At 44.3% G+C, this 115,343-nt stretch carries 104 protein-coding genes and 13 pseudogenes (1 of these 117 only partly in view); 62 read left to right on the top strand and 55 right to left on the bottom strand.

Annotation, left to right across the window (positions count from 1 at the left end; genetic code table 11):
* The 20 genes from MZ182_RS13380 to glmM all read left to right on the top strand — a co-directional run.
* On the top strand, positions 1–383 hold the 3' portion of the coding sequence (locus tag MZ182_RS13380; RefSeq protein WP_248067233.1) for a nitroreductase family protein. 643 nt of this gene lie to the left of the window's left edge; the window shows 383 of its 1,026 coding nt (coding positions 644–1,026); the start codon falls outside the window, past its left edge; the stop codon is at positions 381–383.
* A gap of 26 nt (positions 384–409) precedes the next feature.
* Complete coding sequence (locus MZ182_RS13375) at positions 410–1,570, top strand: polysaccharide pyruvyl transferase family protein (protein WP_248067230.1); 1,161 nt, start codon at positions 410–412, stop codon at positions 1,568–1,570.
* A complete protein-coding gene (locus tag MZ182_RS13370) occupies positions 1,560–2,399 on the top strand; it encodes a glycosyltransferase family 2 protein (RefSeq protein ID WP_248067228.1) in 840 nt (279 codons plus the stop codon). The genes MZ182_RS13375 and MZ182_RS13370 overlap by 11 nt, the downstream gene beginning before the upstream one ends.
* Positions 2,400–2,540: 141 nt before the next feature.
* On the top strand, positions 2,541–3,569 hold the full coding sequence (locus MZ182_RS13365) for an IS630 family transposase (protein WP_248067225.1): 1,029 nt from the start codon (positions 2,541–2,543) through the stop codon (positions 3,567–3,569).
* Between the two features lie 297 nt (positions 3,570–3,866).
* The gene (locus MZ182_RS13360) at positions 3,867–4,997 is read left to right on the top strand and encodes an ISAs1 family transposase (protein WP_248067222.1); all 1,131 of its coding nucleotides are present in this window, start codon (positions 3,867–3,869) and stop codon (positions 4,995–4,997) included.
* Positions 4,998–5,368: 371 nt separating this feature from the next.
* Positions 5,369–6,526: a CDP-glycerol glycerophosphotransferase family protein gene (locus tag MZ182_RS13355; RefSeq protein ID WP_248067219.1), complete on the top strand. Its 1,158-nt coding sequence runs from the start codon at positions 5,369–5,371 to the stop codon at positions 6,524–6,526.
* Positions 6,523–7,746: a hypothetical protein gene (locus MZ182_RS13350; protein ID WP_248067218.1), complete on the top strand. Its 1,224-nt coding sequence runs from the start codon at positions 6,523–6,525 to the stop codon at positions 7,744–7,746. The genes MZ182_RS13355 and MZ182_RS13350 overlap by 4 nt, the downstream gene beginning before the upstream one ends.
* Entirely contained in the window at positions 7,730–8,623 is an 894-nt protein-coding gene (locus MZ182_RS13345) for a glycosyltransferase family 2 protein (protein WP_248067216.1), read from the top strand. The genes MZ182_RS13350 and MZ182_RS13345 overlap by 17 nt, the downstream gene beginning before the upstream one ends.
* Positions 8,620–8,766: a hypothetical protein gene (locus MZ182_RS13340; RefSeq protein WP_248067215.1), complete on the top strand. Its 147-nt coding sequence runs from the start codon at positions 8,620–8,622 to the stop codon at positions 8,764–8,766. Before MZ182_RS13345 ends, MZ182_RS13340 begins: the two co-directional genes overlap by 4 nt.
* A complete protein-coding gene (locus MZ182_RS13335) occupies positions 8,718–9,158 on the top strand; it encodes a glycosyltransferase (protein ID WP_319648829.1) in 441 nt (146 codons plus the stop codon). Before MZ182_RS13340 ends, MZ182_RS13335 begins: the two co-directional genes overlap by 49 nt.
* A gap of 24 nt (positions 9,159–9,182) precedes the next feature.
* Complete coding sequence (locus tag MZ182_RS13330; protein ID WP_248067213.1) at positions 9,183–10,277, top strand: glycosyltransferase; 1,095 nt, start codon at positions 9,183–9,185, stop codon at positions 10,275–10,277.
* Between the two features lie 23 nt (positions 10,278–10,300).
* The gene (locus tag MZ182_RS13325) at positions 10,301–11,338 is read left to right on the top strand and encodes a polysaccharide biosynthesis protein (protein ID WP_248067211.1); all 1,038 of its coding nucleotides are present in this window, start codon (positions 10,301–10,303) and stop codon (positions 11,336–11,338) included.
* Entirely contained in the window at positions 11,339–12,442 is a 1,104-nt protein-coding gene (wbjC, locus tag MZ182_RS13320; RefSeq protein ID WP_248067209.1) for a UDP-2-acetamido-2,6-beta-L-arabino-hexul-4-ose reductase, read from the top strand.
* Positions 12,443–12,480: 38 nt separating this feature from the next.
* Entirely contained in the window at positions 12,481–13,611 is a 1,131-nt protein-coding gene (wecB, locus tag MZ182_RS13315) for a non-hydrolyzing UDP-N-acetylglucosamine 2-epimerase (RefSeq protein ID WP_248067208.1), read from the top strand.
* Positions 13,612–13,679: 68 nt separating this feature from the next.
* Positions 13,680–14,888, top strand: coding sequence for a glycosyltransferase family 4 protein (locus tag MZ182_RS13310; protein WP_248067206.1), 1,209 nt, complete (start codon positions 13,680–13,682; stop codon positions 14,886–14,888).
* Positions 14,885–15,499 (top strand): sugar transferase, encoded by a 615-nt coding sequence (locus tag MZ182_RS13305; RefSeq protein WP_264302692.1) that lies wholly within the window; start codon positions 14,885–14,887, stop codon positions 15,497–15,499. The genes MZ182_RS13310 and MZ182_RS13305 overlap by 4 nt, the downstream gene beginning before the upstream one ends.
* Positions 15,489–16,148 (top strand): acetyltransferase, encoded by a 660-nt coding sequence (locus MZ182_RS13300; protein WP_248067204.1) that lies wholly within the window; start codon positions 15,489–15,491, stop codon positions 16,146–16,148. Before MZ182_RS13305 ends, MZ182_RS13300 begins: the two co-directional genes overlap by 11 nt.
* Before the next feature lie 5 nt (positions 16,149–16,153).
* On the top strand, positions 16,154–17,329 hold the full coding sequence (locus tag MZ182_RS13295; RefSeq protein WP_248067201.1) for a DegT/DnrJ/EryC1/StrS family aminotransferase: 1,176 nt from the start codon (positions 16,154–16,156) through the stop codon (positions 17,327–17,329).
* A 492-nt stretch (positions 17,330–17,821) separates the two neighbouring features.
* Positions 17,822–19,762 (top strand): polysaccharide biosynthesis protein, encoded by a 1,941-nt coding sequence (locus MZ182_RS13290; RefSeq protein ID WP_248067199.1) that lies wholly within the window; start codon positions 17,822–17,824, stop codon positions 19,760–19,762.
* Between the two features lie 75 nt (positions 19,763–19,837).
* Positions 19,838–21,190: a phosphoglucosamine mutase gene (gene glmM / locus MZ182_RS13285; RefSeq protein ID WP_248067194.1), complete on the top strand. Its 1,353-nt coding sequence runs from the start codon at positions 19,838–19,840 to the stop codon at positions 21,188–21,190.
* 395 nt (positions 21,191–21,585) lie between these two features.
* Here the strand turns inward: glmM and hepT are convergent, their stop codons facing one another.
* Entirely contained in the window at positions 21,586–22,002 is a 417-nt protein-coding gene (hepT, locus tag MZ182_RS13280) for a type VII toxin-antitoxin system HepT family RNase toxin (RefSeq protein ID WP_088585313.1), read from the bottom strand.
* Complete coding sequence (gene mntA, locus MZ182_RS13275; protein WP_088585314.1) at positions 21,995–22,417, bottom strand: type VII toxin-antitoxin system MntA family adenylyltransferase antitoxin; 423 nt, start codon at positions 22,415–22,417, stop codon at positions 21,995–21,997. Before mntA ends, hepT begins: the two co-directional genes overlap by 8 nt.
* 418 nt (positions 22,418–22,835) lie before the next feature.
* Between mntA and MZ182_RS13270 the strand changes: the two genes are divergently transcribed.
* From MZ182_RS13270 to MZ182_RS13250, 5 genes are all read left to right on the top strand, one after another.
* On the top strand, positions 22,836–23,096 hold the full coding sequence (locus MZ182_RS13270; protein WP_115017884.1) for a type II toxin-antitoxin system Phd/YefM family antitoxin: 261 nt from the start codon (positions 22,836–22,838) through the stop codon (positions 23,094–23,096).
* Between the two features lies 1 nt (position 23,097).
* Complete coding sequence (locus MZ182_RS13265) at positions 23,098–23,445, top strand: type II toxin-antitoxin system RelE/ParE family toxin (RefSeq protein WP_126491559.1); 348 nt, start codon at positions 23,098–23,100, stop codon at positions 23,443–23,445.
* Positions 23,446–23,656: 211 nt separating this feature from the next.
* Complete coding sequence (locus MZ182_RS13260) at positions 23,657–24,865, top strand: J domain-containing protein (protein WP_248067189.1); 1,209 nt, start codon at positions 23,657–23,659, stop codon at positions 24,863–24,865.
* A gap of 715 nt (positions 24,866–25,580) precedes the next feature.
* Complete coding sequence (locus MZ182_RS13255; RefSeq protein WP_126491561.1) at positions 25,581–25,820, top strand: CopG family ribbon-helix-helix protein; 240 nt, start codon at positions 25,581–25,583, stop codon at positions 25,818–25,820.
* Complete coding sequence (locus MZ182_RS13250) at positions 25,783–26,094, top strand: type II toxin-antitoxin system RelE/ParE family toxin (RefSeq protein ID WP_317233120.1); 312 nt, start codon at positions 25,783–25,785, stop codon at positions 26,092–26,094. Before MZ182_RS13255 ends, MZ182_RS13250 begins: the two co-directional genes overlap by 38 nt.
* Here the strand turns inward: MZ182_RS13250 and MZ182_RS13245 are convergent.
* The 6 genes from MZ182_RS13245 to MZ182_RS13220 form a co-directional block, all read right to left on the bottom strand.
* The gene (locus MZ182_RS13245) at positions 25,978–27,708 is read right to left on the bottom strand and encodes a hypothetical protein (RefSeq protein WP_248067183.1); all 1,731 of its coding nucleotides are present in this window, start codon (positions 27,706–27,708) and stop codon (positions 25,978–25,980) included. The two genes, MZ182_RS13250 and MZ182_RS13245, sit on opposite strands and share 117 nt — an antisense overlap.
* Before the next feature lie 81 nt (positions 27,709–27,789).
* Positions 27,790–28,956, bottom strand: coding sequence for an Arm DNA-binding domain-containing protein (locus tag MZ182_RS13240; protein WP_126491564.1), 1,167 nt, complete (start codon positions 28,954–28,956; stop codon positions 27,790–27,792).
* 296 nt (positions 28,957–29,252) lie between these two features.
* Positions 29,253–30,572 (bottom strand): hypothetical protein, encoded by a 1,320-nt coding sequence (locus MZ182_RS13235; protein ID WP_248067180.1) that lies wholly within the window; start codon positions 30,570–30,572, stop codon positions 29,253–29,255.
* A gap of 9 nt (positions 30,573–30,581) precedes the next feature.
* The gene (locus MZ182_RS13230) at positions 30,582–33,392 is read right to left on the bottom strand and encodes a hypothetical protein (RefSeq protein ID WP_248067178.1); all 2,811 of its coding nucleotides are present in this window, start codon (positions 33,390–33,392) and stop codon (positions 30,582–30,584) included.
* Positions 33,393–33,504: 112 nt separating this feature from the next.
* Positions 33,505–35,130: a hypothetical protein gene (locus MZ182_RS13225; protein WP_126491567.1), complete on the bottom strand. Its 1,626-nt coding sequence runs from the start codon at positions 35,128–35,130 to the stop codon at positions 33,505–33,507.
* A gap of 4 nt (positions 35,131–35,134) precedes the next feature.
* Positions 35,135–35,614, bottom strand: a complete 480-nt coding sequence (locus MZ182_RS13220) for a hypothetical protein (protein WP_126491568.1) — start codon at positions 35,612–35,614, stop codon at positions 35,135–35,137.
* A 1,082-nt stretch (positions 35,615–36,696) separates the two neighbouring features.
* Between MZ182_RS13220 and MZ182_RS13215 the strand changes: the two genes are divergently transcribed.
* Both MZ182_RS13215 and MZ182_RS13210 read left to right on the top strand, forming a co-directional pair.
* Positions 36,697–37,002: a helix-turn-helix domain-containing protein gene (locus MZ182_RS13215; protein WP_126491569.1), complete on the top strand. Its 306-nt coding sequence runs from the start codon at positions 36,697–36,699 to the stop codon at positions 37,000–37,002.
* Positions 36,999–38,093 carry a type II toxin-antitoxin system HipA family toxin gene (locus MZ182_RS13210; RefSeq protein WP_248067176.1) on the top strand — a complete coding sequence of 365 codons (1,095 nt, stop codon included), beginning with the start codon at positions 36,999–37,001 and terminating at the stop codon, positions 38,091–38,093. Before MZ182_RS13215 ends, MZ182_RS13210 begins: the two co-directional genes overlap by 4 nt.
* A gap of 182 nt (positions 38,094–38,275) precedes the next feature.
* On the opposite strand, the gene MZ182_RS13205 is transcribed toward MZ182_RS13210, so the two are convergent.
* Entirely contained in the window at positions 38,276–39,304 is a 1,029-nt protein-coding gene (locus MZ182_RS13205; protein ID WP_248114724.1) for an IS110-like element ISSba8 family transposase, read from the bottom strand.
* A gap of 339 nt (positions 39,305–39,643) precedes the next feature.
* Between MZ182_RS13205 and MZ182_RS13200 the strand changes: the two genes are divergently transcribed.
* Positions 39,644–41,365: a potassium/proton antiporter gene (locus tag MZ182_RS13200; RefSeq protein WP_248069826.1), complete on the top strand. Its 1,722-nt coding sequence runs from the start codon at positions 39,644–39,646 to the stop codon at positions 41,363–41,365.
* Positions 41,366–41,527: 162 nt separating this feature from the next.
* Here MZ182_RS13200 and MZ182_RS13195 read toward each other — a convergent pair whose 3' ends face one another.
* Positions 41,528–41,641, bottom strand: a complete 114-nt coding sequence (locus MZ182_RS13195; protein WP_195742670.1) for an L-lactate permease — start codon at positions 41,639–41,641, stop codon at positions 41,528–41,530.
* A gap of 309 nt (positions 41,642–41,950) precedes the next feature.
* Here MZ182_RS13195 and MZ182_RS13190 point away from each other — a divergent pair, with 309 nt between their 5' ends.
* The 4 genes and pseudogenes from MZ182_RS13190 (at position 41,951) to MZ182_RS13175 (ending at position 43,124) form a co-directional block, all read left to right on the top strand.
* The gene (locus MZ182_RS13190; protein ID WP_014610910.1) at positions 41,951–42,277 is read left to right on the top strand and encodes a helix-turn-helix domain-containing protein; all 327 of its coding nucleotides are present in this window, start codon (positions 41,951–41,953) and stop codon (positions 42,275–42,277) included.
* Positions 42,270–42,485: pseudogene (locus tag MZ182_RS13185) on the top strand (type II toxin-antitoxin system HipA family toxin); the annotation flags it as partial. The gene MZ182_RS13190 and the pseudogene MZ182_RS13185, both read left to right, overlap by 8 nt.
* A 104-nt stretch (positions 42,486–42,589) precedes the next feature.
* Positions 42,590–42,832, top strand: coding sequence for a type II toxin-antitoxin system ParD family antitoxin (locus MZ182_RS13180; protein WP_014610908.1), 243 nt, complete (start codon positions 42,590–42,592; stop codon positions 42,830–42,832).
* Complete coding sequence (locus MZ182_RS13175; protein WP_248069829.1) at positions 42,825–43,124, top strand: type II toxin-antitoxin system RelE/ParE family toxin; 300 nt, start codon at positions 42,825–42,827, stop codon at positions 43,122–43,124. The genes MZ182_RS13180 and MZ182_RS13175 overlap by 8 nt, the downstream gene beginning before the upstream one ends.
* A gap of 165 nt (positions 43,125–43,289) precedes the next feature.
* Here the strand turns inward: MZ182_RS13175 and MZ182_RS13170 are convergent, their stop codons facing one another.
* The 9 genes and pseudogenes from MZ182_RS13170 to slyA form a co-directional block, all read right to left on the bottom strand.
* Positions 43,290–43,724, bottom strand: a complete 435-nt coding sequence (locus MZ182_RS13170; RefSeq protein ID WP_248069830.1) for a hypothetical protein — start codon at positions 43,722–43,724, stop codon at positions 43,290–43,292.
* Positions 43,721–45,586 (bottom strand): site-specific integrase, encoded by a 1,866-nt coding sequence (locus MZ182_RS13165; protein WP_248069832.1) that lies wholly within the window; start codon positions 45,584–45,586, stop codon positions 43,721–43,723. The genes MZ182_RS13170 and MZ182_RS13165 overlap by 4 nt, the downstream gene beginning before the upstream one ends.
* The gene (locus MZ182_RS13160) at positions 45,579–47,324 is read right to left on the bottom strand and encodes a hypothetical protein (RefSeq protein ID WP_248069835.1); all 1,746 of its coding nucleotides are present in this window, start codon (positions 47,322–47,324) and stop codon (positions 45,579–45,581) included. The genes MZ182_RS13165 and MZ182_RS13160 overlap by 8 nt, the downstream gene beginning before the upstream one ends.
* 2 nt (positions 47,325–47,326) lie before the next feature.
* On the bottom strand, positions 47,327–48,547 hold the full coding sequence (locus tag MZ182_RS13155; RefSeq protein ID WP_248088756.1) for an integrase: 1,221 nt from the start codon (positions 48,545–48,547) through the stop codon (positions 47,327–47,329).
* 510 nt (positions 48,548–49,057) lie between these two features.
* Positions 49,058–52,299, bottom strand: a pseudogene (locus MZ182_RS13150) (type I restriction endonuclease subunit R).
* Between the two features lie 2 nt (positions 52,300–52,301).
* Positions 52,302–52,901: an ATP-binding domain-containing protein gene (locus MZ182_RS13145; protein WP_248088758.1), complete on the bottom strand. Its 600-nt coding sequence runs from the start codon at positions 52,899–52,901 to the stop codon at positions 52,302–52,304.
* Positions 52,902–52,915: 14 nt separating this feature from the next.
* A pseudogene (locus MZ182_RS13140) lies at positions 52,916–54,085 on the bottom strand (IS66-like element ISVch7 family transposase); the annotation flags it as partial.
* A 20-nt stretch (positions 54,086–54,105) separates the two neighbouring features.
* Positions 54,106–54,372 (bottom strand): DUF6444 domain-containing protein, encoded by a 267-nt coding sequence (locus MZ182_RS21460; protein ID WP_000162675.1) that lies wholly within the window; start codon positions 54,370–54,372, stop codon positions 54,106–54,108.
* A 126-nt stretch (positions 54,373–54,498) separates the two neighbouring features.
* Positions 54,499–54,972, bottom strand: a complete 474-nt coding sequence (gene slyA, locus MZ182_RS13135; RefSeq protein WP_025008382.1) for a transcriptional regulator SlyA — start codon at positions 54,970–54,972, stop codon at positions 54,499–54,501.
* Positions 54,973–55,195: 223 nt separating this feature from the next.
* Between slyA and MZ182_RS13130 the strand changes: the two genes are divergently transcribed.
* Positions 55,196–57,097, top strand: a complete 1,902-nt coding sequence (locus MZ182_RS13130; protein ID WP_248114746.1) for a methyl-accepting chemotaxis protein — start codon at positions 55,196–55,198, stop codon at positions 57,095–57,097.
* 63 nt (positions 57,098–57,160) lie between these two features.
* Here the strand turns inward: MZ182_RS13130 and metF are convergent, their stop codons facing one another.
* From metF to MZ182_RS21455, 12 genes and pseudogenes are all read right to left on the bottom strand, one after another.
* Positions 57,161–58,048 (bottom strand): methylenetetrahydrofolate reductase, encoded by an 888-nt coding sequence (gene metF, locus MZ182_RS13125; protein WP_011790795.1) that lies wholly within the window; start codon positions 58,046–58,048, stop codon positions 57,161–57,163.
* 248 nt (positions 58,049–58,296) lie between these two features.
* A pseudogene (locus MZ182_RS13120) lies at positions 58,297–58,590 on the bottom strand (IS66 family transposase); the annotation flags it as partial.
* 38 nt (positions 58,591–58,628) lie between these two features.
* A complete protein-coding gene (locus tag MZ182_RS13115; protein ID WP_248114727.1) occupies positions 58,629–61,601 on the bottom strand; it encodes a Tn3 family transposase in 2,973 nt (990 codons plus the stop codon).
* Positions 61,602–61,603: 2 nt separating this feature from the next.
* The gene (locus tag MZ182_RS13110; RefSeq protein ID WP_008902871.1) at positions 61,604–62,161 is read right to left on the bottom strand and encodes a recombinase family protein; all 558 of its coding nucleotides are present in this window, start codon (positions 62,159–62,161) and stop codon (positions 61,604–61,606) included.
* A 130-nt stretch (positions 62,162–62,291) separates the two neighbouring features.
* Complete coding sequence (locus MZ182_RS13105) at positions 62,292–63,779, bottom strand: efflux transporter outer membrane subunit (RefSeq protein WP_248114726.1); 1,488 nt, start codon at positions 63,777–63,779, stop codon at positions 62,292–62,294.
* Entirely contained in the window at positions 63,766–64,239 is a 474-nt protein-coding gene (locus MZ182_RS13100) for a cytochrome c (protein WP_003056106.1), read from the bottom strand. The genes MZ182_RS13105 and MZ182_RS13100 overlap by 14 nt, the downstream gene beginning before the upstream one ends.
* Positions 64,240–64,267: 28 nt before the next feature.
* Complete coding sequence (locus MZ182_RS13095; RefSeq protein ID WP_004393997.1) at positions 64,268–64,978, bottom strand: ABC transporter ATP-binding protein; 711 nt, start codon at positions 64,976–64,978, stop codon at positions 64,268–64,270.
* A 1-nt stretch (position 64,979) separates the two neighbouring features.
* Entirely contained in the window at positions 64,980–66,185 is a 1,206-nt protein-coding gene (locus tag MZ182_RS13090; protein WP_004393995.1) for an ABC transporter permease, read from the bottom strand.
* Positions 66,182–67,333, bottom strand: a complete 1,152-nt coding sequence (locus MZ182_RS13085; RefSeq protein ID WP_248114725.1) for an efflux RND transporter periplasmic adaptor subunit — start codon at positions 67,331–67,333, stop codon at positions 66,182–66,184. Before MZ182_RS13085 ends, MZ182_RS13090 begins: the two co-directional genes overlap by 4 nt.
* The gene (locus MZ182_RS13080) at positions 67,330–67,938 is read right to left on the bottom strand and encodes a TetR/AcrR family transcriptional regulator (RefSeq protein WP_053012022.1); all 609 of its coding nucleotides are present in this window, start codon (positions 67,936–67,938) and stop codon (positions 67,330–67,332) included. The genes MZ182_RS13085 and MZ182_RS13080 overlap by 4 nt, the downstream gene beginning before the upstream one ends.
* Positions 67,939–68,053: 115 nt before the next feature.
* Positions 68,054–68,956, bottom strand: a pseudogene (locus MZ182_RS13075) (IS66-like element ISVch7 family transposase); the annotation flags it as partial.
* A 20-nt stretch (positions 68,957–68,976) separates the two neighbouring features.
* The gene (locus tag MZ182_RS21455) at positions 68,977–69,243 is read right to left on the bottom strand and encodes a DUF6444 domain-containing protein (RefSeq protein ID WP_000162675.1); all 267 of its coding nucleotides are present in this window, start codon (positions 69,241–69,243) and stop codon (positions 68,977–68,979) included.
* 198 nt (positions 69,244–69,441) lie between these two features.
* Between MZ182_RS21455 and MZ182_RS13070 the strand changes: the two genes are divergently transcribed.
* The gene (locus MZ182_RS13070) at positions 69,442–70,986 is read left to right on the top strand and encodes a methyl-accepting chemotaxis protein (RefSeq protein ID WP_248069800.1); all 1,545 of its coding nucleotides are present in this window, start codon (positions 69,442–69,444) and stop codon (positions 70,984–70,986) included.
* Between the two features lie 122 nt (positions 70,987–71,108).
* Here MZ182_RS13070 and MZ182_RS13065 read toward each other — a convergent pair whose 3' ends face one another.
* A complete protein-coding gene (locus MZ182_RS13065) occupies positions 71,109–71,657 on the bottom strand; it encodes a YagU family protein (protein ID WP_248069801.1) in 549 nt (182 codons plus the stop codon).
* A gap of 91 nt (positions 71,658–71,748) precedes the next feature.
* Here MZ182_RS13065 and tnpC point away from each other — a divergent pair.
* Both tnpC and MZ182_RS13045 read left to right on the top strand, forming a co-directional pair.
* A pseudogene (tnpC, locus tag MZ182_RS21450) lies at positions 71,749–73,154 on the top strand (IS66 family transposase).
* Positions 73,155–73,192: 38 nt separating this feature from the next.
* Positions 73,193–73,660, top strand: coding sequence for a hypothetical protein (locus MZ182_RS13045; RefSeq protein ID WP_192937894.1), 468 nt, complete (start codon positions 73,193–73,195; stop codon positions 73,658–73,660).
* Positions 73,661–74,102: 442 nt separating this feature from the next.
* Here MZ182_RS13045 and MZ182_RS13040 read toward each other — a convergent pair whose 3' ends face one another.
* The 6 genes from MZ182_RS13040 to gmtY all read right to left on the bottom strand — a co-directional run bounded on the left by MZ182_RS13040 (position 74,103) and on the right by gmtY (position 81,823).
* Positions 74,103–74,270, bottom strand: coding sequence for a hypothetical protein (locus MZ182_RS13040; RefSeq protein ID WP_248069806.1), 168 nt, complete (start codon positions 74,268–74,270; stop codon positions 74,103–74,105).
* A gap of 147 nt (positions 74,271–74,417) precedes the next feature.
* On the bottom strand, positions 74,418–76,583 hold the full coding sequence (locus MZ182_RS13035) for an AAA family ATPase (protein ID WP_317246822.1): 2,166 nt from the start codon (positions 76,581–76,583) through the stop codon (positions 74,418–74,420).
* The gene (locus tag MZ182_RS13030; RefSeq protein WP_119565107.1) at positions 76,580–77,017 is read right to left on the bottom strand and encodes a VPA1267 family protein; all 438 of its coding nucleotides are present in this window, start codon (positions 77,015–77,017) and stop codon (positions 76,580–76,582) included. Before MZ182_RS13030 ends, MZ182_RS13035 begins: the two co-directional genes overlap by 4 nt.
* Positions 77,017–77,694 carry a gamma-mobile-trio protein GmtX gene (gene gmtX / locus MZ182_RS13025; protein WP_119565106.1) on the bottom strand — a complete coding sequence of 226 codons (678 nt, stop codon included), beginning with the start codon at positions 77,692–77,694 and terminating at the stop codon, positions 77,017–77,019. Before gmtX ends, MZ182_RS13030 begins: the two co-directional genes overlap by 1 nt.
* Entirely contained in the window at positions 77,694–80,366 is a 2,673-nt protein-coding gene (locus MZ182_RS13020) for an integrase family protein (protein ID WP_119565105.1), read from the bottom strand. The genes gmtX and MZ182_RS13020 overlap by 1 nt, the downstream gene beginning before the upstream one ends.
* Positions 80,366–81,823 carry a gamma-mobile-trio recombinase GmtY gene (gene gmtY, locus MZ182_RS13015; protein ID WP_248069810.1) on the bottom strand — a complete coding sequence of 486 codons (1,458 nt, stop codon included), beginning with the start codon at positions 81,821–81,823 and terminating at the stop codon, positions 80,366–80,368. The genes MZ182_RS13020 and gmtY overlap by 1 nt, the downstream gene beginning before the upstream one ends.
* Before the next feature lie 385 nt (positions 81,824–82,208).
* Here gmtY and MZ182_RS13010 point away from each other — a divergent pair, with 385 nt between their 5' ends.
* From MZ182_RS13010 to MZ182_RS13000, 3 genes and pseudogenes are all read left to right on the top strand, one after another.
* Positions 82,209–82,463 carry an AbrB/MazE/SpoVT family DNA-binding domain-containing protein gene (locus tag MZ182_RS13010; RefSeq protein ID WP_086904821.1) on the top strand — a complete coding sequence of 85 codons (255 nt, stop codon included), beginning with the start codon at positions 82,209–82,211 and terminating at the stop codon, positions 82,461–82,463.
* Positions 82,463–82,792, top strand: coding sequence for a type II toxin-antitoxin system PemK/MazF family toxin (locus tag MZ182_RS13005; protein WP_014610905.1), 330 nt, complete (start codon positions 82,463–82,465; stop codon positions 82,790–82,792). Before MZ182_RS13010 ends, MZ182_RS13005 begins: the two co-directional genes overlap by 1 nt.
* Before the next feature lie 129 nt (positions 82,793–82,921).
* A pseudogene (locus tag MZ182_RS13000) lies at positions 82,922–83,259 on the top strand (helix-turn-helix domain-containing protein); the annotation flags it as partial.
* Positions 83,260–83,299: 40 nt separating this feature from the next.
* Here the strand turns inward: MZ182_RS13000 and MZ182_RS21445 are convergent.
* Positions 83,300–83,527: pseudogene (locus tag MZ182_RS21445) on the bottom strand (transposase); the annotation flags it as partial.
* A 64-nt stretch (positions 83,528–83,591) separates the two neighbouring features.
* Positions 83,592–84,322, bottom strand: a pseudogene (locus MZ182_RS12995) (IS3 family transposase); the annotation flags it as partial.
* A 283-nt stretch (positions 84,323–84,605) separates the two neighbouring features.
* Between MZ182_RS12995 and MZ182_RS12990 the strand changes: the two are divergent.
* The 4 genes from MZ182_RS12990 to MZ182_RS12975 all read left to right on the top strand — a co-directional run bounded on the left by MZ182_RS12990 (position 84,606) and on the right by MZ182_RS12975 (position 89,340).
* Positions 84,606–84,911: a helix-turn-helix domain-containing protein gene (locus MZ182_RS12990; protein ID WP_004249763.1), complete on the top strand. Its 306-nt coding sequence runs from the start codon at positions 84,606–84,608 to the stop codon at positions 84,909–84,911.
* Complete coding sequence (locus tag MZ182_RS12985; RefSeq protein ID WP_248069812.1) at positions 84,908–86,158, top strand: type II toxin-antitoxin system HipA family toxin; 1,251 nt, start codon at positions 84,908–84,910, stop codon at positions 86,156–86,158. Before MZ182_RS12990 ends, MZ182_RS12985 begins: the two co-directional genes overlap by 4 nt.
* A gap of 280 nt (positions 86,159–86,438) precedes the next feature.
* Positions 86,439–88,000 (top strand): IS3 family transposase gene (locus tag MZ182_RS12980; protein WP_248085119.1). Its coding sequence is split into 2 segments (ribosomal slippage): positions 86,439–86,907 and positions 86,907–88,000, totalling 1,563 coding nucleotides; the frame shifts between segments, so codons are not numbered across the junction.
* Between the two features lie 311 nt (positions 88,001–88,311).
* Entirely contained in the window at positions 88,312–89,340 is a 1,029-nt protein-coding gene (locus tag MZ182_RS12975; protein WP_248114724.1) for an IS110-like element ISSba8 family transposase, read from the top strand.
* 332 nt (positions 89,341–89,672) lie between these two features.
* Here the strand turns inward: MZ182_RS12975 and MZ182_RS12970 are convergent, their stop codons facing one another.
* Positions 89,673–89,939 (bottom strand): hypothetical protein, encoded by a 267-nt coding sequence (locus MZ182_RS12970; RefSeq protein WP_140906946.1) that lies wholly within the window; start codon positions 89,937–89,939, stop codon positions 89,673–89,675.
* A gap of 477 nt (positions 89,940–90,416) precedes the next feature.
* On the opposite strand from MZ182_RS12970, the gene MZ182_RS21440 reads away from it, so the two are divergent.
* From MZ182_RS21440 to MZ182_RS12945, 5 genes are all read left to right on the top strand, one after another.
* Positions 90,417–90,599, top strand: a complete 183-nt coding sequence (locus MZ182_RS21440) for a nucleotidyl transferase AbiEii/AbiGii toxin family protein (protein ID WP_041412043.1) — start codon at positions 90,417–90,419, stop codon at positions 90,597–90,599.
* 580 nt (positions 90,600–91,179) lie between these two features.
* On the top strand, positions 91,180–91,425 hold the full coding sequence (locus MZ182_RS12960) for a type II toxin-antitoxin system CcdA family antitoxin (RefSeq protein ID WP_014610893.1): 246 nt from the start codon (positions 91,180–91,182) through the stop codon (positions 91,423–91,425).
* Positions 91,425–91,742: a CcdB family protein gene (locus MZ182_RS12955; protein WP_014610892.1), complete on the top strand. Its 318-nt coding sequence runs from the start codon at positions 91,425–91,427 to the stop codon at positions 91,740–91,742. Before MZ182_RS12960 ends, MZ182_RS12955 begins: the two co-directional genes overlap by 1 nt.
* Before the next feature lie 354 nt (positions 91,743–92,096).
* A complete protein-coding gene (locus MZ182_RS12950) occupies positions 92,097–93,464 on the top strand; it encodes a type II toxin-antitoxin system HipA family toxin (RefSeq protein WP_248069771.1) in 1,368 nt (455 codons plus the stop codon).
* Entirely contained in the window at positions 93,461–93,841 is a 381-nt protein-coding gene (locus MZ182_RS12945; RefSeq protein WP_248069773.1) for a helix-turn-helix transcriptional regulator, read from the top strand. The genes MZ182_RS12950 and MZ182_RS12945 overlap by 4 nt, the downstream gene beginning before the upstream one ends.
* A gap of 162 nt (positions 93,842–94,003) precedes the next feature.
* On the opposite strand, the gene MZ182_RS12940 is transcribed toward MZ182_RS12945, so the two are convergent.
* The 4 genes from MZ182_RS12940 to MZ182_RS12925 form a co-directional block, all read right to left on the bottom strand.
* Positions 94,004–94,345 carry a type II toxin-antitoxin system HicB family antitoxin gene (locus MZ182_RS12940; protein ID WP_014610929.1) on the bottom strand — a complete coding sequence of 114 codons (342 nt, stop codon included), beginning with the start codon at positions 94,343–94,345 and terminating at the stop codon, positions 94,004–94,006.
* Positions 94,342–94,596, bottom strand: coding sequence for a type II toxin-antitoxin system HicA family toxin (locus MZ182_RS12935; protein ID WP_248069775.1), 255 nt, complete (start codon positions 94,594–94,596; stop codon positions 94,342–94,344). The genes MZ182_RS12940 and MZ182_RS12935 overlap by 4 nt, the downstream gene beginning before the upstream one ends.
* A 396-nt stretch (positions 94,597–94,992) precedes the next feature.
* Positions 94,993–95,604: a mobile mystery protein B gene (locus MZ182_RS12930; RefSeq protein WP_248069777.1), complete on the bottom strand. Its 612-nt coding sequence runs from the start codon at positions 95,602–95,604 to the stop codon at positions 94,993–94,995.
* Entirely contained in the window at positions 95,601–96,089 is a 489-nt protein-coding gene (locus MZ182_RS12925; protein WP_069453178.1) for a mobile mystery protein A, read from the bottom strand. Before MZ182_RS12925 ends, MZ182_RS12930 begins: the two co-directional genes overlap by 4 nt.
* A 204-nt stretch (positions 96,090–96,293) precedes the next feature.
* On the opposite strand from MZ182_RS12925, the pseudogene MZ182_RS12920 reads away from it, so the two are divergent.
* The 3 genes and pseudogenes from MZ182_RS12920 to MZ182_RS12910 form a co-directional block, all read left to right on the top strand.
* A pseudogene (locus MZ182_RS12920) lies at positions 96,294–96,671 on the top strand (transposase); the annotation flags it as partial.
* Between the two features lie 550 nt (positions 96,672–97,221).
* Positions 97,222–98,235, top strand: coding sequence for a dTDP-glucose 4,6-dehydratase (gene rfbB, locus MZ182_RS12915; protein WP_248069778.1), 1,014 nt, complete (start codon positions 97,222–97,224; stop codon positions 98,233–98,235).
* Positions 98,236–98,306: 71 nt separating this feature from the next.
* Positions 98,307–98,483 carry a tyrosine-type recombinase/integrase gene (locus MZ182_RS12910; protein WP_248085063.1) on the top strand — a complete coding sequence of 59 codons (177 nt, stop codon included), beginning with the start codon at positions 98,307–98,309 and terminating at the stop codon, positions 98,481–98,483.
* A 77-nt stretch (positions 98,484–98,560) separates the two neighbouring features.
* On the opposite strand, the gene MZ182_RS12905 is transcribed toward MZ182_RS12910, so the two are convergent.
* The 4 genes from MZ182_RS12905 to MZ182_RS12890 form a co-directional block, all read right to left on the bottom strand.
* Complete coding sequence (locus MZ182_RS12905; protein WP_014610884.1) at positions 98,561–98,725, bottom strand: hypothetical protein; 165 nt, start codon at positions 98,723–98,725, stop codon at positions 98,561–98,563.
* Between the two features lie 21 nt (positions 98,726–98,746).
* On the bottom strand, positions 98,747–99,472 hold the full coding sequence (locus MZ182_RS12900; RefSeq protein WP_220777342.1) for a zeta toxin family protein: 726 nt from the start codon (positions 99,470–99,472) through the stop codon (positions 98,747–98,749).
* Positions 99,473–99,545: 73 nt separating this feature from the next.
* The gene (locus MZ182_RS12895; RefSeq protein ID WP_248069780.1) at positions 99,546–100,712 is read right to left on the bottom strand and encodes a tyrosine-type recombinase/integrase; all 1,167 of its coding nucleotides are present in this window, start codon (positions 100,710–100,712) and stop codon (positions 99,546–99,548) included.
* Positions 100,713–101,114: 402 nt separating this feature from the next.
* Positions 101,115–101,363 (bottom strand): hypothetical protein, encoded by a 249-nt coding sequence (locus MZ182_RS12890; protein ID WP_248069782.1) that lies wholly within the window; start codon positions 101,361–101,363, stop codon positions 101,115–101,117.
* Positions 101,364–101,383: 20 nt separating this feature from the next.
* On the opposite strand from MZ182_RS12890, the gene cas6e reads away from it, so the two are divergent.
* Genes cas6e through cas2e form a run of 4 tightly spaced genes read left to right on the top strand, consistent with a single transcriptional unit; the run spans position 101,384 to position 103,928 of the window.
* The gene (cas6e, locus tag MZ182_RS12885; protein ID WP_248069791.1) at positions 101,384–101,830 is read left to right on the top strand and encodes a type I-E CRISPR-associated protein Cas6/Cse3/CasE; all 447 of its coding nucleotides are present in this window, start codon (positions 101,384–101,386) and stop codon (positions 101,828–101,830) included.
* A gap of 44 nt (positions 101,831–101,874) precedes the next feature.
* Positions 101,875–102,708, top strand: a complete 834-nt coding sequence (locus MZ182_RS12880; RefSeq protein WP_115014238.1) for a KilA-N domain-containing protein — start codon at positions 101,875–101,877, stop codon at positions 102,706–102,708.
* Complete coding sequence (gene cas1e, locus MZ182_RS12875; protein ID WP_115014240.1) at positions 102,708–103,628, top strand: type I-E CRISPR-associated endonuclease Cas1e; 921 nt, start codon at positions 102,708–102,710, stop codon at positions 103,626–103,628. The genes MZ182_RS12880 and cas1e overlap by 1 nt, the downstream gene beginning before the upstream one ends.
* A 12-nt stretch (positions 103,629–103,640) precedes the next feature.
* The gene (gene cas2e / locus MZ182_RS12870; RefSeq protein WP_346347948.1) at positions 103,641–103,928 is read left to right on the top strand and encodes a type I-E CRISPR-associated endoribonuclease Cas2e; all 288 of its coding nucleotides are present in this window, start codon (positions 103,641–103,643) and stop codon (positions 103,926–103,928) included.
* A 616-nt stretch (positions 103,929–104,544) separates the two neighbouring features.
* Here cas2e and MZ182_RS12865 read toward each other — a convergent pair.
* Positions 104,545–105,081, bottom strand: a complete 537-nt coding sequence (locus MZ182_RS12865; RefSeq protein ID WP_248069793.1) for a hypothetical protein — start codon at positions 105,079–105,081, stop codon at positions 104,545–104,547.
* 597 nt (positions 105,082–105,678) lie between these two features.
* Here MZ182_RS12865 and MZ182_RS21305 point away from each other — a divergent pair.
* The 3 genes from MZ182_RS21305 to MZ182_RS12855 all read left to right on the top strand — a co-directional run bounded on the left by MZ182_RS21305 (position 105,679) and on the right by MZ182_RS12855 (position 108,586).
* A complete protein-coding gene (locus tag MZ182_RS21305; protein ID WP_014610879.1) occupies positions 105,679–105,813 on the top strand; it encodes a hypothetical protein in 135 nt (44 codons plus the stop codon).
* A 168-nt stretch (positions 105,814–105,981) separates the two neighbouring features.
* Positions 105,982–107,193: an NnrS family protein gene (locus MZ182_RS12860; RefSeq protein ID WP_248114723.1), complete on the top strand. Its 1,212-nt coding sequence runs from the start codon at positions 105,982–105,984 to the stop codon at positions 107,191–107,193.
* A complete protein-coding gene (locus MZ182_RS12855; RefSeq protein ID WP_248114745.1) occupies positions 107,177–108,586 on the top strand; it encodes an ammonia-forming cytochrome c nitrite reductase subunit c552 in 1,410 nt (469 codons plus the stop codon). Before MZ182_RS12860 ends, MZ182_RS12855 begins: the two co-directional genes overlap by 17 nt.
* A 159-nt stretch (positions 108,587–108,745) precedes the next feature.
* Here the strand turns inward: MZ182_RS12855 and MZ182_RS12850 are convergent.
* Both MZ182_RS12850 and MZ182_RS12845 read right to left on the bottom strand, forming a co-directional pair.
* Positions 108,746–109,259 (bottom strand): annotated as a pseudogene (locus tag MZ182_RS12850) (transposase); the annotation flags it as partial.
* Positions 109,260–109,346: 87 nt separating this feature from the next.
* Positions 109,347–110,552, bottom strand: a complete 1,206-nt coding sequence (locus MZ182_RS12845) for an RNA-guided endonuclease InsQ/TnpB family protein (RefSeq protein ID WP_086904945.1) — start codon at positions 110,550–110,552, stop codon at positions 109,347–109,349.
* Between the two features lie 45 nt (positions 110,553–110,597).
* Between MZ182_RS12845 and tnpA the strand changes: the two genes are divergently transcribed.
* Entirely contained in the window at positions 110,598–111,014 is a 417-nt protein-coding gene (gene tnpA, locus MZ182_RS12840; protein ID WP_248069368.1) for an IS200/IS605 family transposase, read from the top strand.
* Between the two features lie 71 nt (positions 111,015–111,085).
* Here the strand turns inward: tnpA and MZ182_RS12835 are convergent.
* Positions 111,086–111,529, bottom strand: a pseudogene (locus tag MZ182_RS12835) (transposase); the annotation flags it as partial.
* Positions 111,530–111,592: 63 nt separating this feature from the next.
* Between MZ182_RS12835 and MZ182_RS21365 the strand changes: the two are divergent.
* Together MZ182_RS21365 and MZ182_RS21360 are read left to right on the top strand one after the other, a co-directional pair.
* Positions 111,593–111,829: pseudogene (locus tag MZ182_RS21365) on the top strand (NAD-dependent epimerase/dehydratase family protein); the annotation flags it as partial.
* A gap of 15 nt (positions 111,830–111,844) precedes the next feature.
* Complete coding sequence (locus MZ182_RS21360) at positions 111,845–112,072, top strand: GIY-YIG nuclease family protein (protein ID WP_411028100.1); 228 nt, start codon at positions 111,845–111,847, stop codon at positions 112,070–112,072.
* A gap of 172 nt (positions 112,073–112,244) precedes the next feature.
* On the opposite strand, the gene MZ182_RS12820 is transcribed toward MZ182_RS21360, so the two are convergent.
* Positions 112,245–112,877, bottom strand: a complete 633-nt coding sequence (locus MZ182_RS12820) for a HutD family protein (protein ID WP_232005158.1) — start codon at positions 112,875–112,877, stop codon at positions 112,245–112,247.
* A gap of 7 nt (positions 112,878–112,884) precedes the next feature.
* Positions 112,885–113,325: a copper resistance protein NlpE gene (locus MZ182_RS12815; RefSeq protein ID WP_115014263.1), complete on the bottom strand. Its 441-nt coding sequence runs from the start codon at positions 113,323–113,325 to the stop codon at positions 112,885–112,887.
* 417 nt (positions 113,326–113,742) lie between these two features.
* Here MZ182_RS12815 and MZ182_RS12810 point away from each other — a divergent pair, with 417 nt between their 5' ends.
* Positions 113,743–115,104, top strand: a complete 1,362-nt coding sequence (locus MZ182_RS12810) for a sensor histidine kinase (RefSeq protein ID WP_086904477.1) — start codon at positions 113,743–113,745, stop codon at positions 115,102–115,104.
* The last annotated feature ends 239 nt before the right edge of the window (positions 115,105–115,343 follow it).

Raw genomic sequence — 115,343 nt, 5'->3', positions numbered from 1 at the left:
ATTTGCTAGAAGATAAAGCCCGCATCGACAAGTTGCTAACTATTCAGGGTGGGTTAACTGGCTACACTCAAAATATCAATCAAGTTTTGCTTTTAACTGTTGATCGTAATTATTTCTATACCGTTGGTGAACGTAATCAGTTTTATATTGATGGTGGTATGTTCTTGATGAACATGTTGTATGCCTTACATTTTTATAAAATTGCTAATTGCCCTGCCAACTGGGGCAAACTTATTCAAGAAGAAAAGACACTTGCTGGTATTGTTGATTTGCCTGAGTCTGAAAAAATAATCTGTGTTGTGCCGATCGGTATTGCTAAAGATGAATTTAGAGTTACGCTTTCACAGCGCCGTGAACTGAATGAAGTGCTGATCAAGTTGTGATTGGATTTTACAGGGTAATATTTTAAATGAATAAAAAAATTGGTTTACTTAATTTTCATTACTCCGATCACAACTACGGGGCAGTTTTGCAAGCTGCAGCGTTAGCTGATGTGATTAATCGACTTGATTATTCAGTCGAACATATAGATTTTATTCCTAATAAAATGGCGCGGAAGAAGACACTGCGCCAGCTATTAATTACCGTGTTGGCGGCGTTAGGAGTCAAATCATTGATCATACGTATGCTTGGTAAAAAGGAGTATATTAAACCAACGGTTACTGGCGGTGAAGTTTTTGAGCAATTTAGAGATGTCTGGGTTACTCGTAGTCAGCAAACTTATACCGCTAGCCAGCAGCTGAATACTGTTGGTACAACTTATCGCGCTGTAGTGGTTGGTAGTGATCAGGTATGGCGGCCGAATATGTTTGTAAACAAGCATCAGGATGTTGATGCCTATTTTTTGTCATTCTTACCTGATTCTGTCTCTCGTGTCTCTTATGCTGCCAGTTTTGGCGTTGATAAATGGGAAGGAACAAGTGACGCTATACTGAGTGACCGCGTTCGTAAGGCTATGACCAAGTTCAATGCGGTCTCGGTCCGTGAGCAAACGGGAGTCGCTATTTGCCGTGATCATTTTGGTGTGACTGCTCAACATGTGCTCGATCCGACGCTATTAAACGGCGTAGATTTTTTTGAGCGTGTGATAGCAAAGGCCGGTGTTAACAAACAAAATGAAAATGTGGTTTATTACAAACTGGATGTTGATACCACATTCATTAGCGCTATTAAACATATCGGGGATATTTTGCAAGTACCGACAGAAGATATCTACTACCAAATGAGTGAGGCTGGTTATCGTTATATCCCCGTCGCAGACTGGTTAGCCAAAATTCGTGACAGCAAGTTTGTCGTCACAGATTCGTTTCACTGTGTATGCTTGGCAATTTTATTTAATAAAGAATTTATCTGTTTTGCCAATAAAGATCGTGGTCTAGCTCGTTTGCAAAGTCTGCTGGCAAGTTTAGGGATTGACGGTCGTCTGTGTGATGAGCAGCAATCACTTTCTTCATTCTTTGCTGAGTGTAAACCCATCGAGTATCACTACGTTAACACCAAACTCGCCGAGCTGCGTATTGGTTCACTGGAGTTTTTGAAAGATGCACTTGAGGAACATAATGCAAAATAACATTGATAGTGAAATTATGCTCTCGGTAATCATTCCAACGTGTAATCGTAATAATACTTTGCCAAGGGCAATACATTCGGTATTGAGTCAAAATGTGACTGGGTTAGAAGTCATTGTCGTAAATGACACAGACAACCCTGTTCCAAATGAAATACTTAATATTGCAAAATCATATCCGGTAATTTTTTCCTCTAATCCTGGCAAGCATGGTGCGGCAAGTACTCGTAATTATGGTGTGAGTATCGCTAAAGGTAAATACATCACTTTTCTTGATGATGATGATATATATCTTCCCGGCAGACTTAACAATATGTTGAATGTCATGATTCAGGGTAAATATATGATGGTGTCGTCAGGTCGATTTTATGAAACTGGTGATTTTGCCACAATAAAGCTAACCCCTAAACAGTGTTTTGGTGATGTCTTATTAAAAGATATTCAATATCAAAACGATATAGATATTGGTTTTATGATGAAGCGTGAGGATTTTATTCGTTTTAGTGGGTTTGACGTCAGCTACAAGTCATTGGAGGATTGGGATTTTATCCTTCGAGTCCTGGAACATGGTAACTGTTATAAAGTAAAGCGTATGGATTATGCTGTCAACGTAGATCCTAACCGAGCTCGGGTTTCAGACAGTGACTCTGCTAGTTATCTGAAGATGGCTGAGAAATATAAAGATAAATATGAGAAAGAGTGGTTTACATATATGTCCGCACATGGTTTGAGCCTTGCAGGAAAGTTAAGATTTAGCAGGGTTCTCCGTGACTGTGGGATTAGAACATTAATTTGTTATTTAAGGCAAATCAAGCGAATTATCTTTAAATAAGATCTAAAAATGAAAATTAAAAATTTACTTTTGTTTGTTTTAATCAATGTGTTTTCTTTTAGTTATTTTATCAGTTTGAGCTATACCCGTGATCATTGAAGATGCTTGATTTTTCTTTAAAGCAGGATCATGCTACGCACCATGAAAATAATACTGACTCCTCAACAGAAACAACAACTCGAAGTGATGCACGATTCAACTCGTGATGGTCGAGTGCGTGACCGCATCAAAGCGGTTTTACTTGCGTCTGAAGGCTGGAGTCAAACGATGATTTCTCAAGCGCTTCGTATTCATGAATCGACCGTTGCTCGTCATCTCAGTGACTATGTCCTCTCTGAAAAACTTAAGCCTGAAAATGGTGGTAGCCAGAGCCGACTTTCTGCTGAGCAAACCATGCAGCTTATCGAACATTTATCTGAGAAGACGTACTTTCATACCCATCAAATAGTCGCTTATGTGAAAGCCGAGTTTGGTATTCGCTATACCGTTGCAGGCATGAACAAATGGCTACATCATCACGGCTTTTCATATAAGAAGCCGAAAGGTGTACCGCACAAGTTTAATCCAGAGATGCAGCAAGCCTTTATCGAATACTACAACGAGACGCTAAGAAACAGCGAAGACCCTGTGTTATTTATGGATGCCGTTCATCCTACGCAGTCAACAAAACTCAGTTATGGCTGGATACGTAAAGGCCAAGACAAAGTGATTGAGACAACAGGCAGTCGAACTCGTCTTAATATTATCGGTGCGTTACCGCTTCAAAATATTGGCGCAACGGTGACAGACACGTATGACACGATAAACAGCGAGAGCATTGTTCGCTTCTTCTGGAAGCTCAAAAAGGAGCATTATCCGTTGGAGCAAAAAGTTCACCTAGTGCTTGATGGTGCCGCCTATCATCAGTCAGAGTTGGTGAAAAATGCGGCAAAAGTGCTCAATATCGAGCTTCATTACTTACCGCCTTACAGTCCAAATTTAAATCCAATAGAGCGGCTTTGGAAAGTGATGAATGAGCATGTGAGGTACAATATTTACTTCTCCTCCAAGACAGAATTTACTTCACCCATCAAAGAGTTTTTCGATGTAACGTTACCAGAAGTTGAAGGTACACTCGTATCCAGAATTACGGATAATTTTCAGATATTGAAACCTGTATCTTCAAGTTGAACGGGTATATAAGGTAAATAGCGATCTGAGCACCGTTATTATTACGTTGATTGCATTTAACGCAATAAGTGTTGCAAGTTTTTATTTGTATCGCAGTGGGTTCAATCCAATAACAATTATTGCCCAGGGAAAATTCATGAACATGCCCGTATTTACAGGCTTCGTAGTGTAGCAGGTTCTCAAATTTTGAACTTTATGAGTTAGCGCTATCACACAACAATCAATTATCTGATGATCGATTTGTAGATCATTTTCAGTTTTTTCTAATACCTCCATAGACAAATTGGAGGTCCAACGATGAGTAACCAGCACCCATTTATGCATTTCGATGCCATCCCAGATTATCGCCAACAAGGTAAAGTCGAGCACAAGTTAACTGATATCATTTTGTTAACAATTTGCGCGGTGCTTTCCGGTCAAGATGACTGGAAAGCTATCCATCTTTACGGCACTAGATGGTTAGATTTTCTCAAACGCTTTGGTGATTTTAGTCATGGTGTACCCTCTGCCATTACCATTGCAAGAGTGATGGGAATGATTAGCGCGACACGCTTACAAAAGTGTTTTATCGAATGGATGAAATCCTGCTGTGAACTGACGGACGGTGAAGTGATCGCCATAGACGGTAAAACCGTGCGTGGCTCTTATGATGATTCCCGTGGGCTTGGTGCTATCCATATGGTTAATGCGTTTGCGACAGAGAATGGCGTGTGCCTTGGACAACATAAAGTTTACGAGAAGTCCAATGAGATAACCGCTATCCCTGAGTTGCTTCAACTGCTTGATATATCGGGTTGTTTAGTCACAATTGATGCGATGGGATGCCAAAAGAAAATCGCGCAAAAGATCCTTGAAAAAAACGCTGATTACTTGCTGGCCGTGAAAGGAAATCAAGGCCGACTTGAGCAAGCTTTTGATAACTATTTTGATATGAGCATGCTGCAAAAACATGATGGTGATTCTTACAGTACCCAAGAAAAATCGCGAGGCAGACAGGAAACACGACTGGCTTTAGTGAATGAAGATTTAAGTGTTTTGGGCGATCTTGAGTTTGATTGGCCAGGGCTAAAAACGATGGGAATTGTGGTATCGATTAGACAAGAATCAGCAGTGGCCCAAGAGTCAGAAGTAACGGTGCGATATTATATTAGTTCGAAAGCGCTCAGTGCTAAAGAATTGTTAAATGCTTCACGCTCGCACTGGTTAGTCGAGTCGATGCATTGGATGTTGGATACTGCATTTGGTGAAGATGCTTGCCGTAAACGAGCGGAAGAACGAGCAGAGAATTTCGCAAGGATCAGACAGATGTGTTTAAACATGCTAAAAAGTGAAACGACACTAAAAGCGAGTATTAAACACAAAAGAGCGATGTGCGCGATGGATCCGGAGTACCTTTTGAAGGTTCTGGGAAGCCTTTATTTACGGTAATGTTCATGATTTTTCCGTGGTATTCTTTCCGAGAAATACGATATTTTTAAATTGTTTTGGACTAGTAAGGTAGTGACAAAACTATACCAAAGATATCCGTATTTTATATATCATTATATGATATATAAAATTTTGAATGATTGTCAGGAATTCAGAAAAGACTTCAATACTATGCAATTTTTTAGTAGTCGTCCGCCTCACTATCTACAAGAGATTGGTCTTTATTCTGCTGTGTCAAGTGATGTGATCAATAGACTAAAGTTAAGTGACAACTTATTGTTTAAACTTACCTATAAACAATCTGAGGTTAAAGGCAGTAGTCATCAGACAGTCTTGGAGTACTTAATTAACAGTCGAAACCTGGAGTGAGCATGCAGAAGGTATTTACTTTTCTAAGAGTTATTTTTGGTTTGTTAATCAAACCTGTGATGTTTCTCTTGCCTGTGAATAATAATATTTGGGTATTTGGTTCTTGGTTTGGAAAAAGGTACTCAGATAACCCTAAATATTTATATGAATACGTGATAAACAATACTGGTATAAAAGCTTACTGGATTGTGAAAGATAGAGAGCTAGAGAGTGAATTGTGTGAGGCCGGAGTTAATGCTTTCTACTATCTTAGTTTAAAGGGAATATGGGTACAATGCCGGGCATCAATGGCTTTTGTAAGCCACTCAATAAGTTCGGACTTGTTACCGATTGCAATTTCTCCTAAGTGTAAGCGAGTGCAGTTATGGCATGGTTTCCCGTTCAAGAAAATAGGCTATGATGACGATAAGTTTAGTAAGCTAAATCGATTTGGGCGTCGATTTTCCATATTATTTTCTTATTTAAATAACGATTACTATACGATAGCAGTGTCATCAGGAGAAAAATGCAAAAGTAGGTTTTCTACAGCTTTCAACTTGCCAATGGATCGAGTTTTGTCTTTAGGTTTCGTTCGTAATGATATATTTCATTACGAGCCATTATTCGATAAAAAAATCACGAGAAAAATTATTTACATGCCCACCTTTCGTGGGGAATATAATAGTTATTTTTCTGCTATTAGTTCTGACGAACTGATTAGTTTGAATATTGTACTTAAGGAAAATGATTTTCAACTTGATCTTAGAATTCATCCAGCTAATCTTATTGATGAAGCAACTTTGAAAGCGCTTGAATTTTGTGAAAATATAAAAATTTCATCTAGTGACGATATATATGAATCTATATGTGATTATGATGAATTAGTGACTGACTTCTCAAGCGTTATGTTTGACTTCTCAATCTTAAATAAACCTGTGATTTTTGATTTGCGTGGTGTAGAAGAATATTTAGCAAGGGATAGGGGGGTTTATGCAGGTGATAGCTTTCACTGTGGAAGTTTGACATTTAAAACATGGGCACAGTTATTTGATATTCTTGCGAATGACTTGGCTGTAAATGTTGATAATAACTCTTTGAAATGTTGTGTTTCAGCGAACTTGGAACCTGGATCGTGTGAAAGGACTTATATGGCTTCTGTTAAGTTGTTGGATTGTATATGAAGTGGTCTATTATTACATTGATGTTCGTTGCATCTCTGGTCGGTAATTTATTTGATATATATGTGAACGGCTTTCCAATAAGGCAGTTAACATTCCTTTTTTTAGTGATCTCTATTTTTTGTAAAATAATAAAATCACCTAAACTAGATTGCCTTTCGTCTTTATTAGCTATGTTTGTTGTTGCAGTATTGGGTATGTTATATTCCTTGGTGTTAGGTACTCATCCAACAGATTACTTGGGTGAATTAATGCCGTATATTTTTCCAGTGCTATCTTATTCTGTTTATAGATATATTTCGAAACGAGATTTAAATTCTGTTTTTTCTGTGTCTTCGTATTTTTTATTTTTATTTTCTCTTGTGCATGTAATCTACTTGGTTCTTTATTTCTTGAACTCAGGTGCTTCAGATGTTTATTACTCCATGGTTAAGTTTTATTTTGATAGTGCAAAGGATTTAGAAGCATTACCTGACCTTAGAAGCTATTATTTTGTACCTCGATTACAGGTGGGCATGTCAATATTAATTTTCTTTTCGCTATATTTAAAAATTGACATGGATATTTTAAAATATAGTAGGGTAAGATTTAGTTTATCATTTGTTGTTATTATTCTAGCTTTGTTAATAATGCAATCCAGAGCAATTTTTTTTAGTGTTTTTGCATTTTTTATCTTGGCGAAATTATTTGAGTATTTATATTGCAATGTCCGTAATAAACCATTATTAGCGTCAATCTTGATATTTTTGTCATTGATTATTCCTCAAGTTTTGACTGCTATTGTTATTAGTTTTGATTTTGTAACATATTTTGGTCTTACGAGAGATAATATTGGAGATAGTGAAAGGCTTACTCAAATTAAATCGTTCGCAGAAGCGTTAAATTACAATCCAATTTTTGGCACAGGACTTGGTTCTCCGTCTTCTTATTTGAGGTCTCCGGACTCTCCTTGGCTTTATGAATTGGGCATTTTGTCATTGGTGTATAAGTTGGGTTTTTTTGGAATCACATCCCTTCTATTTTTTCTGCTGTTTTTTTCGTTTTTTGTAAAGCCAATAAATAGTAACTTTGACTTTAAGAGGTCTGCATATAATGTTTCTTTTTTGTTTTGTTTTCTATTTGCTTCGAATACAAATCCTTATTTGCAGAATTTTGCAGGTGGGTTGATTTTGATGCTCACACTAATTAATATGATGGATATCAATAATGTCAAAAGAAAATAAAGAAGTTATAATTCTTCTTGCTGCATATAATGGTGAGCAATATGTTAAAGAACAACTGGATTCGATAGTTAATCAAGACTATACCTATTTTAGAGTTCTAATGTCTGATGATGGATCTTCAGATCGTACAGTTAGGATCCTAAAAGATTATGCTCTTAAAGATGATAGATTTATTTTTTTAAACTCCAATCGTAAGGGGGGGGTTGTTGGCAATTTTTGTTATCTTTTGCGCGAAGTCTCAAATTACTCTAACGTTATATATATGTTTAGTGACCAGGATGACTATTGGTTACCAGACAAAATATCACAAAGTTTGTCTTTTTTTGAAGAGCATTCTAAAAATTTACCCACAGTTCTATACACCAATTTAAAAGTCGTTGATAAAAAGCTTAATGTTATTAATGAGGACTTTTATCGTTATACAAAAGTGGATCCTAATCGAAATTCTAATAAGATGAATATTAAGTGGGTTTCGTCTGTGTATGGTTGTACAGTAATGTTTAATAAATCTCTTTTGGATATAATGTTAGATTTTCCGAGAAGCATTACTATGCATGACCATTGGGCGGCCGTATGTGCGGTAAAATATGGTCAACTTATTTTTCTTGATAGACCTACTTTACTTTATAGGCAGCATGATAATAATCAAGTTGGAGCTATCCGTAATGGTATTTTTGGGAAGTTGAAGCAAGTTAAAAGTCTGATAGCAAGAATGAGGAAATATAAAAGTAGTGTTATTTCTATGAACGTGACAGACGTTTCCACAATGAAGGCGAGAATTAAATGCGCTCGAGAAATAGCTGTGCTGAATGGTGTTAGTACACCGTATAAGTTAGTGCTGGCTTTTTTTGTCTTGTTTGATAAGGAAGATAAATGAACGTACTGGTAAATGCTACAGCTTTAAATCACTCTGGAGCTAAAACAATTCTAGAGCAGTTTATGAGACATGCTGCAAAGAATGGTCGCTTGATATATATGGACAAGGTGAGCTGCATTCCAAGCTTTCCGCAGAAATCATAAATGCTGATTTACAAGATAGAGTTAGAATTTTACCTCCAGTAGATGATTTGAGTTTGGTATATCTGAACGCTAAAGCATTATTGATGACTTCTTACTATGAGGGAATGCCAATGGTAATGTTAGAAGCGTTATTATTTGGTGTGCCGTGCATTTCTTTTAACTGTCATAGTGGTCCATCTGATTTGATTGAAGATAGTATAAATGGCTTTTTGGTAAATCAACGGGATATTGATTTATTTGCATTGAGAATGAAAGATGTCATTGAAATGTCAGATGATAGATTTGTTTTGATGCGCTCAAATTCATTAGCTAAAATTGAAGAGTATAAGGTTGGCAATATTGTTGCGTGTTGGGATGAGTTGTTTAAACGCGAGTTTGATTTATTGCAATAACACTTTGTAAGAAAAGTAATTACCATGAGTAAAATTAAAAAAATTATTGTTAACGCCACTGCATTATCCACTGGCGGTGCACTGACTATCCTTCGACAGTTTATTGCCTACGCAGCATTAACTGATAAAAAATATCTTATTTTTGCACCTGTCGGGGTGTTACTCGATGCACATGCAAATATTGATTATGTTGAGGTGGATACCAAATCATGGATGAAACGGATCTGGTGGGATAGTTTTGGTTTAAAGCACTATATAAAGCAACATAACATCGAACCTGAGTTGTGTATTTCATTACAAAACACCTCGGTGAATGTTGGCTGTCAACAATTAATCTACTTACATCAGCCCCTTCCTTTTACAACTGTTAAGTATCTTTTTAATAAGGAAACAATAAAATACTTTTTATATAAATGGTTTTATAAATTTTTTATTTTCTTATTTGTCACTAAGTGTACACGATTTGTCGTGCAAACACAGTGGATGAAGGCAGCGCTAGCGCAATGTGGAGTGGCAGAAAGCAATATTTCAGTATTTACACCGGATATCAAGTTGCCAGATGGGTATCAAAACAAGAGCTCAGAACAAACACAACGGCTAACTACTGAGCAAATTACTTTTTTTTATCCAGCATCCTCGCTTTTTTATAAAAATCACTTATTGATTTTGGATGCATTAGTGTTGCTTAACACCAGGCAGTTAGACAAGACTGTTCAATTTGCGGTTACATTAACCTTTGGTGATTACTCGGTATTTGATGAAAAAGTGCAGCAATTAGGGCTGAGTGATAATGTGGTCTATTTAGGTGTGATGTCCTATGAGCAAGTGATTGAGCATTATATTTCAGCCGATGCAGTGTTATTCCCCAGCTATATAGAAACCTTCGGATTACCGCTTGCTGAGGCGGGAGTGTTAGGTAAAAAAATCATCTGTGCAGATTTACCTTATTCCAGGGATGTATTGACAGGTTACCAAGGTGCGATCTTCTTAGATTATCAAGATGCAACTAAATGGGCAGATGAAATGGAAACTATTATTAGGCAGGAAACAGTATTGCAGTTTACTCCTTTGTCATTTGCACAGTGTGCAACGTGGGAAGATTTCTTTGATTTTATTTAAATTTTAATTATTTTGAGGTTGGTATGTTTAACAATAAAGTGCTTTTGATCACCGGTGGTACCGGTTCGTTTGGCAATGCAGTACTGCGCCGTTTTTTAAATACCGACATAAAAGAAATTCGAATTTTCTCCCGTGATGAGAAAAAGCAAGATGATATGCGTAAAAAATATAATAATTCTAAATTGAAATTTTATATTGGTGATGTACGCGATTATCAAAGTATCTTAAATGCTACTCGTGGTGTGGACTATATCTATCATGCTGCTGCGCTTAAGCAGGTGCCTTCGTGTGAATTTCACCCCATGGAAGCTGTAAAGACTAATGTGCTAGGTACTGAAAATGTGCTTGAAGCGGCGATTCAAAACGAAGTTAAACGTATTGTATGCTTAAGTACTGATAAAGCTGTTTATCCAATCAATGCCATGGGCATTTCCAAGGCGATGATGGAAAAGGTAATCGTTGCTAAGTCGCGTAATGTCGATCCTAATAAAACTGTTATTTCAGCTACACGTTACGGAAATGTGATGGCTTCGCGCGGTTCGGTGATCCCACTTTTTTTACGTCAAATCATTAACGAGCAAGCTATTACCGTTACTGACCCCAATATGACTCGCTTTATGATGACGCTCGATGATGCAGTTGATCTGGTTTTGCATGCTTTTGAACATGGCACCAATGGCGATATTTTTGTGCAAAAGGCCCCGGCTGCCACTATCGATGTGTTAGTTAAAGCCTTACTGCAGATTACGGGTAAACCCGAACATCAAGTGAATGTGATTGGCACCCGTCATGGTGAAAAGCTGTACGAAGCCTTGTGTAGTCGCGAAGAGATGTTTGTTGCTGAAGATCAAGGTGGTTATTTCCGTATCCCTTCCGACAACCGTGACCTAAACTACGCAAAATACAACGAGGAAGGCGAGAAAAATTTGTCGGTGATTGAGGATTACAATTCTCACAATACCGAACGTTTAGATGTTGATGGTATGGTGAAATTGCTGCATAAACTCGATATTATCCGTGATATTGAGGCGGGTAGTTTTGTTGTTCCTGAGGGGGTTTGAATGAAAATTGTCGTTACCGGTGCACAAGGTTTTATTGGTAAAAATCTTTGTGTAATGCTGCGCGAGCATGGCTATCAAGATATCATCGAAGTTGACCGTGAAACTTCTCGTGACGAACTTTCTACTTATATTGCTGAAGCTGATTTTGTATATCATTTAGCAGGTATTAATCGCCCAAAAGATGATGCAGAATTTCAACAGGATAATGCGAACTTAACTCGTTTTATTGTTGAAAAACTTACACTGAGCGGGAAATATGCCCCTTTAATGCTAAGTTCCTCAAGTCAGGCAACATGCGAAAATCCTTATGGTAAAAGTAAGCTGCTAGCGGAACAAGCGGTCGAGCAATATGGTAATGACACAGGGGCAGCTTACTATATTTATCGCTTCCCCAATGTATTTGGTAAATGGTGTAAGCCAAACTATAACTCTTTTGTGGCTACCTTTTGCTATAACACGCTTAATGGTTTAGATATCACTATTAACGATCCATTAGCGCCTGTGACCTTAGTTTATATTGATGATGTCTGCAGAAGCTTAATTTCACTCTTAGTCGGCAGTGAGTCTCATGGTTTCAAGTCTGTAGCGCCAGAATATCCTACGACTGTGGGTGAGGTGGCTGATTTATTACACAGCTTTAAAGTAAGTCGAGATAACTTAGTCACTGAAAATGTTGGCATGGGTTTGTGCCGGGCGCTTTACTCTACTTACATAAGCTATATGTCACCTGAGCAATTCAGCTATTCAATTCCAAGCTATGGTGACCAGCGTGGGGTGTTTAGTGAAATACTTAAAACCAAAGAAGCGGGGCAGTTCTCATTTTTTACGGCTCACCCTGGGATTACTCGTGGCGGCCATTATCACCATACTAAAAATGAAAAATTCTTGGTTGTGAAAGGCCAAGCGTTATTCAAATTTGAACACATCGCTACAGGTGAACGCTATGAGCTTAAAACAGATAGCAGCTCACCGCGAATAGTGGAAACTGTTCCCGGTTGGTCACACGACATTACCAATGTCGGTGATGAAGAGATGATTGTAATGCTTTGGGCTAATGAGATTTTTGATCGTGAAGCACCAGATACATTTGCACGCCCACTTTAGTCCTGCAATTTTTATATGAATATTTGGCAGAAAGTAAAATGAAAAAATTAAAAGTTATGTCAGTCGTGGGCACGCGCCCAGAGATTATTCGTTTATCCCGTGTACTGGCTAAATTAGATGAGCACTGTGAACATATTTTGGTTCACACAGGTCAAAACTACGATTTTGAGCTCAATGAAGTATTTTTTAATGATTTGGGTGTGCGTAAACCTGATTATTTTTTAAATGCAGCTGGGAAAAATGCCGCAGAAACTATTGGTCAGGTCATTATTAAAGTTGACCAAGTATTAGAAGAAGTTGATCCTGAAGCAATGCTGGTGCTGGGTGATACCAATTCTTGCCTCTCCGCTATCCCTGCGAAACGCCGCAAAGTGCCGATTTTCCATATGGAAGCAGGAAATCGCTGCTTTGATCAGCGCGTGCCTGAAGAGACGAATCGCCGTATTGTCGATCATACTGCTGATATCAATCTTACTTACAGTACCATTGCCCGTGATTACTTATTGGCTGAGGGCATACCTGCAGATCGTGTGATTAAAACCGGTAGCCCCATGTTTGAAGTGCTCAACCACTACATGCCTCAAATTGATAGCTCTGATGTACTGGAACGCTTGAGTTTACAGCAAGGCAAATTCTTTGTGGTAAGTGCTCATCGTGAAGAAAACGTCGATTCGCCTAAACAATTAGCCAAGCTTGCTGAAACCTTAAATACGGTTGCTGCGCACTATAATCTACCTGTTATTGTGTCAACCCATCCTCGCACACGTAACCGGATTGAGGCTCAGGGAATTCAGTTTCATCCGAACATTCAATTATTAAAACCCCTCGGTTTTCATGATTACAATCATCTTCAAAAAAATGCTAAAGCAGTGCTTTCTGACAGTGGTACGATTAATGAGGAATCGTCCATCATGAACTTCCCTGCGCTTAATCTGCGTGAAGCTCATGAGCGTCCAGAGGGAATGGAAGAGGCTTCAGTAATGATGGTTGGCCTTGCGGTTGAACGTGTAATGCAAGGATTAGCTGTTTTAGAAACACAGCACTCTGGTGATTTGCGTGATTTACGTCTGGTCTCTGATTACAGCATGCCGAATGTGGCCGATAAAGTAGTACGTATAATTCATAGTTATCGCGATTATGTAATGCGAACGGTGTGGAAGCAGTATTAATGATTGAAGAATGTAGGAGAGTTTTCTCCTACATATTTTATTTGCAATATTAATAAGATAATAGCATTTTGAAAATATTAATCGTTACACAGTGGTTTGACCCTGAGCCAACATTTAAAGGCTTACTTTTTGCAAAAAAACTCGTTGAGAATGGTCATCAAGTTGAGGTTATTACAGGTTTCCCCAATTATCCTGGTGGCAAAGTATATGATGGTTATAAGATCAAAGCCTATCAAAAAGAGTTAATTGATGGCGTTGTTGTTCATCGTGTACCGCTGTATCCAAGCCATGATGGCTCAGCATTTAGACGAATTTTAAATTATGTTTCTTTTGCTGCAAGCTCCCTTCTATGTGGCTTATTTAAAGTCAGCAAGCCAGATGTGATTTATAGCTATCATCCGCCACTTACAACTTCGCTCAGCGCTCTTTTTATTGGCATGTTCAGACGAGTGCCCTTTATTACTGATATTCAAGATTTGTGGCCGGATACTTTAGCGGCAACTGGAATGCTGACAAACCCCAAAGCGTTGGCTATTGTCGAGAAGGTTTGTCAGTTTGTTTATCACCGTGCGGCGAAGAACGTTGTGCTATCACCAGGTTTTAAAGCGCGATTAGTAGCTAAGGGTATTTCAGATTCAAAAATTGAGTTAATTTATAATTGGTGTGATGAAAGTGCATTGATGAATTCTCGTGCAACGCAGTTGTCACTCCCAACCAATGATAAATTAAATATTGTATTCGCTGGTAACTTGGGGTTTGCGCAAGGGTTACCTGCCATCGTCGAGGCTGCTCATTTACTTAGTCAGCGCAATGTTAGCGCTAATTTGGTGTTGATTGGTGATGGAGTGGCAAAAGCAGCAGCACAACAACAAGCTGCAGAACTGAATCTTGATAACATCTATTTTTTACCAAGAGTCCCCATGCAAGAGGTTGGTACTTTACTAAAAGCCGCTGATGCACTTTTAGTTCATTTGACTGATGATGAACTTTTTTCAATTACAATCCCATCTCGTACTCAAGCATATTTAGCTGTTGGCAAGCCAATTGTTATGGGAGTTGATGGCGATGCAGCGCAATTGATAAAAGCTGCCCAAGCTGGTGTAAGCTGTAAAGCCAATTCAGCTAAATCATTGGCTAATGCGGTTGAGCAATTGGTTAAATTGAATGCTGATGAACGTCAGCAAATGGCAAAAAATGCACATGATTTTTATCATAAACACTTATCGTTAGCGCATGGGGTTAAAAAATTCGTCGCTGTATTTGAGGAGGTAAAGTGAAACGCTTATTCGATATGGTTGCCTCCTTTTGCGCGCTATTATTGTTGTCCCCAATCATAGCTTTAGTGGCATGGAAAATTCGCAAAAACCTTGGCTCGCCAGTGTTGTTTCGCCAAACTCGCCCCGGCTTGCATGGTAAGCCGTTTGAAATGGTAAAGTTTCGCACTATGAAAGATGCAACTGATGAGCAGGGCAACATTTTGCCAGATGCTGAGCGTATGACGCCGTTTGGCGATAAATTGCGCAACTCAAGCCTTGATGAGTTGCCCGAGTTGTGGAATGTACTAAAGGGGGAAATGAGCTTGGTTGGCCCGCGTCCGCTGTTGATGCAATATTTGCCGCTGTATAGTAAAGAGCAAGCACGTCGCCATGAAGTGCGCCCAGGTGTTACTGGGTGGGCACAAATAAATGGTCGCAATGCCATTAGTTGGGAAAAGAAATTTAAACTCGATGTTTGGTATGTAGATAACCACTCTTTTTGGCTTGATTTCAAAATTTTATTGTTAACGGTAAAAAAGGTATTTGTCAAAGAAGGCATTTCGGCCGATGGTCATGTCACCATTGCCCCATTCACAGGGCAAGAGCAGCAAGGCACAGGCAATGAACGCTAAGCCCGTGAATAAACACTTGCTTGGACCCTGCGCGATTCTCGGTGCCAGTGGCCACGGAAAAGTGATTGCTGAAATGGCCGAGCTCAATGGTTATCCTGATATTCATTTTTATGATGATCGCTGGCCAGAGCTCAAGCAAGTCGAACACTGGCCAGTATTGGGGAACAGTAATGCTTTAATCAATCAAGTGGCTAACTACTCAAATGTGGTTGTTGCTATAGGTCATAACGCCACTCGTTTAGAGAAATTCCATCAACTCTTTGTCCAAGGGGCACGCTGTTTACCTTTGGTTCACCCTAGTGCTATTGTCAGCCGCTATGCGGATCTAGAGGGTGGCACTGTGGTGATGGCCGGAGCGGTAATTAACCCCTTTTGCCGCATTGGCAAAGCCTGCATCATCAATACTGCTGCCACGGTGGATCACGATTGTGTAATTGCTGACGGTTCGCACCTTAGCCCAGGTGCGCATCTCGCCGGTGGAGTTGAAGTGGCTGAGGCTAGCTGGCTTGGTATTGGCTGTCAAATTAAGCAATTGATAAAAATTGGTTCAAACGCAGTTGTCGCAGCAGGAGCAACAGTGATCCACGATGTTTTAAATAATCAGACAGTGGCGGGTGTTCCCGCCAAACCCATTTGTCGTAAGGAATAATGACAGTGTTAAATACGCAATTTTCCCCTTGGCCGAGCTTTACCCAAGAAGAGGCCGATGCAGTCAGCCGTGTGCTGCTCTCAAACAAAGTCAATTACTGGACTGGCAACGAATGCCGCGAATTTGAAAAAGAGTTTGCTGAGTGGACTGGTACTGAATATGCCATTGCCTTAAGTAATGGTACGTTAGCACTAGATGTTGCTCTTAAAGCTCTCGGTGTAGGTATTGGTGATGATGTGATTGTTACGCCACGTACCTTCTTGGCTTCAGCTTCAACAGTCGTTACCGCTGGTGCAAATCCTGTATTTGCTGATGTTGATCTCAATAGCCAAAACATCACGGCTGAGACTATTGAAGCCGTTTTGACTCAAAATACCAAGGCTGTGATTGTGGTTCATTTGGCTGGTATGCCAGCAGATATGGACCCCATTATGGCGCTTGCTAATAAGCATGGCTTCGCTGTCATTGAAGATTGTGCCCAAGCGCACGGTGCCAAATATAAAGGCCGCAGTGTCGGCACCATTGGCCACATTGGCGCGTGGTCATTTTGTCAGGATAAAATCATGACTACCGGTGGTGAAGGAGGCATGGTAACAACCAATGACAAAGCGCTTTGGTCGGCCATGTGGTCTTATAAAGATCATGGCAAGAGTTATGATGCGATTTATAACCGCCAGCATCCGCCTGGATTCCGTTGGCTGCATGAAAGTTTTGGCACCAACTGGCGCATGACTGAGATCCAAGGTGTATTAGGCCGTATTCAGCTTAAACGTATGGTGGATTGGACTGCAACACGGCAGCATAACGGCAAACTGATTGATCAAGCGGTAGCGGATTTAGCCATTGTGCGGTGTGTGGATGTCGCGGATTATATTGAGCATGCAGAGTACAAGCATTATCTATTCGTCAACCCTGAGCAACTTAAAGAAGGTTGGAGCCGTGATCGCATCGTTGAAGAAATCAACGCAGCGGGTGTACCTGCGTATCAAGGCAGTTGTTCAGAAATTTATCTTGAAAAAGCTTTTGATAACACGCCGTGGCGCCCAGCTGAGCGCTTACCCAATGCTGTGCTGCTCGGTGAAACCAGTTTAATGTTCCTTGTTCATCCCACATTAACTGCAGCAGAAATGCAAAAAAGCTGTGATGTCATTCGCCGTGTATTGATGTCTGCTCAAAAGTAGTCCCTTTAGGCCTATCTATTTGTGGTTTAACGCTAGGCGGTTGTTTTGTAACGTTTAGCGTTTTTGTTATCTGTCTCAAATTTGATGAACGGCCGAAAAAACTGTCTCAGGGCTGTTTTGTGCAGCGATGTGTTCTGCCATGTTGCGCCGATTTCGGAGCCTATTTTCGCCGCGAGCTCTATGAGTCAGTCGGTGGCTGGTGCGTTGAGCGGTGTTTTTAGGTGGCAGGATCTGGTTGTGGTTTACTCGCGAAGGATGCATCCTTCCCTGCTTGGTTTGCGTAGCCAAAATGTTGAGTGTGGTAACGCTACATTCGACCCTTTTTAAGAAATGAATGTGGTGAACTGTTGAATACCTCTCAGACGGTGCCACGGTGTTGCATCTTAAATCCTATCATGGTGCTATAATGCGGCTCCCTGATGTATCGGGCGGTGTCGTGTACACGACAGTGTTATTGGTTAACTTATGAAGAAAATGTCATTGGAGCAAAAGATGGAATTTTTGCAGTTTTTATTCTCGTTAAAACGGTCGCAAAAGCGTGTTGTCAGTGTCGCAATTGACTCTGTTTTTCTGCTGTTTGCCTTTTGGTTTGCGTTATTAGTTCGTGTAGAACACTTGGCGGTGTTAGGCAATATCCACTACTGGGGACTTATTGCGCTTACTATTCCAGTCAGTATTGTTGGCTTTGTGAGGTTGGGGCTTTATCGCGCTGTACTACGTTATATTGGCTCGCAAGCCTTTACGGCGATTGTTGCGGGGGTGGGTATTTCCACTATTGCCCTTGTTTTACTTGCCTATTATGGCAATGTTGATTTGCCTCGTACTGTTCCCTTAATTTATGCTGCGTTTGCCCTCGTTTTTGTTGGCGGCGCGCGCTCGCTTATGCGGTCTTTAGTTGGGGCGGGGATGAGCCGTCGTGGTGAACCTGTAGTAATTTATGGTGCTGGTGTGAGTGGTCGTCAAACCGCTATTGCCCTTGCGCAAAGCCATGAATATCATCCAATTGCCTTTGTTGATGATGATGAAACCTTGCAGGGTACGGTAATTCAAGGCCTGCATGTACATGCGCCGCAAGAGCTGCGTAAGTTAATCAAGCAGAAAGCGACTACCCGTGTATTGCTTGCAATGCCGAGTGCTTCGCGTTCACGTAGGCAAGAGATTATCAATCAGCTTGAACCACTTACGGTAAAAGTGATGACCTTACCCGCTATGGCAGATCTTGTTAGTGGGGATAAATTATTTAGTGATGTAAAAGAAGTTGAAATCGAAGATTTACTGGGCCGTGATTCTGTTGCACCAAGACAAAACCTATTGACCGCTAATATCAAAAATAAAGTGGTGATGGTGACTGGGGCTGGTGGCTCGATTGGCTCTGAATTATGCCGGCAGATTTTAAAGCAGTCACCTAAAAAGCTAGTGCTATTTGAGTTATCAGAATTTGCTTTGTACTCTATTGAACGTGAGCTTTCTGCTACTGCCCATGATTTGGGTATTGATGTGGAAATTTTGCCCATGATGGGGTCTGTACAACGTGAAAATCGTGTACAAGCGGTAATGCAAGCCTTTAATGTACAAACTGTTTACCATGCAGCCGCCTACAAACATGTACCTTTAGTGGAGCATAATGTGGTTGAAGGTGTTCGCAACAACGTATTTGGTACCTTGTATACCGCTAGAGCCGCAATTGCAGCAAAAGTTGAAACCTTTGTTTTGGTTTCTACCGATAAAGCCGTGCGCCCCACTAATATTATGGGTACCACTAAACGTATGGCCGAACTGGCATTGCAGGCGCTATCTAAAGAGTCGCACCAAACGCGCTTTTGTATGGTGCGTTTTGGTAATGTGCTTGGATCATCAGGCTCAGTTGTGCCTTTGTTCCGTAAACAGATTGCTAATGGTGGCCCTGTTACTGTAACTCATCCTGAAATCACCCGCTTTTTTATGACCATTCCCGAAGCATCTCAGCTGGTTATTCAAGCAGGGGCAATGGGTAAGGGTGGCGATGTGTTTGTGCTTGATATGGGCAAGTCAGTCAAAATTGTTGATCTGGCGGCTAAAATGATCCGTCTCAGTGGTTTTGAGGTTAAAGATGAAGATCATCCACATGGCGATATTGCCATTGAGTTTAGTGGCCTACGCCCTGGTGAAAAACTCTATGAAGAATTGCTGATTGGTGATGATGTTACAGGGACAGACCATGAGCGTATTATGACGGCTCATGAGATATTTCTACCCTGGACCCAATTAGAGCAAATTCTTAATCGTTTAGATAAAGCTTGTCATGAGTTTAACCATGAGGCGATCCGTGAGATTTTGCTCTCGGCCCCGACGGGATTTGCACCTACAGATGGTATTTGCGATCTAGTCTGGCAACAAAAGAAATCGTCTAAACCTATTGATGTTAAAGCTAAAGTAGTTAATTTGGTTTCTTAGTTTAAGTCATTTTTAAAAAGCCAAATCAGGTCTGATTTGGCTTTTTTCGTTTATAACTGTTTTTAAGGATGCAGTATGTCTAGGAAGTATTTTGGTACCGATGGTGTGCGTGGCAAGGTGGGTACATTCCCTATAACGCCTGATTTTGCGATGAAGTTAGGTTGGGCGGCTGGCACTGTGCTGGCGTCCACTGGCACTAAAGAAGTGTTGATTGGTAAAGATACCCGTATTAGTGGCTATATGCTTGAGTCGGCAATGGAGGCGGGATTTTCAGCGGCGGGTGTGAATGTGGCGTTGATTGGCCCAATGCCAACACCTGCGGTGGCGTATTTGGCGTCGACATTTCGCGCCGATGCTGGGGTGGTGATCAGTGCCTCCCACAATCCTTATTACGACAATGGGATTAAGTTTTTTTCAAACGCTGGCACTAAGTTAAATGATGCGCAGGAGCTTGAAATTGAAGCCTTGTTAGAGCAGGCACTGCAGCATAATGCGATGCAGTGTGTGGCTTCTGAAAAACTCGGTAAGGTTCGCCGTATTGATGATGCCGCAGGCCGTTATATTGAGTTTTGTAAGGGAACGTTCCCGAATCATTTAAGTTTGACTGGGTTGAAGATTGTCGTCGATAGCGCCCATGGCGCCGCCTATCATATTGCGCCGAATGTGTACCGTGAGTTAGGGGCTGAGGTGATTAGCATCAACGACAAACCTAATGGGGTGAATATTAATGACCATTGCGGTGCAACACATTTAGATAGTTTGCAAACCGCCGTGATGGTGCATGAGGCCGATTTAGGTATTGCATTAGATGGCGATGCGGATAGGGTGATGTTTGTTGACCATAATGGCCATGTGGTTGATGGTGATGAAATTTTATTTATTCTGGCACAAGCTGCGTTCCAAAAAGGTGAAATGGTCGGCGGTGTGGTTGGTACTTTAATGTCAAACCTTGGTTTAGAACTGGCCCTTAAGCAAATGGACATTCCCTTTGTACGTGCAAAGGTGGGCGATCGTTATGTGGTTGAGCAGCTTAAAGAAACGGGTTGGCAACTGGGCGGCGAAGGTTCTGGGCATATTTTGAGTTTAAAGCATGCTTCAACGGGTGATGGTATTGTGGCGTCCCTGCAGGTACTTAAAGCCATTTTAGAGTCAGGCAAACGTTTAGCCGACATTAAAGCGGGCATGACTAAGTTGCCGCAGGTACTTATTAATGTGCGTTTATCATCAGGCAGTGCCGACAGCATTTTGGCTTTAGACAGTGTTAAGCAAGCCGTGGTAAAAGCAGAAGGGATTTTGGGCGACCAAGGACGCGTACTATTACGTAAGTCCGGCACAGAGCCTTTAATCCGAGTGATGGTGGAGTCAACGGATAATCTGATGACTCAGACTCAAGCCGAGTTTATCGCAGAGGCAGTAAGAGCGGCGTAAAGCGGGCGCTTCGGGCGAGAATCTAGGGCGTTGCTTCGCAACTGCTAGGACGCAGCAAAAAGCGCTGCTGCTAGGAGGCCTTCGGCCCTAGGACGCTACTATGTGGCTCTAGGCTTTTAGCTTCTACGAACGCCGCTTTGCGGCTACGGAACGTCACTGCGTGGCGCGAGAATCTAGGGCGTTGCTTCGCAACTGCTAGGACGCTCGCAAACTCGCTCTAGCTTCTACGAACGCCGTTTTGCGACAACCGCAGGGTGAAACAAGATGAAACCCATATCCTACGGATATTCCACACGCGATTACGCTTGCCTAGTCAGTGTTAATAGTTTGATTTAATTAAAAAAAGCCCTATGAGCTCCTCAGGGCTTGTTTAAGCGGCTTTAGGCAAGAGTGATTCAATAACTCATTCTTGGACAAAATTTTATCACTTCAATAAATTGCTCAAAATCCTCAAGATGATGCTGTACAACATGCACAACGATATCGAGGTTGAGTTCTTGATAGTCATGTACTGCGATGTTTCTTAGGCCAACCATCTTCTTTAAGTTGTCTGCAAGCTGCTGATTAATTATTTTATTTTGTGAAAGTAGTGTAAAGCTATCACGGCTACTTTGGGGGATACCCAGTTGTTGTTGGCGGTTAATATGGTTTGCTATGTCGATACTGGCTTCGCAGCAGCGTTGTAAATTGAGGATAACGCTATCTTGCAGGGTGAAGTCTTGTTTGAACATGCTGCCATCACCATAAACTTGTTGGATGCGTTTTATACAGCGTTTGATGGTTGCTATTTTGTTGATAATAATGTCATTCAAAGTGACGTCCCCTGTGATCGTTGGCTGTTGTTTTGGCCGTTGCATCATCAATAATTGCTTGTCTTTCAGCTTGTAGATGTTGGTACATTGAGATGGTTTTCACTGCAAAAATCTCATCATCTTGTCGCGTTCCCCAAAGTCGCTTTCCTTGGGTGACTACCTGCTGACATAACACTGTGGATGCCGTGCGTAAATCAACAAGATCAACATCAGTATCTAACGCTGAGGCGAGTTTTTGGGCAAGTTGCCAGCGGGCGATATTGTCTAAAGTGACATCGGCGAGTACCGCAATATCGATATCACTGTTGCGGTGTTGCGTGCCCTGTGCATAGGAGCCAAATAGGTAGATCAATCTCAACTGCGGGATGTTATCTTGTAGTAAGTTGATGATAATGCTTTCATTTAGTTGTTGCATAGGCCCATTGCACGATTTAATGAATACAGGGTGAGTATATAGCATATAAGGCGCAGCAAAAAGGACGGCCTTCGGCTGGGAGAAACTAGGGCGTTGCTCGATAACTGCTCCTGCTTTATTCTACCTCCTGCATCCATGCAGTCGTACGCAACTGCTAGGACGCTCGCAAGCTCGCTGCTAGGGGCTAGGAATGCCGCTTTTTGCGGTTACAGGTTACGGAACGGGCTGCGCCCTGACGGTGAGTGAGCTTGCGAGCGTTCCGTTATCCGTAATCTGTCAACCGTCAGCACGGCGTTGAGCGTTTTGATGTATTTAGTCTTTTTTTAGTCTTTTTTTGGTCTTTAATCTATCGCATGATATGATTTTGGCTTAGTGAATGGGTTTTCTTATTTTCAATTAATCAACTAGGCATCAACCTATGAACATAGAAACAATCAGTTTTTTGAAGAAAAATGCCGCGAGCTTAACCCTCGATGAACCGATGATTATTACTCAAAATGGTGTACCTGCTTACGTTATCGAGTCGGTAGCGGATAGAAATCGACGTGATGAGGCGATAGCTTTACTCAAGCTAGTCAGTTTTGCAAAAAGCGATCAACAAAATGGCCGCACTATGTCATCAAGTGCATTCAAGGAACGCTTGGCGGGTCGTAAACTGGCTTTAAAGGATAATAAGTAGTATGTCTGTGGTAAAACTTGAATATACCAAGACATTTGAAGATACCGTAGATAGTGCTATATCTCACTATTCCCAATGGCATGACGAGATCACTATTATTGAGAGAATTGAGGCAGTTATTGAGGCATTTGAAGCATCTGTGACGCAAAATCCTTTGAGCCATGCATTATGTCAAGAGTTAGTTGAACTTGGCATTACTCAAGTAAGGCACGCGATAAAAGAGGATTTTAGAATACTGTACGAGGTTAGCTACATTAATGATGAGTCTCTTGTTACTGTGCTACTTTTTTTGAATCAACGACCAAGCATACAGAACCAACTGATCAATCATTGCTTGGTTTATAAGTAATTGCTTGCGGCAGTGAGAATCGAGGACGGCCTTTAGTCGCGAGAATCTAGGATACTTACAAGCTGGCTTTAGACTCTAGCTGCGAAGCGCTCTAGCGTTCTTCGAACGTCGCTTTGCTAAGGATGTCGGCACGTTTTTCGCTATTTTGGTATGCGAGTTTTGTATTTTTGGTCACTTGGGTTTGTAAACATTTCATCAGAAGAAAATATTTATGTCATTAATGAGCATCATCAATACTTCGGCTTCAAGTCAATCACGTAACCGCTCGCAAATACTCGAAAAATTGTGGCAAGACTACGAAAAAAAACAATTAAGAAATAAACGTTATCAAACAAAATTAGAGGGTTTTTATCGCGAGTTCACCTCACAATTACTTGAAAAAGAGCAGGCCGTATGTGATGCCTCAGCCCAATGGGTGCGTCATTTATTGACTTTTGTTCCGCGTAAATCCATTAAAGGTCGCCAAAGGGAGGCGCTGCTAGAATGGATTGACGAAGAAATAAGTATTATTGAATCGAACCCGTTTAATCCTATCAATACTCACGAAATACGCGATAGCTTCACTAGCTTGCTTATGGCTTATCAAGCAACCTTGCCTAAGCAAGACATTGGTCAGCACGAGCTTGATGCTTTTCGTGAAGAGTTAGAATCTATGTTTGGCTTTGAGTTGGATATAGACGATGCGCAACTGTCTGAACTCATTGATGAACCGGCGAAGTTCCAGGCATTTTTTGAGCAAAAATTGGCTGAGCAGCACAATAAAGCTTTTGATGACGGCGACGCTGACAATGCGTTTGAGCAAGATGAGGCTGAGTATGATGCCCAAGAGGATGATTTTTTCTTTGAATCGAGTCAACCAGAGCAAGCATTAAGCCTTGAGTTATTTAGCGATAAAACCATGACCAAATTGTATCGACAATTGGCGAATCAATTTCATCCCGATAAAGAGCCTGAACCTGCTAAAAAGGCGCTAAAAAAAGAGTTGATGCAGCAACTGTCTCAAGCCAAGAAAAGCAAGGATGCTGTCGCCTTGCTGATGTTGGCCCTTGAATATCTGCCAGAGTATAAGCTTGAGGCCGATGCAGATATGATTAAACGTATTGAGGCTGCGTTGCGGGTTAAAATTAGTTTATTAAATCAAGATTATCAATCAATGCAGAATGGTAATGATATTAAAAGTATGATTTGGCAACGTTTTGGTAGTGGTTCAAAAGCATCACGCGCTAGGGAGTTGGCCCAATATGGTGATCATCTCACGATTGAAACTGAAGAGTTACTCGCAAAAGTGACTAAGATCAAAACAGTACAAGCGATACAAAAGGAATTAAACCAACGTAGCCGACGGGGGAGTTTTAACGACATTTTTGATTTTGCGATGTTTGATGACGAAACTCTTGATGAATTTTGGCAATACAAATAGCGCAATGATGATGCTTCGTAACGGCTAGGACGGCCTTCGGCCGCAAGTACGCAGCAAAAAGCACTGCTGCTAGGATGCCTTCGGCCCTAGGACACTCGCCAGCTCGCTTTAGAACGCCACTACGTCGCTTTAGACTCTGGCAGCGAAGCGATAGCTTCTACAAACGCCGCTTTGCGGCTACGGAACGTCACTGCGTGGCGCGAGAATCTAGGACGTTGCTGCGCAACTGCTAGGACGCTCGCAAGCTCGCTGCTAGGGGCTAGGAATGCCGCTTTTTGCGGTTACAGGTTACGGAACGGGCTGCGCCCTGACGGTGAGTGAGCTTGCGAGCGTTCCTTAATCCTTCCTCCGTCAGCACAGCGTTTCGCAATTCCTGCCCTTTTCTGTCATTTCCGCGAACGACTGCATGGTCAATTTTGTTCCATACAAAATATGACATTTCCACCCTCCATGGTAGTCAGATGCAGGAGGTACGAGCCCAGGGACGGGCGAAGGTAGAATAATGCAGGAGCAATTATCGAGAATAACGCAGGAGCAGTTATCGACGCGGGAATCCACACTAACATCTTTCGGTGGTTTAAATAGTAGTGACTCAAAGCTAAAAGCTGGATCCCCGCATCGATAACATTCAGTTTGGCTGATAAGCCAAACATGACAATTTATCCTCAATAAGTGTAATGTAGTTTGATGTATACATTGTATGATGAGGTTTACCATGAGTGTCTTGTCAGTACGCTTATCCGATGAAATCGAGCAAAAGCTGTTACAGCTTGCCCAGTCAACTGGCAGAACCAAATCGTGGTTGGCCAGCCAAGCGATTCAGGATTATTTAGACCGGGAAGCCTGGCAAATTGCTGAAATCCAAGCCGCATTACGTGAAGCCGATGCCGGTGATTTTGTACCAGAGCACGAGATGAATGCCAAGTTCCAGCGTTGGGGGATCAATGCGGGTTAAATGGCTGCGTAATGTCGCGCAAAATCCTGAAGATGCGTATGATTATTTAGAGAAAGACAACCCCGAGGTCGCACAAGCCTTCCTGCAAGACGTTTACCGCTTAGTGAACTTATTGCCGGCGCAACCCGCCATGGGACGGGCTGGGCGCGTAGTTGGTTCACTGGAACTGGTTATACAGGATTACCCGTTCATCATCCCGTACAGGGTCGTGCTGTTGCTTTGGAACGGGATACTCCTCACCTATCGCGTTTTCAAGCTCGATAAAGCCGATTGATTGAGCATGTTCCATTGTATTAACGTAGTTTTTGATAAATGGAATAACAAACAGTCTTCTATGCCAGTCGTTGCACATGATCTCTGTGGGATTGCTGCTGAGCATGCTATTTTCAGGCACATTGTCATTACGCATTAATAAGGGATTATTGTTTGGATCTTTTAGCCCATTTTCTAATCGACCTAACGCGCTATTAGCCCAACCGTCATTAAAAGGCATTGGGGTTGAAATCAACTCAACTTTTGCTTCATTCACCACAATTTGATGTGATCGACAATACTCTAATTGACGGCTCATGACTGATTGCGTTAATTCTTCAATGTTGTACTTCTCTGTATCAGACCAGTCAAAGCGGCGTACCCCAAATTTATAAATCACTTCTCTTGTATGCGCGGTTTCAATAATGCCACTCCAGACATAAAAGATAATATGAGTGTGGGTGGACTTATGGTAAACACGGCTGATTTTTTCTTCAGAAGGCAACAATAATGTGGGCTGCTCGACGCAAGGGGTATTAGAAAAGTTTCTGAGGTAACACTGCTGGCCATTATTGTAGGTAATTTTGACATGGATCCGCTGTTTACCTGTGCTTTCTCTTTCACCGCGTTCAACCGTTGCCCATTTTATCGGGAAAGGTTTTAGCTTATTCGGTATTTTGTAAAGATCATTAATGGTAAGGATATCGTTGCACATCATGTCTGTCACTTTTCCGCCTGGGTTTCTTTTTTGGAGTGAAGACAGGTATGTTCTGACAATAAATCGATCTGCGATGATGATATCGATAGGGTATTTGTCTTTTTGCTTATAATCACGTCGAAAATTATTGCGTTGTGATTCAGGGAAATACTCAGATGTATACACTTTAATGTCGGTAACAAATTCGCTGTCTCTGAACTTTTGCAGTTCATGGTAAACCTGTGCTTTAAAGTCGGTAATTTTTTCTTCGGTATCCATGTCTTGTACATCATATGGCAAAGCGTGGATGACCTTTGCTCGTTTGAGCAGTTTGTCAGACGTATTAAAGGTACGCGTTTCGATTTTATTTCGTGCGACTAAAAATTCTGCACTCAGGATAAAGTTGTAATCAAGCTTTGAGTGAACATAGTCGACTTTTACCTTTAATGACACCAGGTTTTTGTCATGTTCTCTTCTCACGGCCAAAATATGATTAAGCTTATTTTGAAGCTTGTGTTGCTCCTTTAAGCCTCGATTTATTTTGAGTTGAGTAAATGCACAAGGGCACAGTGTTAAATGACATTCTTGCATCATAAATTGAGCAAAAAAGCGTAATTGCCGAGCTAGCAGTGATTGATAATTAGGCAGCTCATCTGTAAACCCTAAAAACCGTGCAAGCTCTTTATAGCAAGGCTGATTGAGGTTAGAAGATGAACTCGGTATGGCTAACGGATATTTTTTAAAAAACTCAATAATGGTTTGTGATGAGATATTGTCATCAAACAGGTTAAACCATTCTTTTTTGTTGAGCGATACCGACGGCATTTCACGTAATTTAGTAAACGAGAGTGATGCAATGTCTAAATCGTGTGTAAATGGAGCGTTAAAGTGCTCAGTGATGCCTGATAGACCACCCTTAAAACAGTTAATACAAATCATAAAGAACCCCTTGCTGATACAAGTTATTGTGACTTCATTGTGCGAGCAAAATGCTGCACAGGTATGTGGAGCATTTTCGAATTAAGCTAAGCCTTCATTGCGCATTAATGATTCAAACGCACTGCCATCAAGGCGTGATGCATTGGCCACATAAGGTGCGTAGACATCAAACAGTAATCGCGTGTCGCTGTGCCCAAGCATTTGAGAGATGTACAAGGGGTTTTCGTGTGCGGCGATATGAAGCACAGCAGCAGTATGGCGAGTTTCATAAGGGCGACGTGCTGCTAAGCCTGCGGCTTTTAGCGTCGGGAACCATAATTTGCGGCTGACAAAGTGAGTTGATGGGGGGAGACCCGTGGGGGACACAAACACAAAGTTTGAGTGTTTAGGTTTTACTGCCTGAATACGTTTAAACGCATCAAAAACGGTGTCGCACATTTTTAATTCGCGACGTGATTTTGGTGTTTTTACATCACACAATTCACCATTGACCCAGTTTTGACGAATTCGAATTAAGCGATGGTTGAAGTCGATATGCTCCCATTCCAAACCATGCACCTCACAACTGCGCATGCCTGTCCAAAATCGGATAATAAAATAATCCTTCCACTTCTGCGGTATTTTATCGAGAAACTTGCGCACCTCATCAATGGTCATGGGATGTGATTCTGCCTTTTCTTCCTTAAGCGATTTATATCGTCTTAGTGGATATTCAAACTTACATTCATCAGCGGCTAGGCTCACGATCGCGATAAGCGGCCACAGAATAAAATTAATGCGACGATTTGACATTAGGCGTGAACCGTCTTTTTTCTCGCCTTCTTTCAGTGCCTGCCGAAAGTAATCGACCTGCGACAAGGTGACTTCGTTAATGAGGGTATTACCAAACGTGGGGATGAGGTATTTGTCTAATGCTGCGCGAACCATGGCTTGGTAGCTGTTTTTCCAGGTGGCTTTTTTGCGTTCAAACCATTGGTTGGCAAAATTATCAAAGAAAGGGTATTGGCGGTCGGGGTGAGCTGTGCGTTGTAGCGCTTCAAACTGCGCCACTTTTTTACTGCTTGGAAAGTAGTCGCGATATTGAAAGGTGCCTAAGTCGATTTCAGCACTCATTTTTTTGAGTGTGGCTTTGGCATTGGCAAGGTTTTTCGGTGTGGCCATCAGTTTAGTGCCTTCACGAAAACGGCAGCCATAAAGATGTATGTCGAACTGAATACGCCCATTGGGGCGAACACGAATTTGAGCCATAAGAGGCCTCCATCAAATAGATCTATCCCTATCCGATGGAATTCGTTAGAATTTAGCCATCGGCTGGGGGTTCTGTTAAAAGTCGTCGCAGCCGGTACGGGGGAGAGTGGTTGCCGCCACTCTCTCCCAACTGCTTTTTTAGGGTAACTCAACTTGCCAATCGCGCAAGTTAACCACCACATTGTGTTTCCCAATAGGCTGATGTTTTAGCTTATTAGTTAACCACCTCTACTTTATACAACTACCACTGTGTATTTGTCCAGTGTTTTGTTGTACTTATCTTATTCAATTTGTCATTAATCCTCATCAAAACCATATGGATCTTCTACCACCTCTTCAAATGCTAGCTGACCTTGTTTTTCAGAGGGGTCCGGTTGAATGATAAATCGTTTTTCTTGGTTTTCATCGTACTTTCGCTTGAGTGCTTGGTATTGCTTCAGTTTGGGTTGTTCTGGTTTTAATTCAATGCTGCCGTAAGGAAGGCGATCTTTTAAATTCTTATAAATATTGAGTTTGTATTCTCCTTGTTTGTCTTTTGTTAGCGTAGCTCGCGTCTGTGTCATATTGAGCATATTTTTGATAGGAAGTTCAGATAACGTTTTAGGGCAATAGGCAAAGAGCAATGGATCTTCTATGCTGATGTTCGTTGCAATGGGTTTAAATGACTGACTATGGTCTAAAATAGAGCAGATAAACATCTTATTTCCCTCAATAAATAACACGCATTGGTTAGCTGCTTTGATTTCCTGTTGCTTCCAAAGGTCATCATTTCTCTTCTTTAATGTCCGTAGATCTGCTTGAAAATTTAAAATTGTTTGAGGCTTGTATACATCTCGTTGATAAAACAACTCAATATCACTGAGTATGCATGTCATTGACTGTTCGGGTGATTTAAATGAAATGGCATCACCTTCAACGCAGATCTCAATGTCAGGACTTTCTGTATTGTTGCAAATCTGTGTTAACTGCGTGGCGGCATGTTGCGTTAAAGCAAAAGAGAAGGGAGGTTTAATGTGTTCAGGCAGCATTTTTTCGTTCACTTTGCCATTACGCTGATAGCGTAGCTCTCCTTTTTCACCATTAAACTGAATAAATTCAAAGGGGACATAATATTGTGTTTCATGCAAAATATATTGTAGCGTTGTGACGGGGACACGTTGAAAAGCGCGTTGATTATTGGCTTTAAAGTACGCAATATGTTTTTGGTGGGCGACATCAAGATCAAATATATCCATCGGAAGATAGTCTTGGTTTTTCGTTAATATGTCTTTTGTTAAATACAGACAAAACTGAACAGTAGTGTATCGTCCATTCTCGTATGAGAGGTGTAAAATATGGGGGGTGTTATTTGCTTGCCAGTAATCTGTTTTGAGGTTTTTCATGTTAATAAAGAAATCGCGAGGGATAGCGAATTCGCTGTTTTTTAAGCCATGTCCAGGTTCAAGTTTTACATCACATAACATGTATTCTGGGTAGACCCCGCCGATATAGGTTGCTTTATTGGCCTTTGCATTGATAAAGACGCTAATGCAGTTGTCACTCTCTTTTTTATTTAAATGATCAACGATGTTTAAAAAAATTTCACTCGATTCTCTCGGTATGATTAGTTTTGCCATATATAACCTCTACTTAGTTTTTTGAATGTGTTTGACATATATTTGAATATGTTTAAGAACGAATTCGATATTGTTAACGCGCAATACATTCCTTTGAGTTTTGCTCTTGGACGGGGTGAACGTTGGCGTTAGAGTGATTATTAAGTGTGAATCCCCCTCCGATTGCTTCTTTACCATGTACTTCTCTTGTGCTTTGACAAAATATTGTTTCAGTCTCGAAAGTTGGACATTTGTATCTGTTTTCCGGTTAATGATGAGTGTGAAACTTGGTCGTAACCATCGCCACTGTGGTTGCCTAAAGACGGTTTCAAAGTGCCGTGAGTTTTTGACATTACAAGCTAATGTCAGTGTTAACGCTTGACCGGTTTCATTTGTGGAAATTGTGGGTGCCGGTAAATTTGACAGTGCTGTCATTTGAGCTTTATTGATATTAGGGTACAAATGTCGGCCTGATTGATGCCAAATTTGGCTAAGCAGTGGCCAATTCAATTGCTTTGCTTTTCGCATTTCAAGGAAGAGATAAAATACAAAATTTTTGGGTGCAGTAGAGAAAGAGCCCTGCCAACGTTTGATGAAGTCGAAAGTCACTTCGTCATAGTTCGTGCTCCATGCAATATTGTTTGGGATAGCGTTTAACGATGAACGCTTCGAACTCAATAGGTGGCGACGTAATTGATTTTCGGTAAGCGATATTGTGCTATTTTGTTTTTGCGCTAGGCTTTTGTCGCGGTACTTAGGGCTGATGAGTGCTAATTGACGGGAAAGATCATTAGAGCTCGGTGTTAAGTTGAGTATGTATTTTAATTCTGCGTGTGAATATTCTCGAGGTTGCAATGCGCCATAACCAAGTCTGTAAAAGGGATACAGCCAGTCAATGCTATGCAGGTAGGACCAACGAGTCGTCGCGTAGTTTTCATGGCCGATTTGTTTACATACCTCATCAAACAGTAAATTGTCGTTGCATTGTGAAAAATGATGACCTTCTAACCAGTAGTCGAAAGGAGCGTTGACCACTTCTTCTGTTAATAATCGCTGAAGTGCAGCAGAAGTCGTTGTCAATTGAGGTGCTAAACCGTAAGCCATATGCAAGGCTTGCTGCATAAAGAGATGTACGCCGCTGTGACGTAAATGATGAAACCGGACATGATGACCAGCGATAGCTTTAATGGCTTTTGTCAGTGGTAAAAGGTAATTCAATTGGCGTGAATGATAACTTTCATCGGTGAAGCCAATCAGTGGTTCACTAACATCACACATTACTTTATTTGCAAGTACGATGCGCACGAGTTTAGCCAGTTCCTCTGGAATAACCGGATGTACTGTACGAGCTTTATGCTCTTTAGTCGTCCCTTCTTCTGTTTTTCTGATATAGATGCGAAAGCATTGTGGATGGTTTGGCAGACAATGAATATCTTGGATCCGTAAACGTAAGATCTCTCCGCGCCTTAACATGGCGAAATAAGCTAAAATGCCAGAAACCGCACAGAACAACCGCTGTAAAGGATGTCCGTCTTGATGAGTGAGCAAGGCATCTGTGATGTCGTGTAACTCTTCAAGACTCAGTCGATAGGCATCGACACTTGAACAAGATGTAGGTGCATCAAACTCAGTGAGATCAATACCATCTGTGATGGCTTGATGGCGCATAAAACGAAAAAAATACAACATATAAAGTCGACTTCTATCATTTTCAAGTGAGTCATAGACCCGGCGTGCCCATAGTTGTAGTGCTTCTTCGTCAATGGCGTTTGCATAAGAGAGGGGGTGAGAAGTTAGCTTTGATTGTAACGTTGTATAATTGTAGATAGTGTTATCAGCCAACACTGACTTATTGACACCGCCATGTTCAATAAGCTCCTGGGCATAACGGTAGAGCATGGCGGGTAAAATGTTGTGTTGTTCAAATTCACTGAAACGATTATCGAGTTGTTTATCTACATGCTTGTTGCTGAGCAACCGTTTGTGTGGCCAATCATCTTCTTGAGATTGAGACGTTGATGAGCTACTGAGTGGTGCTCGCCAATCATATTGATAAATGGATTTTAATTGTTGTCGCGTATCTTTAAGCGTGGTTTCAACTTTAACGAATGCCACATGGCGTTCAGGATAACTAATATCTTTGAGCAACGTGGGTACGACATAATCGCGATATTTCCAAACCGCTTGAAAAAGATGTTGCCAGTGCCAAACAGGCTTCGCATTGAGGTAAAATGGCTCATCTTCCATGAGTTGGTTAAGGCGTTTATGAAGTTTTTGGGTTGTTAAACCTTTTATCGGTTCTTTTTGATAGTCGCTTAAAAGGCGATACACAAAAAGTGGTAAATGATAACGAGTAAAAAATACATCGTCATCTTCACCCTTTTGTTTATTCAATCCACCTAAATGATCAACTTTGAGGTAGGTCTCAGTATCTTCAATTATGACGCAGTGAGGATCATTAATAATGCTCGTCAGATAATGGATAGATAATGGAGCCACTTCCATTGCGATAGCAAGAGCAACATATTCAACGGATGGCTGGCAACGTTGATTAAACAATGCGACCTTACTGTGTGAATATGCGTCAAGCACTTGAAAAGCTTCGTCAGCATAATTATTGATTTTACTAAACCAGATTAAGTCTTGATCTTCCCAGGGCAACTCTTTTACTTCAGGAAGTTGCCAATGCAGAACATCTCCGAGGTAAGTCACAATATTGACTAAGGCATGTTTATAGTGTCTCTGTTTTCCTGTTGGAACTGTTTTAATGAAGTTGTCGATAACTTTGATATCGTTGTCAGTGAGCGTTTTGATTTGTTCAGGTTGCTTGGCGTTACCCATTAATGAGATCCAATGTTCAAAGACCCATTTGAGATCATCCTTTGTTGCGCAATGTTTGCTGTTGCGACAAAAATAATCACATATGTCTCGCGAAATGTGGTCGATATTAAAACTAAACATATTTGATCTCTTTTAAATTAAAGCGCACAGGAAGTGTGTTTAAAAACGCACTCGTCTGTCTTATGCTGGCAGGAAATAAGTGGTCACTGCCTAAATGTTCGCCGTACGAAGAGTGGCCCATGAGTCGATCGATTTGGTGATTCGTTAATTTGACAGGGGTAATACAAGTCAACGCACATTGGCAGAACCGGTGACGCAACATGTAAGGTTCTTTGTTTGGCATTCTTGCATGCATAAAAATTTTAACTGATTGTGCACTTAATGCAGTGGGGTTACCGTTGTGGTCGAGCAGATACCAAAGTAGCTCTGAGTGAACGGCCTTTGGTAGACGCGATATCAATGCTTGCTGAAGGACTAAATAGTGCTCAATTTGTTGCTTGAAGTAATCACCAAGAAAGAGTGGACGTAATCGCCCTTTGTCCTTTATGCAAACCTGTTGATTGTTAAAGCTACGTCGTTTCTCGATGGAGATCGCATGATGAGGGCGAGCGCCAGACAGTAGAATGAACAGTAAGGCGAGATGATTTGTGCAGAGGTTGTAGTAGTCAATGTGGGTTGCGAGTGTCGCACTTTGAGTTGGCTTCGCGGTGAGGATTTCTTCTTCCAAACGTTTGAACCCGTCTGCAACCACATGTTCTTCGATCATTCGTATACTGCCTACCGTGATTTCTTCGTTAATGCCAATTTCACGAACGTCGTCATAGCTCGTATGATGGTATTCATGCCTAATTGACTGACTCTTGAGTGCATCAGGAATATTATTTGTGTCAATGACATTGAGCAGGTGAACTTTACTTTTATAGCGCTGACTTCTTGGCGCGTTATTATTTTTAATAGAGCGAAAAAAGATCAGCAACTCACCCCAACCGAGTGTGTTTGCCTGTTTAACGAGACGGCTTAAAAAACGCTCCTGTGCTTGAAATATTTGAGCTCGGATCTGACCACTGTCTAGCCATTGATAAGCACTTGCACTTTCATGATGCAACTTATCAACAGGCAAAAGCACATTTTTAGTAATGTTCCGTAAATAATTATCAATGAGTACACAATGAGTAAAATACTTGAAAAAGCTCTGTTTCACTGCAGAAGGGAAGCCTTTGACCCTCTCTGGTTTTGACCATTTGCTGTTTATTAGCTCAAATAAGTTATTCTTATCTTTTTGGGTTAACCAAGGGGTGCCATATGACATCTTTGACAAAAAAGGGTTGAAAATATGATGCAGGCTTGGCGGGATGGGCTGCCACCGATAGATCTGCTCATCACTTTTGGTATGGTAAAACTGTGCATATTCTGTCCATGATCGATTTCCATATTTCACATTACGAAAAGTATGTGCTTTACATTCAGCCTCTGCGGTGACCTTGATACAATCAGGAATAAAATCACTTTCAACTTGAGCTTCTCCATTAACCTTGCCTCCAATAACATCAAGCTGATGTGTCAACCATAGATATAAGAACACAATAAACAGTTTTTCCTGATTGTCGTATTTCGTACTGCTGCTTTTAAGTTGATGGCATAATTTGACTAATGTTGTGATGATTTTGATTGGATCAGGCATCACTCCGCCGGAGTTTTGGCTACGATTTTGTTTTGCTAATGAAGTTTTTTTAGTCATAGTGTTAAATCCTTATCGCGCTGGGAGACAGTTGTGCGAAATGGGCCAGTTGCTTTTTAGATAAAATGGGTATGTCAGCTTGTTTTGCGGCGTTAATTCGGTGGCAGAGTAGATTCGGGAGTTGTTTAAAGTCGATATATAACACCGACGGTTTGAGTACATTTAAGGTGCTAATGATGTGACTAACCTGTTTTGGATCTTTGAAGTTTACGAGCGTCACTTCGAATTTATTGAAAAGCGGGTGCAGCCTTAAGTGATGTAAAAAGGGCATTGGCATAAGTAATAATGAGTCCCCATTCTCATCTTGAAAAACGGGTACAGGGGTTGTATCTAACAAAATTTGAATATCTCCATAAGATAGGGTTGTGTAGTCTGGGGGCGCAGGTAACTTTCTCTTCTCATTCACTAACAACGACGTAAGCAGTGGGTGTTGATGTAATGTGAGTGAGTTGAGAGGTACTTTTTTAACTTTTTGATATTTCACTCTGAAATTCCTTTGCAATTAAACTCTGTTTTATTTTTTAGTTCGTTTCTGAAGCCTATTTATTTACTGAATATGACTTACTTGGAATCACGCTAAAAAATGTTTGAGGTCTTTTTTAAGCACTTGATGTGTCATATTTGTGCTCATGAAGTAATAATACATTTCAACTTTTCATCTTCTGTCTGGTTCAGCGTCTATTTTGGACGCTGAACCAGAAATCGACTTTAAGTCATTGAATTTAATGTGTTTATTTTTAGGTTTTTTGTGAGGCAGATCACATTTTTGGCAGGCGTAGTCTAAAGTACTGAACTTAAATATCGGTAAAAGTAGTTAAAGTATCGATTTTTTCGGTCTTATCGCAGTGTTTAGCACCTGCAGTGGAAGTCATGATGTTCAAAGTGGTTGTTTTACGAAGTTGAAAGTGACCCTAGGAATCAACTTTCATTTTACTCTACAGTTTCATCTGGCTGATTCAATCTTTTGAGTCTTTCAATTGTTGTGGCACTCATGCTGTTTTACATCATTATCTATGATGAACTCGATAAGATTAGGTCGTTGTGAATGGTATATAAGTGTCCATAACACAGATTTAATGAAGTTAGCTCTGTTTCAGGTGGCGTTTGGAACATTTAAACGATTATTTTCGTTTTTTGGCTTTGTGAGGAGTTGAGTAGCAAAGTGTCCATAACACAGATTTAATGAAGTTTGCCCCGTTTCAGGTGTCATTTGGGACGCTGAAACAATTATTTTTCATTTTTTAGAGGTCATGAACAGTGTAAAAGGTGCACCTAACACTTTAAAAACTAGATTGCAGAAGCCCATTGATCGACACGAAGTGCGTCGGTGGGTAGTTCACCTCAATTTGTGTATTTAAAAGGACATTTAAATAACAAACAATAATCGTAAAACGCTGCTAAAAAGGTGACAAGATTAATGACTTGGCACGTGACGTAACCATTAACGTGTGTGGTAAATGACGCCAATCTGTTATCTGTCCTGCATCGCCGCATTCACTTTTGGGTGGGACTAAATTCCTATTATCTTTTTTAAAATGAGAATTTAGTACTATTCTGGGTGATTTTATGGCAAGGCGAGACTTACACAGCGTGCTGTTTCCAAAGCAGCTCAAAATTCTCACTCTCTTTGGCGAAGATTTGTTGCTTGCGTTGAAGCGACGGGGATTGACAAAAAAAATGCTCTGCGAGCGAACCGGGTTTGACCATAAAACGGTGAACAAGGTATTTGCTGGTGATCCTGGTGTTGCGATTGGTACTTATTTGAAAATTATGGCCGTGATGGGCATGGAGAGCAACTTCTCTGAAATGGCAGCGCATGACGAATTAGGTATCAAACTCCAAAACATCAAACTTCTGGAAGGTTCAAAATGAGCAGAGAACGGGTAGAGGTGTATGCTGACTGGCATCCCATCGAAAAGCCGTTATTAATAGGTCAATTGGCCTATAGTGATCTAAGTCGAGGCGGTGTATTTAGCTTTGCTTATGACAAAGCCTTTTTAACATCACCTTATTGTTTGCAAATTGACCCTTTGCTTACCCTGCATACTGGTGAGTTATATAATGATGAAGCCAATAAAAACTTTCGCGCTTTTTTAGATTCATCGCCAGATCGTTGGGGACGTATTCTTATGCAGAGAAGGGCGGCTATCGAATATCGTAAAGGTATTAGACCTAGTAATCGTGTAACGGAGCTTGATTATTTACTTGGTGTACATGATGCCTACCGCATGGGGGGGATCCGCTTTAAAAAAGTGGGCTCTCATCATTTTTTGGATAACAACGACGATTTCGCAGCGCCTCCCATGGCATCGTTGCGTGAGTTAGAGCATGCTGCTATTCAAATTGAGAAAGACGACAATATAGACAGTGACGAATATTATCACTGGCTGAGAATGCTAATTTCTCCCGGTTCCTCTTTGGGTGGTGCAAGGCCAAAAGCCTGCGTCACAGACGAGAAAACCCATCTGTGGATTGCTAAATTTCCAAATATTAATGACACCTTTGATGTTGGTGCGTGGGAGATGGTGTGCTACGAACTTGCATTAGCGGCCGGCATTGAGGTTTCTCCTAGTGAGATCCGAAAACTTTCAACGAAGCACCATGCCTTTTTGACTAAACGTTTTGATCGGATTGGTGACAAACGTCTGCATTTTTCATCAGCAATGACTCAACTCCAGTATTATGATGGTGAACATTCAAACGGAGCTAGCTATCTTGAAATAGCAGAGTTTCTTTCCAATCAGGGCTCGCAAACGAAAAGAGATCTTGCCCAATTATGGCGACGAATAGTATTTAATATTGCGGTGTCTAATACAGATGATCACCTTCGTAATCATGGTTTTCTATTAACCGGCAAGGGTTGGAAGTTATCACCTGCTTACGATTTAAACCCCATAGTGGGTAAAAAAGGCCTTCACTTGAACATATATGGACGCCTCAGCTTTTACAACACTTTTGAATGATTGGTTCACTACCATATATTCGGCGTCTTAATAGGCATTTTACCCGCGCCATGATGTAAATCCGAAACCTATTACCTTATCACTACATCGGCATTTAATGCCTTGGTCAAGTCAGGCTCTAATAGGTACGGTTGACCGTTTATTCATCAGTGCATGTAAACTTTTAGGTGATACTTAACGTCTTACGCAAACGCTTTATTAACGTCAAAATTATCGTTACTCGTGAGGATCCGCCATCCTATACGCGCTATTTTATTAGCCAATGCGACAACGGCTTTGTGTCGACCTTGCCTTAACGCAAGCGCATTAAACCATCGTCCAAGTCTATCATCACGTTTGCTCGCAAATCGGCCAACGGCTCTGGCGCCGTGTATGAGTAAAACACGTAGTTCTGAGCTGCCATTTTTCGTGATCGATCCTAGTCGAACTTTTCCACCAGAACTCGATTGCGATGGCACTAAGCCACACCATGCAGATAATTGCCGGCCATTTTTAAATTGATGACCCGAACCTAATTCACTCATAAAGCTTGCTGTGACTAATGGTCCAAAGCCAGGGATCGACAGCAATGCATTGTAGCGAGGTTGGATTTGACATAGCGCTTTAATGTCGCGCTCGATTTGATTAATTCTCTCATTTAAAACACATAAATCTTCATATAAAAGTTTTAACAGGTAATGAAGCGTATGAGACAGTTCATGCTCATTATTTGCTAAAATACGGCTAAGTGACGCTTGTAATTGCAACCTGCCGACAGAGAAGATCACACCAGACTCGCTCGCTAGGCTTCGAATTTGATTGACCATGGCGGTTCGATTTTGAACGAGACGACTACGTACACAACGTAATGCTTTAATGTCTTGTTGCTCAACAGTTTTAACTGGAACCATGTGGATATTAGGTCTGAAAACCGCTTCGCATATAGCGAGGGCATCGTTGGCATCATTCTTTTGGTTTGCAACAAATGGCTTAACATGTTGAGCAGGAATCAATTGCACTTGATAACCAAGAGCTTGAAATTGTCTTCCCCAGTAATGCGCCGTACCACAGGCCTCCATAGCAATAAGGCTACCTTCGGGGAATTGTCTAATTTTATCGAGCAGCTTGTTTCTGTTAACCTTTTTGTTACTCATGACAGAGTTATCCATAAGACAAACACAAACTTGAAAAACATTTTTGGCTAAATCGATACCAATAACTTTAATATCCATGATGGAAACCTCCAGAACTATTTGTCAGCTTTAAGCTTGGCATAATACTGCAAGCTTAGGTGCTGAGGCGTCCATCACATCACTACACTATCGAAGAATTGGAAAATCTATCAAGAAAACTGGATAGAGTAAAACAAATATCTAGCAATGTGGGTTATCGAAATCCCTGTTCTAACAGGGCTAAAATCTGATATTGTTTTACTTCGCCACTTGTTTATTTCATCGTGAACTCTGTTTTATTTGGTGAGATAAAGCGTACCGCCTTCAGCAATTGGTTTCTTCTACTGCTCATACTCACGCAGTTATTATCTGTATTCTAGATTAAAGAGAACGCTATTTATGTTTGTGATTGACCAAATTATTCTGCTGGCCTCAATTTTGATTATCCTTGGTATTTTATCCAGTAAATTATCTGCTAGATTAGGGTTACCCGTCCTAGTGCTGTTTCTTATGGTTGGAATGCTCGCTGGTGAAGATGGTCCTGGAGGCATTGTTTTTGACAATGCACAAATAGCCCATGCCCTTGGCTCTTTAGCTTTAGCTATTATTTTGTTTGATGGTGGTTTACAAACACCTATCGCCTCTATTAAACAAGTATGGAAGCCCGCCTCAGTGTTGGCTACTTTTGGCGTATTGATTACTGCTATCATCACTGGTGTCGCAGCGGCCTATATTCTGGATGTATCACTACTTTATGGCTTGCTAATTGGTGCCATTGTTGGTTCCACTGACGCTGCGGCTGTATTTTCATTACTGCGTAATGCAGGTATTCATATCAATCCACGATTAAAATCTACGCTGGAAATTGAAAGTGCGACAAACGATCCTATGGCTATTTTCCTGACAGTGGGTTTGCTGGAAGTTATGGTTAAAGGGCTTGAGCCGGGGACTGGATTATTGATGTTATTTATCCAGCAAATGGGTGTAGGCTCTGCTGTTGGTTTGACTATTGGCTGGTTATCGGTACGTATTATTAACCGTATTCATCTGACGACTTCTGGTTTATATCCTGTGATGGTCGCTGCTTTAGGGTTGCTAGCCTTTGGTATCGCTGCAAATCTGGGAGGCAGTGGCTTTTTAGCCGTTTTTATCGCAGGCGTAGTAATAGGTAATAGTCGTTTTGTATTTCAGCGCAGTACCTTTTTATTTCATGATGGTTTGGCTTGGCTGGGTCAAATAATTATGTTTGTATTTTTAGGCTTGTTAATTAATCCTTCTAGTTTGCTTGGTATTTGGAAAGAAGGGTTAATTATTGCAGTAGTGCTAACCTTAGTGGCACGACCTTTGTCAGTGCTTCCTGTACTTAAACTTTTTGGCTTCAACATACAAGAAATGACCCTAGTCTCTTGGGTAGGTTTACGCGGCTCAGTACCTATTATTTTGGCTATATACCCACTTATTTATGGTTTGCCCGGCGCAAATCTTATTTTTAGTGTGGTATTTTTCGTGGTATTGATTTCAGCGACTATACAGGGCTCTACTTTACCCTGGGTTGCACGTACTTTAGGGCTAACTGAATCGCCACCGTCAACACCCGCTGCGACACTAGAAATTACAGCTTTAGGTAATGTGGATGCTGACATTGTTGAGTATCAACTGGGCGAGAACTCACGAGTTTCAGATCGTCGTTTATCACAAATAGCTTTACCTGATGGTACTGTCGTAGCAATGATTACTAGAGGTAATAGTGTTATCCCTCCACGAGGTTCAACTTTCCTATATGCAGGTGACCATTTATTTATTGTGATGAAACCTGAAGTTCGAGATTTTGTTGATATTGTATGTTCTGGCATTACTGAAACAAACTATCAAACATTACCTCAAGCGGAATTACGTTTGAAAGGTTATACAAAAGTAGAAGATTTATATCACTCATATGGTATTGAACTCTCTGCGGATAATCGTTTGTCGTTAGATGCGTTGCTACGTCAGAGCTTCGCTAATGAACCGATCTTAGGCGCTGAAAAAGATTATGGTAAAGTCAGGTTATATGTTCGTGAAATGGTAGGAGCGAGAATTGCGACTGTAGGTATAGTGCCAACCTCAACCTCTCAAGATTAATCTACTAGCTAACACCCTAAGTTATATCGTTTTCGCCATTTTTCTCTAGTAGGTTACCTCACTGGTCAAGCATAATAAAATCATCTTTCAAATAGAATGCCGAGAAATAGTACTCGGCATTCTATATCGTGACATATTGATTTAATTATTGATTAAAAAAGACTAATGTCCAAGGGACTTATATGCTTGGAGTATTGTGAGCACTCCAATAAAAGTACAGAAAAATAGACTATGCTTTAGAGTAAAGCGGAAGAGGTCAGACTCTTTACCTGCCAAGCCTGTTGCTCCCCGCGTGTCTCAGAACCATGCTTCAACGGGTGATGGTGTGGTCCTGATGAAGCGGGATCGCACCGAGCGAATGTGACTAAAGACTCGATCCTTAAAAACGAGGTATTTTGTAAGCTATTCTAATACTGTCCATTGGCCACCTGTTTACAGCAAGTGAGCGCGTTATGTTTTATCTATAATAATATATCGCTATACCTTTGTTGATGTGCAATAACTAATCGATCTTGTGTTCTTTTGGTTAGAGTGATATGTTTTTATATATAATTTTTATTTAGTGATACATTAAGACATATTGAAATGAACTATGTAACAGAGCAGATATTAGGGAGCCTTCGAGACGCTCGGATACGTAAGGGGTTTAGCCAAAGAGAGCTGAGCGCTCGTTCGGGTGTACCGCAAAGCCATATATCGAAAATTGAGTCTGGTGACGTTGATTTAAGAATGTCCAGTTTGATCGCACTTGCCCGCGTACTCGACCTAGAGTTATTTGTCGCACCTAGAAAGACTGTTCCTGCAATTAAGTCGATCATTCGAAGTAGTAACGCGACTCATAATAACGGTCTTAGTGATGAAAGTGAGCCAATGTCGCCAGCATACCAGTTAGAGGAAGACGACGATGACTAATAATGTCTCTACGTTAAACGTTTTGCTCTATGGTGAACCCATCGCAACGATCACTAATGTGGGTAATGACAGAACGCTATTTGCCTTTATGGATTCATACATTAATGATGGTTCACGGCCCGTGTTAGGGCTTGGTTTTAAAGATCCGCTAGGTGGCTTACTGACCAATTTCAAACCTACCCAAACCAAGTTAACCCCGTTTTTCTCTTTTTGTGCCTTTGCCTAGACGCTTACTCATTAACATTACTTTGATTTGGTATCTAACATCATATATTATTGCTGTGTTAACTATTCACACAAATAGGTGGAAACATGTCACGGACAACCAGTGTTACTATCGGATCACAGTTAGATGAATTTGTCAGTCAGCTTATTTCGTCAGGTCGCTATGGCTCGACAAGCGAAGTTGTTCGTTCTGCCTTACGACTATTAGAAAGACAAGAAAACCAGACGATAGCTTTGAAAATGGCGATTGAAGCTGGTGAGCAAAGTGGTGAATGCGCATTATCACTTCATGACATCGCTGCAATGGTGAAACAAAAGCACAATGTATAAACTTTCCAACCTTGCTGCCGAAGACTTTAAGCGAATTTTTGAATACACCCTATTGAACTTTGGTGTTAAGCAAGCGGATGACTATACGGTAAGTATGCATAATGCTTTGTTGGCAATCACTGAGCAGCCTCTAATGGGGCATGAGTGTCCAGAAATTGCTAAAGAACTTCGACGTCATAATCATCATAAACATGCGATTTTCTATAAAAAACAGACTTATGGGATCTACATCCTCCGCATCCTTCATCAACAAATGGAACCATTACGGTATTTTTATCCAGATACTGAGTGACTTCTCACCGCCCGATAGGAGTATACAGTAAACACCTCTAACTAAACCACTTAGAAAAATGATTAGAAAACCCTTGTCTACATTGACGTAGCGAGGGTTTTTCTAACTTTAATTCTAAAAAAGCACATGATCCCAGTTTTTATCCGTACAAAAGGAATATCAGTTCTAACTTTTTCCGTTTCTGTTTTTATTCATATCGAACACATTACGTGGATTAGCCTTACTTAATTCTCGATGTAAATCCCAAGTCAGTTGAGCAATGGTGTCGGCATAACTCTTTTCTGCTTCTTTGAGTCGATTAACCTCGTTTAACGCATCTTGCTTTAACTGTTCTTGTTTTTTTGCCATTTCCTGAGATTTCTTTAAGCGACTCTTTAATGTCTCTAGTGTCGCACTGCTAGATTTACCTTTCACTGGCTGTTTTGCCGCTTCAAGCTTTGCTTGGTTAATCATTTCCATGACATCTTCATGATGCCTTACAAGGCCATTTGAAACACCTGCACGCTTTTCTACTGAAAAAGGACTAACTTTCTTCCCTTCTGATACAAGCTCGTTGAGTGCTTTAATTAGTTTTGATTTTTTACTGTTAGCTCTTGTCATAACATCACCACCTCAAATCGCTTAAAGTCTATATTGTGATCCCTCATAACCTTTTCGGCAGCCCTTACGTCAGAAAGCTCTCGTGCCAATGTATGTTTGTTTATCAGACCGCTTTCCATCATCATATTCAAATTCTTGGAAAGATGTCGGTGTCGGGCGCTCCACCGCAAGGCTTCTTGGTCATTAATGTTCAGATTTGAGCAATCGTTTGCTACACAACCCGCAGGTTCAAAAATGTGATTCATCTCGCAGGATTCACCCGCAAAGCATCGTCCATAGCCCGTAGTTGTGTTTCCAGCTTTGGTGTCACTCGCTAACGTCTCGAATTGCTCTGAGGTTAATACCTTTGGCTTATCATGGAAGAGTTCTTTAGTGAAGCCTCCACTTTGCCTATCTGGGCTTTCTACAACATCCCTAAGATAACTTTTATGGTAATCAAGCTCACTGGCTTGTATCTCCTTTTTAAGCTTCTTATCGTGCTGTATGCCTAGTAGAGACAATATATCACCGCGCTCTGCGTAGATCGCGGTCATCGCAATCGTGATGTGCTTAAATTGCTGCTTCAATGCTCCAAGTGACACCACTCCATGACCAACGCAAAAGTGGGCAAATGATCTGCGAAGTGAATGTGTGGAGAATCGCCAATAAACACTTCCATCCTCCCTGTTAACTCTTGGGTCGATTCTCTTGTTCACACGAGGGTTCAGCAGTTCGTAAGATTCATCCATTGTTTCAGCTATATAACTGATATTTAGGTGTTCAGAGTGTTTCTTAAATATATTTTTAAGCTCATTTTTAGTTATCTGAAGGCAACCTTTTTGCGAGGTAATTTTATCGCCTGTACCAAAATAGAAGCTAGGCCGTTGTTTGATGTTTGTCGCATCATCACGATCTTTTGACCAAAGGTGAGTTAGAACGTCCAAAGCTTTTTCACATATTGGCGCACATGCCCAGATATCCTCCCGCTTAATACCTTGTTCCAACTTGATGGTCTTCAGACTTAAAGCTGACATTGTAATCCCGTCGATTTCAATGGTGTAAAAAGAGTTGTATTCGACGCTCACCAACTCACTGACGCGCATTCCTGCGAACGCGGATAGCGCCATAAAGCATGAACCTTCTACCTCTTTAAAATGACTAACAGCTTTTTTTTCTGTCATGTCATTTTTAACTGCGTATGATCGGACATCGTTAAGGTTTACTAACTGAATATGGGCAGTCTCAACATCATTGATGAGTTTAGATAAAAGTTGTTGATAGATTTCTGGAACGACAACAGGATAATTACCAGCACCAGAAGACGCCAACTCTTTGGCTAGCTTGTTCTGCTCAAAGGAGGGTAAAAACAACTTATCATTGTCCGCCATTAAATCATTAACGCTTTCAATCGCCTTTAATGATCTAAGAGCTGATTTTATTGACCCCTCTGATAGTCCTTGTAACCCTTGCTTCCATATTTCAAATACCATTTCGTTAGACAACTGAGACATTTTTTTGATAGGGGTTCCCGCGAAAACACGTAGGGTTCTCTCGCACTGCTTACATATATCAGAGATAGCTTTAAATGCTCGGAACTTGGAGTCACTGTCAAATAACCCCGTTTGTGTCCAGAGCAAGTGATAGGCTCTCTTTTTAAAGTCATGTAGCAAGTCATGGTTGTGCTTTTTGGTAAAGAACTTTATTTGATATTCAGCTTGGGTATCGCTTCCATCATTTAGCAGAGCGTTAAAGTCCCAAACATCATCTTTAAAACACGAGACAAGCTTACCTTCCTTATCAAGGCTTACAACAGTATCACCTTGAACATTCTCCGAGTAGTAACCGCTTAGAGTGTCATCAAGGCCGTGAGTATAGTTAAACATTCATCCCCCTAAAAATATCATCGATAGAATATTCGTCATTCCAGAGAGGGTGTACTTCACGCTCCAGCCTCTTAATGGCCTGCTTTAATTTCTTCTGATTAAGGCGAGCCTTAAGATCCTTTATCTGGGTTTTAATTTCACCAAAGTTGTTTAAGAAGTGTGCTAGATTTTTGTGATTCTGAAATGATTCGTTGAGCCGCACCTCGAACGACAGCAATTTCCAGATATCAGTTATCTCATCGACTACTCCAAAATTGGCGCACCCAAAGCATTTTACGATATAGCCACAACTCATAAGCTCCTTGTCCTCGGCGGTAAGGAGTTTGTTTTTGTCCAATTCACGTTTGAATTGACGCTTCTGCTCAGTGTCTTTTCCTTGGCATGTGCCACCATTTTTCAGGTGTTCAACTTTTGAATTGGCCTTTAATGATTCGTATTCACCAGGCTCATAAACCTTTATGCCGACTAGCTGTTTGGCTGTGCTGATGGATATAGCGATATCGCCATTATTGTTACGAGCATGTGTTTCTAAAGTCATAACGCCTAGCGATAACTCTTTACGCGCATCTTCTTTATTCGTCTTACTGTAATTGTTCTTCTGGTGAACACCTTCTGAGTGTCTACCTGCGACGATCCCCTTATCATATCCCGCGGCCTCTCTAGTCCTGTATTTAACTGATGACTTTAAGCGCTCACAATTAAGCGCAAAATCCAATCCTTCATCTTTGCATTTAGTTAGCTCTGGATAATTTTTGTAAAGGTAGTTTATGTAGCTTAAAATTCGCTTATTGGTGATCGGGGTTCCATCTAAGTGCAAAAAGAGTCGGTGCTCTTTAACTCCTAGCTGTTCACAAAACTTCCGTGACAAGGGTAAGTAAAGCTCAAGAAACTCCTTACAGTGTTTACGAGGCGTTATTTCGTAAGATAGCTCTTTTCCACCCGCTCGGTTTTTAATGCCTGTTATCGTGAAGCGATTTCCACTCAGTTTTTGGAATTCAACTTCATTATCAACAACCGCGCTTATTAATTCAGACTGGCTCGCAGCCGTGTAATACACCATCATTAAGAAGGCATTGTTGACGATCTTGTTAAAGGTATTTTTCGTTACTTGATCACCTTCGCTAATTAGCTTTTTTGACCACTGCCTTCTGTCTGCGTGTAGTGCGCGAGCAATGGCTTTAAACTCTTTGTCGGTATAGTTGTTAGAGGAAAGACTTTCTGAGTAGCTGGCACTAGGAACTGAGCCTTTTGGTAGTTTTACCTCACCAAGTTTGCCCAACAATATATTAAAATCAAAAGCAGCGGTTCCAAGAGACTTTAGAGATTTTTTAAGACCACTAAGCCCCTTTCCTGTTGCCACAATAGAGTTGTATTCGTCTAATAAATACTTCTTGCAAACGGATGCTGTAATCTCAATGGTGTGTCGCTCAGCAGAATCAACATCAAAATTAAGGTAGGTGTGCTTCAAGAGTCTTTTAACCGTTGCAAAATAATGGCACTTGCTAGCCTCCGACCATCCAGACTGTTCAAAGGTGGTCACGAGCTTTCGGATATATTTATCTTCACACCAATCTTTGAAATCAGCAAAATTGGCTGTTCTTTTTTCATTACCGCCATTGAGCCAGATGAATTTTAAGTTAGGTATCAGTTGAACCGTATTATCAACTTTCAGGTCGTTATCAGAAGGTGTTCTGTTGCGGCGTGTACGAGCTATTATCGGATCATTAGAGGTTTGCATTGTTAGAACTCCATGTCTTGCAGGAAAACGTCATCTAACCCCATCATCACCTGAGCGGAAATGTTTTGTTCTGGGTGTCCTTCCCAGTAAGCTAGATACCTCCATGTAGATTCTATCTGTTTATGCCCTAGCTCAGCCTTTAGAGTTGCTAGCGCTTGTGATTGAGTAATGCCCTCGATACTCAACAGAGCATCCAGTTTTCTGCATCCAAAGGTAGCTCTGTTTTCGTGGAAATTATGATTGAAGTGCGGGTCGGACTCTTCCTGTATTTGCTTTGATAGCTTGTTCCATAGAGCGGTAATAGTTTTTGTTGAAAATACATCCGAGTTCTTTGTCAGTACGGCTGGAACATCATACGATCCCGTTAGCTCACAATACTCGGCAGCACGCTTTTTGTATCTTTGACTGTTATGGTATCGATTGAATAACTTTATTAACCATACAGGCATGGTGATCTCTCTATCAATATCAAACTTCGTCTTACAGTTGTTTGATGGCCCGATCCGAATACCTGTGACCGTATTCCCTTCAAAACCTTTAGGTATCTTAAACAAGCGCTGCTTGATGTCAGAAGCTTCTACAGCTCTTAAACCTGAATTAAGAGCTAAAAGAATGATTAACCTAAACTCAATTGATACCACGCCCCAGTGCTCCGAAACATAGCTCAACTCTCTATCAATTAACGGCCTCAAGCCTTTTTCATTTGTAGGGCTTTTAATAGTACAGTCTGTATAGTTTTTACCATACTTGTTGACGCCTTCGATTAAGAAAGGAAGTTGCTCAATATACCCATGCCGATAACAAAACAAATAAAACTTACGAACAACCGCAAGGTATGACGAAGCGGTTGTTCTGCGGTAACTACCTTCAGCAATCATCTTATTGAGGTGGTTTCTAAATAGGAAAATAGGCTTTCTGTCTAGAACAGAATCTACGTCATCCCACCGAATATTATTTACAGAAAGAAATCGGAAATATATAAGCATTGCTTTTGATGATGGGGCTATATCCTTCAATCCATCAGATAAACGTAGGCTTAATAGAAAAGCATTTGCATGAAACTCAGGTCTATTATCTGAATCGACGAGCAATTTTACTCCTTCGTAATCCTTACTATTAACGACCTTCCTTTGTATCTCACCATGCTCATCAACAAACGTTTGGCTTTTGCCAATGTTTAATGCCTTGCTTGTTTCTATAAGTCTATGCCTCATCAGTTGCACTCGAAATTTCTAACTTATAACAAGCATACTTAAATGCAAGGGTAGTATCAATAATAACTTCTAACTTTTAAGTTGTAGGTAAGTAAAAACTATGTCTATTTGCGTGTGAGTGAGTGAAAACCCTTTACTAGCAATGCCTTTTGTGAATATTTAAAGCGTACATACTATGTATAATGGTATGTACGTTTTTTATCCCTGAAGGCTTAGCAAGGCGATGGCCTCACTGCGTGAAACCATCACCCTGCCAAAAGGGTATTTAAGGGAATGATGGTAAAGTAAAATCATAAAGCCACTCCTGACGCTCGCACAGCTCACTACTCGCTAGGCATTTATGATTTTTCTTGACCATCCGCTGAAACACGTTTCTGGACAGAAATTGCTTAGATCAATAGCTCTAATTTATTCCATTTTGATTACTATTTTTGACCGAAAAAGGCGGCTAGTTGATCTTTAATCAAAGAAAAAGTGCATAGATATTCAAAAGGCAAGGTATCAACCTTGCCTTTATATTTACTTATACCAACCGTCAGCAAGCACTTCTGCTTGTTCAAGAACAAGCTTGATAGCTTCCTCTGCCGCATCCGGTGGGTACTTCCAGCGGCGCAGCAGTCGGCGTACTAGGTTACGCATACGAGCACGGACACTCTCACGCTTCTGCCAGTCAACCGTGGCTGATTTACGAAGTTGGCCTGTTAACTCAATCGCTAAGTTACGCAAAGCATCATCGCCAAGTTCACGTACGGAGGACTCGTTTTCAACCAAAGCGCGGTAGAACGCCATCTCATCCACAGAAAGATTAAGCTTATCGAGTAGCTCCGCATCTTCCTGCATCTCTTTTGCCCACTGGATCAGTTCTTCAATGACCTGAGCGGTTTCGATGCTACGGTTGTGGTACTTGTTCAGCGTCGTCAGAATGCGGTCTGAGTATTTTTTCTCTTGCACCACATCGTTCTTCATCCGTGCTTTGACTTCATCACGCAGAAGCTTCTCAAGCAGCTCAACGGCAAGGTTCTTCTCTTTCATGTTCTTAACGTCTTCTAAGAACTCTTCAGAGAGCAAACCGATATTGGGTTTATCTAAACGAAAATATCATCGACGCCATCGGCGATAACAGCATTGTCGAGGATCTGCTTCAGAGCCGTATTGCGCTCTTCATCCGTACGCTTTTTATCGACGGTAGAGTGCTTCATGAACGCTGCTTTGATCGCAGAGTAAAATGCAATTTCGTTCTTGTAACCACGCGTCTCATCCATGGTGTTACACAACGAATACGCTTTACCTAGTGCAGCCATCACATCAAGGAATCGACGTTTCCCATCGCGAACTTCTTTACCTTTACTATCAGTATGTGACAAACCTGATAGGTGGTTTACCGCACCGGGCAACAAGCGTAAAGCCTCGGTTTCGAAGTCAGGACGATAGTTAAACACCTTGCCATCAACGGGCGTCGCAAACATACCGCGAACGATATCAATTTTTTCCATCAGCACAGAAAAGGCTTCGGCAGTATCAACGGTTGGTTGCCCTTTACCTTGGCTATTGGTGTAGGTTTTAAGTGCGTTTTTCAGCTCATTAGCGATGCCGATATAGTCAACGACCAGACCGCTAGGTTTGTCTTTAAAAACGCGGTTTACGCGTGCGATAGCCTGCATCAGGTTGTGACCTTTCATCGGCTTATCGACATACATGGTATGGCAACACGGCGCATCAAAGCCTGTTAACCACATATCACGTACAATCACCAACTTTAGCTCGTCGCTAGTATCTTTGTATCGGGCTTCAAAGAGCTTCTTGGTTTTCTTATCATGGATGTGTGGCTGCATCTTAGCTTTGTCAGATGCGCTGCCTGTCATGACAATTTTGATAGCGCCTTTAGCGGGATCATCATTGTGCCATTCTGGTTTAATCGCAACAATCGCATTGTAGAGATCGACACAGATTTCACGGCTCATCGCGACAATCATGGCTTTGCCGGGGAACGTTTCGGTACGCGTGGTAAAGTGATTCACCAAGTCCTGAGCAACTTGCTGAATGCGAGGTTCAGCACCGACGAGCTTTTCAAGCGTTGCCCATTGAGATTTGATTTTTTCGCGGCTCGCAGTCTCCTCATCCTCACCGATCTCATCGTCGATTTGGTCATTAAGCTGCTCGATTTCAGTTTGGTTAATATCAAGCTTGGCTAAGCGAGACTCATAGTAGATTGGCACCGTGGCACCATCATCGACCGCATCTTGAATATCATAGATAGAAATATACTCACCAAATACGCCACGGGTATCTTTGTCATCCATGGCAATAGGTGTTCCCGTAAAGCCAATGAAAGATGCATTGGGCAGCGCATCACGCATGTACTTGGAGTAACCATAAACAAACTTTTGTGAGATGACATTGCCGTTAGCGTCTTTGACATCCACTAACTTTGATTTGTTGCCGTACTGGCTGCGGTGCGCTTCATCCGATACCACGACGATGTTGGCACGCGTTGATAGCACTGGGTGCTCTGTTTCTTCTGCAAGTAGGGCAAACTTCTGGATAGTGGTAAAGATGATGCCGCCAGATTGACGAGAGAGCAGCAGTTCACGCAGCTTATCGCGACCGTCCGCTTGCGATGGTACTTGCTTAAGCGTTTCATGCGCCATACCAAAGGTATTAAAAAGCTGACCATCAAGATCATTACGGTCTGTCACCACAACAATCGTTGGGTTGTTCATCGCAGGCTGTTGCAACAGTTTACTGGCGTAGCAAACCATAGAGATACTTTTACCACTACCTTGCGTATGCCAAACCACACCCGCTTTACCACTGCCGGGCTTGATTTTATCTAAGCCTTTTGTCGCTTGAACTTGGTATTGCCCCATGTTTTCAGCAACTAAAGGCAATTCGCCATCGGCTTGTTTCGCACGCACAGTGGCCTCGACTGCCGCTCGCACCGCATGGAACTGGTGGTAACCTGCAATTTTCTTGATGACCGTATCATTGTCAGTTTCGAACAAAACAAAATAACGAATGTAATCAAGCAGTAAATCAGGCTTGAAGAAACCCTTAACCATGGTTTCAAGCTGGTAATCCCAAAGCGGTTTATCATCTTCACCAGAAACAGTTTTCCAAGGTAAAAAACGTTCTTTGTTTGCGGTGAGAGAGCCAACACGCGCCGTCCAACCATCACTCACGACTAAAGATTCATTGAAAACGAACAGATCTGGGATTTCATCTTTGTAGGTTTGAAGCTGGTTGTACGCATGCCAAATGTCTGCGTGTTCGTCGGCTGGGTTTTTCAGCTCGATAACCGCAATGGGCAAACCATTAATGAACACCACCACATCTGGGCGGCGGTTGCCTTTTTTTCCTGTAATGGTGAACTGATTCACCACCAGAAACTCGTTGTTATCTGGATTGGTAAAATCCATTAAGCGAGCATGAATGTGCTTAGCCTTGGTTTCACCGTCTTCATACACAGTGTACTCAACAGGCACACCTTCAATTAGGTACTTGTGGAAAGCGCGGTTGCTTTTAATAAGTACTGGCGTGTCTGGCGTACTGACCGTGTTAACAACCACATCCAAGCTCTCTTGTGGCAACTCAGGGTTTAATACCTCTAAACGTTCAAGCAAGCGCTGTTTCAACACAACTTGGTGGTAATCATCACGCTCTGGTGAATCGCCATCAGGGGCGATGTCGTAGCCATTTTTGTATCGGTAGCCTTGGTCAGTAAACCAATCAAGGCAGAGCTGTTCTAGTTGGTCTTCTGTGATTTTCAAATTAGGCCACCTGCATTCTTCATCATTCCCGAAAAGAAATCAGAGTATGGGCTTGTATCGCTCTTATCTAAAATAACAAGGTTTTCTGCGGCTCTCGTGATGGATGTATAAACTAACTCTGGCGTGTCTTTCTCATCCATTAAATAAAATACCGTCTTGGACTCCAGTCCCTTAAAACTGTGAATGGTGGACGCTTTAATCAAGCCACTATTCGCATAGAAATGATTTTTCTTCATACGACGAGCATGTTCTAAATCTTGCTTTAGCTTTGGGTACTTCTTGATAAACGTATTTAACTCAATCTCAGACATTGACTTAAGTTTCTCAGCATCACAATTGGAGTCATACATTCGCGACAGTTGTGATAATTCATCATACGTTTCAAACATACAATGTGTTTTTTCAACACCATTAAACTTATCAGCCAATCGACGTGCCAAATATACATTCGAAGCCAGTATGACAATATCATTAGGATGTAGGTTATGCTCTCTGACGTAGGTTTGAATCAATTCAAATGCTTCATTCTCCCAATTCTGGTTTACCTGATGGTATTTCAGAAGCTCAAAAGTCATTCCCAATTGGTAAGCGTTCACCAGTAGCATGTTGACTAGGTATTTAGATAAAAACTCGTGTGCTTAAGGTCGAACACATTTGGGTATGGCTGCTGACGAACCACCGCGTTGGCTATTCGTGAAAGCGTATCAAGTGACGATATTTTCCGCTTTTTACACGTTTCGATTAGCGAGTGTAGACGGTCTCGGAACTTATCGCCTGCATCCGAGGTGGTACCGTAGCTGATTTTTCTCTGAATGACGAAGCCGCGCAATCGTCGCTCTGCTTCGTTGTTGGTCAGAGGGATTTTAGGGTTGGTTAAGAACAGCCATAAACTTTGGCTATGCTCTTTAAGCTTTCGACACCGTCCTTGATAGCATTGAATTGGGATTTGGGTTGCCCCTTTTTCCAGCCAATGATTAAAACGACAACGTATGCGATTCAATCGATTTAGGTAGAGAGCGTCATCGATTTGGCTAGATTCCCAGCGGTGCCGAGTTCGAAATACTAATTTGCTCAGCAGTACAAGGCGCTGACCTATTTTTGCGGTGTGCCCTTTGCCTGTGTAATCGGCAATTTGTTGTAGATTGCGAATGACATGCGCCCAACAGAGTTGGTGTCTGTCCGGAGAAAGCCAGTTGTAACCGCTATATTGGTCACTGACCACAATGCCACAATAGTCTGAGTCCAGTACCGTTTTTGCTGAATGCATTGAACGAGAGTAAAGGATTTTTTCATAGACTAAATCCTCGCTTGCCACTAGCCAGCACCAACGCAAACCTTTCTCATCATTTCTAGAGTGCGACGTTTCATCTACATGGACCAGTGGCGCAGATTGTATGTTGGTTTTGATAGCTTGATGCAGTGGTGTCAGCATAGAAGCAATGCAGCTTTGTGCTTCACTTATGGCACCCACTGAGAAAGTAATACCAAACTGCTCTTGCAGTAGTGAGCGTATTTTCCGAACACTGAGATGATATTGACCAGCCAGTATGGCGATTTGGCTCATTAGGTTTGGCCCCATTATCCCTTGAGGGATATCGCTAGGTTTCTGGGCTTTCACGGCCTCTCCACATTGCGCGCATTTACCTGAATAGAGCCGATATTCGGTAATGTCGATACGTGGCGCTGGGATTTCATGAACTTGGTGGCGATAAAATGGTTTGTCACTCATTTTGAGGTCAGCGTCACCGCAGCAAGGGCATGTACTTTCGGGGTAACAATCAACAACCGTATCGGATGCTTTTAGTTCTGAGAGTTGTCGTTTATGCCCTTCGTGACCTTGTTTAGCTCCTCTCGGATGGCGACCACTAGAGCTTTGAGCTTTTTTCGTTCAGCTCGCTCTTTGGGCCCATCGGAGGAAGGAGACTTAGAGGAATTAGCGCTGCTTGTTTGTAGCCTATCTTCATAATGGCGCAACTGTTCCCATAACTCGGATATCAACGCATTCGCTTCGTTAATGTCTGAGGCAATAGGTGGTGAGGATGAGAATTTTGATTTTTTCTTAGTCATGCAGTCAGCATGACCGCTAGGAATGATCACTCAATAGGCAAAATGGGATCCAGTGCTAATGATCACACTTTTTTTGCTGTCAATGCGGTACTGGTGAACGTTTACGATCTGGTGTCATCTTTTTTCTCACAAAATGGTGTCTGTTACCTTGGCTAATTTGGCGCTGGCGTTGTCACTGATCAGGCTAATAATGCGTTCAAATTCGCTGAGCTCGCTGGCACTGATCCCATCGAGTAACTCACGGCGAACTTGAATAATCCGCGCTTCCATTTGCTTTAAAACCTCTAATCCCGCAGGCGTCAAACTCACAATCCTTGCCCGCTTATCTTTGTCACAGCAATGACGCTCGACTAAGCCCTGCTCCTCTAATTGCCCTAAAGTACGCATAAGCGAAGCCAATTCAATCTCTAGCGCATCGGCCAATACTTTTTGACTCAGGTTGTCGCCTAAACGCAGCAGTTTCCATAGGGCAGTCCAGCGTGGATGAGTTAATCCTAAAGGTGCCAATTCAACATCGGCGACAGTGCGCCACAACCGATGTAGACGGCCTAAATGTTCCGCGAGGGATAATTCCTTTAAACGCTCTAATTCTGTTTGCATCATGCTTACCAGTTTACTTAGCCTGCTAAGCATTATACTTAGTTAGCAGGCTAAGTAAATAATTGAGGATAAAAAAGATCTGTGTTCAAGACCACGAAACCAACGTAAAGAAGGAAAAATAACCTAAAAAGGTTCGTCCCCTCTCAAATATTGTCATGTTGTATCTCTATAATATTAAGCAGATAATTTAGATAGATGCGCACATGAACTGGAGGCTGCTTTGATAAATCTAAAAATTAGTACGAGGATCGTTATCGGGATCTGTCTATTACTGTTAACAGCAATGAGTTTTATCATGCCGCTCGTGCTCTCCGAATTCAGTCGCCAAGTTGCTGAATCCGAACAAAGAGAACTCCATAAGCTCTATGAAACCGCAGTGGCCGAAATCGCCTCTTCGGGCAAATTAGCCGAAGCAATGGCTACCATTATCTCGCTCACACCTGAAGTGCAAAGCACCTTTGCAATGGGTGATCGTGATGAACTCACCACACGCACCTTGCCTATCTTTACCCAACTCAAGCGTGATTTTGCCGTTCAGCAATTCCAATTTCACACACCACCCGCCACATCTTTCCTGCGTTTACATCGCCCTGAAAAATTTGGCGATGATCTCACCAGCATACGTAAAACCATCGTTGAGACAAATAGCCAAAAACACCCCCTCTATGGCTTGGAATATGGAGTGGAAGGATTGGGTATTCGCGGCTTAGTACCAATGAGTTACAACGGACAACACACAGGTTCGGTGGAATTTGGCATGTCCTTCGGTCAACCTTTTTTTGATAATTTTAAACAAGCCTATCAAGCGGAAATCGCCCTCATATTACCTGATGGTCCAAAATATAAGTTATTTGGTGCCACCTTCACGCCTGATACCCAAGCAATAAATGAGCTAAATACGGTTATGCAAGGCCATGAAGTGATCCGCACTCTCACCTTAAATAACACAACCTACGCCCTGTATCGACACGCCATAAAAGATTATTCAGGGAATGTATTTGGGGTACTCGATATCGCGATGGATAGAACCCATTCAGAGCAGACGATGGCAGATATTCGTCTTAAGCTGATCCTTATCGGTTTAGCAGCGCTATTCATTGGAACCGCCATTGCTTGGTTTATTGCCAAGGGTATTACACGCCCTATCGCAGAAACCACCCAAGCCATGAATGATATCGCCGAAGGTGAAGGTGACTTAACCCGCCGAATCGCGGTAAATGGTAAGGATGAGATCGCAGAATTATCCATGGCATTCAACCGCTTTGTTGAAAAAATTCACAGCACAGTTTCCCAAGTTGCCGACTCTACCAGCCTGCTCGCCACCTCCGCAGAGGAAATGTCGAGCATTACGCGAGAAACCCAGCAAATGGCGAATCGCCAACACCTCGAAACCGAGCAAGTTGCTACCGCAATGAATGAAATGGCCGCAACGGTACAAGAAGTTGCCCATAACGCCACCGATGCGGCCGATGCCGCCAATCACGCCAATGACTCAACCGAACAAGGCAAATTGGTCGTACAAAAAGTGGTATCAACGATAGCGATTCTAGCCGAGGAGATAGCCACAGCAGCGAGCGCAATCAATGAATTAGAGCGTAATACCGCTGAAATTGATTCTGTGCTTGTGGTTATCCGTAATATTGCCGACCAGACTAACTTACTCGCACTCAATGCGGCAATTGAGGCCGCAAGGGCGGGTGAACAAGGTCGAGGATTTGCGGTGGTTGCCGATGAAGTGCGCACCCTTGCTAGCCGCACCCAAGCATCTACCACAGAAATTCAGCAGATGATCGAAGCGCTTCAACATAAAGCTAAATCCACGGTTAATGCGATGGAAACCAGCACCCGTACCACCCAAAGCTGCGTATCCCAAGTCCACCAAGCGGGTGAAGCACTAGAAGCCATTACCCATGCCGTTTCAACTATTAGCCAAATGAACATTCAAATTGCCAGCGCCGCAAATGAGCAATGCGCCGTTTCGGCAGAAATTAATAAAAATGTCAATAACATCAATGATATTGCAACCAATGCGACAGATAGTGCGGTACAAACTGCACGCGCTGGCGATGAACTTGCCCAACTCGCAGCCCGTTTAACAACGTTATTGGCTCAATTTAAAATTTAAAGCACAGAAAAAACAAAACGCCGCATTCTCTGCGGCGTTTTTATTAGCTCATTTTATAAGGTGTTATTTAGGGCGCACGCCTAAAGTGTGGCAAATCGCGTAGGTCAATTCGGCGCGATTTAAGGTGTAGAAATGGAAATCCTTCACGCCTTCACGGGACAATACTTTTACCATATCGATTGCCACGTTTGCCCCCACCAATTGGCGTGTACCCGCATCGTTTTCTAGGCCATCAAATTGCTTATGTAACCAATTAGGTAACGACACATTGGTCATGCCCGCGAAACGTTTTAGCTGGGTAAAGTTAGTCACAGGTAAGATGCCTGGCACGATTTCAACATCGATACCAGCGGCAACGCAGCGATCACGAAAACGCAGGTAAGATTCCACATCGAAGAAAAATTGGGTAATGGCACGGCTGGCACCCGCATCAATCTTACGCTTAAGGTTGATCAAATCCGCCTGTGCATTGCTCGCATCGGGGTGCACTTCTGGATAGGCCGCAACGGAAATATCAAAGTCAGCCACAGAGCGCAGCAAACGCACTAAATCGGCCGCAAAACGGGTTGGCTTTGGGCTGCCTGCGGGTAAGTCACCACGCAGTGCCACTATGTCACGGATGCCCGATTTCCAATAATGTTTCGCCAGTTCTAATAATTCTTCATCGCTGGCATCCACTAAGGTTAAGTGCGGCGCGGCAACAAGATCCGTTTCCTGTTGGATACGCTCAATCACGCCATGGGTACGGTCACGTACGCCAGAGTTAGCACCATAAGTCACAGACACAAACTTAGGATTCAGTGGCTCTAAACGACGGATAGAATTCCACAGGATCTGTTCCATTTCGGGGGTCGATGGCGGAAAAAACTCAAAAGAAACATTAATATCGCCATTAAGCTCAGACAAGCTCTGGTTTAGCGAATGTGAATGTTGTGCGTGATGAAAAGCCATGTGTATTTCCTCAACCGCCCTTGGCACGACTAACCGCCCATGGCACGACTCTATAGTTCAGTGGTTCAAATCAAATGGACGTTTGGACGTCTACATGTCCATATACTAGAGAAACTGAGATGCAAGTCAAGCCAAAAAATCTCCATTTGTTGCATTTTCTTATCGCTTGTAGACCAGCTTAATTTTAGTCAATAAAAAAGGACTCGAATGAGTCCTTTAACCGTAAGCGTTCACCAGTAGCATGTTGACTAGGTATTTAGATAAAAACTCGTGTGCTTAAGGTCGAACACATTTGGGTATGGCTGCTGACGAACCACCGCGTTGGCTATTCGTGAAAGCGTATCAAGTGACGATATTTTCCGCTTTTTACACGTTTCGATTAGCGAGTGTAGACGGTCTCGGAACTTATCGCCTGCATCCGAGGTGGTACCGTAGCTGATTTTTCTCTGAATGACGAAGCCGCGCAATCGTCGCTCTGCTTCGTTGTTGGTCAGAGGGATTTTAGGGTTGGTTAAGAACAGCCATAAACTTTGGCTATGCTCTTTAAGGGGTCGTCTCAGAAAACGGAAAATAAAGCACGCTAAGCCGGTGGCAGCGGTCGCAATGGCCTGAACTTCCCCGCACCGACCTTGGCACTGCTGCGCCATAGGTAATCGCCGGTCAGGTTGATATGCTCCCACCCCAGCGGGGACAGATATTGCAGCAACGTGTCGTCCAGCGCCATGCCGTGGGCACGCAAAGCACTGGTGGCACGCTCCAGATAGACCGTGTTCCACAACACGATGGCCGCCGTCACCAGATTGAGGCCGCTGGCCCGGTAGCGCTGCTGCTCAAAACTGCGGTCGCGGATTTCACCCAATCGGTAGAAGAAGACCGCCCTGGCCAGCGCGTTGCGCGCCTCGCCCTTATTCAGCCCCGCATGGACGCGGCGGCGCAGCTCCACGCTTTGCAGCCAATCCAGAATGAACAGCGTGCGCTCGATGCGCCCCAGCTCGCGCAGGGCGACGGCCAAGCCGTTTTGGCGCGGATAGCTGCCGAGCTTGCGCAGCATCAGCGAGGCCGTCACCGTGCCCTGCTTGATCGAAGTGGCCAGCCGTAGGATTTCATCCCAATGAGCGCGAATAGCCTTGATGTTCAGCCTGTCGCTGCTAATCATCGGCTTGAGTGCATCGTAGGCAGTATCGCCCTTGGGAATGAACAGCTTGGTGTCGCCCAGGTCGCGGATGCGCGGCGCGAACCGGAATCCCAGAAAGTGCATCAGGCCGAACACATGATCGGTGAAGCCCGCCGTGTCGGTGTAGTGTTCCTCGATACGCAAGTCAGACTCGTGGTACAGCAGGCCATCGAGCACATAAGTCGAGTCGCGCAAGCCGACGTTGACCACCTTGGCGCTGAAGGGCGCGTATTGGTCGGAGATATGGGTATAGAACGTCCGCCCAGGGCTACTTCCATACTTCGGATTGATATGCCCGGTGCTCTCTGCCTTGCTGCCGGTTCGGAAGTTCTGGCCGTCCGACGATGACGTGGTGCCGTCGCCCCAGTTTCCGGCGAAGGGTTGTCGATACTGTGCGTTCACCAGCTCGGCCAGCGCCGTCGAATAGGTTTCGTCGCGAACGTGCCAGGCTTGCAGCCAAGACAGCTTGGCGTAGGTGGTGCCAGGGCAGGACTCGGCCATCTTGGTGAGCCCAAGATTGATACCATCAGCCAGAATCGTCGTCATCAGCAAGGTTTTGTCCTTGGCCGTGTCGCCGGTCTTCAGGTGTGTGAAGTGGCGCGTGAAGCCCGTCCATTCATCGACCTCCATCAGCAACTCGGTGATCTTGAGGTGCGGCAGCAACATCGCCGACTGGTCAATCAAGGCTTGCGCGGCGTCTGGCACCGCTGCGTCCAGCGGCGTTATCTTCAGGCCCGATGCAGTGGTGATGATGGCGTCCGGTAAGTCGTTGGTCGCCGCCATGCGGTTGACTGTGGCGAGTTGCGCCTCCAATAATTCCAGTCGGTCATGCAGATATTGGTCGCAGTCGGTGGCCACGGCCAGTGGCAATTCGCTGGCCAGCTTCAAGGTGGCGAACTTCTCGATCGGCACCAGGTATTCGTCGAAGTCCTTGAACTGACGCGAACCCTGCACCCAAACATCACCAGAGCGCAGTGCGTTCTTCAGCTCCGACAGGGCGCATAATTCGTAGTAACGCCGGTCAATACCCTCGTCGGTCAGAACCAGCTTTGCCCAGCGCGGCTTGATGAATGCGGTTGGCGCATCGGCGGGCACCTTGCGCGCGCTGTCGCTGTTCATGCCGCGCAGCACGTCGATGGCATCGAGCACACCCTTGGCGGTGGGCGCGGCGCGCAGTTTGAGCACGTCCAGGAACTGCGGCGCATAGCGGCGCAGCGTGGCGTAACTCTCGCCGATATGGTGCAGGAAATCAAAATCTGCAGGCCGCGCCAGCGTTTGCGCCTCGGTGACGCTGGCGGCGAAGGTGTCCCACGGCATGACCGCTTCGATGGCGGCGAACGGATCGCCGCCGTTTTGTTTGGCTTCAATCAGCGCCTGACCGATGCGCCCATACATCCGCACCTTGTCGTTGATCGCCTTGCCGGAAGCCTGGAACTGCTGTTGATGCTTGTTCTTGGCCGCATTGAACAGCTTGCCGATGATGCGGTCGTGAAGGTCGATGATTTCATCAGTGACGGTGGCCATGCCTTCGATGGCCAGTGCTACCAAGGTGGCGTAACGCCGCTGCGACTCGAACTTGGCCAGGTCGGCGGGCGTCATCTGGCCGCCCTCGCGGGCGATCTTGAGCAAGCGGTTTTGGTGTACCTGCCGTTCGATGCCAGCAGGTAGGTCAAGCGCTTGCCAGGCTTTGAGGCGTTCGATGTGTTCAAGCATGTGGCGCGAGTTAGGCTTGGCGGGCGATTGGCGCAGCCACGCTAGCCACGTCATTTTGCTACCATCCTTGCGCTTGAGCAGTTCGTCCAGGCGCTGGCGATGGACAGGTATCAAGGAATCGGCCAATGCCGCATGGATGCTCCGGTTGGCACGGGTAATGGCCTCGGCGCTTGCGCGCTCGATGGCATTCATGGCGGGTAGGATGATGCTCTGCCGCCGCAGGTTTTCAACAAGGGTGCTGGCCAGCACAATGCCTTTGTCTGTTTGCAAGGCCAGTTCGGTCAATGTATGCACGGCTTGCCGGTAGTGACTCATGGTGAAGGGCTTGAATCCAAACACCGTTTGCAGCTCGACCAAGTGCTCCCGCCGTGTCTGCTCGCGCTGGCCGTAATCGTTCCAGCTTTCCACCGGCACCTTGAGTTGTGCGGCCACCATGCGCAGCAGGGGCGGAAATGGAGGTTCATCGACGCCCAAGAAGATGCCAGGGAATCGCAAGTAGCAAAGCTGCACGGCGAAGCCCAATCGATTCGCGGCACCGCGACGCTGACGGATCACCGACAGGTCGGTTTCGTTGAACGTGTAGTGCCGTATCAGTTCGTCTTTGGCATCTGGCAGTGCCAGCAGACTTTCGCGCTCGGTGGCGGACAGGATTGAGCGGCGTGGCATGGTCAGTCCGCCCGCAGGTACTGGTACAAAGTTTCGCGGCTGATGCCGAAGTCACGGGCCACCAAAGTTTTTTGGTCGCCTGCTGCAACTCGCCGTTTCAACTCGGCAATTTGTTCGCTGTTCAGCGATTTCTTTCGTCCCCGGTAGGCACCGCGCTGCTTGGCCAGCACGATTCCCTCGCGCTGACGTTCGCGGATCAGGGCGCGCTCGAACTCAGCAAAGGCTCCCATGACCGACAGCATCAGATTGGCCATCGGTGAGTCCTCGCCGGTAAACGTCAGCCCTTCTTTGACGAACTCCATGCGCACGCCTCGTTGTGTCAGCCCTTGGACGATGCGGCGCAGGTCATCAAGGTTGCGTGCCAACCTGTCCATGCTATGCACCACCACGGTGTCGCCCTCGCGGACGAAGGCCAGCAGCCTTTCAAGTTCGGGACGTTGTGTGTCCTTGCCTGAAGCCTTATCGGTGAATACCTTGCCGACTTCTATTTGTTCCAGTTGTCGATCAGGATTCTGGTCGAAGCTGCTGACGCGGACGTAGCCGATACGTTGACCTTGCAAGATGCCTCCAAAGGTAAAAATGTCAGGATGAAATCTATTACCCTTGGCTGAATGTGTCAATAAATATAAATTCATACTCTACTCTGACGTTGTTTGTGCTCAACATCTGACATCAGGTTAGGGTATAGTCTTAACTGACACCACCTCCCAGGGCCTGATATAAAGCAACACTATCGACTAGGCGTTGTGCCTGGACCGCAACCATATTGATCCGGATTGACTGTGCCTGTTGCTGCGCGATGAGCAGTTGCAGGCAGCTGGTCGCGCCCAGCCGGTATTGCCGCTCGACCGACTGCAAGGAGGCCTGTGCAGCCATATCAGCGGCAGCGAGGGCAGTCAAAGTTTGTGCATCGCTTTCCACCGCGCGCAGGGTGTCGGCGACGTTACGCAAAGACTCCAATACGACGCTCTGGTAATTGGCTACGGCGGCATCAAAAGCGGCGAGCGCCGCTCTTTTTTCAGCGGGTAGCCCTGGATTAAAAAGAGGCTGGGTGAGCTGCGCAACCAGGCCCCACACTGCCGAGCCACCACCGAACAGGGCACCGGTGGTCAGCGCTTGAGAGCCAAGGTTGGCGCTCAGGTTGATCTGTGGGTAGAGCTTGGCGACAGCCACACCATAGTCTGCATTGGCCGCATGCAACAGCGCCTCTGACGCCTGGATATCCGGTCGGCGGCGCACCAGTTCTGAGGGCACGACGAGCGGCATCTCGACGGGCAGAGTGAAATCGGCCAGAGTGAAGGCCGGGATGCCACCCGTGCCTGGGGCACGACCGGCTAGCACCGCCAGTAGATGTTCGGTTTGTTGCAGTTGTTTACGCAGCGCAGGCAGTTCTGCCCGCGTTTGCTCCGCCTGAGCTTGTAGGCTCAACGCTTCATCAGGTGAGGCCTGACCGATACGCACGCGTTCATGGGCTAGGCGCAGTTGCTCATCCTGCACGCGCAAAATGGCAGTAGTGGTTTCTAGTTGCGCGGCGAGGCGTGCTCGGGTAATGGCAGCGGTTGCCATGTTGCCGGCAAGGGCCAGGCGCGCAGCATTCAGTTCGAAGCGACGGTAGTCGGCGCGAGCAGCCAAGGCTTCGAGTGCGCGCCGGTTGCCGCCAGCCAGATCGAGGTTGTAATGCACGCCAACGCTGGCGTTGTAGAGGCTGAATTGACGTGCGTCTCCGCTCAACCCTTGGCTACTGGGACTCATTTGCTGGCGCTGAGATCCCAGTGCGACATCTACCTGTGGATATTGCGTCGAGCCCGCCTGTGCGGCAAGAAGCTCCTGCGCCTGTCGCAAATTGGCGCTGATGCTCGCCAGCGTCGGGCTGACATGGAAAGCTTCGTTTATCAGTCCGTCGAGTGCGGATGAACCCAAGCTTTGCCACCATTGCGTTTCGATCGGAAGCCCTTCGACTAGACGTTGTGTTTCGCCGAACTGCGTGGGAGCGGACACGGTTCTATCAGCTACCGGTGTTGCAGTGTAGCGAGCCACATCGGGTGCGGTGGGACGCTGAAAATCAGGGCCGGCGGCGCAGCCGGCCAGACCGGCGGTGACCAGACCAGCTACCAGGTAAGTTGCCGCAAGCCGTCTTTCGAGGCTGATGGGGCGCTGGCATGTTTTAGCGTGCTCCATAAAAATGCTCCACGAAAGGTTTACGGAAAGCTTGGTGGCAGCCCAAGCAGCTTTCCTGCACGTGGGCGAATGATTGGATCACCGCCTTGCCGTCGCTGCTCGCAGCAGCCAGCTTCATGGCCAGCGCCGCCTCGTGAGTCTGCGCGTCAAAGTTTCTGAACTTGGTCGCATCAGCGCCGAGGTAAGCAAGGATGCGCATTTTTTCAGTAAGCGGTGGCTCGGGGTGTGCAGCAACTTTTGGGGCGAGCTGAACGACCTGAACCCATTCCTCCTGCGAAATCGCACCGGTAATAGCCTGCATGTTGCGCCCGAGTTCCTGCATGATCTTGCGTAGCGCCAGTGGCTCAACCTGGGTAGCGTCACCAGCCCAAGCTGGCAACTGAAAACCCCATAAAAGCAGGCAGGCCGTAACGGTCAGGGTGATAGTTCCAAATGCGTGGCTGTGTTTGCGGTGGGTCATGAAATTCTCCTGTAATTCAATCGTTCTCTCATTCGAACTCCCGCCCTTCGCCAGCTTCCTCATGGGTCACGCCGTCGCGGATGTGGTAGATGCGCTTGAATGTGGGGATGATCTTTTCGTCATGGGTGACGACGATGATGGCGGTCTCGAACTTCCGGGCCATGTCGTTGAGGATGCGGATTACAGCCATGGCGCGCTCGGAATCCAGCGGCGCAGTGGGTTCATCGGCCAGGATCACCGGCGGACGATTGACCAGTCCGCGCGCGATGGCGACCCGTTGCTGCTCGCCACCGGAGAGTTGCGAGGGCATTGCGCGAGCTCGGTGTTGCACATCAAGCGCTGTGAGCAATTCCAGTGCCTTCGCGCGCGACTCTCCATTCGCGACGCCTGCAAGCATCGGCAGCAGCGCCACGTTGTCGGTGACATCGAGAAACGGAATCAGGTACGGCGCCTGGAAAACGAAACCGATCTTGTCACGCCGTAAGGCGCGCAGGTCGCGGACTTTCCAGCCATCGGCGTAGATCACTTCATCGCCCAGCGTCATGCGACCGGCGGTCGGTTCGATCACCGCACCCAGACACTTGAGCAGCGTGCTCTTGCCGGACCCGGAAGGGCCGATCAGTCCCACCACTTCACCAGGCGCAACATGCATATTCACGTCTCTCAAGGCAAAGACAGCGGTGTCACCATCGCCATACCGCTTGCTTAAACTTTCGATGTGTATCCCTTTGCCACTCATCTCAACCTCCAATGGCTTCGGCCGGATCGACCTTGAGTGCCATGCGAATGGCGACGAGGCTAGCTAGAACGCAGATCACGAGCACGGCAAAAAAACCGGCGACAGAATCCATTGGCGTGAGCAGGACATATTTTGGAAAAGCCGGTGCTGAAAAGGTGGCTGTGATCTTGCCGACCACGAAGCCAATCACGCCCAGGGCGAGCGCCTGCTGCATGATCATCGCGGCGATGGTTCGGTTGCGTGTGCCGATGAGCTTCAACACCGCGATCTCACGGATTTTGTCCATCGTCAGCGAATAGATGATGAAGGCAACGATGGCCGCGCTAACGATGGCCAGAATCACAAGGAACATGCCGATCTGCTTGGCCGAGGTGGCGATCAGCTTGCCGACGAGGATGTCTTCCATCTGTGCCCGGGTGTAGACCGTCAAACGCTTCCAGCGCTGGATGGATTCGGCAACCTCGTCCGGCGCATGACCAGGTTTCAGAGTGACCAGCACGGCATTGACGAACGCGTTGCTGCTCTGTGAAGCAATCACGGCATCCAGCAAACCTGGATCACCGGGTCGATTGAAGACCGGGTTGGCTTCGGTGCGACGCCGGCTTTGCCAGATGGCATCGTTGTCCTTGAGGAACTGGGCCTCCTGGGCATCTTTGAGCGGAATGAATACCATCGGGTCGCCGCTGGACGACACCATGCGCCGTGTCAGCCCCACGACGGTGTAATGATTGCGGCGAATGGCAAGACGATCTCCCAGTTTGAAGCCGGTGGCGATGTCGGCCACAGCCTCGTAGTGACCGCGCGTGATCTGGCGTCCAGCGACGAGATAAGGAGGCCATCCGGGTGTAGCCCCCAACGCACCGGGCGCGATGCCGACCACCATGGTGCGTACATCACTCTCGCCCTTGCGTACCTGCATGGTCAGGTAGGTCGCGTTCGCTGCCTGTGAGACTCCCGGCATGGCGAGAATGGCGCGATACACGTCATCGTTGAGGCTGGACGACTCCGCATAAGGACCCAGAGTATCCTTTTGCACCACCCAAAGGTCAGCGCCACTGTTGTCGAGCAACGCCTTGCCGTCGTCCACCATGCCTCGGTACACCCCAGCCATGACTAGGGTGACGCCGATCAGCAGACCCAGACCGATGCCGGTGAAGACGAATTTCCCCCAGGCATGGAGAATGTCGCGGCCGGCCAGGCTGATCATCGTGAAACTCCCGGGATATGCTCGACCACATGGATGCGGCTGCGCGCCGTCAGTGCCTTTTCGCTATAGGTCACAACCTGGTCCCCATTCTTGAGCCCTTCGCGCACCTGCACGTAACCATTGAGGTCGGAAGTGCCGAGCTTGACCGGGGAGAAATGCAGATCACCATCCACGATTTGCCAGACACCAACTTTATCGCCTTCACGCTGGACGGCAGCGTTGGGGATCAGTGGAGCGGCCGGGAGCGCCGGCAAGTCAACCGTGACTTCGGCCAGTTCACCCACTGGTGGCAAAGTTTCTGGTTGGCTATCGAATGTCACCTTGGCAATCATTTCCTCGGTGACCGCATCGGCCTTGGGTTCCACGCGCAGCACGCGACCTTTCAACGTCTGGCCGCTGCGCGAACGCAGGACGATACGGGTCGGCAGCCCCCCAGCCAGCCCCGATGCGCTGATCTGGTCGAAGCGCACATTGATCCACAAACTCTTGGGGTCGATCACTTCCACCACGGCCTGGCCCGCGACGATGGTCGTGCCGGGATCGGCATCGCGCACGGCGACTACACCGTCGACCGGCGCGATCAGGCGCAGATTGCTCCGCTGCGCCACGAGTCCTTCGCGGTCGGAGCGTGCCCGGACAATATCTTCCCGAGCAGCAGATAAGGCGGCATCGGCGATCTGCAGTTCCTGCCGCTTGGTGGTGACGATTTCCTCGCTGGTCGAGCGCACCGCAAACAATTGCTCGTAGCGGCGCGCCTGGGTTTGCGCGTAGGCTTGCCGGGCTTCTGCCTCGCGCAAAGCCGCTTCCGCACGCTTGAATGCCGACTCCTGTGAGCGCACCCGATCATCGAGGTCGACCGGCTCCATCTCGCCGAGCACCTGTCCGGCCTTGACCTGGTCGCCTACATGCACCTCCAGGCGTTTGACGCGCCCGGCAAACGTCGGCCCGATCTTGTAGGTGTAGCGCGCCTCCACCGTGCCGATGCCGAACAGCGCCGGTGTGATAGCCCGTGATTCCACGCTTGCCACCGTCACAGCGACCGGGGCGAGCGGCCCTGATCGCAGACCGACATAAATAAAAAGCACCAGCAAAGGAATGATGACGGCAAGCAGCGCCAGAGTGCGGCCTTGCAAGGGTAACTTTTTCATTGCGCACTCCTTATGCCACGCCGATAAATTGCAAAGACGCGCGGCGCATCGCGGTGCATACGTCCCACATCACCCGCCAACAGCGATTGCATGACCAAGCCCTGGATCGTGCCAATGAACAGCGTTGCCGCCGCCTCGTTGTCAAGCGAGGGAGACAACTCGCCGCTGGCCTTGCCTTTCTCGATGAGACGATCCAAACGTTCGCCGTAGCGCTGAATCAAGGTTTGCACCATGCGCTTGGCCGGTGTCGATTCGGCACGCTGAAGCTCACCAAACATCATTCTTGGCACGCCTGGGTGCTCAGCAACGAATTCGATATGACTCATGAACATCGCCTCCATGGCTGCCAAGGGCGACTCGATTCCTTGTGCGGATCGATCGATTCTGGCTAATAAGCGCTCTGCTACCCACTCCATGACCGCCTGCCAAATGGCTTCCTTGTTCGGGAAGTGCCGAAACAGCGCACCCTGGGTCAAGTTCATGTGTTTAGCGATAGCCGCAGTGGTTATCTCGCTTGGGTTTTGTGAACCGGCAAGCGCCACGACGGACTCGACAGTTACGGCACGACGTTCATCGGCCGGCAGATGCTTTGGATGGATGTCCACGAGCACTCCTTGTAAGATAGTAATTGATTACTATCTTAGCACAAGAAGCAACTCAAACAAGAGAAAACCCGACGTACTCGTCAATATCTAGCGTCTGCAATGGGCTTAACGTGCTTTATTTTCCGTTTTCTGAGACGCCCCCTTTAAGCTTTCGACACCGTCCTTGATAGCATTGAATTGGGATTTGGGTTGCCCCTTTTTCCAGCCAATGATTAAAACGACAACGTATGCGATTCAATCGATTTAGGTAGAGAGCGTCATCGATTTGGCTAGATTCCCAGCGGTGCCGAGTTCGAAATACTAATTTGCTCAGCAGTACAAGGCGCTGACCTATTTTTGCGGTGTGCCCTTTGCCTGTGTAATCGGCAATTTGTTGTAGATTGCGAATGACATGCGCCCAACAGAGTTGGTGTCTGTCCGGAGAAAGCCAGTTGTAACCGCTATATTGGTCACTGACCACAATGCCACAATAGTCTGAGTCCAGTACCGTTTTTGCTGAATGCATTGAACGAGAGTAAAGGATTTTTTCATAGACTAAATCCTCGCTTGCCACTAGCCAGCACCAACGCAAACCTTTCTCATCATTTCTAGAGTGCGACGTTTCATCTACATGGACCAGTGGCGCAGATTGTATGTTGGTTTTGATAGCTTGATGCAGTGGTGTCAGCATAGAAGCAATGCAGCTTTGTGCTTCACTTATGGCACCCACTGAGAAAGTAATACCAAACTGCTCTTGCAGTAGTGAGCGTATTTTCCGAACACTGAGATGATATTGACCAGCCAGTATGGCGATTTGGCTCATTAGGTTTGGCCCCATTATCCCTTGAGGGATATCGCTAGGTTTCTGGGCTTTCACGGCCTCTCCACATTGCGCGCATTTACCTGAATAGAGCCGATATTCGGTAATGTCGATACGTGGCGCTGGGATTTCATGAACTTGGTGGCGATAAAATGGTTTGTCACTCATTTTGAGGTCAGCGTCACCGCAGCAAGGGCATGTACTTTCGGGGTAACAATCAACAACCGTATCGGATGCTTTTAGTTCTGAGAGTTGTCGTTTATGCCCTTCGTGACCTTGTTTAGCTCCTCTCGGATGGCGACCACTAGAGCTTTGAGCTTTTTTCGTTCAGCTCGCTCTTTGGGCCCATCGGAGGAAGGAGACTTAGAGGAATTAGCGCTGCTTGTTTGTAGCCTATCTTCATAATGGCGCAACTGTTCCCATAACTCGGATATCAACGCATTCGCTTCGTTAATGTCTGAGGCAATAGGTGGTGAGGATGAGAATTTTGATTTTTTCTTAGTCATGCAGTCAGCATGACCGCTAGGAATGATCACTCAATAGGCAAAATGGGATCCAGTGCTAATGATCACACTTTTTTTGCTGTCAATGCGGTACTGGTGAACGTTTACTGGTAATGTAGCCATCTTTGTTGATTAAGTTATCGATTAAGTAGCATTGATAACTGATAGAACGCTGATCAATGGATTAAATAAGAGACGTGTATGACAGATAAAAGAGTTCGATTTTCAGACAAGGATAACCTGATATCCACTACAACTCCTGACAGTTATATTACTCATTGTAATGATGATTTTTGTAAGGTGTCGGGTTATCAACCAGACGAACTAGTTAACCATCCTCACAATGTTGTGCGGCATGCCGACATGCCTAAAGCGGCTTTTGGCCAGCTATGGGAATACATTCGATCTGGCAACAGCTGGATGGGGTTAGTTAAAAATAAATGCAAAGATTCAGGACATTATTGGGTATCTGCTTTTGTTACCCCCATCTTTGATAAAGCCGGGAACGTCTTTGAATATCAATCCGTTAGAACCCAGCCCACGGATGCACAAATTTCGCGAGCGCATTCGCTGTACGCCAAACTTCACCATGGAAAAGTCGCCATACGCCGCATGAAATGGATGACACTCTCTTTAGGGGTAGTGGCTGCAGAACTGATCATGATTGCGGCTTTTAGCATTCTACCGATCTCTGACACGATACTGTTTAGTACATTGATATCTCTCTCGCTATTGCAATTCGCACTCTTGTTTACCCTTCACAAGCGTCTAAAGGTAATTAATGGATTAGCAAAACAGGACTACGATAACCCTTTGATGGAACAACCATATACAGGTTATTGTGATGATGTATCACGGATTGAACTGACATTATTAATGAAGCGAGCCGAGTTAAGGGCAGCGACAGCTCGCGCTAATGAAACCGCGACGGCACTGCTTCAATCAGCGAATGAAGAGATGCTCAACTGCCAATCCATTGATCGTGAACTGATTGAGCAAAATATCGCCACAGATGCCATGGCGGTTTCAGCTGAAGAGATGCTGGCCTCAATTGATGAAGTGGCTGAGCAAGCCAGACATAGTGCAGAGTTTGTAAACCATGCGCGCACAAAAGCCTGTGAAGGTGAACAAACCATTGATGAAGCGGTAGAGACCGTTCGTGAACTGAGCCATCATTTGGATCAATCGAAAGCTGCTTTGGAACAACTTTATACGGATGTCAACGGCATTGAAACCATTCTTGAAATGATTCAAGGCATTGCAGAACAAACTAATTTACTCGCCTTGAATGCCGCGATTGAAGCGGCTCGAGCTGGCGAACATGGGCGAGGCTTTGCGGTGGTGGCTGATGAAGTTCGCGCCCTTTCTAGTAAGACCAGTTGTTCTGTTGAAGAGATTCATAAAAAAATAGAACGATTACAAACTGCCGTGAATCAAACTGGCAACTTAATGAATAATGGTATCCAATCTTCTGAACAATGTGTGATTAAATCTCAAAAAAGTAAGGCATCTTTTGAAGCGATCGTCAATAATTTAGCCTCAATTGGAGAGCAGAGTGCTCATACATCACAAGCACTGACAGAGCAAGTACAAGTAACACAAGGTATGAATGAGCATGTACTCAGAATGAAAGAAGCGATTCAGTCAACCAAATTACTGTCCTCCACTTCTGTCGAGCGAACACATACTTTGGTGGGTAGTCTAGAAAGCTTACAACGTTTAGTGAAACAATTTAGTGCTAAATAAGCTAAAGGAGTGAGATGTAAATGCCAATCTAGAAGGGATCGTTCACTTTTGGCAACCTCTTACCGTTGGTAGAGGTTGCCAAAATAAACGAAGGAAAGATGCCAACGCTTATGTCGGTATTCTTAGCTTAACGCGACTTCTGGATCCGGCTCTTTGGTCATTTTTTCACGCAGATAACCACGAATCATTTCAATAGACCAGAACCATACAATATGACCAAAGATCTCTGAAATGTACTCGCTTGCAGGAAGGTGAGACCAAGTCGGAGTCAGCCCTAGCCACACAAAAACCGTACCATGCGTACAAACAGTGACGATCAAACCCGCCATTACACCTTGCCACATTTTTACTTTTGGAAAAATTTCAGCAATCACACAGTAGCCGATGGCAAAAGTCAGAGAATAAATGATATGAGTAACCATTACTGGGTTGATGATATGTTCAGCAAAAGTATAGACCGTTTGTGTTGGGTCAATACCAAGATAATCTCTTAAGAAAATATAAGGAGGGTTAAATTCAGCACGACCATCGCTAATGGTTCTCGGTGGTAATGGGACTTCTGCCCCCCACTTAACAAATGCTGACATAACGCCACTAATGATACCGATAAACAAAGCGACAACATAATGACGACGCTCTTTCGGTGTTCTAACAAAAAGGTAACTATTCACCCAGGAGCTATTGACAGCAAATTTATGTGACTGAGTTAACTTGATCCCACATTCAACTTGAGTGATCTTTTTGTGGTGGCAATCTGGAGGTATGAATAAGAAAACATTACCTCCACCGCCAGATTTCGATTCGCCTGAAGAGGCGAAAGATATCATCCACTTTTTATGGAATAAGTTGGCTGAGCTTGAAGATAGGCTAAACCAAAATAGTCGCAACTCTTCTGTGCCATCATCTCAACAACCCCTGCATAATAAAGCTAAAAATACTTCGCCGAATCGGAAGAAATCTGGAAAAAAGCAAGGAGCTCAACCAGGACATAAAGGCCATCGCCGACTGCTTCATCCTATTGAAGAGAGCGCCTCGGTTGAGCAATATTTACCGAATAAGATATGCCACTGCGGTGGGTGTGTTATCCCAAATAGAAACCTTATAAACGACACCAAATCTTTGACTTGCCAGATATCTCATACACGCTTGTTGAACATCAAATTTTTAAAGGCGAGTGCTCATGGTGTGGTGATAAGCATCAAGCGGAGCTTCCAGAGTCTGTGCCCGATGTTCAAATGGGGCCAAATCTACATAGCTTTATCGCAATCCAAGCGACGCAGCACCACCAAAGCATAGGTAAAATACAATCTATGCTGAAAGACGTCTTCCAGCTTAACTTCTCAACAGGTGCAATATCTGCGGCGCAAGGACGAGTCACTGAATACTTAGCTGATACTCATACTCAAATCCATGACACAGTAAAAGCATCTAAACTGATTATGGCTGATGAGACTTCACATCAGCGCAATAATGATAAACGCTGGATGTGGGCCGCACTCAGCAATAACGTAGCCTTTTTCCAAATTAACAGCGGAAGAAACCAACATGCTGCCAAACGACTACTTGGTTAAGCGGTTTCACACCTTTTAGTGACTGACCAATATTCTGCCTACAAATATATCGACGAATCTAAGCGCCAATTATGCTGGGCTCACATATTAAGGAACGTCATCGCTATCGAGGAAAGCGTTTGTCCTGAAAACCAAAAAATCGGAGAAAAACTCGCTTTAATCGCTCATAGCGTATTCAGGTGTCATCACCGATATATCGAAGAAGAAATTACCGAAAGCCAATATTACCGCCGACTCAGGCGGTTACGAAAGAGCTGGCTTCATTGGCTCAAATTGGGTAGTTATCAATGCTCAAAACGATATCGAGGTAGATGTCGAAATCTCATCGCTGATGATGCTATGGTCTGGCGGTTTATGGACGACTCCGAGTGCCCGTTAACAAACAACGCAGCGGAGCGAGTTCTCCGTAATTACATACTGATGAGGAAGTGTTGTTACGTGACTCGCTCATATCGAGGCGACCAGTTCCGCGAACGAATGTTCTCGCTGATAGAAACAGCCAAACTTCAGCAGGTCTCTGCTTATAAATGGCTGCGTGAAATCGTCGAACATCACATGTTGAAAGTTGATTATCAGGCGCCAGTATTTTTAGCGTAAACCGTCGTCAATAGCTCGTGGGTGAATAGTTACCCCAATTGAGCCTGTGCTGTTTCAAGCAGCAAGGTAAGCAACTTATCGAGTCTATAGGTCTAGACACACTGGTTGACGATCCAGATAAACTACCAGCAAGAGAAGACATTAATAAACAGCACCGCCAATGGCGTGAACAACTTATTGCAGAAGCGAGTAAAATAGGATTGACCTTTACTCATGGGATCGCAGCCAAATTAATCAACATGTACTTAAAATCGGCTTTGGTTTGCGGAGGATATGATTCGCATGTAAAGGTCGTCGACTTGCACCCTCCCATAGATGCCGTGTTGCTGAAAGCTTTATGCCGAAGTAATATCGGAGGACTGAAGTCTCGCTGGAAAGAGGCTGAGCTTGCAAGGTGGTCTAAATTTTCCTCAGATCAATATGAACAAGTGATCCAATCAATCAGAGAAGTAATGGGCAGCCGCGCGTTATGGGAAATTGAAGAGTTTTGGCAAGGGCACCAGTAATGAATGAACTAAGGCGCTTTTGTCCCGAAGCGACTTACCAATCCAATTAAAATTTCACTCTCACCGCATAACTATTATTAACGTCACATGAGTTATATTTGGGTAAATTGCGACTGATTGAAATCGCAAATTTGTTAGACGAAACCAATAATGGGGCATAAGTTTGCCAGCAATGCCTCATGAGCAGCTAGATTTGAATTCGATAGGTTACAAGAATATACTACTGGTGCTTGCTATGAGAAACGCGGTTTCGGCTCCACTCGTAGACAAATGATTTCAAATAGCCCTGTTCTCTTCCGCTCATAGAGTATTGACCGCAGGTAGCGCGTAATAGAGCCACTTATTAGTGGCTCTTGTCGTATCTGAACGTTAGAAAATCTAGGGAATTTCACTTCAAGTTTCCCACATTCATATGTGGGTCGTAACAAACTTAGGGGCATGACTAATCCGCAGAACTTGCTACCGAGGACTTTCGTAAGGTCCAGGTACCATCTTTATTATCAATCCACTCAATGACATCACCATCTTGCCATTTTAGGCCTACAAGATATTCATCAGGTAATCTGAAAAAAGCCTCTCCATCTTCTGTTCTTTCGATTTCGACTTTCATTGCTTGCTCTCTCTGATAATTCCTTAGTCCTTTAGATACCTTGGCTCATTAATAAAATTTGGTCAACTGACACATTGTAAGCGGGGCACGGATAGATCATGTAAAACGAAAAGGAGCATAAACGAGTTTGATGTACAGGGTTAATAGCTACCTCAACAGTTCTTTCAGATAGCTATTCCGCTTATGAGAGTGACTAGGTGCCTCGGTGATGCGCTTCATATCATCGCTACTACCAACGATATGGATTTCACTTTCAGCTCTCGTGATTGCCGTATAGAGCCAAGATCTATCTACTATTCGTCCTTTTTGCAGGGCAATGATGATGCGCGGAAACTGTGATCCTTGAGCTTTATGTAGGGTGATTGCGTAACCCAACTCCATGCAGTCGAGAATGGATTGTGTTATTTCGACCTTTTCACCTGTATCTAGCGTCACTTCACCGTAACTATCACCAGAAGGTTTGGCGTTGGTTAGCATACCAAGTGAGCCGTTCTGAATACCTTTGTCGTAATGATTCTGCGTGAATAACACCGCATCATTCATGCGAAGTGGCAAAAAGAACTTATCACCATTGATTTCGAACTCAAGGTTAGTGCTATCTGGGTTAACGGCTTGTTGGGTGAGTTTATTGATTTCTGATACGAGTGCCTTGGTTGGAGCCATGATGCGACTGTTTTCAGGGGACTGTTGGTAAAGCTCACAACAGACTTCGGCAATGTCTGTTTTACTGGTTTCGTGAAAGTGTATTGCACCTGTACTTAATTGTTCAGGCACCACACCTTGATTAATGAGCTTTGAGTATTCAGGGATACCCGTTGAACCTTCCTGTCTCTTGACGATATCTAACATCGTATTCGCTACCGTTTTTGCTTCAACGATGTCTGCCAATACCTTACCGCAGCCGATTGGTGGAAGTTGGTCGGGGTCGCCAGTGAATATCAATCGCACCGAGGGATGAATGTGATTAACTAGGCGATACATAGTTGGTAGGTCAATCATGCTCGCTTCATCGATGACCAGTAAGTGATTTGGCTTTTCTACGCTAGGCTCAATAGGTTCGTCACGCAGCAACTTAGCAACGGTTGAGGTAACAAAACCAATCGATTCATGAAGCCTCATTGCGGCGCGACCACTGAGCGCCACGGCGTGTATTTCAAATCCGAGTCGATGGTAAGCCCTGAGTGCCGTCCTAAGTACCGTTGTCTTACCTGTTCCTGCACCGCCCGTAATACAGCTTACTGAATTATCCAGGCACGTTGTTACGGCTTCGATTTGTTTACGGGTTAATTCGTAGGGAAGCTCAGCAGCCGCAGAACAATACGCAGCATTGGCGTTTTCATCATACAAGTCATTTTGCTTAATCAGTGCATTTAGCCGCTTGGCAACGACACTTTCCATCAGAAGTTGCGCAGTGGGATGGAAGGTTCCTGTGTCGGGATTTAAAATGTACTGGGCCTTATCATGGCCTGATTGGAACGCCTGAGTGACCAGTGCATTGTCTTTCAGTAGCTTGTTGAGGTAAGGGCACACATTCGCATGAGTGGTATAGGTGTGACCTTTTTCAATCTCCTTTCGAATCGCCATTTCCAGTGCCGCGCTGAGCCTTCTTGCGTCATCCTGCGCAACATCGCTCTTAAAATCCGTTACCTTAATAATATCTTCAATGGCACTGAACGAAAGACCAAAGCCCATCAAAGCATAAGGATTATCCTTAATTACCGCTATGGAGGCCTCACCATGATGCTTGAGCAGCCGTTGCTGCACACTGGCGGGGATGTTGTGCTCACTCATCCAGTTGCAATGTGCCAGATTTTTATATTTGGCGTACCCCTTAAAGAGCGCTTCCACTGAATCTTCACTCAGAATAGATGTCAGGCGCTTTCTGGACTCTGGGGTGTCATTTCTCAGCGTGGCATGGAAGTCTTTACCCAAGAGCTGCCAGAGCGCTCTAGCTTTGCTTTCGCCAATACCCTTGAAGTCACTTTCTCTGGCGATAAAGCGTATCAGTTGCTCACCCGTTTCAGGCAAAGAGCATTCAACATGCTTAGGTGATTCATAGGTGTGCTGCTGCATCACATAATCACCGACTTCCATGTTTTCTATCTGGCGAGTGCCTTTGACTGACCAGTGCTGACCCAGTGTTGGAAGCACAGGGATGCTATCGGGGTCGGCTTTGATGGTGACGTAATACTTACCACTGTTGGTTTTGTAAGAGCTCCTCTTCAGCGGCACACCGCTGAATATCACCATCTTGGTCGAGCGATAAGGGATGCTAGTGACACGCATCTGGTCTTCATACAAAGCGGCATTCATCGTGGCATCAACCCCATTTCAGACAAGGTTTCAGACAGTTCACCGAAGCGCTCAAGTCGCTTTTCTAGCTCTTTGACCTTGGCTTTCAATTCGATGTTCTCAGCCTCAAGTGAAGACACCCGCTTTGAATCGAGAAGCTGTCGATTGACGGTGTTATCGTAGGCTTGAGGTTTGCCCTCATTCTTCCCGGCAGCTTCCGTAAGAGGTGGCAGCACACCTCTATCACGCAACTCCCCCTCTAGTGCTTTGAGTGCTTTTCTGAGGGCAGGGTTTTGGTTTAGCGCCGATTTGCCACAACCTGTTCCCTTTGCCACTTCGATTCGATTTAGCTGGCCTCTGAACACGATTTGTTTAAAGTCATCGTCCGTCTGTGTGGCTTTCCAGACCTCAAATGCCTCAAGGTTTTGTTGTGCTTTCTGCTGCCCACTTGCCATTAGTCATCTACCTCACCCAGCAGTTTGCGAAGCCCTGTGATAAAGCCTCTAGGGAATACTTCGCTGTTGTCTTCCATGTTCTTCACCTGACCTGCCTGAGTGGTTTGCCAGTCGTTCTTCTCCATGCATTCATCAGAAATGGCATACGCTAAGGCATTTTTCTCTGATTCGATTAGTACACCTGATAGGGATGGCAGCACTTCGACGCTTGGCTCTGCGCTGGTATCAAACTGGCGCACAGGGCGCTTGTCGATGATTATATTGGCGTGTTGTTTGAGTAAGTTTACCTCTTTGCGGTAGCGGTTACGCTCGGCAATGATTTGACCAAACAAGGCGCGTACCGCAGGGTCTGGGATGCGCTCTAACAGCTTGTTATCCGCAGGGATAGATTTAGACCGTGAGGTGTTGGATAACGGTTTTTTGGTACTGGTATTGTACTTTGCCGCCCACGCTTCGATGAGTGTTCGGTAGTGCTTGTTACGGGTAGCACGCAAAGCCTCATACGCCAACCCGCCATTTTCGGCAGAAACTCGCCCAATTTGCGTGATGGAGAAGTCACGCTGACCTGATCCCGCATAGGCTTTCAGCGTGTCGTTGAGCTTATCGAGGTTTTGCTGGGTGCGTGGGACTTTGCCATCTTTTAAGTCAGCCAGAATGACATCAATATCAAGTTCCATTAGTCCTCCAATAAGTTCGGTAGTGCTATACCATCTAGATTAATGACTTTATCAGTCAGTGCATGAATGCCCTGAGAGAACAGCTTGTTATCAGTCAGGTATTCACCCGCTTCGATGTAGCTCGCCACTTTGCGGAAGCCTTCGAGCTTGTCGTCAGGGTCAGCGATTTTCGCCATATGACGCAGCATGGCATTGGCAGCGATAAGCTGTTGTTTGTCGTCCATTTCCATGAAAATTGGCTCAAAGCCTTTTTTCATCAGCACACGGCTAAGTTGCATTGAACGCTTTTGAATAACAGGGGTTTTACGCAGTTCGTCCTGCAAATCAGGGTAGAATTCAGCGTCATCACAAAGTAGTGATAGATGCAGCAACTCTGAGTTGGTTTCGATAAACTTCAAGGCATGGCTGACATCTTGCTCAGAGCCAACCGCAATCAGTTTATCTTTGGTGTCATCCTCGTTTCTGGCTTCTTCGACACGTATGATTTTGTGGATAAGTTCGAAGCACGCTATCCAGTCTTTGGTGTATTCATCCGCCTCGACTCGTTGCTTTTCCCAGCGGCGTTGTAGGGTTTGCAGTTCATCGTGCTTGATAAATGGTTTGCCTTGCTCTTCACAGAAGAAGTGGTCGTCTTTGAGGGCTTCCAGTTCACCCTCAATTTCCACAGAGAGGTTAGCCGCTTCATGCGCTTTGTAGCTCAGTTGGTTGAAGTGAGCATTTAGTGCAGGCAGGTATCGCGCTTCGGTAATAAACCAGCGGCAACGGATACAGTTTTCAGGTCCGTGTGGCGCACTAGCATAAACACGATTGGCAGCAGTGTTTGAATCCTTAATTAGCTCACCACCGTTCCAGCAACCACCAAGGGTGCTGACTTCATCCGATTTCACGGTGTTACCGCCAACTAAGCACAACCCACAGGAGCGTTCTTCCCAGCCTATCGGATTACGGTTAACCAATGCTGCCTGAATGCTGTCATCGCTGTGATACACCATCTTGCACTGTATTTGCTCCATTGAGGCATCTTTGAGGAAGTTACGCACTGATTGTTTGGATTTGGCATCCAATTCACCGTGCGCTTCATCCATTTTCTCTGCCATCACGGACGGGGTAATTTTGTTGTAATAGATGGTCATCAGCAGGCGTGTATGCCCAGCTAATAGCTTAGAAATCACAGGCAGTGGCAACTGCGTGTCCATCGTATACGCCGTGATGAGCGAGACGCGCAAACTGTGTAAGGGGAAGAGCGTGGCCTTCTTTTCTCTTATGTCGTCAGGGTAATCCACAACCAGTTTCAACCGCTCACCGTTATCTAAAGTGTGACCTTGCTCTGCAAGGTTGATTTCTAGCTCAAATAGGAGTTGATACCAGAAAATATCTGTCGCATTGATCCGAAGAGGCTTTCGTTTATCCTCCCCATTTGCAGTAGCATCACGAAACAGAAAGGCAATTTCACCCATGCTTACTAACTGTTTCTGTGATTTCTTATGCCTAGTGTGCTTTATTTGAAGTGAGGTGCAATCGGTGGGCTTTGCAATTGGGTTGTATTTTTCTTGCCAGTTGCGCAGTTTTTCCAGCCAGTACAGCACTTCTTCATTCTGCCAAGGAATGATGTAGCCCCGTTCCAGTTCTTCCTTATTTTGGTCAGCGGTCTTGTTTGTGTTGATATACAAGCCTGTGGAATGTAATCCTGTCATGGTGTCGTGGATTCGGCGGAAGATGCCTTTGCCGAATGGGCGTTTTTCACTGCCAAGTACAAAATCATGTTTGGTGTTAAGTACCCATTGACTGTTTTCATAGCGCCATGTGTCGGCCTCTCCGCTGTCTAGCATCCGCACCTGATAGGTTCGCAATGGTAGGTGGAGCTTCATAAATATCACCATCGCTTTGGCGGGCGACCAGATTTGGTGGATAACGGTAGGCACTGCTGTTTTGCTTCCCTTGAGTTTGCGTAAAACCTTTTTGGTGCGCCACACACAGTCAGGGTCGGTTTTATCAATCAGTTCAGGTTCGACTTCAAACCAGTCACCACTTTGATTGCCTTGTCCTGTCTGCTGTTGTGCCCAAGTCCAATGTTTGAAATGGCGATAGTGGTAAGCAGGAAGTAGTTGTGCACCTTTCTTTAGGTTTTGCTCAATGACGGTCAGCTCGGTTTTATCAGGTAACGGGCAGAGGATTTGGCGTAAGTCCTGAATATAGCGATACGGCAAGGGGTTGCGGACAGTTTCGGTAGGAGAGGCTTGTCTTTTGATTTTATTCAGCGGGTTTTCAACCAGCGGGACAAGGTCGCCATGGTCATTTTCTTCGGAGAACACCTTTTCAATAATAAAGTCGATGAATTCGCAGGAAAAGTTCACGCCCTTTTGGATTAGCTCTGGGGAAGTACCGTTTCTTTTTATTAACTCTTCTAACTCTTCGCTGGAACACTGATGTCCATTATAGCCTTTAAAAAATAACGACATATCACTGATCGCATAAGGCGCACATTCAGAAAGATAAGACTCAAAGAAGCGCGATAAAGCAAGTAGTTTATGATCAAGTCCAGAATTTTGTGACGTCATCCACTCCGCTGCCAACTCCTGCCATTGTTGCCACTCCGCACCAAGCGTAGTGAGCATCCAAGAGAAGGCTAAATCCGATGAACGCCCGTCCTGTTTTTTGGTTTTTTTCGTCACTATTTGCCTCTCAATTTTGGATGTTTGCCCGTGAAGTATCCTTGTGGGTCGATGTCATCAAAGCCATGCTCAACCAGTGCTTTCCAGTCGAGTGCTTTGACTTTGGATTCAGGGTTTGCCAGTTGCATTGTGGCTTGAGTTAGCTCGTTGGAAACCTCCTGCTGACTGGAGCCAGTGTAAGGAATTTGTGAATCCAAACTTTTGTGGTGAAGACACTTCTTTCGAATTAATGGGTCAACCTTTGCTCGCTTGAGGCGTCTGCCGTAATTATGTCGATGCCCATGCGGGTCTAAGCCTTCTGCTTTGTTTGGTTCTAAGCCAATGCGCTTTAAGCCGTTGGTGTAGTTATCATGAAAAGCGTTGATGGTGTAGGGATTACCGAAAGCGCTGTGATGAAACGAAATAAACGCATAAGGGTGGTGACAGTTGATGCTGGCGCGGTACTTTTGATAGTTTTTCCAAAGTGACATAAACACCTTGCCATAGTCGGTTGGAAACCACTGAACCTGTATGTAGTTATCTTTATGGTCAGGCAATCGGTTCTTCCAACCAAGATGCGCGGTGCCTTTCATGCGTTGGCGAGGGATACGCGCATACTTTTCTTTTAAGTACGTCTCTCTATTCTGATTTTTAGAACGCACTTCAGGGTCACTTGGCGCTTTGCCATCGACTTCATTGTAGATTCGAACGATAGCAATATCAGGGTTATAGGGATCTTCAAACACATCTGTGACCCAAAGGGTTAAAGCCTCGCTTTCGCGTAGTCCGCCACCGTGCATGAGTAGGAGTATTAATTTGTCCCTGAGTGCCACTCGTGGGTCACTCGCGCCACCGATGCCATTCATATAAAAATCTTCCCAATGCTTTTCAGGAAAGGCGATAGCATCATCTTCGGTTTTGGTGAGTGGTGTGCGCCCCTTAATGGTTCGCGCCTTACGGATGGTTTTATTGACGGTCTTATCTTCAATATGACCGAGGAAATCATTTTGGTTTTTTCTATACCATGCGGCGTAGTTCAATCGCTGCTCATGAGGGGTGGCATCACGCAAGGGGTTCATTGACACAGTGCCTTGCTTATTTTCCAGCCAATCGGTGAATGCCGTCAGTCGATGAATATGCTTATTCACGTTACTGGTTGAACTTGGCACCCAATACAAACCTGATGGGTCAAGTCCATCTTCACCAATTGTTCCTGTATACAACCGCTTAGAAAAGGTCTGGAAGAGCAACTTCGGATCGTCAAACAACCCTCTATTGGCTTCCATGTAATCTAGCAACAAGGACACCGCTTGAATAAATCCATTCATGACGGAGTTACTCACACCGTCCGACTCCAGCTTGAGTAGGTAGTCCGTGACCGTACTTAACTCTCCTTGCTCAGTTAGCAAGATAGGCAGTTGGCTTTTGATGCCAGTATTGTCCTCTACAATCGTCGCTCTGACTTTTACTGATGACAAATCAAGTTTTCCGTATACACAATAAACATATAAAGCACTATATTCCTAATGTTTTTATTGAGCAATAAAAAGGCAGATTTCTCTGCCTTAATACACAATATACACATATTACGTTACTATATATAACTATCGGGTGATGCTTTTTATTTCGTTAGCCGCTGCTCGATAGTATCGAAACTTACGCAGCTTCCATAAGCAGAAATGACCGTCCAGCCGCCTTTAATTCTAGAACTCTTGAATTGCTGGGTTGGCCGTATCTTGATGTTGATCCGCGAGCTATCAGCCAAGCACTCGATATTGCACCTTAACATGAAGTTATACATTGTATAACCCTATATTTGGTGGTAGCATGTTTAAACAATGTATCATAGTTGGTGAGGTTAATATGCAGACCAGTATCAAAAAATGGGGGAACTCTGCTGGAGCAATTATCCCTGCTGCCGTGCTGAAGAAGGCAGGGTTCGGTATGGGGGATCAAGTTGAAATAGAGGTTGTTCAGGGGCGTATTGTGATGAGCCCAGCAACCCCAATATTCACACTTGATGAGTTGCTAAGTGCCAGTCCAAAAGGGTCTTTTGAACTTGATTCAGAAGATACTCAATGGCTGAGTTCGTCACCTGTAGGCAAGGAAGAAATCTAATGAGTTACACCCCAAAACGAGGTGACATAGTGTGGATTGATTTTGACCCATCTGCGGGACACGAGCAGGCTCATCATCGTCCTGCGCTGGTACTTTCGCCTGAGCCGTTCAACAAGCAAATTCAACTTGCTTTAGTCGCGCCAATAACATCTAGGGTTAGAGGTCATGGTTTCGAGGTTGCTGTTGATACCGACAAAACCAAAGGTGTTGTTTTGTGTCAACAAGTCAAGACGATTGACTACGCAGCAAGGGACGTCAAGTATATCGAAAAAGCTCCCGTTGCAGTGCTAAATGAAGTGCTCGCAAAAGTGCGAGTATTGGTCAGTTAAGAAGAGGAAATCAGATATGGCTCAACCCTCCTATACTCGTGATCAATGAAGATGCTTGATTTTCAGTGACATGAGGATTAAGGTCGCTGTCACGAGACTACTCCTGACCAAAAACAAGTCCTAGAGACCCTGCATGCTCAAACGCGTGACGGGCTTGTTTGTGACCGCATTAAAGCAGTACTTCTTGCATCCGAAGGCTGGACCGCGGCAATGATTTCTCAAGCATTACGGATAAATGAATCAACGGTCCGCCGTCACCTTGCCGATTACACCTTGTCAGAGAAGCTCAAGTCTGAAAATGTCGCGGTTCACAAAGCCTGTAATCTGTTGAGCAAACCGCAGAGTTAATTGCCCATTTAACTCAGACTCAGGCAACCAAAATCTCACACGGCTGGATATGTACAGGGCAGGACAAAGCCAAAGAAACCAACGGCAGTCGTAGGCGGCGTAAACTGATTGTAAGCTTACGGCAGCATAGCTGAACTTAATCAACATAGTCTGATTTACTAAATTAGCGCGAGCATTCGCTGCTTTTTCATGGCATTTGGCGACCATCAATCTAGTTTTTGCTTTTCTTGATAGCTGACGCTGCTTACGTCTGAGGTTTTTCTCAGCACGCTTTACAAATCTTCGGTTGGCTATCTTTTTGCCATTCGATTCGATGGCGAAATGAAACAGCCCCAGATTAACACCGGTGACCTTGCTTGCAGTGTGAAGTAAAGTTGGTACTTCCACTCCTGATCTGATCCGGCAACACTGGACACGCCACTAAGCTACTTTCTTTAATTCATAGTTTTCTGGCCAGATAGAGCCAGCCCTCGTTGGTTAGCAAATACGTGATGTCACCTACCCATTTCTGGTTGGGCGCATCCGCACTAAAGTTCTGCTCCAGCAAATTTGGGGCCACTGGCAACTGATGGTTGCTATCTGTGGTCACCTTGAACTTACGAGCTGCTTTGGCTTTTAACCCTTGTCTTTTCATGCTGTTCAATATCGCTTTCAGGTCTGCATGGTCGCCATTTTCAGCCAACGCAACCTGAATACGGCGCGCACCGTCACGTTGCTTACCTTGCGTAAAAGCCTTATTGATTTTCTCGTCCAGCGCGGCCCGCCGTAGGGCTTTCTCGCCAGGTTCTTCACCGGTACGACGCCACTGATAATACCCACTTCGCGATACACCAAACACAGCGGCCATGCGCAGCAGGCGGAACCTGTGTTGGTGCTCCAGCATAAATTCAAATGCAGCTACTTTTGATTTTTCGCGAAGTAGGTTGCGGCCTTTTTTAAGATGGCTAAATCCTCAGCCTGATCAGCCAGTTGGCGACGTAACTTAGCTACTTCGGCCGCTAGTTCAGCTTCACGCTGGCTGGTAGTGGATTTTTTCTCTGATGCATTACGCCAGTTGTAAATCTGGGTTTCGTATAGCGTCAACTGCCGTGCTGCTTCGGCCACGCCAACACGCTCGGCCAGTTTCAGGGCTTCGGTTTTAAATTCTGCGGTATAAGTCTTACGGTTCTTTTTAGTTGTCATAGGCACCTCGTTATGTGATTTTACTCACTTAGCGCGGTGTACAGAACTACTGGATCAGATCACACAAAAGTGTGATTTGGTTGCCTTTGAAATTCAGGGATTCACATCATCGCTTTGGCCAACGCGCAATCTAAACCTAAAAGTGGGATATAAATCCTATAATATTCAGTAAAATGGGAATATAGTCCTGCCTTTCACATGTTAGAGTTGCTTTGATTTCAAGGTTGGACTATATTCCCATTAATGGCTGAATAGTGGGAATATAGTCCCTTTGGTTGGTGGTGTGGCTAAGCGTGATTTACACAATGTACTGTTTCCAAAGCAACGCAAAATCCTGACTCATTTTGGTGAGGACTTGTTGTTGGCGATGAAACGACGTGGTTTTACAAAAAAGCTGCTGTGTGAACGTACTGGTTTTGATCATAAAACCGTGAACAAAGTCTTCGCAGGTGATCCGGGCGTTGCCATAGGCACTTACTTAAAAGTAATGGCCGTACTTGGCATGGAAAGCAACTTTGCGGAAATGGCCGCTCATGATGAAGTGGGTATCAAGCTGCAAAACATAAAATTGCTGGAAGGTTCAAGATGAGCCGTGAAATCGTCGAAGTCTATGCCGACTGGCAGCCAATCGAAGCGCCACTGCTAATAGGGCGGCTTACTTATAGCGATTCAAGCCGAGGTGGCGTGTTTAGTTTTGCCTACGATAAAGCATTTTTAACCTCAGCCTGTCGCTTGCAAATTGATCCAATCTTGACGCTTCACTCCGGTGAACTCTACAACGATGAAGCCGATAAAAACTTTCGCGCATTTCTTGATTCATCGCCTGATAGATGGGGACGTATTTTAATGCAACGGCGTGCGGCGATTGATGCGCGCAAAGGCATTCGAGCAACAAGTCGATTAAACGAATTGGATTACCTGTTGGGCGTGCACGACTCTTACCGGATGGGTGGTATTCGATTTAAGCGAGCAGGCTCGAATGCTTTTTTGGACGACAATTCTGAATTTGCTGCGCCGCCAATGGCTTCTTTGCGAGAGCTAGAGCACGCAGCCATACAGATTGAAAAAGACGATGACATCGACAGTGACGAGTATTATCGCTGGTTGAAAATGCTGATTTCTCCAGGCTCATCATTAGGTGGTGCAAGGCCCAAGGCTTGTGTCACAGATGAACAAGGCCACTTGTGGATTGCAAAGTTTCCCAATCTAAATGATACCCATGACGTGGGCGCATGGGAGATGGTCTGTTATGAATTGGCTTTGGCGGCAGGTGTTGACATGTTTCCAAGTGAGATCAAGCAGTTTTCGTCACAGCACCATACCTTTTTAACAAAACGGTTTGACCGCGATGGCGAAAAGCGACTGCATTTTTCATCGGCCATGACACAGCTTCAATACTATGATGGTGAACAATTTCAAGGTGCCAGCTACTTAGAGATTGCTGAATTTATTTCCAATTGTGGTGCGCAAACCGAAGCTGATTTAGCACAGTTATGGCGACGTATCGTGTTTAATATTGCGGTGTCCAACACGGATGATCACCTGCGTAACCATGGGTTTTTATTAACAAAGAATGGTTGGAAGTTATCACCCGCTTATGATTTAAACCCGATAGTGGGTAAGCATGGCCTGCATCTGAATATTACCGATACAGACAACGCTCTAGACTACCAATTAGCCTTTGACGTAAAAGACTTCTTCCGACTTTCGCAAACCCAAGCCACGCAAATTTACGATGAAGTATTAATGGCGGTTAAGCAATGGCAAACCGTTGCTAAGCGGCTAGGGGTCAGCCGAGCCGAGCAAACCATGAAACAATCAGCGTTTAACGTTTAATGGTGAGCTTACGGCAGCGTAGCTCAACTTATTTCAATTAATAATCAACAGATCCTTATTACGTATCAAAGCGCCTCTGCCAACTGATTTGAACCACTGACTTTTTTGTATCGATCTTGTAATTGTAAACTATACTCTTTTTCTAGTAGCCATGAAGAGTTCAGTACAACACCTTTAGGTGCTATAAAAAGTAGTTGGTTTATTTGCTCCTATACTCCCGCTCTGGCAGGATAGTTGTCACTACTTAAAATTTAACCAGTTGGGGCGTTAAGGCTTAATTGTGCCGAGTTATAGTGAAGAACGTAAGCAGCAGATTTTGAACAAGTTACTGCCTCCTTCGAACATGACCGTAGCAGAAGTTTCCAGACAAGAAGGGATTGGCGTACAAACTTTGTATAATTGGCGGGATAAAGCCAAACAACAAGGTCGTCCTGTGCCCGGAAGTAAACCAACCTCAGAACATTGGTCAGCAGAAGCTAAGTTTGCCACAGTGCTTGAAACTGCCAGTTTAAATGAAGCCGAATTGAGTGAGTATTGTCGAGCTAAAGGTCTGTATGTTGATCAGGTAAAGGCCTGGAAAGCCAATGCACTGCGAGGGTTTATGAGCTCCCGCGAGCAGGAATTGGAAGCTAAACGGCAGCGCCAAGCCGACCATAAGGAAATTAAACAGTTAAAGAGCGAGTTGAGGCGCAAAGAAAAAGCTTTGGCTGAAACCGCAGCCTTGTTGGTGCTTAGAAAAAAGTTAAATGCGCTTTGGGAGAACGACAACGAGGACGATTAACCTTGGTCTCAGAGCGCACTGAATGTGTAAACTTGATACAGGAAGCGAACCAGGCTGGCGCCAGGCTTCATCTGACTTGCGAAGAAGCTGGCATTACACTGCGCACTTATCGGCGCTGGTATCGGGATGGCCAGATCACCGCAGACAAAAGGCCGGATGCGATTCGGCCGCAGCCATCGAATAAGCTGACGGAAAAAGAACAGGCGAAAATCATCGAGGTGTGTAATTGGCCAAAGTTTGCCAGCTTACCGCCATCGCAAATCGTCCCAACGCTGCTGGATGAAGATGAATATTATGGTTCTGAATCAACATTTTATCGGGTATTAAAAGCCTTTGGTCAGCTGCATCATCGCGGCCGGAGTTTAGCGCCGAAAGGGTCAACGCTGCCAACGACCTACACAGCGACCGGGCCTGGCCAGGTGCTCTGTTGGGATATCACCTACTTGCCAAGCACGGTGCGTGGGCAGTTTTATTACCTGTACATGCTGGAAGATTTGTTCAGCCGGAAAATTGTTGGTTGTGAAGTGTTTGAACAGGAAAGTGGAGAAAACGCCGCGAAATTGTTAGAGCAGACACTGGTCCGGGAGAAATGTTTACACAGTGGAGTCGTGCTGCATTCGGACAACGGTGCGCCAATGAAATCGCAGACCATGCGAATGAAGGCGTATGAGCTTGGTGTAACGACATCGTACAGCAGGCCACGAGTGAGCAACGATAACCCGTTTGCAGAGTCGTTGTTCCGCACCTGTAAATATCGGCCTGATTGGCCATCAGCAGGTTTTAAAAGTATCGATGAAGCAAGGACTTGGGTGCTGAAGTTTACGCGCTGGTACAACTACGAACACAAGCACAGCAAACTACGGTTCGTGACCCCGCACCAACGTCATACCGGTCAGGATCAACTCCTGCTGGCAAAGCGCAAAGAACGGATTGAAGCGGCGAAAGCAGAAAATCCAAGTCGTTGGGGAAAACGAGAAGTACGGAACTGCGAACCTGTGGGACCGACAACACTGAATCCGGAAAAAGAGTCAGTTAAAGAAGTGGAAAAAAAGGCCGCTTAAAACGGTCGATGGTGACAACTAGCTTGAAAAACGCCGTACTCTTTAGATGGTTTTCTGGAAAAAGATAAAAATATCTATAATTTAGTATGTTATGAGTTTTTCCAGAAAAGTAAAAATTTTTAAGGAAATCACAATAAAAATAAACTCTGGAAAACGTTTTTCCAGAGTTTTATGGCCTAAATTCGGTGTATTATAAAAGGTAATGTTTGTTGTGTGATTGCTTTTGTAGTGATGTGATGGACGCCTCAGCACCTAAGCTTGCAGTATTATGCCAAGCTTAAAGCTGACAAATAGTTCTGGAGGTTTCCATCATGGATATTAAAGTTATTGGTATCGATTTAGCCAAAAATGTTTTTCAAGTTTGTGTTTGTCTTATGGATAACTCTGTCATGAGTAACAAAAAGGTTAACAGAAACAAGCTGCTCGATAAAATTAGACAATTCCCCGAAGGTAGCCTTATTGCTATGGAGGCCTGTGGTACGGCGCATTACTGGGGAAGACAATTTCAAGCTCTTGGTTATCAAGTGCAATTGATTCCTGCTCAACATGTTAAGCCATTTGTTGCAAACCAAAAGAATGATGCCAACGATGCCCTCGCTATATGCGAAGCGGTTTTCAGACCTAATATCCACATGGTTCCAGTTAAAACTGTTGAGCAACAAGACATTAAAGCATTACGTTGTGTACGTAGTCGTCTCGTTCAAAATCGAACCGCCATGGTCAATCAAATTCGAAGCCTAGCGAGCGAGTCTGGTGTGATCTTCTCTGTCGGCAGGTTGCAATTACAAGCGTCACTTAGCCGTATTTTAGCAAATAATGAGCATGAACTGTCTCATACGCTTCATTACCTGTTAAAACTTTTATATGAAGATTTATGTGTTTTAAATGAGAGAATTAATCAAATCGAGCGCGACATTAAAGCGCTATGTCAAATCCAACCTCGCTACAATGCATTGCTGTCGATCCCTGGCTTTGGACCATTAGTCACAGCAAGCTTTATGAGTGAATTAGGTTCGGGTCATCAATTTAAAAATGGCCGGCAATTATCTGCATGGTGTGGCTTAGTGCCATCGCAATCGAGTTCTGGTGGAAAAGTTCGACTAGGATCGATCACGAAAAATGGCAGCTCAGAACTACGTGTTTTACTCATACACGGCGCCAGAGCCGTTGGCCGATTTGCGAGCAAACGTGATGATAGACTTGGACGATGGTTTAATGCGCTTGCGTTAAGGCAAGGTCGACACAAAGCCGTTGTCGCATTGGCTAATAAAATAGCGCGTATAGGATGGCGGATCCTCACGAGTAACGATAATTTTGACGTTAATAAAGCGTTTGCGTAAGACGTTAAGTATCACCTAAAAGTTTACATGCACTGATGAATAAACGGTCAACCGTACCTATTAGAGCCTGACTTGACCAAGGCATTAAATGCCGATGTAGTGATAAGGTAATAGGTTTCGGATTTACATCATGGCGCGGGTAAAATGCCTATTAAGACGCCGAATATATGGTAGTGAACCAATCATTCAAAAGTGTTGTAAAAGCTGAGGCGTCCATATATGGCCAAATAGTGGCCAAATTCACTATGCCACTACACTTTGCCAGCTCCTTAGTGCAAAGTAATGACTGGCAAAAATAGTCTAGATTCCACAATGTACAATCGATATACAACTTAACTTTTGGGAGTAATTTCAACCGAAGAAAACATCACAGCTAAAACTTGACCATCATCATCATAAACAGTCCATTCGTTATTGTTGCTACTTGCTTTACATAAACTAAAGCCAACACTGCCATTTTCTTCAATGCTAGTACAACCGTTGAATTTCAAATTGTAAGCAGAGCCCCTAAAATCTTTAAACACAAGTAATAAGATGTTATTTTCAAAACAGTAACCCTCAATAACTCCATCAGCAATAAATAAATCATTAAGTTTCATAACATTACTCCCATGGCCAGACTGTTGTTTTTTCAGCACCAGCTTTCTCAAATGCTTTTCTCATGTTTGCTTTAGGGCTTGGAGCCTTTGCTGCATCATATATATGACGATGCGGTAAAACATGCTGCCAAAAATTCTTGTTGAATAAATTAAGAGTTCCATTATGGCTTTGAAGTTGACTGGCATTATGTATTCGTATTTCGAGTTATAAAATGTCGGAAATCCCTTCAGCTTTATGGGGCGAATCTCATCTCTCTGAGGAAAAATTCGTGGTACCTCAAGAGCAGTGGAGTTTATAACTAACACCATGAAAATACCCTCACAAAGACTAAGTTCTTAGTGAGGGTAATTCAATTTTTCCAGAAGGGAAATATCTACAGTTTAGTTTTCCATAAAAAGATCTACATAGTACTTTGATACTCTAAACTCGTAGGATAAAAGTAACTTAAAGCTGTGGAACAAGGAGGCGCAAAGGATATGCGCCCTGTCATTGAGAAAGAACTTCTTCATTACGACATCTTGTATGCACTGGATGAAGCTTGGGTACTCGATAACTTGGTTTTTCAGGGCGGAACTTCACTGCGTTTGTGCCGAGAATCAAATCGATATAGTGAATATCTTGATTTGCAGGAGGTAGGGACTTCAATAGTAAGATGTTAATTGCAATGAAGCAGGTCATTGAAAAGTATATCGGTAATCGGTATGGGCTTGAGGTGTAGCTCGTAGCATGTTCAGTGACATATGATGCAAATTAGCGACATTTTATGCCGCATTCTCCCGATAAATTTGGCAGGCATCCTCGCCAAATATTACATCTAACTGTTGACGGCGAAACTATTCATGGTGACCCAGAACGTATTCACGAATGTCCGTCCAACCACGAGCCCCTGCAATGACGGCACAGAGTGCACCAAACTGAACATCAAATAATGCTTTCATTTAGTTGTTGCATAGGCCCATTGCACGATTTAATGAATACAGGGAGAGTATATAGCATATAAGGCGCAGCAAAAAGGACGGCCTTCGGCTGGGAGACGCTTTGGCGTTGCGACGCAACTGCTAGAACGCCACTACGTGGCTCTAGGGTTTAGACTCTAGTAGCGATGCGCTTAAGCATTCTACGAATGCTGTTTTACTGCTGCAGTTTATAGATACACTCAGCGCCATCTTTGATGGCTTGTTATATATCCTATCCATACTTATAATTTATGCGCACAAACAACGCGCATGGGTTATTGTTATGAGAAACAAATATAGCAATCAAGTACACAAAAAAGCTACAAATTTAAGCTTAAACAGTGAGTTATTAGCGGAAGCTAAACGCCTGAACATAAATCTTTCAGCGACAATGGAAAAGGCTCTTGAGAAAGAAGTAAAGCATCGCCTAAAAGCCGAATGGTTAGAACAAAATGCCCAAGCGATTAACGCTTGCAATGAATTGGTTGAAAAACAAGGCTTATTTTCTGATTCTTACCGAGTATTCTAATGTCACAGTTTGCCTTATACCAAAACCACGATAAGAGCACTGCAATTGCATATCCTTACTTTGTTGATGTTCAAAGTGAATTGCTTAATATCTTGAATACTCGGTTAGTTATTCCGCTAACACCTGTCGAACTATTGGAGAAAAAAGCCCCTAGGCATTTATGCCCTGTGATCCATATCGATGAGGGTGACTTCGTGATGTTAACTCACCAAATGGCAAGTGTACCAACGAAGATTTTACGTGAGCCTGTCAATGAGTTGAGTAGTTTCAGGGATGAGATCGTAGCGGCTATCGATTTTTTGATTACTGGCATATAACAGAAGCTGGAGCGTTGCTCGAGATGTATGGACTCCTTTGGCTAATCTTTGAATCGATTAAGACCGTATCCTCTTAGTGGGAGGGAGTCCATACATCTAGGAACGCCGTTTTACCGCTGCAGGTTACTGAACGGGCTCCGCCCGGACGGTGAGCTTGCGAGCGTTCAGTCAACCGTCAACGTCTTTGCTTTTCCTCCCATCTTATTTTCTCTGACTGTTTTTGCGTTTTTTAGGTGTCATTAATTAGTATTTTTCTTAATTACTGAGTGCTGTAGGTTGCATTAATTAGCTGTTTTATCTATTTTTGAGTGCTATAGTGTTCATTAATTGTCGTCTGCTTTTAGGGGTTAGGTAATGCAAATTTTAACGGTGCAGATGAACATTGCCGGAGAATGGCGTGATGTTGCTTTGGTGGAGTTTTATGCGCCAGATAAGGGCACTGGCGGGCCATGTGTATTAAATTATGAGATCGAACATGTCACGTATTACTTCCATCAATTTGCGCAAACTGCAGTGAGTGTATCGTTACCCGTTGATAATATCCCGTTGCGAAGCCCTCACTGGCATCGTTTTTTAGAAGATATTATGCCAGCAGGTTCCAGCCGGGATTATTGGGTTAAGCGGCTTGGATTGCAGGATTTGCCTAATTTGGAACGTGATTTCCAATTGTTGAAATATGGAACTATCGCGCCAATTGGCAACTTACGTATAAAAGAATCGGTGCCTGAAAAGGCTAAAAGATCATTACCTGTTACCTTTAGTATCGCTGATGTCAGTGAGTTGCAGATTGATTTTATTGAGTATGCCCAGTCTCGCGGTGCAGCAGCAGGTGGCGCTTCCGGCGCAGGCGGGGCCGCACCTAAGTTATTAGTGCGATTAAATGCGCAGCAAGATGTTTGGATTGATACCTTTCAAGATGATCCGCGTAATCTCGATCAGCCTTATTTAGTTAAGTTTCCAAGGGGTAAAACCACTCTGGATGGCGATATTTTGCGAGCAGAGTATCATTTTTATCATGAGCTTACACAATTGGGCTTTGAGACTATTTCCGTTGAGTCGATGAAGCTTATTGAAGCTGAACGTGGCCCTTCTTTATGGTTGCCACGCTTTGATTACGGTGTTGAGGCGGGAGCAATGGTGAGTTATGGCATGGAGTCGGTTTATGCCATTTTAGGTGAGCCGACAGCAAAGCCTTTGCTACATGCCGATGTGATTAGACGGCTTTTGGCCGCGTTTAATAAAAAAGAAAATTATGGTAATACCAGGACGCTACTCGACGTTGAGGCTGAGCTTGAAGGCAAGAGTGGCATTGAGGCGTTTGTGATTGAATGGGTACGTAGAGATTTATTAAATATTGCCTTTGGAAATTCAGATAATCATGGCCGAAATACCTCTTTTATCAAGTATGGAAACCGCGTCCAGCTGGCACCCATTTATGATTTTGCGCCAATGAAAGCAGATTATGAGATGATCACTCGTACCTTTACCTGGGGTGAGGGAATGGAGTTAGGTGGCGTGTATAACTTTCCTGCAATTGCAGAACATTTATCTGATTTACTGTCGCCTAATGAGTTAATGAGCGCTTTGAATGAAACCGCTGCTCGTTTGCTTGGTCTTGAGCAACGTTTACGTCAGCGGGGTGTGCCAGAATCGATTCTTGCGCATTCGGGAATTGGTTTTGCCACGTTAGAAGCGAGAATGCAGCAATGGGGGCTATTATGACGGTTTCATCTAATGTTGCAACGGATTCGATTGAAACAAAAGGCAGAGGTGGTCGAAAAAAAATTTCGGTTAATCGAAAGCCTTTGACCCTTAAAGATAGGGAAGATTTATTATTAGCCGCTACATTGGATCTCTTTTCGGGGAAAAAGACTCAAGGTCAAGTACTTAAATGGCTGAGAGTTGAGTTGTTATCACTGAGCCAGGACCAATATGCCAAAATGGTTGGCGTTAGCCGTAAAGCATTGTCTGATATCGAAAGTGATAAAGGTAAAAACGGTGTTGAGTTTATTAATCGAGTTTTTAGCGGAGTCGGGTTTCGTATAGCATTAATGCCAAAGGATAGTGTCGTGCTGAAAATGGCGGTAGAGGCGATTTAGAAGCTAAGATCTAGAACGCCGCAAAGCGACGACTGCCTGGGTGCAGATGCAAGTCAGGAATTAGATTGCCAAGCCCATGCTTTAATTGACTGGTGAACCCCGTTTAACATTAGCTATATGCCAACACTGGCATCCCCGCAAAACGAGGAACAATTTTCCGTCCTACGCTGAATGTGCAATGTAGTCATTGACTGCATTTTCTACCGCTGCATTCAAACTAATGCTTTGCGATAGCGCAATTTCATTAAGTCGAGCGTGAACCTCTGGCGAGATCCGAACGTTGAATTTGCCAGAGAAGTTTTTGTAAGGCTCAATGCCACGCTCCTGACACATCTCTAAAAAAACGCTTAATGACTTCGCGCCCTCGGCTTCCAATTGAGCGACGCTTTCACCATAGAAATCCGCGCCGCCGTTTAAGCCTACGAACTCACCACGGAATGTTTCAGCGTCTGGATCATAATCAATAAAGGCTTTTACCCCGTTGATCATCATAAGATTTTTCATGCTTTCACCCCGTTCCTTTCTAACCATTTTTTGATGTTTATCACTGCGTCTTTGTCAGTTTCTTTCTGAGGATGTGGGCGGTGATATACCTGAACTTCACCAAACAGCACCACACCAATTCGAGACCCCTCACGCTCTTCAATGTCAGCCCCTAGAGCAATAAACAGCGCTTCAATATCAGACCACTTGATAGCTCCGCTGACAGGCCTAGCAAAGATAGCCGTCAACGTTCTTAAATGTTTTTTGTTCATAAAGTCTCATAATCTGTTAAATCAATAGTACTACCTTTTAGTATCATTTCAAGCGAATTTGGTACTATTTTTTAGTACCACCAATCAAAATGCATTAGCGGCAATTGCCCCCATTGATACGGGGTCTGTAGTTAGTTTGTGTGTTGTCTCCAAAGTGCGATTGCCAAGCATATGAAGTATGTGAGCAACATCGTAGCCGAGGCGGTGAAGCTCTACAGCGAATGCTCTACGTCCAGATAGCACACTTGGCTGCTCAATCCCCGCATTTTTTAGTAACGTCTCTATCTCATTAAGCGTAAAACCCCGTACTTTTAGTGCGGGGATGTAAGCGTCCATATGTGTGAGTAGAATAAAGTATCCACATTGTAATTGTATATTTAGCTCTTAACGCTTGGTTTAAGTCACATTCCCTTTCGCCTGAAGATATTGAATTAAAGGCGCATAATCGCCGGCATCAGCTTGGCGTAAGCTCGCAATGTACTCACCCCGCTCTTGGCTTTGTTTATCCAAATCTGTATTGGACCAAACTAAAGGCTTTTGTTTGAGTAGTACCATTCGTATGTAGTCCGTCATCACGCGCGAGTGACGTCCGTTGCCGTTAGGAAAAGGGTGAATTTTAACTAACCTGTGCTGTATCCGAGCCGAGAGTTCTAGGCTGTCATAGTGTTCAAACTCAATCCAGCATTTGATGTCTTCCAGTAAGTTGTGTAAATCTTGCCGGATATTCAGCGGATCGACACCAATGTTCAACTCTCGGTGACGGTAGCTGCCGGCCCATTCCCACACATCACCAAGCAAACGTTGATGCAACTCTTCCACAAACGCCATAGAAAGAATGTCATTCATGCTGGTTTTAGGCGTCGTGGCTAACCAACTCAACCCTTGTAGTATGTTGGCATTTTCAAGCTCATTAAGCTCTTCGCGAGTCGTGATGTGATCAAATTTCAGCCCGGCAACATCATCAGCATTTAGTTGGGTTGCGCCCTCTGGTTCAACAAACAGACTCATTGGTATTTCTCCTGCAAACTGACTTTCCACAAATCTCGGGTGCTGCCAGTTTTAATCTCATTGGCTAATTGAACCAGCGCTTGCTGTTGTTGCTCTGAGGTTAATTGCTGTGCTTCTAAAAACATCGATTGGTGGCTCATGGCCAAACGCTGCTTGGCCAACTCCATAGCGCGCGCTTCTATCATGTCATCAATCGACTGACGCGGAATAATCGCATAAACCAGTTCGGCATCGAGCCCGCTCGCCAGTTGTTTAAGTTGTTTGAGTGTGATGGTTTCATCGGCTTCTTTACGCTCCAATATGGAGACTTGATTACGAGAGAGATTAAGACGTTCACCTAATTGCGCGCCCGACATCCCCAAGGCCTCACGGATACTGCGCACCCAACCATTTTTCGGCGGTTTAGGCACAGATAAACCGAGTAAAGCGCTAATTTTTGCTTTGACTTGCTTGAGTGCAACGGCATAGACACCGGATTTTTTCATAATTTTGTATCTCTAATTAAATACACTGCAACGACAATAGTATCTAATTTTACATACATTATAAGGATTGTTGTATCTAATTTTTAATACACATAAAAGGCAAATGTATCGATTATAAAATACGCTACTTATTTGGCTATCTGTTTACTGGATAATGGTCGTGTCAAATTCATCTTGGAAGAGCAAACGTCTTCGGCTGCGCTAGTTTATAAGGCTGCCACCTTGAATGCGGCTGAAATGGCACTGGATGAGCTGGAGACAAAATGGGGCGATAAATACCCTGTGGTGATTAAATCATGGCGTAACAAGTGGGCGCTGCTATCGGTGTATTTCAAATACCCAGACTATGTCCGTACTACTATCTACACCACCAATGCAGTTGAAGCGGTACATCGACAATCCAAGAAGTTAACCAAAACGAAGGGCGGTTTTGCTAACGAGAACAGTTTACTCAAGCTGCTTTACGCGGGTATATTGAAGGCCTCTGAGCGCTGGACTCACCCCATCCAAAATTGGAATTTTACGCTATCACAGCTCTCAATCCATTTTGAGGGGCGCTTAGAAAACCATATCGATCTGTGAAATTAACCTGACACAGAATTATGAACAGCCTCAATTTAGCTCAAATCTAATCTGACGGAGTCGTCAGAAAAAACGAGTAATTGTCAGAGCAGATCTGAGCGTGTACACCGTTATCAACCAGTATTTGATAAGACAACAGTCGCTTAACAACCCTGCGACAGCACAATAATGAGGGCAGGGAAGTGTCTCAAATGGCCATTTTTAGCAAAGTAAATGTCTCAGCGCTAAAGTGATTTATGCTTAAGATGCTGAATTTTATTTGAAAAAACCTATAGCAATGTGTGAGTCTATTAGGGGGCACATCATCATTAGATGAAGCGCTATTGATGCTTAACCCGTTACCGAACAATGCCTGAATCGTTCACTCCTTACGGTAAGCTAAGCGTGATGTTTATCGTCAATCAATGGCACGCATGCGCCTCTGTGTTCGCTCCGCCTTGCACAGGTAGCATTCTTCTTGCACCCCGTACTTAAAAAGGTCACGTTGCTCTACAGGTAAAGTTGTATACTTTCGGTCTTTTTATTTTTCTAATACTTTGGGATAGGCGATATGCGAATACTCATTACCGGTGGTGCAGGGTTTATTGGATCGGCATTAGTGCGAATGCTGATTGAGCAAACGGAGTCAGTGGTGCTCAATTTCGATAAGCTGACCTATGCGAGCCATCCTGAATCTCTGGCGGGTGTTGCTGATAGTGAGCGCTATCATTTTGTGCAGGCAGATATTTGCGATAGGGCAAGGTTAGACCTGGTGTTGCAGCAATTCCAACCCGATCTTGTGATGCATTTAGCGGCCGAAAGCCATGTGGACCGTTCAATAGATGGGCCCGCGGAGTTTATTCAAACCAATATCGTGGGAACTTACACACTGCTCGAGGCATGCCGTAGTTATTATCAAACTTTAGGGCAAGCACAACAGCGCCGTTTTCGATTGCACCATATTTCCACCGACGAGGTTTATGGCTCCCTTGGAAAGGCGGGACTATTTAGTGAAACCAGAGCCTATGATCCTAGTTCTCCTTATTCTGCCAGCAAGGCATCGGCGGACCATCTTGTTCGCGCCTGGCATCGTACCTATGGTTTACCGATAGTTATTACTAACTGCTCTAATAACTATGGCCCTTTTCAATACCCTGAAAAGCTGATCCCTTTAATGGTGAATAATGCGTTATTGGGAAAACCACTGCCCGTTTACGGCAATGGCCAGCAGGTGCGGGATTGGTTGTATGTGGATGATCATGTTAAGGCGTTATTTTTAGTCGCCACTGAAGGGCAACTAGGGGAAACCTATAATATTGGAGGCTCAAATGAATACACTAATCTTGCTGTGGTGCAGCGAATTTGCGATCTCTTAGAAGAGTTAGTGCCCACTCATCCGCAGTCTCTGACAATGAGTGGCATGGGGTTTCGTGATTTAATACAACATGTTGCTGATCGTCCTGGCCATGATGTGCGCTACGCCATTGACGCGAGTAAAATTCAACGTGAATTAGGTTGGCAACCACTCGAATCCTTTGATTCAGGCCTTAGGAAAACGGTCGAGTGGATAGTGCAAGCGGTCTAAAAACCACCGCGTAATTGATGTCAGAGTACTTTTAGGATCTAATTTAATTTGATAAACCTGGTGCATGTAATTTGTATCGACATACCACCGCTACCGTAATGTCAAAAAATGGTGCCGACATTCGCTATATCCAAGAGCAGGTAGGCCATGCAGATATTTCGACAACACAAGTCTATACCCAGGTGACGATTGGTAAGCTAAAGGAGGTTTATCATCATACGTACCCTGCAGCACGAGAAGGGGAATGAATCTTGAAGAGTGTTGGTGATGATGCAGAGGAAATAGGAAAAGCCCCTAACGGGGCTTTATTCACAAAACCAATGAATTACACTGCCATGGATTTGGCTTCAATAATCATTTTATTCTGTGACTCAGTCGCTTTCTTGATAACTTGAGTATACACACGTTTTTTCTCTGCTGAACTTGCGTTCATAACAAAGGCTGAAAGCTTGGATGTAGTAACGTTAATTTTAGCTGTATTGGTCGACATAGATTTCTCACATAAAACAGCCTAAAAAATAGGCTCAGGTGGCAAGTTTAGCAGTCTTATTAATTCTGTGCGAGAGTATTTTTTCTTTATATGATGCTGAACATCCGTAATGTTATCATGGTAAATACGAGTGCTACCATCATTGTTCTTTATCAGTAAATCTATCTTGATTGCCGCGCCATATTTGGCTTTGACTTGCCGGACTACCTCTTGCGAATTTAAGAATTGATCGATAAATGTAGTAGGTAAAATGCGTCTGCCTTCAAGCTTTTCTCTTGCTTGGACAAACTCCCAGGCTAGTGTAGGTTCTTGATAAACAAAGATGATGAGCACGGCTCGATTTCGCTTTAGTGAGCGCTCGATATTTTTACAAGCGATATCAAAGTTTGAAAAAGTACCATCTAAGATGAAACTTTGGTTGTTGTTAAAAATTCTGTCTAGGGTTCGTTCAACAATAAGGCTGACAGCTTTCTGAAAGAGGAATGAATTTTCACCAGTGTACTCTTGGAAGAAGACTCTTAGCTCATCAGGGTCAAGCCTAATAATTCCCGTTTCATCAAACATTTCAAGAAACGCTTTTGAAGCTTCGGTTTTTCCAGCGCCAGGAGAGCCGCACATAAAAATAGACACAGGTTGTTGATCAGCTGGAAACTTGTCCAAATCGGTCAGTTCTCGAGCTATCCGAGTACGATTTGCTTTCGCATAGGTGACCGCTTGAGTTTCAATTTCTGTTTCTTGCTCTGTCATAGTCAGTGATAACGTTACCAGATTTAAACAACATGATATCAGCCAACTCAAGTTGAGTATAACTTACGGGGTTTTACAGCATGTTTTCGTTGCGCATGAGTTTATCAAATGCGTTGCCATCGCTTCGAGATGCGTTTGCAACATAAGGTGCATAGACATCAAATAATAACCGAGTATCACTGTGGCCAAGCATTTGAGATATATACAGTGGATTTTCTAGGGCTGCGATATGCAGCACTGCCGCGGTGTGACGAGTTTCATAAGCTCGTCGACGTTTCAGTCCCGCTTTAATGAGTGTCGGGTACCATAATTTTTTGCTAACAAAATGGGTATCCAGTGGCGCATCTGATTTGCCAGTAAACACAAAGCCTGACTCTGACAATGCCAAATTTTTAATGCGTTTAAAGGCATCGTATACCGTGTCACACATCTTAAGATCACGCCTAGATTTTGGTGTTTTCACATCACATACTTCACCATTCACCCAGTTTTGCCGTATGCGAATTAAGCGGTGATTAAAATCAACATGTTGCCACTCTAATCCATGTATTTCACAGCTGCGCATGCCGGTCCAAAACCGAATGATGAAGTAATCTTTCCATTCGGGAGGGACGTGGGATAGGAAAAGTTTAACCTCCTTTATCGTCATCGGATGAGACTCAGCCTTTTCTTCTTTAAGTGAGCGATAGCGCCTCAATGGGTATTCAAATTTATATTCTTCTGCCGCGAGGCTTACCATGGAGACGATGGGCCACAGTAAGTTATTAATGCGCCGATTAGATAATTGCCGGGTATTATCTGCCTTTACCATTTGCATTAACTGCTGACGATAAAAATCGATCTGCGATAGGGTGATCTCATTCATCAATGTATTGCCAAATTGTGGGATCAGATACTTATCTAAAACGTTTTGCATGGTGTCTCTATAGCTATTTTTCCACGTCGCCTTTTTGCGTTCAAACCACTGATAAGCAAAATCATTGAAAAATGGATATTCACGATCAGGATGTTTCTCACGCTGCAACTGCTCAAATTGAGCGACTTTTTTACTTTTGGGGAAATAGTCACGGTATTGAAAGCTGCCTAAGTCTATCTCAGCGTTCATTTTTTTGAGTGTTGTCTTGGCAGTTGCAAGGTTTTTAGGTGTGGCCAGCATTTTTGTGCCTTCACGAAAACGGCAGCCATAAAGATGCATGTCGAACTGAATACGCCCATTGGGGCGCACACGAATATGAGCCATAGGTGGCCTCCATCAAATAGCACTGTCCCTATCCGATGGAATTCGTTAGAATTTCGCCATCGGCTGGGTCTGGGTTAATAGCTAGTGCAGCCGATACGGGGGAGGGTGGTTGCAGCCGCTCTCTCCCAACTGCTTATTTATTAGGTTAACCGCACTTTTACATCGCGCAACTCAACCTGAAATGTCCCTTCCAATAGTTGCAGTTTGCCAACTATTGGTTAAAAACACACCTATCAATATAACTAATACTGTTTATTTGTCCAGTATTTTGTTTTAAATTGCTGCGCTTTTTAAATTGACCATTTACCAATGAAAATTGTTGTGCAATTTAGCGGAAGTTTGTTGCCGTCATTTACCTCACAACCACACATAACCGTATTCAGTTTAAGTTTGGGGGCTGACTTAATCATCGGCAAACCCATATTCATCGATATTGGCTAAATCGCCACTGTTTTCTGTGATGTTTTCGGAATGCTTATTGTTCGGTTTAGGTGCTAAATCAGGATGAGTCGTTGGCGAATAAACACGAGCGTTCTTGAGTTTATCTTCTGTTTGGTTTTCTGTCGTGTCGGTGTATTGCGCATGCGACTCTATGTCATTAACTGGAGTATCAATTTCGTCTGGCACATCGCTTGGTTGTTCGGCAAACAAATCGAGTTCTCCTTGGCGCGATGGCGTTGCTTTTATCTGCGGAGCAGCCACAGTCAACATCTGTCGCTGAGGTGATTGCTAGCAAGCCGATGCCGCAAAATATAGCCGCTGGGGCAAGGTTACGGTTTCGCTTGCGTGCTAACCCCGTTAAAGCCATAAAAGACTCTAAGCGGCTTGATAAAAATGGCGAAGCTAAAAGTATTCGTGTGCCGTTAATTCACGAAGAAGAACAGCTCAAGTGGTTGTTAAGAAAATTTGCTGGTGTTGCTGAGCTTGAAACAGCAAGGGTTTGGCAAGAGCCTGCATTATTTTTTCGTAAGCAAGATATGGGTGGTAAAATTCAACCAGTTTGTTTTGAAGGTGTACTTACCGTGTTGGATAACCAAGCTTTATTTGAGTTGCTTAGGCAAGGTATTGGCCCAGCGAAAGCTATGGGCTGTGGCTTGTTGTCGTTGGCTGCGGCCTGATGTTACTGCGCCGGGTGTAATAACCTAACTCACGGAGGATAACCATGGCAGCAAAACTCGAAGTATTGGATCAACAAATTGCGACTGATACGAGGGCGGGAATTGAGTATATCTGTATTACCGATATTGCTCGCTATAAAAACCAGAGTCATACGGATGATTTAATTCGTAACTGGTTGCGTAACCGCAATACCATCGAGTTTTTGGGAATTTGGGAGCAACTTAACAACCCCGATTTTAAACCCGTCGAATTCGACGGGTTTAAAAAGCAAGCAGGGTTGAACAGTTTTACTTTAACGCCAAAACAGTGGATTGAACAAACCGGTGCCATCGGGCTGATTTCCAAGGCGGGCCGTTATGGCGGTACCTATGCTCAAAAAGACATCGCTTTTGAATTTGCTAGTTGGATCTCAGTTGAATTTAAGCTGTATTTGATTAAAGAGTTTCAACGCTTAAAAGAACAAGAATTCCAGCAGCTTGGCTGGGATATCCGGCGTAACCTGGCCAAGGTAAATTACCTTATTCATACCGATGCCATTAAACAAAACCTGATCCCTGATACCTTAACCCCAGCGCAAATCAGTCATGTCTATGCAGACGAGGCCGATTTGTTGAATATGGCGCTGTTTGGCGTTACAGCCAGGCAATGGCGGGAGCAAAACCAAAATTCAAAAGGCAATATGCGTGATCATGCCAATGTTCATCAACTGGTGTGCCTGGCTAATCTGGAAACGATGAATGCCTATTTAATCCAGCAAGGCATTACCGCAACAGAGCGCTTGCAGCAGTTGAATGCGCTGGCCATTTCGCAAATGACGATATTAAGCCGCCAGGCGTTACCTTTCTCGAAGCTGCAAAACAGTGACGGCGGTAACTAATGGCCTTTATTCCGCTTAAACCTATACCGCTAAAAGAGCGTAACTCAATGCTTTTTATTGGTATGGGCCGTATCGATGTGAAAGACGGCGCCTTTGTGGTGATAGATGAAGTAAACGGCGAGCGGATGCATATTCCGGTAGGTTCTATCGCCTGTTTAATGCTGGAGCCGGGTACGCGTATTTCACATGCTGCGATGAAGCTGGCGGCAGAGGTAGGTACCTTAATTACCTGGGTTGGTGTGGGCGGGGTGCGGTTTTACTCAGCTGGCCAGCCGGGCGGGGCGCGCTCTGACAAATTGCTGTATCAGGCCAAGCTGGCGCTGGATGAACAACTGCGCTTAAAAGTAGTGCGTAAAATGTTTGAACTTCGCTTTGGTGAGGAAGCCCCACAGCGGCGCAGTGTGGATCAGCTACGCGGTATCGAAGGCGCACGGGTGCGGCAAACCTACCAGCTACTTGCGAAACAGTACGGTGTGCAGTGGAATGGCCGCAAGTATGATCCAAAAGACTGGGAAGCCGGTGACATAGCCAACCAATGTATTAGTGCTGCTACAGCATGTCTGTATGGCATTACGGAAGCGGCGATACTGGCCGCAGGTTATGCGCCAGCCATAGGTTATTTGCATACCGGTAAACCACTGAGTTTCGTTTACGATATCGCTGATATTATTAAATTTGATACCGTGATTCCTTTAGCCTTTCGCATTGCAGCAAAAAGCCCTTTCGCGCCGGAAAAAGAAATTCGTTTAGCCTGTCGTGATTTATTTCGCACCGATAAAACACTAAAACGGTTAATCCCATTAATAGAGGAAATACTGACCGCCGGTGAAATTACCCCGCCAGAGCCTTACCCCGATGCGCAACCGCCAGCATTACCTGAGCCGCCCTCAATTGGCGATACCGGACACCGGAGTAGCTAAATGAGTATGTGCATGATCGTAACAGAAGCGGTGCCACCAAGGTTACGCGGACGTTTGGCAGTATGGTTGCTGGAGGTAAGAGCTGGTGTGTATGTTGGCGATGTAGGGCAGCGCGTGCGCGAAATGCTGTGGCAACAAGTTGAAGGCATGGCTGAAGACGGCAATGTGGTAATGGCCTGGGCTACTAATACTGAATCAGGATTTGATTTTATTACCTACGGCAATAACCGGCGGCAACCTGTTGATTTTGATGGGTTAAGACTGGTTACCTTTTTGCCTGAGCCAGAAAAAAGCAATTAGCCAATTAGCTCTTTAACAAGCCGGAAAAATTGGTAGAAAAAAGCAGGCACTTTTTTCTATTATAAATCAGGTATATACTTTTAGTCTGTTCCCCGTAAGCACGGGGATAAACCGTCCGCGAGATACGTTTGATACTTCCTCAATCCCTGTTCCCCGTAAGCACGGGGATAAACCGCGTATTTCATTGCGGATTTTAGCGATTTGCTCCTGTTCCCCGTAAGCACGGGGATAAACCGTAGTTTTACCGTCAGGCGCTGGGGGGAGTTTGCTGTTCCCCGTAAGCGGATGAAATGCTTGTTCGAAAGTGGCGGCAATGCTGTTCCCCGTAAGCACGGGGATAAACCGCGTCGAACAATGGTGCGATTGCGCAATAGCTCCTGTTCCCCGTAAGCACGGGGATAAACCGCCGTGAGCATATCGACTTAAACTCTATCAGCGCTGTTCCCCGTAAGCACGGGGATAAACCGATATGAGCTCAACAATTATTGTCGGTGCAACTCTGTTCCCCGTAAGCACGGGGATAAACCGAAATCACCCCAAGTGATGAACAAAGTCATAGGACTAGGTATGCCTATTCGCCAGAGAGGCTGTTCATAATTCTGTGTCAGGATTTAAACTAATCACTTTCATTCAAAGAAACGGACCATACTCCTACGACACAGGATGTATCAGATTGATACCAATTTTGTTTTGTACTAAAGGATTTTTTCAATAATGGTATTACTCTATATCCAGTCAACGACTCAATATAACGTAGTCTCCCATCATCAGGTAATTTTGAATCAAAAACATCAATTAATGCACAAAATATTTTTGATGTATTTGGTTTTGTAATTTTACAGAGTTTAATTATATCCTTTTCATATGAAGTTGTAGTATCCCTGAGTTTGAACTCTATTGCTAAGGTATCTCCATTCTCCAGTTTGAAAACAAGATCTGTAGGGCCACCATTACCAAGATTTTCCTCTCTAACCCAAGTAACATTTAAACCATCAAAGATTGTATGAGCTTCTTTTAAAATTGCTTTACCGCATTGATAAGCAAATGCCAACTCTGGCATATGAAATATCCCTTGATTAGCAATAAGTGAAAGTTCTTTATCTTCCGATATTGCCGTTTCATAAATAATTTCTGCTATTCTAGTTGTTTGCATTATTTCACCTTAACCCAGGGTGAGATTATGCTTTGTAAATTCTGTTAACATTTAGCTATTTTGTTCTTAAGTCGACTTAATGCGAGATTATTGATTGATATAAATCATCCATAATCGAATGAAATTCGTTCGACTGGATAGGTTTGTTAACCAATTTAACAATGTATAATCCGGCCCTGGCTAAAGAGTAACCCATACTTGTTTGACATTGTGAATCAACATTTATTTCATCTGTCTTTAAAAAGTAGTGATGTAGTAGACGCTTCTGCCCTGTTCGATGGTTGTACTTGGATTGTCGCTAATGTTTAGTCATTTTGCATTAACGCTTATTGATGGTTGGAAGTTAGGGGGGCATCCGTAACTCGATATCTTCAATTTTGGTAACATATTTACTAGATATTGGAGTGGCATTGCTCGGTGTTTACCAAGGCTTTTCACCAATGGTAAGTGCAATAATGGTGGAGTTAGCGGGAAACCTTATTGTTTTGCATTTTGGTCTGATTTGGTTACTGAATAAGTATAACGGTGGGTCGCCTTGAACACTGTTAATTGCTCGAAATTGAATCAAATGCTAAAATCTAAGGTAAGGACATCCTTATGAGTAACTACATAGTGTCACCTGAAACGTTTATTTTGTATTCATTAGCTGGTTTTTCTGTTGCGACTTTAATGCTCGTAGCAGTAGGTTGTTTCGCCATCAGGCAAGATAAAAACAAACAACCTAATAAATAACACAGTTATAAACAACTTACCCTTGAGGGACACTCCCTCAAGGGCGTGTGTTCCTCTAAATTTAGAGAGAAACACACGAACAATGATGCTTGGCCACATGGCATTAGTTCAATATCTCCAGAACTTCCCAATGCGTCTTATCTGTCGTCTGCAACTAGGGTGAAAACTATGCTAAATATTGATGATCCTACACAAACCGAACGAACTCATGCGTTATGGCGACTAGGCTTTAGACCTTTTTTTCTTGGGGGAGCAATATTAGCTGCGTTATATATCCCTTTGTGGTTACTAACTTGGTTTACTCCTCAATATAGTTTTTTTCCTTCATCTTTTTGGAGTAAAGTATTGCCCCTATGGTGGCATCCACATGAAATGTTGTTCGGTTTTGCAATCGCAATTGTCTGTGGTTTTTTACTTACTGCGGTTCAAAATTGGACAAATCAACCCACATTAAAGGGATGGCCACTTGCGTTGACCTTTAGTTGCTGGTTGCTGGCACGATTATTACTGTTACTCCCTATTCAAGTTCCACTAATTTTGCCGGCATTATTTGATTCATTGTTCCTTGGTATGGCAAGCCTTACCCTATGGCGCTGCATTTATAAGGTGAAGCAATGGCGCAATATTGGTTTTCCGATTATGTTGTTTGCAGCACTCGTGATTAACAATGTCAGCTATTACGCTTTATTTGAACGCGACTTCATCCTTGCCAATCAAATTTGGCAGGCCATGTTATGGTGGTTAGCCTTACTTATCACCATAGTTGGTGGGCGTGTCATTCCATTCTTTACCGCGATGCGCATTAAGGCCACTAAAGCAGATCCCTTAACTTGGGTTGAATACCCGCTGATCCTGACGATGATCTTGCTCGTCATTCAATCACTCATCCACCTTATACCTCAGGAAGTCGAGCGAGGCTTACTACTCATTACAGGGCTCTTGCATCTAGTCCGATTTGCACGCTGGCTGCCCCATAAAACACTGAAAGAACCCATGCTGTGGTCCTTACATATTGCTTACCTCATGCTACCAATCAGCCTGTTGGCCATGAGTTGGTATCTTGATAATGAATATGCCTATCGCAGTTTGCTTCATCTATTTGCCATTGGTTGTATGGCGACCTTGTGTCTTTCAATGATTTCTAGAGTGTCACTCGGACACACGAGCCGAAATATTTATGAAGGCCCGAAAATGATTTTGGCATTTATCTGCCTACCGTTAGCGGCACTGCTTAGGGCGCTAATGCCAATTTGGTTTCCGGCGCACACCCAAGTCTGGTTATGGTTGGCCGCCAGTTGCTGGTTTATCGCATTTGCACTATTTGTATGGCATTACCTGCCTATTCTCACCCGCCCCCGTATTGATGGGCGCCCAGGTTAATATTGATGTTCTGACAAAAGGATACAAAGTGAAAATTTATTTAAAAACAGTCATATTGCTCAAGCTGATTGGCTTTCTCGTTATTGCTACATGCACATCTGTAGCGGCTTCTGATACCAGCAATCAACAAAAATATCCTAATCAATATCAATCTTGGCAAGCCACATCTGAACAAGTTGAGCGCGAGGATATGCTCGCAAATTATCCTGCCAGTATCATACTCTGGGCAGGATCTTCCTATGCAAAAGAGTACCATAGCCCACGGGGACACCATTTCGCCGTTGCCGATGTGACACAGACTTTACGTACAGGAGTGCCCCCTAAAGCAGGAGAGAAGGGCTTATCCGCCAGTTGCTGGACCTGTAAAACACCTGATGCGCCCAGATTGATAGAACAATTGGGATTTGAAGGGTACTCTGCCAAAAACTTTACCGATTTGGGCAAAGAGATCCAAAGTGTCGTCTATTGCAGCGATTGCCATGAGTCTGGTACACAGAAATTAGCCTTACCTCGCCCACATGCTCAAGATGCAATGGCCAAAGTTCACTTGCCATTCGATAAACAAGATAAAAATATGCAAGGCGCACAGGTGTGCGGTCAGTGTCATGTGACTTATTATTTCCGTCCAGAAAAAAGTAATGTCGTTAATATTCCTTGGATTTTTGGTAGTACCGCTGATGATATTGAAAAATATTACGACACTCGCCGCTTCTTCGAATGGATCCATCCTCTTTCGAAAACGCCCATACTCAAAGCACGTCATCCTGAGTTTGAACACTGGAGTCGCAGTAAACATGCCGAAGTCGGTGTCACTTGCATTACCTGCCATATGCCTACCCAGCAGGATGCAAAAGGTGTTGAATTTACGAGCCATAAAGTTGATAAGGCCTTACCGCACTTTGATAGTAGCTGCAGCGGCTGCCATAGCAGCAAAACCAAAATCGAAACTAAACTCGCGGCGAATAAGTTAACTATTGAAACAAAAGCCCGCGAAGTGGAAGCTTTACTCGTCAAGGCTCATTACGAAGCCAAAGCAGCATGGGATGCCGGTGCTAAATGGGAGAATATGAATGAGCCCATTATGGCGATACGACACAGTCAGTGGCGCTGGGACTTTGCCATGTCTTCACATGGTTTGTATGCACATAATCCACAAGAAGGTAAGCAGCTTTTAGATAAAGCCATTGAACAAGCGAACGAAGCACGTCATCTGCTCGCTGGAATATTGAAGCAACTTAACGTTACTCAAGTTAGCTATCCAGATATCAGTACTAAGGAAAAGGCCCATCAAGCAATAGGGTTAGTAGAGACTGATTTAATTAAAGAAAAACAAAAGTTTATTCAGAATGATGTTAAGAAACACTGGCAACCAGTTAGTCAATATGGTTATTAGTGAGATTTAGTATTGCTAGTAGGGCGTTCGGAATTCAGCATCAGGCTAAAATTAAATGTCTAAGCATGCTGTCTAAACGCCCTTTAATGTATTAGTTCAGACTAGATCTGACACATCGTCTTCAAAATATGAGAGTTAGAGACTATAAAAGGCTATTTATTATAACGACACACGGTTGCTGTACATGAGCATAAACTGCCTCATGGCAGGCTTCCAATCTCGTAGTGGCATTGTCCACTTTTTAGCAATCTGGTGTAAAGCCAGATACAGCAACTTCAGCACCGCGTCATTACTCGGAAACGACCGCCTGGTCTTGGTCACCTGACGTAGGCTGGCATTGAGTGATTCGATGGCGTTGGTGGTGTAAATTACCTTGCGGATTTCCGGGGGACAGTCGAAGAAAACGCTAAGCCCTGTCCAGTTTTCGCGCCAAGATTTGCTGATACTTGGTTGCTGCTTATCCTACGTCTCGGCAAATTGCTTCAGGGCTAGTTCGATTTGCTGCAACGGCTTTACGCTCTTTCCAACTGACAAAGTGCAGGCTGTTGCGGATTTGATGCACGATGCACAGCTGTACCTGCGTTTTAGGGTAAACCGCTTATATCGCATCCGGTAAGCCCTCAAGGCCATCAACGCAGGCGATCAAGATATCTTCTACACCGCGGTTTTTAACGAACAGCGCGAAATTCTCCGACCATAGCTTATGAGCCAAAGCTATTGACATCCTCCTCGCCGTAAACGACGAGGATTCCTACTGCGGTTAGGCGCGAACGCCGGACTCGCTTCGGTGGGTTCCTGCTGCTGGCGGCATTGTTGCACCACTCACTTCACAGGCTAATCGGGCGTGTCCCGCCCTTAATACATTGATCGCGCCGACGACATCGGCGTTTTCTTCAAAGCCACATTCCACACAGGCAAACCGAGCTTGCGTGGCGCGGTTATCCTTCGATATGTGACCACAGCACGGACACGTCCGGCTGGTGTTTTTCGGTGGAACGGCGATCAGGTGGCCGCCATTCCATGCCAGCTTGTAATCGAGCTGGCGACGGAACTCAAACCAGCCTTGATCAAGAATGGCTTTATTCAGGCCTGACTTCGCCCTAACATTCCTACCCTGTTGCTCGGCGGTTCCTGCCGCTGATTTTGACATGTTTTTGACCTGCAAATCTTCAATACAGACTATCGCGTGGTTTTTGCTAATGTCGTTTGATATTTTATGCAGGTAGTCACGGCGGCTGTTGCCGATATTGGAATGAATGCGCTGAACTTTGGCTTTGGCCTTTTTCCAGTTATTGCTGAATTTTACCTTGCGGCTCATGGCCTGCTGCGCCTTGCGCAAAGCGGTTTCGTGCCGTTTGAAACTGTTGAGCGGGGCGTAGAAACGGCCATCGGACAGGGTGGCAAAGCGGGCAATGCCCATGTCAATGCCGATGGCATCGCCCTGATGCACGGCAATTTCAACTTCCCGCTCGGTCTGGATCGATACATACCACTTACCACAAACCTGACTGACCGTGACGTTTTTAATCTCACCTTCCACCGTCCGACTGTTGCGGTAACGCAGCCAGCCGAGCTTGGGCAGGAAGAGTCGATTATTGCCTTGCTCCAGTTTCACCCCTTGTGGATAGCGAAAGCTATCTGACTGACCCTTCTTTTTGAAGCGCGGGAAGTCTGCTCGTTTGGCAAAGAAATTTTTGTACGCCCGATCTAAATCTTTCAGCGACTGTTGCAGCGTTTGAGAAGGTGAATCAGACAGCCATTTTGTTTCTGGCTCTGCTTTCCATTGTGGTAACAGATTATTCAGTTCAAAGGCCGATAGTTTCTTTTCACCCTGCTCATGTCGTTCTTTTTGCAACGCCAGCGCCTTGTTATAGACAAACCGACAAGCACCGGAGAAGCGGCGCATCTGGCGCTGCTGCTCTCCAGTGACAATCAGTTCGAATTTGTAGGCTTGCAGTCGTTGCATGGCTTGCTCATACTGTGTCAATACAACTCAATTATAGATTGGTCTATGGAAATTGAAAGCGATTTAAGGCATGGCAGGCATTGTGTTTTTAAAATGCACGTTCATTTGGTCTTTGTAACAAAATACCGACGAAATGTCTTTACCAAAGAAGTGCTGGATGATCTAAAAATCTTTTTTGAAAAGGTCTGTCTTGATTTTGAATCAGAGCTGGTTGAGTTCGACGGTGAAGACGACCATGTGCATTTGTTGGTGAATTACCCGCCGAAGGTGGCCGTGTCGAATCTGGTTAACAGTCTCAAAGGTGTATCCAGCCGGATGATCCGAAAAAAGAATTACCCTTCGATCAAAATGAAACTCTGGGGAGGTGCGCTCTGGTCGCCCAGTTATTTTGCGGGGAGCTGTGGTGGTGCGCCAATTGAGATCATCCGGCAGTATATTGAGCAGCAACAAACTCCGGCGTAGCCCTCAGAACGGCTTCGCCGTTGCGCTATTCATCCTCGCCCTGAACGGCGAGGTTTTCCGCGCTATCCGATAAGTACTGCATTAGTTACTTGTGAGATAAAGGTCGGCGAGACTTCAACACCATAGGTTTCTTCAAAGTGGGCTTGGATATCACGGGTAGACATGCCTCTGGCGTAAAGCGAGACGATGTGCTAATCAAAGCCGCCGAGCTGTTTCTCGCCTTTCTTGATGAGCTTAGGCTCAAAGCTGCCATTTCGGTCTCGCAGTGGGTCAAGCTCAATGTCGCCGTGAATAGTGCGTACTGATTTACGGCTTTTACCGTTAAGGGAGTTGCCAGTATTTTTACCGGCCGCATCATGTTTGGCATAACCAAGATGCTGCTCCATCTCGGCTTCAAGAGCACGCTCAGCAAGCTTTTTAGTCAACTGCTTAAGGATACCTTGCTCACCAAGCAGGTCTTGAGGGGATTTGTAATCAGCTAATAACTAATCGATAAGCTGGTCTGATACTGGCATTCTTTTTTCCTTTCAAATACATGGATAGAATGCCACTTACACAGATCTTTTTATACTCTCACTTTTATTAATGCTTATATAGCTAATCGTGGGGCTATGGCTCAGTTATTTGAAACTGAGTAATTCGATCGTGTGATCCATCTTACTGCACAGGCAGGTGTGCGTTATTCGATAGAAAACCCTCACGTTTATGCGGATGCAAACCTTGTTGGTCACCTAAATATTCTTGTGGGATGTCATCAAACCAAAGTCAAACATTTAGTTTATGCATATTCTAGTTCAGTCTATGCAGTAACGAGTCATCTAGAGCAGCGGATATGGCAGCATAAAAACGCTATTATTGATGGATTTACCCATAAATATAAAGTTGATCAGTTAGTGTACTTTGAGTCTCATCAATCTATGTATGAGGCTATCACTAGAGAAAAACAGCTGAAAAAATGGCGTCGTGAATGGAACATTGAGCTGATTAATTCACAAAATCCAACGTGGCAAGATTTATGGTACACGGTAATATCTGGATCCCCGCGTCCGCGAGGATGAAAGTGTAAAGGGGGGAGGATGACGGTGTGAAAGCGAGGATGGCCGCCTAAGAGTGGCTAGGATGACAACGTAACAGAAATCGGCTTTTTCCGTAATCCGTCCTCCGTCAGCGCAGCGTTCCGTCAATTGTGAACTAAGCGTTCTGTTATCTAGGAAGGTTACTTTGCAATTTTTAGGACGTCCCTTTGTTCCTACTAAGGCTAATGCAGAGCCATTTGGTTGGATTATCACTTTTGAAATTGAGCGGTTCGCCAGGGGGGCAGAGCAATAAATCGTAGCGTTCAAGCTCAGTTAAATGGCCATTCTGGTCCCATATAACGGGTTCTAAACACAAGAGTAATTGCAGTGGCATGCAAACGTTTTGCTCCTGTGTTGTGTCGAGTGTGTTTTCGCTTGAATCAGAGATAAAAGTGTCGTTAATGCAGATTTTTTCGATATTGGAGCTATATTTGTCCCGTTTGGTCATAACATTGAAATCGAGAACTGGGTCATCCAGTAATTGGCTCTCAATTTGAGTTTCACCCTTAAAATTAAACGGGGCATTATTGGGGGTTAATAGGGTGCTGCTATTGAGGCTATCTCCTTGAATGTGCAGTTTGAGCCCTTCACCTTCGAGTAAGCATAGTTGCCTATCTATGCCGATAAATAGTGAGAAAGGGCCGCTGCTCGAAACGCTGGCTATGCTTATCCGATAATCAAAATCAGATAAATCCGCATGGCTTGGGGAAATCAGTAACTGTTTGGTACTGCCGCCGCCATTTTTCCATGTTGTTGATGGGCATTCCCGATAACGGATAAGTTGCATATTTTTATCAACCTTTCTTCTTCAATACATAATGCTCGGCAAGTTCACCGGTAATGCGTTTGCCCTCAGTGTCTAGCATGATGAGTTGGTTTTCACCGACCAAATATTGACTACCATCCGCTAGGGTGATGTTGCGCCCTTGATCATCCCAAACTGCGGTGCCTGTTACTTTGAAAATCCGCTCATCTTTGCCTAAATAAACAGTCTTTAGCTCGAAGCTGTTATCTGCCCGCAGGCTGATATGGGTTTGGATCCCCTCACAGCTTGCACAGGGAACGACGCCTTCATATTCACCGGGCCAGTCGAGTGCATTTTTGCTGGTATCGCCAAGGGAAATGCTGGCCGTTGCCTCGGTTTGTGCCGCCGTATTTGCACTTGGTTGTGCGGGCTCTGAGCAGGCGGTGGTGAACAGGGCTAAAAAGGTGATTGTTAAGAGTGATTTGTTCATACTCGATCCCATTTGTTGAGTAAAATTTAGCATGTCAGTTGTTATCATACTCGGCAAGGTGTATTGAGCAAAATTTCTCTTATTATCATGTTATAACAATGTGTTATTTGCACCTCGATTGTTTATTTAGCTGATGGAACTTGCCCTTGGTGAAGATAAATTGTTGAAGTGATTGCATGCTCTCGCTCTGATTTTTCACTCTAACGACTCATCATTTGAGTTGAATAATGGCACTTCACTCCTCGTTTCGTGTTTATGAATTGGCAATAGAGAACAAAATTTAATCTCGAAATGTCAACATGGCCTCGTCACTTCCTAGATTGAATCTATACTAAAATCTATCTCTTAGCGCTTGGGAGGTGGGCTTGTGGCGTTATCCAAAAACAATACAGAATCTTTAGGTGGATCAATATCATTATGACGCGCATGTTAGACAGAATTCTATTCGATGTGAGTAAGTCCCAGGTGATCGATCAGGGGGATTTAACACAGGCATCGCAGTTGATTGTGTCATCCGTCTGCAAGGGACTTAATATTTCCCGCGCCGGGATCTGGCTGTGGAGTGAAGATCACCAAAGTATTCAGTGTTTTTTCCTGCTCGATAATGCGCGCGTGCAGGAGCCATTAGTCATAACCCGCAGCCAATATCCTCATTATTTCAGCTTGCTAGATAACGAACGCACTATCGTTGCTAATCACGCGCAAACGGATCTTGCTACCCATGAGTTTTTGGCTGGGTATTTGCAGCCAAATCACATCACCTCAATGCTCGATAGCCCAATACGACGCAGTGGCAAGATGGTTGGGATTATTTGCTCTGAACATCAAGGCACACCCCGTGAATGGACTCGGGATGAAAAAGCATTTGCTTCCGCGCTAGCCGATTTGTTTGCACGTGCAATGAGTGCGAAGGAAATTTTTGATTATCAACAACAACTAAAGGCCATCAATGCGGATCTTGAAAGCCAAGTTGAACATAGAACAAAAGAATTAGAGGCGGCATTAGCTAACCTGAGTGCGACCCAAAACCACCTCGTCGAGAATGAAAAAATGGCGGCACTGGGAAGCTTAGTCGCTGGGGTCGCCCATGAGGTCAATACACCATTGGGGATAGCGGTGACGTCGGTAACCCATTGTTTAGATGAACTGGCGTTATTGAAGGGATTTTTTGAGCGTAATGAACTGGATGAAGATAAGTTTTTAAGTTTTATTAATACTATGCAAGATGGATTAGGGTTAATTGAACGCAATCTTTCACGGGCGGCTGAGTTAGTGCATAACTTTAAACGTACGGCGGCCGATCAGTCCGTTCTGGAGCGTGAACGCTTTAATCTAAAGACCTATATATTCCAAATTTTTAGCTCGTTAAGACCTTTAATGCGTAAGAAAAACATTACCTTAACCGTTGAGTTAGATGATAATATTTTTATCGACTCTTATCCCGGTGCAATTGCGCAAATATTTACTAACTTAGTGGCTAATAGTTTTCGCCATGGTTTTCCTGATGATTTTACTGGAGATAAAGCAATCACTATTCGGGTTGACAAGCTCAATGAACAAATTCGAATGATGTATCAGGATAACGGTGTGGGTATGTCCGATGAGGTTAAGGCGAAGGCGTTTGAGCCCTTTTTCACTACCGCGCGTAAGGAAGGCGGCACTGGGCTGGGTATGTCCATTATTTATAATCTGGTGACGCAGAAATTAAATGGCAGTATTTTGCTGACTTCCTCTCCCAATCAAGGCGTAAAAGTCGAAATTCAGATCCCCGAGCGGTAAAGAGGACACTCGCTGGCTCGCTCTAGAACCCCCCTGTGTGGCTATAGACTCTAGCAGCGAAGCGCTCTAGTTTCTACGAACGCCGCTGTGCGGCTACGGAATGTCACTGCGTGACTGACTGTTTACAGAACGGGCTTCGCCCTGACGGAGAGTGAGCTTGCGAGCGTTCGGTAATCCGTCAATCGTAAACGAAGTGTTCTGTAATCCAGGACACTGCTTCGCAATTTCTAGCACCTAGC

The organism is Shewanella sp. JNE2, from assembly GCF_023159115.1.
GTDB classification, from domain to species: domain Bacteria; phylum Pseudomonadota; class Gammaproteobacteria; order Enterobacterales; family Shewanellaceae; genus Shewanella; species Shewanella putrefaciens.
This window is presented reverse-complemented; position numbering and strand designations above follow the sequence as displayed.

Excerpts from the sequence above, each read along its gene's own strand:
- MZ182_RS13375 (WP_248067230.1), top strand. The coding sequence starts at position 410 with ATGAATAAAAAAATTGGTTTACTTAATTTTCATTACTCCGATCACAAC.
- MZ182_RS13370 (WP_248067228.1), top strand. The coding sequence starts at position 1,560 with ATGCAAAATAACATTGATAGTGAAATTATGCTCTCGGTAATCATTCCA.
- MZ182_RS13365 (WP_248067225.1), top strand. The coding sequence starts at position 2,541 with ATGAAAATAATACTGACTCCTCAACAGAAACAACAACTCGAAGTGATG.
- MZ182_RS13360 (WP_248067222.1), top strand. The coding sequence starts at position 3,867 with ATGAGTAACCAGCACCCATTTATGCATTTCGATGCCATCCCAGATTAT.
- MZ182_RS13355 (WP_248067219.1), top strand. The coding sequence starts at position 5,369 with ATGCAGAAGGTATTTACTTTTCTAAGAGTTATTTTTGGTTTGTTAATC.
- MZ182_RS13350 (WP_248067218.1), top strand. The coding sequence starts at position 6,523 with ATGAAGTGGTCTATTATTACATTGATGTTCGTTGCATCTCTGGTCGGT.
- MZ182_RS13345 (WP_248067216.1), top strand. The coding sequence starts at position 7,730 with ATGTCAAAAGAAAATAAAGAAGTTATAATTCTTCTTGCTGCATATAAT.
- MZ182_RS13340 (WP_248067215.1), top strand. The coding sequence starts at position 8,620 with ATGAACGTACTGGTAAATGCTACAGCTTTAAATCACTCTGGAGCTAAA.
- MZ182_RS13330 (WP_248067213.1), top strand. The coding sequence starts at position 9,183 with ATGAGTAAAATTAAAAAAATTATTGTTAACGCCACTGCATTATCCACT.
- MZ182_RS13325 (WP_248067211.1), top strand. The coding sequence starts at position 10,301 with ATGTTTAACAATAAAGTGCTTTTGATCACCGGTGGTACCGGTTCGTTT.
- wbjC (WP_248067209.1), top strand. The coding sequence starts at position 11,339 with ATGAAAATTGTCGTTACCGGTGCACAAGGTTTTATTGGTAAAAATCTT.
- wecB (WP_248067208.1), top strand. The coding sequence starts at position 12,481 with ATGAAAAAATTAAAAGTTATGTCAGTCGTGGGCACGCGCCCAGAGATT.
- MZ182_RS13300 (WP_248067204.1), top strand. The coding sequence starts at position 15,489 with ATGAACGCTAAGCCCGTGAATAAACACTTGCTTGGACCCTGCGCGATT.
- MZ182_RS13290 (WP_248067199.1), top strand. The coding sequence starts at position 17,822 with ATGGAATTTTTGCAGTTTTTATTCTCGTTAAAACGGTCGCAAAAGCGT.
- glmM (WP_248067194.1), top strand. The coding sequence starts at position 19,838 with ATGTCTAGGAAGTATTTTGGTACCGATGGTGTGCGTGGCAAGGTGGGT.
- mntA (WP_088585314.1), bottom strand. The coding sequence starts at position 22,417 with ATGCAACAACTAAATGAAAGCATTATCATCAACTTACTACAAGATAAC.
- MZ182_RS13270 (WP_115017884.1), top strand. The coding sequence starts at position 22,836 with ATGAACATAGAAACAATCAGTTTTTTGAAGAAAAATGCCGCGAGCTTA.
- MZ182_RS13265 (WP_126491559.1), top strand. The coding sequence starts at position 23,098 with ATGTCTGTGGTAAAACTTGAATATACCAAGACATTTGAAGATACCGTA.
- MZ182_RS13260 (WP_248067189.1), top strand. The coding sequence starts at position 23,657 with ATGTCATTAATGAGCATCATCAATACTTCGGCTTCAAGTCAATCACGT.
- MZ182_RS13255 (WP_126491561.1), top strand. The coding sequence starts at position 25,581 with ATGAGTGTCTTGTCAGTACGCTTATCCGATGAAATCGAGCAAAAGCTG.
- MZ182_RS13250 (WP_317233120.1), top strand. The coding sequence starts at position 25,783 with ATGCCAAGTTCCAGCGTTGGGGGATCAATGCGGGTTAAATGGCTGCGT.
- MZ182_RS13245 (WP_248067183.1), bottom strand. The coding sequence starts at position 27,708 with ATGATTTGTATTAACTGTTTTAAGGGTGGTCTATCAGGCATCACTGAG.
- MZ182_RS13240 (WP_126491564.1), bottom strand. The coding sequence starts at position 28,956 with ATGGCTCAAATTCGTGTTCGCCCCAATGGGCGTATTCAGTTCGACATA.
- MZ182_RS13235 (WP_248067180.1), bottom strand. The coding sequence starts at position 30,572 with ATGGCAAAACTAATCATACCGAGAGAATCGAGTGAAATTTTTTTAAAC.
- MZ182_RS13230 (WP_248067178.1), bottom strand. The coding sequence starts at position 33,392 with ATGGGTAACGCCAAGCAACCTGAACAAATCAAAACGCTCACTGACAAC.
- MZ182_RS13225 (WP_126491567.1), bottom strand. The coding sequence starts at position 35,130 with ATGACTAAAAAAACTTCATTAGCAAAACAAAATCGTAGCCAAAACTCC.
- MZ182_RS13215 (WP_126491569.1), top strand. The coding sequence starts at position 36,697 with ATGGCAAGGCGAGACTTACACAGCGTGCTGTTTCCAAAGCAGCTCAAA.
- MZ182_RS13210 (WP_248067176.1), top strand. The coding sequence starts at position 36,999 with ATGAGCAGAGAACGGGTAGAGGTGTATGCTGACTGGCATCCCATCGAA.
- MZ182_RS13205 (WP_248114724.1), bottom strand. The coding sequence starts at position 39,304 with ATGGATATTAAAGTTATTGGTATCGATTTAGCCAAAAATGTTTTTCAA.
- MZ182_RS13200 (WP_248069826.1), top strand. The coding sequence starts at position 39,644 with ATGTTTGTGATTGACCAAATTATTCTGCTGGCCTCAATTTTGATTATC.
- MZ182_RS13190 (WP_014610910.1), top strand. The coding sequence starts at position 41,951 with ATGAACTATGTAACAGAGCAGATATTAGGGAGCCTTCGAGACGCTCGG.
- MZ182_RS13180 (WP_014610908.1), top strand. The coding sequence starts at position 42,590 with ATGTCACGGACAACCAGTGTTACTATCGGATCACAGTTAGATGAATTT.
- MZ182_RS13175 (WP_248069829.1), top strand. The coding sequence starts at position 42,825 with ATGTATAAACTTTCCAACCTTGCTGCCGAAGACTTTAAGCGAATTTTT.
- MZ182_RS13170 (WP_248069830.1), bottom strand. The coding sequence starts at position 43,724 with ATGACAAGAGCTAACAGTAAAAAATCAAAACTAATTAAAGCACTCAAC.
- MZ182_RS13165 (WP_248069832.1), bottom strand. The coding sequence starts at position 45,586 with ATGTTTAACTATACTCACGGCCTTGATGACACTCTAAGCGGTTACTAC.
- MZ182_RS13160 (WP_248069835.1), bottom strand. The coding sequence starts at position 47,324 with ATGCAAACCTCTAATGATCCGATAATAGCTCGTACACGCCGCAACAGA.
- MZ182_RS21460 (WP_000162675.1), bottom strand. The coding sequence starts at position 54,372 with ATGACTAAGAAAAAATCAAAATTCTCATCCTCACCACCTATTGCCTCA.
- slyA (WP_025008382.1), bottom strand. The coding sequence starts at position 54,972 with ATGCAAACAGAATTAGAGCGTTTAAAGGAATTATCCCTCGCGGAACAT.
- metF (WP_011790795.1), bottom strand. The coding sequence starts at position 58,048 with ATGGCTTTTCATCACGCACAACATTCACATTCGCTAAACCAGAGCTTG.
- MZ182_RS13115 (WP_248114727.1), bottom strand. The coding sequence starts at position 61,601 with ATGCCACGCCGCTCAATCCTGTCCGCCACCGAGCGCGAAAGTCTGCTG.
- MZ182_RS13105 (WP_248114726.1), bottom strand. The coding sequence starts at position 63,779 with ATGGAGCACGCTAAAACATGCCAGCGCCCCATCAGCCTCGAAAGACGG.
- MZ182_RS13100 (WP_003056106.1), bottom strand. The coding sequence starts at position 64,239 with ATGACCCACCGCAAACACAGCCACGCATTTGGAACTATCACCCTGACC.
- MZ182_RS13095 (WP_004393997.1), bottom strand. The coding sequence starts at position 64,978 with ATGAGTGGCAAAGGGATACACATCGAAAGTTTAAGCAAGCGGTATGGC.
- MZ182_RS13090 (WP_004393995.1), bottom strand. The coding sequence starts at position 66,185 with ATGATCAGCCTGGCCGGCCGCGACATTCTCCATGCCTGGGGGAAATTC.
- MZ182_RS13085 (WP_248114725.1), bottom strand. The coding sequence starts at position 67,333 with ATGAAAAAGTTACCCTTGCAAGGCCGCACTCTGGCGCTGCTTGCCGTC.
- MZ182_RS21455 (WP_000162675.1), bottom strand. The coding sequence starts at position 69,243 with ATGACTAAGAAAAAATCAAAATTCTCATCCTCACCACCTATTGCCTCA.
- MZ182_RS13070 (WP_248069800.1), top strand. The coding sequence starts at position 69,442 with ATGACAGATAAAAGAGTTCGATTTTCAGACAAGGATAACCTGATATCC.
- MZ182_RS13040 (WP_248069806.1), bottom strand. The coding sequence starts at position 74,270 with ATGAAAGTCGAAATCGAAAGAACAGAAGATGGAGAGGCTTTTTTCAGA.
- MZ182_RS13035 (WP_317246822.1), bottom strand. The coding sequence starts at position 76,583 with ATGAATGCCGCTTTGTATGAAGACCAGATGCGTGTCACTAGCATCCCT.
- MZ182_RS13030 (WP_119565107.1), bottom strand. The coding sequence starts at position 77,017 with ATGGCAAGTGGGCAGCAGAAAGCACAACAAAACCTTGAGGCATTTGAG.
- gmtX (WP_119565106.1), bottom strand. The coding sequence starts at position 77,694 with ATGGAACTTGATATTGATGTCATTCTGGCTGACTTAAAAGATGGCAAA.
- MZ182_RS13010 (WP_086904821.1), top strand. The coding sequence starts at position 82,209 with ATGCAGACCAGTATCAAAAAATGGGGGAACTCTGCTGGAGCAATTATC.
- MZ182_RS13005 (WP_014610905.1), top strand. The coding sequence starts at position 82,463 with ATGAGTTACACCCCAAAACGAGGTGACATAGTGTGGATTGATTTTGAC.
- MZ182_RS12985 (WP_248069812.1), top strand. The coding sequence starts at position 84,908 with ATGAGCCGTGAAATCGTCGAAGTCTATGCCGACTGGCAGCCAATCGAA.
- MZ182_RS12975 (WP_248114724.1), top strand. The coding sequence starts at position 88,312 with ATGGATATTAAAGTTATTGGTATCGATTTAGCCAAAAATGTTTTTCAA.
- MZ182_RS12970 (WP_140906946.1), bottom strand. The coding sequence starts at position 89,939 with ATGAAACTTAATGATTTATTTATTGCTGATGGAGTTATTGAGGGTTAC.
- MZ182_RS21440 (WP_041412043.1), top strand. The coding sequence starts at position 90,417 with ATGCGCCCTGTCATTGAGAAAGAACTTCTTCATTACGACATCTTGTAT.
- MZ182_RS12960 (WP_014610893.1), top strand. The coding sequence starts at position 91,180 with ATGAGAAACAAATATAGCAATCAAGTACACAAAAAAGCTACAAATTTA.
- MZ182_RS12955 (WP_014610892.1), top strand. The coding sequence starts at position 91,425 with ATGTCACAGTTTGCCTTATACCAAAACCACGATAAGAGCACTGCAATT.
- MZ182_RS12950 (WP_248069771.1), top strand. The coding sequence starts at position 92,097 with ATGCAAATTTTAACGGTGCAGATGAACATTGCCGGAGAATGGCGTGAT.
- MZ182_RS12945 (WP_248069773.1), top strand. The coding sequence starts at position 93,461 with ATGACGGTTTCATCTAATGTTGCAACGGATTCGATTGAAACAAAAGGC.
- MZ182_RS12940 (WP_014610929.1), bottom strand. The coding sequence starts at position 94,345 with ATGAAAAATCTTATGATGATCAACGGGGTAAAAGCCTTTATTGATTAT.
- MZ182_RS12935 (WP_248069775.1), bottom strand. The coding sequence starts at position 94,596 with ATGAACAAAAAACATTTAAGAACGTTGACGGCTATCTTTGCTAGGCCT.
- MZ182_RS12930 (WP_248069777.1), bottom strand. The coding sequence starts at position 95,604 with ATGAGTCTGTTTGTTGAACCAGAGGGCGCAACCCAACTAAATGCTGAT.
- MZ182_RS12925 (WP_069453178.1), bottom strand. The coding sequence starts at position 96,089 with ATGAAAAAATCCGGTGTCTATGCCGTTGCACTCAAGCAAGTCAAAGCA.
- rfbB (WP_248069778.1), top strand. The coding sequence starts at position 97,222 with ATGCGAATACTCATTACCGGTGGTGCAGGGTTTATTGGATCGGCATTA.
- MZ182_RS12905 (WP_014610884.1), bottom strand. The coding sequence starts at position 98,725 with ATGTCGACCAATACAGCTAAAATTAACGTTACTACATCCAAGCTTTCA.
- MZ182_RS12900 (WP_220777342.1), bottom strand. The coding sequence starts at position 99,472 with ATGACAGAGCAAGAAACAGAAATTGAAACTCAAGCGGTCACCTATGCG.
- MZ182_RS12895 (WP_248069780.1), bottom strand. The coding sequence starts at position 100,712 with ATGGCTCATATTCGTGTGCGCCCCAATGGGCGTATTCAGTTCGACATG.
- cas6e (WP_248069791.1), top strand. The coding sequence starts at position 101,384 with ATGGCGTTGCTTTTATCTGCGGAGCAGCCACAGTCAACATCTGTCGCT.
- MZ182_RS12880 (WP_115014238.1), top strand. The coding sequence starts at position 101,875 with ATGGCAGCAAAACTCGAAGTATTGGATCAACAAATTGCGACTGATACG.
- cas1e (WP_115014240.1), top strand. The coding sequence starts at position 102,708 with ATGGCCTTTATTCCGCTTAAACCTATACCGCTAAAAGAGCGTAACTCA.
- cas2e (WP_346347948.1), top strand. The coding sequence starts at position 103,641 with ATGATCGTAACAGAAGCGGTGCCACCAAGGTTACGCGGACGTTTGGCA.
- MZ182_RS12865 (WP_248069793.1), bottom strand. The coding sequence starts at position 105,081 with ATGCAAACAACTAGAATAGCAGAAATTATTTATGAAACGGCAATATCG.
- MZ182_RS21305 (WP_014610879.1), top strand. The coding sequence starts at position 105,679 with ATGAGTAACTACATAGTGTCACCTGAAACGTTTATTTTGTATTCATTA.
- MZ182_RS12860 (WP_248114723.1), top strand. The coding sequence starts at position 105,982 with ATGCTAAATATTGATGATCCTACACAAACCGAACGAACTCATGCGTTA.
- MZ182_RS12855 (WP_248114745.1), top strand. The coding sequence starts at position 107,177 with ATGGGCGCCCAGGTTAATATTGATGTTCTGACAAAAGGATACAAAGTG.
- MZ182_RS12845 (WP_086904945.1), bottom strand. The coding sequence starts at position 110,552 with ATGCAACGACTGCAAGCCTACAAATTCGAACTGATTGTCACTGGAGAG.
- tnpA (WP_248069368.1), top strand. The coding sequence starts at position 110,598 with ATGGAAATTGAAAGCGATTTAAGGCATGGCAGGCATTGTGTTTTTAAA.
- MZ182_RS12820 (WP_232005158.1), bottom strand. The coding sequence starts at position 112,877 with ATGCAACTTATCCGTTATCGGGAATGCCCATCAACAACATGGAAAAAT.
- MZ182_RS12815 (WP_115014263.1), bottom strand. The coding sequence starts at position 113,325 with ATGAACAAATCACTCTTAACAATCACCTTTTTAGCCCTGTTCACCACC.
- MZ182_RS12810 (WP_086904477.1), top strand. The coding sequence starts at position 113,743 with ATGACGCGCATGTTAGACAGAATTCTATTCGATGTGAGTAAGTCCCAG.